Below are 111,958 nucleotides of genomic sequence, written 5' to 3' on the forward strand. Positions count from 1 at the left end.
GATGAAGTTGATGGCGACCACCGCGATGAAGATGGCGCCACCCGGAAACAGCGCCCAGTGCGGGCCGATGTCGAGAAAATCCTTGGCGTCGAACAACAACCGGCCCCAGGTCGGAGTATCCGGCGGGAAGCCGAGGCCGAGAAAGGACAGCGTCGATTCCGCGATGATCGCGGCGGCCACGTCGATGGTGCCGGCGATGATCACCGGGCCGAGCGCATTGGGCAGGATGTGCCGCACCACCTGCCGCACTGGACTTGCGCCGAGCGCGCGGGCGGCCTCGACGAACTCCTTCTCGCGGATCGACAGGAACTGCGCGCGCACGAGGCGGGCGACCGGCATCCAGCGTAAACCGCCGATGACGAGCACGATCAGAATGAAGATGCCGCCTTCAGGGCCAAACGCCTGCTTCAGCCCGTCGCGGAAGAGATAGATCAGCAACAGCAGCAACGGCAGTTGCGGCAGCGACAGGAAGAGATCGGTGAGCCACATCAGGCCGTGGCCGAGCGCGCCCCGCGACATTCCGGCGAGCGAGCCGATCAGCGTGCCGATCAATACGGAGACCAGCATCGCGGCGAGCCCGACCGCGAGCGAGATCCGCCCGCCATAGATCATGCGCGCCAAAATGTCCTGGCCGAGGTCGTCGGTGCCGAAAGGATGCGTGAACGAAGGCCCCTGCATGCCCGCGACGATGTCGATCTCGTTGATCTTCACGCGCCACACGAAGGGGCCGACCACCACGGCCAGCACCAGGATGAGGAGCAGGAACGCGCTCACCACGGCAAGCTTGTGCCGGCTGTAGCGCCGCCACGTCTCGCGCCAGGGCGAGTACGTGCGCCGCTCAGCGGAGGGAGATGCGAGGGTCAAGCCAGCCATACAGGACGTCCGCGATGAGATTGAACAGCACGACGAGGCACGCAAACACGAAGGTCACGGCCATGACGACCGGCGTGTCGTTGGACAGGATGGAAGTGATCAGCAGCGAACCGATGCCGGGAATACGGAAGATCTGCTCGGTGACGATGGCGCCGCCGAACACCGCCGGCATCTGCAGCGCGATCAGCGTCACCACCGGAATCATGGCGTTGCGCATCACGTGCTTGATGATGACCTTGGCCTGGCCGAGGCCCTTCGCACGCGCCGTGGTGACGTAGTCGAGACGGATCACGTCCAGCATCGCCGAGCGAACGAAGCGCGTCATCGACGCCGCCTGGAACAGGCCGAGCACCGCCACCGGCATGATCGCCTGCCGGATCATCTCGAGCACCCAGCGGATGCCGGTCGCCTTGATGTCGGTCGAATAGACGAAAGGCAGCCAGTCCAGCGTGACCGAGAAGATCAGGATGAACAGGAGGCCCGTGAAGAAGGTCGGCAGCGAGAACCCGATGAAGGCGAGCGTGTTCGCGATCTGGTCGAACAGCGAATAGGGCTTTGTCGCCGCATAGACGCCGACGGGAATCGCGATCAGAAGCGCCAGAATCTGCGCCGAACCGATCACGTAGAGCGTCGCCGGCAAGCGCTGGAGGATCAGCGTGTCGACGTCCATCCGGCTGACGAAGGAGAAACCCCAGTCGCCATGCAGCATGGCGTTGAGCCAGTGCAGGTAACGGAGGTAGATCGGATCGTCGAGGCCGAACTTGGCCCGGAGTGCCGCCTGGACTTCAGGCGGCACGTTCGGGTTGGTCGCCAATTCCGCGAAGGGATCGCCCGGCGCGAGCGCCAGCACGACGAACAGCACGACCGAGATTCCGAGCAAGCTCGGAATCGCGATCATCAGGCGACGCAGGACGTACTGACTCATGAGGGAGGATCCCGTCTAGAGCTGTGGGATCATTCCTCGCGGTACCAGTCGAACAGGTTGTCGGTTTCGTTGGCCCAGCCCGAGATCACCGGACGCAACGTGTTCGCGGAGGCCTCCACCTTCAGACGGTGCATCGCCGGGATGAAGACGGTGTCCTGCCACATCAGGTCGTTGCACTTGATGTAGAGGGCGGCGCGCTTGACCGGATCCATTTCGGAATCGGCAGCGTCGATCGCCGCGTCATAGTCCTTGTTGGTCCAGCGCGTGAAGTTCGTGCCCTGCCACTTGTTCTCCTTGCTGGCGATGTAGCGCGAATGATAGCGGCGCATGTGCTGCGACGGATCCGGCTGGCTCAGCGGAATCTGGAACATTTCGAGGTCGGCATAGAACTTCGGATAGGTGTCGGGATTGGCGACGTCCGAAGAGAAGAACACGGAGGCCACGACCGATTTCAGCTCGACGTCGATACCGGCCTTCTGACAGGCCTGCTTGACGATCGCCTGGGTCTTCTGACGCGGACCGTTGATCGAGGTCTGGTACAGCAGCTTCAGCTTCTTGCCGTCCTTCTCGCGGATGCCGTCGGCGCCGGGCTTCCAGCCGGCGTCGTCGAGCAGCTTCGAGGCCTTCTCGATGCTGAACTCCCAGGTGGTGTTCTTGGAGACGAACTTCTCGGGACCGTTGAGGAAGTTGGCGGTGGTGCGGCCGGCGCGACCGTAGATCGCCTTCTTGATGGAATCGCGATCGACCAGCATCGACAGCGCCTTGCGCACTGCCGGATCAGAGAACAGCGGATGCTTGGTCTTCATCGAGGACTTTTCGCCGTCGACCTCGGTGTTCGGATCGGAGAAGTTCAGCGCGATGAATTCGGTGTCGCCGCCCACGGCGTAGATGGTCTTGCCCTTGCCGCCCTTCTCCAGGCGCAGCAGCACGTCGTCCTCGACCTGGATGTTCCATCCGAAATCATATTCGCCGGTCTGGATCACGGCGCGCGCCGCCGAGACCGCGTCACCGCCGCCCTTCATCTCGATCGAATCGAAATAGGGACGGTTCGCCATGTGGTAGTCGGGATTGATCACGCCGCGGATGAGATCGCCCGGCTTGAACTCGACGAACTTGTAGGGACCGGTGCCCACCGGCGCGAGATTGGCGGGGGCTTCGCGGGATTTCGAACCGATATAGTCGGCGAATTGATGCTTCGGCAGGATCTGGCCGGCGCCGGCGCCGACGAACGCGTCGGCCCAGAACGGGGTCGGCTTCGGGAAGGTGATCTTGACGGTGAGATCGTCGATCTTCTCGACCTTGAGGTCGCGATAGGTGCCGCTGGTGACGGTCGCCGTGGCAGGGTCCTTGGTATATTCCCAGGTGAAGACGACGTCGTCGGCCGAGAACGGCTTGCCGTCGTGCCATTTCACGCCGGGCTTCAGCTTCCACGTCACCGACGTGCCGTCGGCGGCGAGCAGGCCGTTCTGAACCGAGGGGATTTCGGCCGCCAGCACCAGCTTCATGTTACCGTCGGGATCCCAGCAGGCGAGCGGCTCATAGAACAGGCGCGAGCCGTCCTGGTCCTTGGTGCCGGTGGCAAAATGCGGATTGAGCAAGGTCGGGCCCTGCCACCACAGCAGCTTCAACGCACCGCCGCCGCCACGCTTGGTCGGCTTGTAGGCAGACGGGCCCTCGGCCATCGCCACTCCGCCCAAGGCAAGCAGCTGGTAGGCCGCGGGCGCGGCGAGGCCGACAGCGGCCAGACGCTGGACGAAGGCGCGGCGATTCATGCGCCCGTCCTTCACGTCACCGATCATCGAACGCAGTTCTTTATCCAGCATGGTTGTCCCCCGTCTGGTTCCCGTTTTGGATGCAGGCGGCCGCGGGGCGGCCGCCGGGTTTTGGCTGGCGGTAGATGGCACACTGAATAGGGTGCGCGTCAACTGCGACCGTGTGTATGCAAACGGTCTTCTGGCTGTCCGTTGGGCAAAACCGTGTTCCACAGCCCAAGCGTTCGGCAATCCGGCGTCAAAACGCGCCGGAATCCTCGTTGCACTGCAGAAAATTTGTTCGTCGCATCAGACGAAGTATCGAGGCGAATTCTACGCCACGGACATGGTCAGGGGCGGCTCGACGTGGTCGGGCAGCGGACAGACATAAGGCGTCTTCGCGGTCCGCTTCGTCAGGTCCGCCTTCGCGGCCTTGATCAGCTCCGGATCCGTCAACGCCTTGATGCCGATACCGGCCATCGCCTTGGCGGCCTGCACCATGGCCTTGTGGGCGTGTCCGCTCTTGCCCTGCGCCACAACCTGCCATGTGTGGAAGGGCGTGCCGATTGCAACCGTCGGCGCGTGAACCTGCACGGTCGGCACCACCCAGCTCACGTCGCCGACGTCGGTCGAGCCGACCAGCGGATTGCGCTTGGCGTCGAGCGGCACCAGGAAGTCGGCCAGCGGCCGATCGGTCGGCTCCATGCCGATGGCGTAGTAGACCGACTCGATGTCCTTGTCGCTCAGGGTCCCGCGGATCTCCTTGGCAAAGCTCTTGTCGGCGTCGTCGAAATGCGGCGGTCCGAGCTCTTCCATGACCCGGTGCAGCGCCTGCTCCAGCGGCGTGTTCGGCAGGATGTTGGAGACCGCGGAGATGACCTTCATCTCGACCTTGGTCTCGGTCATCAGCGCCGCGCCCTCCGCGATCTTGCTGACGCGACCGACCAGTTCGTTCATGCCGGGCAGATCGCGGGCGCGGATCGAGTAGCGGACCCGTGCATGGGCCTGCACCACGTTCGGTGCGATGCCGCCGGTGTCGAGCAGCGCATAGTGCACGCGCGCGTCGCTCGGCATGTGCTCGCGCATGTAATTCACGCCGACATTCATCAATTCCACCGCATCGAGCGCAGAACGGCCGAGATGGGGCGAAGCCGCCGCATGCGAGGTTCGACCGGTGAAGATGAAGTCGGCGCGCGTATTCGCGAGAGACGGTGTCACGGCCACTTCCCAAAAACTGTGCGGATGCCAGGTGATGGCGATGTCGGCGTCCTCGAACGCACCGGAGCGCACCATGAAGGCTTTTGCCGCGCCGCCTTCTTCCGCCGGGCAGCCGTAATAGCGGACGCGGCCCGGCACCTTGTTCTCGGCGAGCCAGTCCTTCACCGCGGTCGCGGCCAGCAGCGCCGCGGAACCAAGCAGATTATGGCCGCAGCCATGGCCGTGGCCGCCGGTCTCGGTCGGCCGATGCTCGGCGACGCCGGCCTCCTGGCTGAGGCCCGGCAGCGCGTCATATTCGCCCATGAAGGCGATGACCGGTCCGCCCTCACCCCATTCCCCATCAGCGCGGTCGGGATGCCGGCGACATTCTCGGTGATGCGGAAACCCTGGTGGCGCAACTCGGCGAGATGCTCGGCGGCGGAACGCGCCTCGGTGTAGCACACCTCCGGCATGCCCCAGACCTTGTCGCTGAGGTCGATGAAACGCGCCTTGATCGTGTCGACGCCACGCCAGATGTCGCTGCGGTTATCCATTGCTTCGGTCCGTGATCTCTTGGTCAAACGAAGCGACAATCGGTAGCAGCTTCATTGCACTCCGCCTAGCATTTCGCGGGACAGCAGCCATGCGGCTGGGGCCGGAATGAGCAGCCGGCCTGCCTCCCGTGCAGCTACCGCTTCTGCACCATGCGAAGATTTCACGCGGCCTTCTCCGGAATAGTTGGGGAACGAGGCTTTCAAGACGGCCTGCTCCGGCCTAAATTATGCGTGCTTCGCGCGTCGTTCCGCCAGCCACGTCGGAGTCGATGCACTCAGCCAGGAGAACTCCATGCCCGCCTTGACCGAATGGAGAGTGCCGCCGGCCAACCAGCCGCGTGCGAGCGATTACGGTTTCGATCTCGACCGCGCGCTCGCATCCGTCGTCGGCCTGCATGCCATCATCCCGCCGGATGCTTTCAGCGCCGAGACGCTGGGCACCGAACGCGCCGGCAACGGCGTCGTGATCGACGACGGGCTGGTGCTCACCATCGGTTATCTCATTACCGAGGCGGAATCGGTGTGGCTACACCTCGCCGACGGGCGCGTCGTCGAAGGACATGCGCTCGGCTTCGATTCCGTCACCGGCTTCGGCCTCGTGCAGGCGCTCGGCGAGTTCGAGGTCGAGCCCTTGCCGCTCGGCATTTCGGCCGAGACCCGGCTCGGCGACCGCGTCGTCGGCGGCGGCGCCGGCGGGCGCACGCGCTCGGTCGCAAGCCAGATCGTCGCCAAGCAGGAATTCGCCGGCTACTGGGAGTATCTGCTGGACGAAGCCATCTTCACCCATCCGGCGCACCCGAACTGGGGCGGCACGGCGCTGCTCAACGAGCGCGGCGAGTTGATCGGCATCGGCTCGCTTCAGCTCGAGCGCGAACGCGACGGCAAGGCCGAACACGTCAACATGATCGTGCCGATCGACCTGGTGAAGCCTGTCCTCGACGACCTGCGCAAGTTCGGCCGCGTCAACAAGCCGGCGCGGCCCTGGCTCGGACTCTATTCGACAGAGATCGACAACCGCGTCGTGGTGATCGGCATCTCCGCCAACGGCCCCGCGGCGCGCGCGGAGCTGAAGACCGGCGACGTCATCCTCGCTGTCGACGGCGAGAAGGTCACGAGCCAGACCGGCTTCTACAAAAAGATGTGGGGGCTCGGCGCCGCCGGCGTCGATGTGCCGCTCACCGTGCACCATGAAGGCGTCACCTTCGACGTCACGGTGACATCGACCGACCGCTTCAAGCTGTTGAAGGCGCCGAAGCTGCACTGACCTGCGCTTGTGAGGAAGCCGCCAAGGAAAGCCGCAATGAGCGAGGCTGTGATCGACGACATCGTGGCCGTGCTGCCGCCGCTCCTCAATGCGCTCGAAGCGCTCGGCTACTTCCAGCGGCATTTGCATCCCCCGGCCTTCGCCTCCGTGATGAACGCAATCGGCACGCCGGACGAGGCGCTGCAGGCGGCACGGGCTGAGATCGGAGACTGGCCGGAGCAGTTCTCAGGATTGCGCGGGCGGCTCGATCGCGCCTGCGACGAGACGGTCGCCGCCTATGCCGGCATCCGCGAGGTCGAGCGCGGCAATGGCGATCTCGTCGCGGTCTTCCGCACGCTGCGTCACCTGCCTCGCGCGCAGGAGGCTCTGTACCCCCTGGCAGCCCAGTTTCCGCCGGTGAGCAGCTTCTTCCTCAACCCCGACAATCGCGAGAATACCGAGCTGCTGTCGCGGTTGGAGGTGGGTGCAGGTGAACACACCGGTATCTTCCACGACCACAACGAGCCCGGCAGCCGCGGCGGCTTCTCGGTCTATGTCCCGGAATATTATTCGCCTGAACGCGCCATGCCCCTGGTGATGGCGCTGCATGGCGGCAGCGGCAACGGCCGTGGCTTCCTGTGGAGCTGGCTGCGCGATGCGCGCAGTCTCGGCGCGATCCTGGTGGCGCCCACCGCGACCGGACCGACCTGGGCGCTGATGGGCGATGATGCCGACACGCCCAATCTCATGCGCATTCTCGAAACTGTCCGCAGCCGCTGGGCCATCGACGCCTCGCGCATGCTGCTGACCGGCATGAGCGACGGCGGCACGTTCAGCTACGTCAGTGGGCTCGACGGTGCTTCGCCCTTCAGTCATCTCGCACCGGTCTCGGCAACGTTCCATCCGCTGATGGCGGAGATGGCCGACGCCACGCGGCTGCAGGGCCTGCCCGTCTTCATCACCCACGGCAAGCTCGACTGGATGTTTCCGGTGCAGACCGCGCGGCAGACCCAGGCCGCGCTCTCGGCCGCCGGCGCCGACATCGTCTATCGCGAGATCGACGATCTCAGCCACACCTATCCGCGCGAGATCAATGCGGAGCTGGTGGCGTGGCTGAACGGAGGATGAACGAGCCGTCCTTACCTGCGCAGCACTGCCGCGGAACCATCGTTCGGGGCCGACGTTATCGCCGGTCATTGGAGGTTAGCCATGCGGATGTTTCTGGGAATGATTTTGGGCGCGCTGCTGCTCGGCTGCGGCGTTTATGTCTATGATTCCATGCAGACGTCGTCCGTTGCTAACGGTGAGGTCGCAACCGCCAATCGCACCATCGTGAACTGGGATGTCGCGAAGGCCGATTGGGATCTGCTGCGCGATCGCGCGCATAGGGACTGGGTGCGGATCTCGTCGAAGTAATTCGATCGAGCAAGTCTGAACAGGGCGCCGTCGCGAATCCGCGGCGGCGCTTTTGTCTTGACTGCGAACGGCGCGGTTCGCCTCAGTTCATCTTGGCCTTGCGGGCGTCGGCGATGACCTGCTCGAATTCCTTCATGCTGAGCACGCCCGGAACGCGGTACTTGCCGACGATGAACGCCGGCGTGCCGCGGAAGCCGAAGGCTTCGGCCTGCTCGTTGTTGCGCTTCAGGACGGCATCGATGTCCTTGGCGTGATCGGTCAGGTCACGCTTCAGGCGGTCCATGTCGACGCCGGCCGCCGCGAGCAGCTCGTTGATGCGCGGCTCGGTCAAACGCGAGCTGACGCCCATCATCGCGTCATGGGCCTGATGGTACTTGTCCTGGAATTTGGCCGCGAGCGCGATCCGCGCCGCCGTGACCGAGACCGGCCCGAGGATCGGCCAGTCCTTCATCACCAGCCTGACCTTGCCGTCGTCCTGGACGACCTGGCGCAGCTCCGGCTCGAGCTTGCGGCAATAGGGGCAATTGTAGTCGGACCATTCGATAATGCTGATGTTGCCGTCGGGATTGCCGGCGACGGGAACATCGGGATCGCGTAGCACCCTGGCTTCGGTCAACACCTCGTCATCGTCGGCGGCCGCACGTGCCAGGCTGATACTGCCCGCCGCAAGAGCGCCCGCCCCGATCAGCGTCAACGCCCTGCGGCGCGTCGGCACAAGGCCCTTATTCCTGAATTCAGCCATATCTCGTCCCATTTCAGTCCCATCGCCGGAATTACGGCTCAGGACCGGGAATTGTTACGGTCTATATAGAGTGTCGCGGGGGTCATGTCATCGCACCAGCAGCGTGACCGCCAGCGGCACCAGAAACGAGGTCACCAAGGCGTTCAGGCTCATGGCGATGCCGGAGAACACGCCGGCGATCTCGTCGACCTGGAACGCGCGCGCGGTACCGATGCCGTGCGCGGCAAGGCCGGCGGCAAAACCACGGGCGCGGTAATCGGTAACGCCGGTGCGGTTCATCAGGGGCGTGACCATGATCGCACCCATGATACCGGTGAAGATGACCGCGACCGCTGCCAGCGAGGGATCCGCATGCAGCGAGTCGGCGATGCCCATGGCAACGCCGGCCGTGACCGATTTCGGTGCCAGCGACAGCACCACCTCGCGCGGCAGGCCGGCAAGCTCAGCCAGCAGCACGACGGACACCACGGCCGTGACCGATCCCGCGATCAGCGCCACCAGCATCGGCACGATCGAGACCACCACGCGTTTGCGGTTCTCGTAGAGAGGAACGGCGAGTGCGACGGTGGCGGGCCCGAGCAGGAAGTGCACGAACTGGGCCCCGGCGAAATAGGTGGTGTAGGAGGTGCCGGTCAGGAGCAGGAACGCGCCGATGATCCACATTGCATGCAGCACGGGGTTGGCCAGCGGATGGCGACGCGTCCGCAACGACACCGCGTCCGTGCTTGCATAGACCAGTAGCGTCATGGTCAGCCAGAGCAACGGCGACTGGGAGAGATAGACCCAGAGTGAGAATGGATTGTCGCTCATCGCACGTCCTGTTGCTTCAACAGCCGGCTGACGAGACGGAAGGTCAGCACGGTCGCGAGCAGCGTGACGACCACCGAAAACGCCAGTACCAGGATGATGGCGATGCCGTGCGACGCGAGCAGGTCCAGCTTCTGCACCACGCCGACGCCAGCCGGCACGAACAGCAGCGACAGATGCGCCAGCAAGCCTTCGCTTGCCGTCTCGACTCCATTGTTGTCCAACGGCCCGAGTGCGAGCCACTTGAAGCGGTCGCGGACGAGCAACAGGACCAGGAGCAGCAGCAGGCCGAGCACGGGCCCCGGCAACGGCAGACCGAGACCGCGCGCGACGGCTTCGCCGATCAACTGGCAGAGCAGGATGAGGCCGAGGCTGGCAAGCATGACCGGCGCATCAAGAGATGCGTCGATCATGCTTGTCAATCGCCGCGCACTGCGGGGGACGTCTGCGACGACCTCGGAGCTTGGCGCGGCAGCATCGCCATCAGTGTCCCGGTCATTGTGGCGATCAGCGTGGTCTTGCCGTCATGCTCGGCAAAGGCCCTCGCCTCGCAAAAGGTGAGCGTGCGTCCGGGCTTGACCACGTCGGCCTTGAAGACGAAGCGCTCGCCGCGGGCGGGTGCGAGCAGCGTGGTCTTGAACTCGACGGTGAGGATATCGGCCTCGGGGGGCATCAGGGTGAAGGCGGCGACACCGCAGGCGTTGTCGAGCCCAGCGGTGATGATGCCGGCATGGATGAAACCGTTCTGCTGCGTGAACGCTGGCGAATGCGGCATGGCCAGCTCGACGTCGCCCGGCGCAAGGCGGACGATCACGATGCCGAGCGTGCGCATCGCCAGCTGGCCGTCGAACATGGCAGCGGCCGCCGCGCGATAGCCCGGATTTTTCGGCTCGAACACGGCCATGGCTCAGGCCTCGGCCGGTTCGGCAAGATGCCTCAAGGCGGCTTCGCGGATGGCATCCGCAAACGGCGCCGATTTGCGCTGGCTGCGGTCCATGTGCACGCCGGTAATCTCGCAAGTCGCGGCGACCTCGCCGGTCTCGCCGTTCATCATGTCGTGCCGGAAGCGGATCGACTTGTCGCGCACCTCGAGCAGATGGCTGCGAATCTCGACGATGTCGCCGGCGAGCAATTCGCGCTTGTAGGTGATGTTCTGCTGCACGGCGGCCATGCCGCGGCCGGAGACGCGCAAATAGCTCGGAGTCAGCCCGAGGCGGGCAAACAGGTTCCAGTTGGCCTCGTCGAACTTGCCGACGTACCACATGATGTTCATGTGGCCGACGTGATCGCACTGCCACGGATAGACCGTGCCGCGATAGGTCGCCTCCTGCTCCATCGTAATGTCTCCCTGCGCCTGCCTTTTGATTGTTGATACGGTAGCGTATCAAGCCTTCGCCGCGCTAGCAATACGGCACCGTATCAAGGGCCGGTGAGGTTTTCTTCATGAGCGATGGCAAGGGCGACGTCTGGGTCGAGGCAGGGTTTGGCGAACTCGCCCGCTCGGGGGTCGAGGGCGTGCGGGTCGAGGTGCTCGCCAAGAACCTCGGCGTCACCAAGGGCGGCTTCTACCGCCGCTTCGCCGATCGCGCCGCGCTGCTTGGCGCCATGCTGGAACGCTGGCGCGACGGGCGCGTGGCGGCGATCGCACATCAGACGAGCCTCGACGGACAAGAGCCCCGCGAGCGGCTGAAGGCGGTGATCCAGCTCTATTCCGAACGGCTCAATCCGGAGGGCATGGCGGTCGAGCTCGCGATCCGGCAATGGGCCCGCTCGGACGAGAACGCCGCCGCGGCGGTGGCGAGCGTGGATGCGGCGCGGCTCAAGCACGTCGCCGAGCTCTATCGCGCGACCGGCCTTGCGGCCGAGGAGGCCGAGGCGCAGGCCTTCCTGTTCTACTGCTTCATCTTCGGCCAGAGCCTGCTGTTCGTCGAGCGCGGTCCGCGCAAGCGATCGCAGCTCGTGGCGAAATCGGCCGAGAAGCTGTTGGATTAGACGACCGGACTTAAGCGAAATGGCCGGAGCTGTGCTCCGGCCATCGCGTCAGGTCAAAGCTCAGGCGGCGCCCTTCAGCTTCTTGTTGCACTCGCTGTAATAGCCGCCGCCCTTCTCGATCCACTTCATGCCGCCATTGCCGTTGGTGGTCTTGTTGGCGTTGTACTGGTCGACGCAGGTATGGAGACGCGCCTTGCCCGCGGTCTCCTTGGCGTATTTCGGATCGACCGCGTTCGGATAGATCGCGGGACCGGCCGGCAGGGTCGGCGCCGGGGCAGCCGCGGGAGCCGCCTCCTTCTTCGCCTGCTTCGGCTCGGCGGGAGCGGCGGGCGCAGCCGGGGCCGCCGCGGTCGGCGCAGCAGCAGGCGTCGCGTCCGCACCGCACTGGGCCTTGCGGAAGTCATTCCACTTCGTGGTGCCGAGCGAACCGTCCTTCTTGGCGGCCTGATATTTCGCGCTGCACTCCTGCGAAGTCAGCGCCTGCGCCGGCACGCTCGCCACCAGCGCGGCAAAGCTCGACAATGCGACTGCACACAGCAATTTTGATGGGATGGTCATCCTTGGGTCTCCTCCTTGGTTTTCCCCGACGGAAGTGAAGGATTGCCATCCTAGCGTGCCGCAAGCTCGCGACAAGGAAGTGATGGCTCCTGCCGCCAAAATATAGTGATCGCGCCGTTCGGATTATTCATGTCGCGTTCAGCAACGCGAGCCGACCTTCGGCCTCCCTTCGCAATTCCCGCAAGAAGAGTGCAACAACATGACCTTCGCCTCTCGCCTCGCCGTCGTCGCTCTCGTCTCGCTGTTCGCCACCGGGACCGCCTTCGCCCAGACCGCAGCACCGGCGGCCAAGACCGATACCAAGACCACAACCGCCGCCCCCACGGACAAGAAAGCGCCGAAGGAGCATTCGGCCGAGTCGCTCGAATGCTCCAAGCAGGCCGATGCCAAGGGCCTGCACGGCAAGGAGCGCAAGAAATTCCGCTCCGAATGCATCAAGACCGCCAAGGCCGGCACGGCAGCTCCGGCCGCCGCCGACAAGAAATAGATCCGTCACGATCATGCTCTCGCGGGCATCCGTGAGAGGCGCACGCATTGCGGCATGACGAGCCTGCAATTGTGCGCCTCTCGCTGATTTGCGATAAGGTGGCGTGAAGCAAATCGCCGCCTCTCTGACCTTCGAATGGCCGAGCCGTGCCGAGATTTTGAGCACGGTGGAAACGCTCGTCATCGGCACCGCCGGCGGCCTCGCCTTTCTCGTCGCCGGCCTCCCCGGCGGACTGATCTCGGGCTCGATGATCGCGGTCGGGATTGCCGCGATCGCCGGACGCAAGCTCACGCTGCCGCCGATCCTGACCCAGACCGTGCTGGTGCTGCTCGGCATTTCGTTAGGGTCCGTCGTCTCGCGTCACCTGATCCAGCAGGTCAGCGCCTATCCCCTCACCATCGGCCTGCTCGCGCTCGCCACCTTTTGCTCGACCTTCGGCTCGAGCTATTACCTGCAGCGCATCCATGGCTGGGACCGCACCTCCGCCTTCCTCGCCGGCAGCCCCGGCGCGCTGTCGCAGATCACGATCCTGGCGGTCGAGCGCGGCGCCGATCTGCCTGGTATCGCGGTGGTGCAGACCATGCGCGTCATCATCCTCACCGCGGCGCTGCCGTTGGTGCTGGCGGTCGCGGGCGTCGCGCCCTCCGCGGCACCATCGCTGACGACGGCGACCGCCTCGCCGCTCGACCTTCTGGCGCTCGTCGCGGCCTCGGTGGCAGCGGCACTCCTTCTGCGGCTGATCAAATTTCCGGCGAGCTGGATGTTCGGCGCGATGATCGCCTCCAGCGTGCTGCATGGCGCGGACTGGGTCGAGGGCGGCTTGCCGAACTGGGTGCGCGGCGTGGCGCTGATCGGCATCGGCGCGCTGATTGGCAGCCGGTTCGCGCGGATGCGGATCAAGACGCTCGCCGGCCACATCAACGCGGCGCTGGGCTCGTTTGCCGTGGCGATCGCCGTCTCCGCCATCTTCGTCGGCATCGTCGCGCTCACCACGCAGGTGAAATTCTCCGACGTCGTCGTCGCCTTCGCGCCGGGCGCGATGGACGCGATGCTGGCGCTGGCACTGACCCTGCACATCGACCCGATCTTCGTCGGCGCCCATCATTTGTCGCGCTTCGTGTTCGTGACGATCGCGACGCCGGGCATCGTGCACCTGTTCGGGCGCACGCAGGACGATGTGGACGATTAGCTAGCGCTTCGCCGTCGCCGCGAATCCCCAGGCGGCGATCGCGGCCATCAGCAGCGAGATCAGCACGTTGTAGCCGGCGAGCGAGAGGCCGAGGAAGCGCCACTGCACCTCGTCGCAGCGCACCACCTTCACGGTGTCGAGCTTCGACAGCAGGTCGGCGGCGCTGCCGAGATTGACGACGGGGCCTGAGCAATCGGTCGGGCCTTTCCAGAGGCCCCATTCGACGCCGGAATGATAGGTGCCGAGCCCGGCATTGGCGAGCGTCGCCAGCGCGAGGATCGCGAGCCCCGCGAGCAGCAGCGGCCGCGACGCTCCGCTCCGCGCAGCAAGCACCACGAGCGCACCGAGCGGGATGGCGAGGTAATAGGCGTAGCGCTGCTCGAGGCAAAGCGGACATGGCACGATCCCCAGCACGAGCTGGAAGAACCAGGCGCCCGCGATGGTCGCCGCGGCGATCAGCGTGACGAGAAGCGCGGCCGTCAGTACCGGGCTCGTGGCCGCCGGTTTGAACGCAGGTATTGCGGCACTCTGGGTCGTCACGGCAGCCTCTTCCGGTGGGTCGCTTCCCTAGCCTCTAACCCCGACCCATGCGGCTGTCGAGAACGGCCGGGATCACTTTGGCGCGGGTTGACCCCGCTTTGGCCATCGCTATAGTCCGCCGGCTTCGCGACGCCCGCTTTTGGGGGCCGACCGGGGGCCCCTGTGGCGGAACTGGTAGACGCGCTCGACTCAAAATCGAGTTCCGCAAGGAGTGCTGGTTCGATTCCGGCCAGGGGCACCACGCTTCGCCCTTCGGGCTTCGCGTGGCGCAGCCATGCGAGGCCGAACGGCGAAGCGTGTCCGGCGGAGCCTCTTGGCGAAGACGGACTGTTTTAGCAACGCTCAATTCCCCCTCCCTTCCAATCGTCACATCCCGCCTGTATAAACCGGTAGCTTCTTCCATCATTCGAAGAGGCTCCTATGAACGACCTGCACGCGTGGCTTTCCGAGCAGCACCACGGCCTGCGCACCTTCCGGACCTTTCAGCAGAAGCTCGAGACGCTCGGCCGGGACGATCCCGCCCAGCGCGGCCTGTGCCGCCTGCTCAGCGGACTCGTGGGCAGCTATGTCGAGGCCTTTGACGAGGCCCCGCTGCCGGTCGAGGTTGCCGACGGCGCCTATCACCGCCTGCTGACGCTGGTTGAGAGCCTGGATCTGCATGCCGACGCCCACCGCCGGCTCGCGGACATCAACCGCGTCGCTGAGAGCGAGCTCTGGCGCTGAGCGGCAGGACGAACGGGCTGAACTCGATTTTCAAACAGCCGGAAGATCAAACAGCCGGAAGACATGCGGACATAGCCTCGCGACGCAACGCGCCCGAGCTGTGCGCTTCTCGTGACGCCCCTTCCTTGGAAAGGGCGCAGGGAAGGCCGGGCGCCGGCTGGCACCCGCGGTCCACTGTGCGAGAGTTGCGCTACAAGAGGCTGCACAGCGGCATACAGGGCAGCCTGGACATCCCGGCCTTTCCCTGCGCAGTGGTTTGACGGCTTATGACGCGCTCTCCCCGGGGAGCGATGCACTATTGCCCCCGTCGCCTTGCGGATGGCTGACGCGCGGACCCGGTCGGGCCGCCACATCACCGCAACGCTTGACGCCAGCCTGCGGGCGCCAGGACCACACGATTTTGCCGTACGCGGACCGCACCGGTCGTGCGCGCGCCGCTCAACCGCTCACGGGCGAAACCCGCCCTGCGATTGCTTGCGCGCCGATGCGCTCCACGTCCACCGCCACCCCGCCCACGTATCGTGACGATCGCGAAACGCCCCTTATCCTTGGGCCGGGATGGCGCATACATACGTCATTTCCGAAATTCGGTCAATCGGAATATTTAGGGCGCGAGCCTTGATATCAGCCGCATTCACGGTCCTCTCGCCCTTTCGCCAGTCCCCAGCCGATACGGAAGTCTCCGGCCATCCCGGTCCCGGCTACGACCGTCGCGTGTAGGTCGTGTCCATCGTGTAGCCTTTGCATGGACCCGACACGACATGACGGACGACGAACGTTCCATCCAGCAGGAACATGTAGGCCGACTGATAGTCGTCGCGCTTGCAGAGATGGCGCGCACGTCCGCTCAGCGCTCCTCCGGTCGAGGCGGACAGAAAGATCTCGTGAAACAGCCGCGGTGGATTTTCCCTAAAGAAGACCTTGAATCCTCCTTTGCTGCTGCTGAAGACGTATTCGCGTTCGGCCTGCACGATGGTGCCGTTCGCAAGCTTCAGATGTCCCTGCTCGCGATAGGCCAACCGTCCCCTGTCCAGTGGCGTGAAGGTCGCGATGCCCTGCATCGTTGCCTGGCTTACGATGACCCGGTCGATGGACCACGAGCCGATCAGCCTTTTCGTAACGTCCGAGGAGCCCCCCCAGCTATCGATCGTGGCTTCGTTCATATCTTCAGGCCTGCGCACCAGCCAACCGGTCCAGCGTAAAAGGACCGGCAGCCGGGAGTTCGACTTCGGCGAGCCGATACCTATATCCTACCGCAACGGATGGTGATGCAGCGAGCAGCTTGGATGGCCCGGAGACGCACGACGGAGGCGGACGCCGACGACCTCCCGCGCTATTTCGTCTGGGTCCGGGGCCTCGAAGGCCCGGAGCCGCAGAAATGGAGGTCGATGGATTTCGGCGTCAGTGACTGGAAGCGGCCGCTTGTGCTGGCCTTTCTGGCGCTGCCGGAGGACGAACGGCATCTGTCGCTGTCGATGCTGGCCCGGCGCTATCCGCCGCCGCGGGTGGAGACATAGCCGGCCCGGCAGCGCGGCGGTTCAATTCCTGCCGCGCGGCTTTCGTTTTTCGAACGCGAGCTTCCGGTCTATGCCCGAAGCTGCTCCGCTGTCTCCCGATCCGGCTGCGGCGCGAGCTTGACCCGGTTACGGCCGCCGTTCTTGGCCAGATACAGCGCGGCATCCGCGCGGGCGAGTAACTGGTCCGGCGCATCACCCGGAACATATTGTGCGACACCAAAGCTGCAGGTCGCGGACCCGACTTCTCCGAAGTCCGTCGCCGCGATGGCCTCGCGCAGCTTCTCGGCGACCCCGAATGCCTTCGGACCGTCCGAGCCGGGCAGCATGATCAGGAATTCCTCTCCACCCCAGCGGGCGAGAAGGTCGTTGCTTCGAATCTGCCTCTGTACGAGGCGGGACAGCTGAACCAGAACATGGTCTCCGATCAGGTGTCCATGGGTGTCGTTGATCGACTTGAAGTGATCGATGTCGAACATCACGAGCGAGAGCGGCGTGTTGTAACGATCGACGCGCTTCATCTCGTCGAGCAGCATGGGCGTCAGCTTGGCGCGGTTGAACAGTCCGGTGAGCGCGTCCGTCGTCGCCTTGACGCGCAGGTCCTGCGCGAGCTTCTGCAGTCTCAACCGGCTGTCCTGCACGACGTCATCATGGATCTTGCGCTCTTTCGTCGCCATGTAGATGAGACCCACGATCGTCACCAGCAGCGTGATCACGATGCCCAGAAAACGCGTGGCGAATATTTCGCGCGTCGGCTTGAGAATCACCAGCGACCAATCACTGTGATTGGCGAAGCGGCGGCGGACGAAATTCCGCACGCCGTCGACATTGGTCCAGACTTCGTCGACGACGTTACTCTCGAACATCGGCTTCTGGACCGGTGTGCCGATGCGTGAGGCCACTGCAAGTCGCCTTGGCTCGGACAACGGCCACAGGGTGCGGCGCATGGCTTCCGGCTGATTGGTCATCACGACCACCCCGTCGGGATCGACCAAGAAATAGGGCCGCCCGAAGTTTTTCAGATCTGCTTCGAAATCATCGAGCGACCTGGTCAGGACCGCGACCCCGACGATGCCGTGATCGCGGCCTTTGATCGGATAGCTCGCATAATAGTCATGCTTGCCGGTGTCGGGCTCGAATACGAACTCGTAGGCCGGCGCACCCGCCATCGATTTCAGGAAGTAGGGTGCCGACGCGTGGCTGGACGATCCCGCAAGTGCGTCATCGTCATTGGACGACGCGACGACGTCGCCAAGGCGATTCAGGATGTATCCGCGCTTGGCGCCCGATGCCGCGATGTCGAGATCCAGCACCGATTGACCAGCCTCGACCTCCTTCCTGGTGCCGCCCCTCAACAGAGGCAGGACGGACGGGGCGCCGGCCAGGGACCTGACCATCGCCTCGGTGGTGGCGGTTTCGCCGGCAAGCCGGCTCGCGAGCAGATCGATGTCGCTGGCCGCTCTCCTTTCAACATCCTGCTTGTAGATTTCGCCGAGATGTTCGGTCAGCGCCCAGCCGGACAGCAGAATGACGCCCGTGGCGAGGACCGTCCAGACGAACTGGTGGTGGACATAGGCGGTGTAACGCGGCGACGAGACGTCCGAGGCCAGTCGCTGGCTCCAGGCGGCCCAGATCGAGAAGGAGATCCAGAGCGCGAGCAGCCCTCGCACGAGTTGGATCGGCATCGCCGTCAATGCGCTGAATGCGCCATGGTTGATCAGGGTGGACGGCCAGAATGCCCCGGCAGGAACGATGAGGCCGGCCGCGATCGCATAGAACGCGAATCCCGCGGATGCCGAGAGCGTCAGGCCTTTGGCGAGACCAGGCAACGGTCTGGCCGACCAGGCCAGCGCGAGGCTCGTTCCCAGCGCGCCGACGAATCCCGCCGAATAGCGCGCGACGATGTTGGCTGCGACGACACCCTGGGTGACGCCGACGAATCCGATCGCGAGCGCCAGAAGCGGATAGATCCAGCGACCCGGCGGCCTCAGGCCCAGCCTGATCGCTTTCCGCCGGGCAAACTCCATGAGCAGAAAAAACGAGGCGGCCATGACGGCTGTCCGCCCCATCGCAAAGGCAAGGGAGTCACCGACGATCAGCGCCGCCAGGTCGAGCCATTCGGCAACGCCATGAACGAAGCCGAATCCACCGAGCATCGCCCAATGCTGGCCGGCGCCCTGGCTGCTCGCCAACCTGGAGCAAGTCGCACCCAGCAGGATGAAAGCGAGGCCGTAAAAGAAGAAAATGAAATCGAGCTGCTCACTGAGAAAAGAGGCCATGATGCTGCCGTTGGAGTTTGGACATCACTGGTCGCGCGCGCAGAAATGCTGGCCGCTGTTCAACCGGCGGTTTGCCGAAAGGCTAGGTCTGATGGGTAAAGAAACAGGGAAACCGCTCCAGCGGACTGTTCGCGGCCGCGTCGTGATCGCGCATCCCGCCGGGCCGTTTCCCTGACAATCCGGCCTTCTTCACGTCGTGGACGCGCCTCCGCACCACATCGCCCGTAAGATTACGGGCTCGCAAATTAACGGCGTGGTCACGCCGATTTTCAAATCGCGCAAGGACGTCAGCCCTGCGCCTTGTTGCTCATGTCCCGCGCGCCGCGGTCGGCGTCAACCCGAACCTCCTGCGGAAGCAGCGGTTGAAATAAGACAGATCGTTGAAGCCGCAGGCGAAGGCGATGTCGCTGATGCGGCCTTCGCGATGCGCAAGGAGGTCGGCGGCCTTGCGCAGGCGCAATTCGGTGAGGCGGGTGGTGAAGCTGGCGCCCGCCTCGAACAGCAATTCGTTGACGTAGCGCTCGGAGAGGCCGGCGGTGGCGGCAAGCTTCTGTGCGGAGAAATCCGGCTCGTGAAAGCGTGCCTCGAGGATCGACAGCACGGCCTTGAGCCGCACGGCGCGCAGGCCCCCCCGCCGCGCGGCCGTGGCGATATCGCGGCGGGCCCCGAGACCGATCGCGGCAAGATCGAGCAGATGGCCGGCAATCGCCATGCCGGCCTCGTCGGCGGCCGTGGGATGGCGCAGGAGCAGATCGCTGTAGTCCATCGCCAGCGACAGCGCGCCACCGGATTCGAGCTCGCAGCCGACGAGACCGTCGACATCGGCGACCATCGCGCGCAACGTATCGACCGGCAGATGCACGTTGGTGAAGCGCTTGTGGCTCGCGCCGTCGGCGGCGAAGAACGGCTCGTCGAGCTTGAGCAGCACCATCGATCCCGGCCGCATGGTGAATTCGCGGCCGCGGTGGATCACTTGCGATGGTCGGTCTCCGGTGTTGCGCGCGAGGCAAAAGCGGTCGTCGCCGGTCTCGATCACCTGACGCTTCTCCCGCCGTACAGTGACGAAGCTGCCGTCGCAGCGGCCGAGCATGGTGGTGCCGATGTGGATCGAGTTCATCGTGGCGCGAAACGGCACGTCGGACGCCGGATCGAGCTCGCCGGTGTTGGAGAAATGCTCGAACAGTTCCGCGAAGCGGATGAAGCGCTGCCGGTCGGACAGATCCTGCGGCAGCATCTCGGTCGAGAGCGACTTCCTGATGACGGACATCGAGAACGACTTTTCGAGAATGGCTTTTCTGATTTTTCCAAAAAGTACTTGTTTTTCCAAGAAGTCCTTGGCGATCGCCGAACCTCGTGGCGCCGGAAATGATCGCCCGCTGAAGACCGGCGTACCGCAGGCTATCAGCACGCTGACGTGAATCAAACTGCGCCGGTCAGTCCAAGCCGCAACGCCTCCGGCGCCGGACAGTCCAAGACGCGCCGCATGAGCGGGCCCTATTCAAGCAGCGGATGCGGCAACCCGCCACATAAGGCACCGCATCCGGGCAAACGGGCGGCCCCAGCCTGACGCCCGCTGGAGGAGACATCGACATGCGAACCTCTCACCCCCGCAGCCTCGTGCTCGGCGGCGCCATCGCAACCAGCCTGTGCATCGGTTACGCGCTGGGCGCGCAGCCGCACATGGACGAAGCCATCGCGATCCTGCAATCGGCGCGCGCCGAGCTTGGCAAGGCCGAGCCGAACAAGGGCGGCCATCGCGAGAAGGCGATCGGGCTGATCGACCAGGCGATCGGCGAGGTCCGCGCCGGCATCGCGTTTGCGGCCGGCCATTGAAGCGAGCGCAGTCATGAGCACAAACATGATGCGAACCGTGCTTGCCGTGGCGCTCGCGCTCGGCGCAATCACCGGCGTTGCCGAAGCCATGCCGCTCGCTGCGCCCGGTACGTCCGCGAATGGCGATGTCATCGCCGTTGCAGGCGGTTGCGGACCCGGCTGGCACCGCGGGCCCTATGGCGGCTGCCTCAGGAACTACGCCAACCCGGCCGCGCACGCCTGCCCGCGCGGCTACCATATCGGCCCCGGCGGCGCCTGCCGCGGCAACGGCAGGTAACGACCGGCCCCGGGCGGACGCTGCGCAGCCGCGACCGCTTTGCATCAAATCAGGACTCAAAGCCCGGCTTGCCCGGGCTTTTCTTTTGCCGATTGTGGCGGAGTTCATAGACGGCCGGGGCGAGACGGCTGTGAAATGCATCCATTGATTCACGATGAAATCACGCATGAATTTCAAGGATGCGGCTCGGGCGGGCCATAGAGCATCGACCTGAGTTTTCGGAGGAGTCCATGACGCATCAGGACGAAGCGCTGCGTGGCGGTCCTGCAAGGCCGGTCGATACGCACGATGATTCAGGGACCGCGGCGAATGCATCCGATGCACGGGCGCCGCGCAAGCTGGTGCTGTTCGCCGACGGCACCGGCAACGCGTTCACAACCCAGGAATCCAGCGTCTGGCGCCTCTACGAGGCGCTCGATCATACCCAGCCCGATCAGATCGCGCATTACATCAAGGGCGTCGGCACCGCCGGCTGGGCGCCGCTCGCAGCCCTCGACGGCGCCACCGGCATCGGCGTTCCCTCCAACGTCCGCAAGCTCTACCGCTTTCTGTGCTGGAACTGGCGTCCCGGCGACGAGATCTACATCTTCGGCTTCAGCCGCGGCGCCTTCACCGCACGCACGCTGGCGTCGATGATCGCCAGCCAGGGCCTCGTGCCTGCCGTGATCGACAACACGCCGGTGTCGCACGAGGAGATGGAGCGCAACGCCATGGCCGCATGGCGGGAGTACCGCCGCGGCACCGTGCCGTTGAAGAAGAGCTTGCCGACGATCTGGATCGCGCGCCTCATCCGCGATGTCCTGCTCTATTTCTATCATTTGATCTGCCGGCACCGCTCCTACGCCGATGTCCGCGCGGCGATGCGCGGTCGCGAGGAGATCGACATCGAATTCCTCGGACTGTTCGACACGGTCGAAGCCTATGGTGTCCCCATCGAGGAGCTTCGCGTCGCCATCGACTGGGCGATCTGGCCGATCTCGTTCCGCAACCACCGGCCCTCGAAAAAGGTGAAGCACATCCGTCACGCACTCGCGCTGGATGACGAACGCACCACCTTCCATCCGTTGCGGATCGACCAGAGCCATCTGGCGGCCGACCAGACGGTCAAGGAGGTGTGGTTCGTCGGCGTCCACTCCGACATCGGCGGGGGCTATCCGGAATCCACGCTGTCCTTCGTGCCGCTGGTCTGGATGACCGACGAGCTCCAAGGAAGGCTTCGCTTCCAGGACGGCGAGATCGAGCACTTCAAGGACTATCAATCGGCGATAGGGCCGAGGCATGATTCACGCAGCGGCGCCGCCGTGTTCTATCGCTACGGGCCGCGCCCGGTTCTCGGCGGCGAGGTGAATGGCGGCCTGCCGGTCGTGCACTTCGCCGTCATCGAACGCATGCTGTTCGGCTGCGACGATTATGCACCGATCATGCTTCCGGCGGACACGCTGGTGCTGATGCCGGACGGCCGCAAGCTGAACCTCACCGAGGACGCCACCCGCGAAGCGATGAAGCAGGCCTATCTGGCGAAGGCCCAGGGCCCGCGGCGCGAGAAGGAGGCCGAGGACTTCACCCGCATGAACACGCCCAGCGCCGAGATGGCCAGGCTGACACGCGACACCGTGTGGTGGCGGCGCGTCGCCTATTTCGCGCTGCTGGTCGCGGCCGGCGTGATCGCGGTCTGGCCGTGGATCGCGCGCTGGCTGATCGGGGTGTCGAAGGACAATGGGCTGCAAGGCACAATCGTGCTGCACGTCATCGCCACCTTCGACTGGCTCGCGGGCGCCGTGCTGGGTCCGCTGGCCAATCTGGTCAGAAATGTCATGCCATCCTATGCAGCGCCGTGGCTCGACATCACGCTGTATTACCCGTTCGCCACCTCGATCGTCCTGGCTGCCACCTACCTGATCTGGCGCAGGAACACGGTGCTGCGCGACATCATCCAGGAACGCGCGCGGCTGGCCTGGAGCAGACCACGCCGCATGGCAAGCCAGAAGCATGTCGACAAGCCCGGCAAGCTGCTCGGCTTCGCCCGGTGGATGCGGCTAAACGCGGGACCTGCCCGCTGGTTCTTCGCCAAGCTCGTGCTGCCGTTCGTCCTCCTCTTCATCATTTTCTATTCCGCGCTGCTGATTGGATCGACCAGCGTCTTCACGGCCCGGACCGCGACCGGAAGCATCTGCACGGCCCCCATGGCCAAGGATTCGGTCCCGCCAAAGGCGGAGGTCGGAACGCCTGTGCGCGACGAGCCGATCGAAGCCCGCGGCCTGTTCGCGACAAAGGAATTCTGCTGGTGGAGCGGCCTTGCGGTCGAGAAGGGGCGCAAGTACCGCGTCTGGGTCCAGGTCGAAGATCCCTGGTTCGACCGCACCATCATGAGCGGGACGAACGGCTTCAAGACCTACTTCGTGCAGCATTATCTCGCGTTGCCGACGCTTCGACAGTTCGGCGCCGCCTGGTTCCAGCCCGTGGTGCGCGTCGGCGCCAAGGGCATGAGTGACATTCCGCTGCAGGCCGTCGACGTCATGCCGGCCGAGGAATTGCCGCGCCGGATGCATCCGACCATTCCGCCCGAGGAGGATACGGACAAGACCGTGGGCGTGGGCAGGTATCCGACCCGGCTCGACGAGACCAGTGAATACGCGGCGCTTCCCGCCGACCATCCGCTCAAGCTGGCGCTGAGCAAGCTCGGCACTTTCGAGCCGGTGCCGAACGACAGCACGGCGCGCGCGATCTGGGAGAACCAGAAGCTGTCGAGACGGCTGGTCGCCGAATTCGTCGCGCCCGACGCCGGCGATCTGTTCTTCTATGTCAACGACGCCGTCCAGATCTACCCGGCCCTGCTTCCGGCATGGTTGCGGCCGGCGCAGCTCGACCTGGTCCAGGGGCCGTACGAACAGTTCTACAAGAACAATGCCGGCACCGCGCGCATCGTCGTGCAGCGGCTGCCAAGCCCACCCTTGCCGGCGGACAAGCCGTCCGCGACCAAGCAGTAGGCGCACCGCGTCCGGGGCGCTGGGCCCGCTCATCGGCCCCCATGATTATGGGTGTCGTGGCGCTCGCGCTGCGGCTAAACTTGGTCCTGCGCCGCGGGGGACACGCGGTGCGGGACGATGGACATGAGCGAACAGGGCGAGATGGGTGAAACCATCACCATCCTCCTCGTCGAGGACGACGCGCCGACCTGCTGGCGGCTGCAGGATGCGCTGGTCAAGGCCGGCTACGAGGTGCGCAGCGCAGGCACTCTCGGTGAGGCGCGCCAGGCCCTGAACGGCGGCGCGCCGCGCGTGCTGCTGACCGACCTGCGGCTGCCCGACGGCCACGGCATCGAGCTGATCCGCGAGACAAGGCAGCGCTTTCCCGACACCGAGATCATGGTGATCTCCGCGCTCGGCGACGAGGAAAGCGTGATCTCGGCGATCACGGTCGGCGCCACCGGCTATCTCCTGAAAGATGCCTTCCCGACCGACATCGCCGCCACGGTGCGCGATCTGGTCGCCGGCCATTCGCCAATCTCGGCCTCGATCGCCCGTTTCATCGTGCGCAGAACGCAAGGCGCGGCGCAGAACCCGGCCGATCCGCCGCCCGGCCCCGCGCTCAACACCGCACGGCTGACGCCCCGTGAGATCGACATCCTCTGGGGCATCGCCAAGGGCTTCAGCTATGCCGAGATCGCGAGCCATCTCGGCCTGTCCAGGCAGACCGTGCCCGGCCACATCAAGAACATCTATCGCAAGCTCGAAGTGCACACCCGCAGCGAGGCGGTGTTCGAGGCTGTGCAGCAAGGCCTGATCAAGCTGTGAGCGAGATCGCGGCGAAGGCTCGCGGGCGGCGGCGGCGACTTCTGTCGCGCCTGACACCCTATCTGCTGCTCCAGGCACTGATCCTGATCGCCACGATCCTCGGGCTGCGGCTGCTGCAGCCGAACGACCCCGAAGACTTCGCCCTGAACGGATTTACGCTACGCGAGGACGGCGCGACCCGTCCCGTATCGCTGCCGCATTTCACCTCGTCGCGTTACTCGCTTGCCGATCCTCCGCTCTACACCGGCACCTTCACGTTCCGGAACGGTGATACGACCTCGGGATGGTCGGTATTCCTGCCGCGCTTCAGCAACGCGGTGGAGGTCGCCGTCAACGGCGTCGTCGTGCTCGACTCCCGCCGCGATCCCAACGCCAACCGCCCGGACCGCAACACGCCGCAGATCGCGGCCATTCCTGCCTCGCTGCTGCATGACGGCAGCAACCAGATCACGGCGCGGCTTTTCGTATGGGGCCCGTTGAAGGGCTTCCTCGACACCGTCTATGTCGGGCCGGACGCCGCCCTGCGCCCGGCGTTCGAGACCCGCACGCTGCTGTTCGTCACGCTCCCGGTGGTGTTCTCGGCCTGGCAGTCGATCCTCGCCGTCATTCTCGCCATCATGTGGCTGATGCGGCGGCGCGAGCCGGTTTACGGGGTGCTGGCGGCAGCGATGGTGCTCGGCGTGGTGCAGGCGTTCGTGCCGCCGCCGGTGCCGCCGGCCACCATTTCGCGGCTTGCCGCAGTGCTGCTGGCATCGGCGCCGACCGAAAGCGCGCTGATCGTCGTTTTCGCCCTGCTGTTCTTCGATTGGCGCTGGCCGCGCTATGGCGCGCTGTTGTTCGTGCCGGGCATCGTGGTGTTCGTGGTCGGATTGCTGGGGGGCCCGCCGCTGCCGCGCATTCTCTTCCTGGTTCTCGGTATTCCCATGGTTGGCATCTGCCTGCTGCTGATGGCCAGCATCACGGCGACAGAGGTGGTGCGGAGGCAGGACGCCGCAAGCTTCACGATCGGCTGCGCCGTGACCATCGTGCTGACCTGCTGGATCCACGACATGCTGTCGGTGTTCGAGATCGTGACCAACGAACGCACATTCGTCTCCCGCCTGTCCTATTCGGCGATGCTGGTCGCGATCGGCGCCGGCCTGACGTGGCGTTTCGCCCGCGCGCTGAACCAGGTCGACAGCTTTGCCGGCCAGCTCGTGACCCGCGTGCGGGAGGCCGAGGAGCGGCTGAAGGCGAGCTTCGTGCGCGAGGAGGCGCGCGCCCGCGCCGCCGCGCTTGCCAACGAGCGCACGCGGCTGATGCGCGACCTGCATGACGGCCTTGGCGGCCAGCTCGTCAGCATCGTCGCACTTTCCGAGCGCGGCCAGGAGGGCGCCACCATCACGGACGCGGCGCGCGCCGCGCTGAAGGATCTGCGCCTCGTCATCGACTCCATGGACGACATCGGCGGCGACCTGATGCTCGCGCTCGGCTCCTGGCGCGAGCGCGCGGCGATGCAATTGCGGCCGCACGACATCGCGCTCGACTGGCGCGTGGCGACGCCGCAGGGCCTGCCGCTGCATCCGGAGCTGCGGCCATGGCACGTCATCCAGATCGTGCGCATCCTCGACGAGGCCGTGACCAACGCCGTCAAGCACGCGCAGGCTCGCCACATCACGGTGACCATCGAGACGCGTGACGACGGACAGGGGCCGTACGGCGTAATCAGCGTTGCCGACGACGGCAAGGGCTTCGAGCTGGCCTGCGAGGGCACGAGCCAGACCGCGCGAGGCCTGCGCAACATGCGAAGCCGCGCCGCGCGCTGCGGCGCCGCGTTCGATCTCAGCTCGGATTCCTCGGGCACACGCGTAAGGCTGCAATTGCCGCAGATTTTTCCCGACAGCGACGCCGCCGGAGGCTGAAAGGCCCCCTCCCCGAACGTGTGGGACGCGCGGAGAGGGGACGGGCGGGGTGAAATGCCCGCGGAGGACGGGGGGTTCGTCCGCGAGGCTCCTTCGCCCGAACTCTTCTTCCTCTCCCCGCCTGCGGGGAGAGGGTTGGGGTGAGGGGGAGTCTCCGCAAGGACGGAGACAGTTGGGTTCGTGGAGAGTCCCCCTCACCCGAATTCGAGCTACGCTCGAATTCGACCTCTCCCCGCAAGCGGGGCGAGGTAAAAAGATCAGCGCCTGCCGACGCGATTGACGGGACCGCCGCGATTCATCGGCGTTCCCGCCACACCGACGCCGGGCGCGCCGACACCGGGGGTGGCGACCGCCACCGCGGCAACCGGCGCCACAGGTGCAACCACCACCGCTGCGGTCGGCCGCACCACGCAGCCCTTGGGCACGCCGACCGTCTTGCAATAGACCACCGCCTGCGCCGGGCTCGTGCCCAGCGACACAAAAGCCGCGCCGGCCAGCATCATCACCGTCAGCCCGGCGCTCAGCGCTCCCACTTTCTTCGACATCTTGCTCTCCTGCTTCCCGTTCGGCGTCCCGATGCAATTACCGGGTCTCGCAGCCGACGTGCAGCCTGAATGGCAAAAGACGGCGCGCGGATACATGCCATGAAGATGGGGGTGCGGCGGCCGGGAGGGCGCGCCGATGCCATGATCATGGCATGGACCGGCCGCAGTCCTCCGCGAGATGGTCCGCCCCGCTTGATCCCAAACCAGACCCCCGACAATCCCCAAGAGGTGCTTCATGAAAACTTCGGTTCTTGCCGCGCTGCTGCTCGCCGCCGCTGCCCTGCCCGCCATAGCGCAATCCGGTCCGACTGTGCAGGAGCAGATGGCCTGCCGCAGCGACGCCAGCAAATTCTGCGCCGAGCATGTCGGCAAGCCGCCGCAGATGAATGCCTGCCTGCGCGAGAACAAGACGAAATTGTCCGACGGCTGTCGCAAGGTGGTGGAGTCGCGCGGGGGCTGATCCGGCCGTCATTCCGGGGCGCGCCAACGGCGCGAACCCGGAATCCATCTCGCCACGATCTTTGCGGATAGATGGATTCCGGGCCTGCGTGCTGTGCACGCATCCCGAAATGACGAAGAGCACAAATCTTGCAGGCACTCCGCGACATGAATGTCTTCGGAGTGCCTTTCAATGTACGACACCATCATCGTGGGCGCCGGTTCGGCCGGCTGCGTATTGGCCAATCGGCTATCGGCCGATCCGCATCGCAAGGTGCTGGTGCTGGAAGCGGGCCGGGCGGCACCGGTCGCCTCCGACATTCCGTCGGATTGGCCGACGATGTTCAACACGGCGGTGGACTGGAGCTATTACACCGAGCCGCAAGCGGGCTGCCGCGGGCGCCGGATCTTCTGGCCGCGCGGCAAGATGATCGGCGGCTCCGGCGCGATGAATGCGATGATCTATATCCGCGGCCTGCCCTCCGACTATGACGGCTGGGCGCAGGCTGGCTGCGAAGGCTGGGCATGGCGCGACGTGCTGCCGAAGCTCATCGCTTTCGAGAACAACGCGCGCTTCACCGACGATCCCTTCCACGGCACAAGCGGCCCGCTGCACGTCGCCGACGTTCCCCATGTCGACCCGAACGAGCTGAAATGGCTGGAGGCGGCGCAGGCCGCGGGGCTACCGCACAACCCCAATTTCAGCGACATCGCGACCATGATCGAAGGCGTGCGCATCAACCGCCGCATCGCCGCGCAGTTTCCGCTCAAGGAGATGATCGAAGGCGAGATCACGCCGAGCGCAGAGGCGGTGAGCGACGCCGAGATCGCCGAATATATTCGCGGCCATTGCACCACACTCTACCACGCCGCCTCGACCTGCCGGATGGGCACTGACGATCTGGCCGTCGTCGATCCCAAGCGGTTGCAGGTGCGCGGCATCGATGGCCTGCATGTCGCCGATGCCTCGGTGATCCCGATCATGATCTCGGGGAATATCCAGACGCCGACAATCCTGATCGCCGAGTGCGCAGCCACCGCGATTCTGGGCTAGGCGCTAGTCGTCGTCGGAACCGAACAGCATGATCCGAGGGCCTCGCGAGCGGCCAGGGACATCGCGGGCGTCGGAATCTGCGCGGACGTTGCGGGCCACGTCGTCCCAATCGGTGCGATCGCGCATGCCGCGTTGCTCGCGGGACTCATAGCGAGAACGTTCGGCCCAGCGCTCACGACGATCGATCCGGCGACGTTCAGAGGTGGTGCGCTTCACGTCCGAGTCCCTCGCCTTGGCATAGGCGTTTTCCGGTGACGAGGGCGGCTCTGTGGCAGCCTGCTGCACGGCGGGCTTTGCGATCTGCGGAGGTGCCGCCGGTGCCGGCTTCGGTGGCTCGACTGCGGCCGCCTGCGAGGGCTGTGGCTCGGCATTCGCCTGAATGGCCTGCGTATCGGGCTTTGCCTCAGGCCTCGCTTCGTCCAACGCCTGCGCGGGCGCAGCGATGATCGCGCCGAAGGTTTGCGAGCCGGTGATGTACTGCACGCGTTCGGACGGAGCGTTCGTCATCGCCGGCCTGGCGGCGACCTCGGCGCGCTGCGCCATCTTGCCGGTGTCCGGGCCCTGTTTGGGCGCGATCGGATTCATGATGTTGCCGGCGACGATACCGCCGCCGAGACCAATGGCGATGGCGGCGACAATCGTTCCAGCACCGACGAAATAAGCTGTCGAGGCGCGCATTGGCTCACTCCCTGTTTGGAGCGAGCAACGTCTGAGGATTGCCGGATGTTCCCGACGCCGGCGAGGTTCCCTGAGGGACCCGCGCGTCAGATCTGCTGGGCGACCTTTTCCAGCCCGATGATGCGGGCGAGCTTGCGCACTTCTTCCTTCTGGTCGTCACGCAGCTGGAACAGCAGCGGCATCGCCGCCGATTTCAACTGCTGCACCTCGTCGCAATTCGGATCGATCGGCACGCCCGGCGCGTTCGGATTGGAGAGCTTGTTCGCCGAGATCTTGCGGACGACATTGCGCAGCGCGGTCTCGACCGAGGGCCAGTAATATTCCTGCGAAGACGACAGTTTCAGCCGATCCCTGATGCCCGAGATCTGAACGTCGGACAGCAGCGAGTAATTCTTCTGGGGATGCGGCTTGGCGGCGACCTTCGGCTTGGCGGGCGCTTCGACGACAGGAGCCTCCGCAGCGGCGGGCGCCTCGTTCACACTGGCCTTGGGCATCGGGAAATCGGCCGGCGTGGCGGCGGCAAAGGCCTGGCGCAGCGGCTCGGTCAGCACCGGCGTCTGTGAAAGCTTGTCGGCCGATACCTGCACCAAGGGCTCAATCGCGGCCGAGGCCAGTGCCAGCGTCGGAACCAGACGGTCGGCCTTGGCGGCGCGGTTGGTCGCGAGCGGCTTGGGCGAGCCCTGTGCGATCATCTCGGCACTGACGCTGGGCACGCTGTCGCGGCCAAGGATGGCGGTGGTGGCGGCGCCGAGGACGAGGAAACAGGTCAGCACGACGATGGTGATGGCTTTGGACAAACGTCTCTCCGCGTCCGGCTTCAAGTCCACGTGATCACTGCCCGGAAACTGGGCGATAATTAAGGCTTAACCGTGCCATCGCGGCGGCAATCGCGCGGACTGCGGCGACACGCCCAGAAAAACTCAGGAAAATCAGGCAGCTAGTGCCAGATCGTAGGCGTCCTGGATGTCGGCGACGATCTCGGAAGCTTCCCAAACCGCGCGCGGCTCGACCGATTGCAGCGTCACCGTCCAGTTGCCGCCCCGGCGGGTGCGGGGAACGCTGAGGATATCGAAACGCACGTTGCGGCACAGCGGATGGCGGGCCAGCGCATGGGCCACGCGAACGCGAATCTCATCGAGCGACGCCGCCGTCTTGGAGTTGAGAAAATCGAAGTCCATCGCCTGTCCCCCTCCGTCCTGATTGACGGCCGTGAGGGGGATTCTTGGCGGGCGTTGGTTAATCTGCCGTTAAGTGGGGCCGGTTGGAGGAGCGCTCGATTAACTTTGATCGAGACGACCGGACGGCGGCTTCTCCGCATTTTTACGGGGGGACGAGAGCACTCCCTAGCGCCCGCCCGCCTCGCGATATTCCGCCAGCGTTCGCGCAACGAGATCATCGACCTCGAGCACGTCGGTCACGCCCGATGTCGAATGTCCGCCGCTCCAGATATCGCGCCAGCGTTTTGGCCGGTTCTCGCGCGCGGCGACATCGATGTCTTTACCGATGTCGATGGCGCCACGTGCCGGCAGATCATCGGGGTCGAGCCCGGCAGCCACGATCGACGGCTTCAGCATGCTGGTCTGCAGGCCCGTGAATGCAGTGGTGAGCAGGATGTCGTCGGCGCTGCTGTCGACCAGCATCCGCTTGTGACGCTCGTCCGCCATGCTCTCGCGCGTGGCGATGAACTTCGTGCCCATGTAAGCGAGATCGCAGCCGAGCACTTCGGCGGCGTGCAGCGCGCAGCCGTCGCTGATGCCGCCCGCGAGCACGATGATGCCGTCGTAGAACGATCGCACCGCGCGAACGAAAGCGAACGGATTGAGCCAGCCGGTCTGCCCGCCGGCGCCCGCGGTGAGCAGCACCAGCCCGTCGGCGCCTGCCGCCGCAGCGCGCTCGGCGTGGCGGATCGATGCGACGTCCGCCAGCACCAGCGCGCCGGCGTCCTGCAACGGCTTCAACACCGCCGCCGGCGAGCCGACCGAGGTGATGACGATCTCCGGCCTGTGCCGCAGCAGCACGGCGAGATCCTGTTCCAGCCGCGCATTGGAGCGGTGCACGATCAGGTTCGGACAGAGCGGCGCTGCCTTGCGGCCCGATTGATCCTCGTGCTGCCGCAGCCGCATGTCGATCTCGCTGAGCCACGCATCGAGTTGTTCCGTGCTGCGGCAATTCACGGTGGGGAAGCTGCCGATCACACCGTTGCGGCAGGCCGCGACCATGAGCTCGACGCCCGACACCAGAAACATCGGCGCCGCGATCAGCGGCAGATCGAGACGATCGCGTAAACGTTGCAGCCGATCCGACGTCACGCGAACCTCCCTGTCACCCTTGCCTCCCTCTGCGGGCTTTGTCGTTCCATCCCGCCTTCGCTGTGCTAGCGTTGCGCGCAAACATTGGCACGACACAAGCCGATGACAAAGCAACGAGGAAACATATGTCCGATCCGCTCCACGCATCGTCCCCGAGTTGCGCGCAGACGCTACGGGCACTGTCACGCTATCCCGGCCGCACTGCCTTTGCCTGGCCCGGCGGGTCGCTGAGCTATCAGGGCACCATCGACTTGATCGGACGCATCCAGGGCGTCTTCATGCGTCTTGGATTGCAGCCCGGCGCGCGCGTCGCCTTCCTCACGGCGAACCGCGCCGACACCTGGTGCGCCGGCGTCGCGGCGCAATTGTCACGGCTTTGCATCACCTGGCTGCATCCGCTGGGATCGCAGGCAGACCAGCTGTTCCAGCTGGAAGATTCCGAGGCCGAAGTTCTGGTGGTCGATGCGGCCGCCTTCCGTGATCGCGGCGGCGAGCTCGCCACGCAGGCGGGCCGGCTCAAGGCCGTCTTCACCATGGGACCGGCCGGCTACGGCGTCGACCTGTTGCAGGCGATCGAGATCGAAGGCCATGCCAGCGCGCAGTGCCTCGCCGGTCCCGACGACCTCTCCACGCTGAACTACACCGGCGGCACGACCGGCAAATCCAAGGGCGCGCTGCGCTATCACCGCGAGAATGCCGGAGCCGCCGCCGCGATCCTCGCCGACTTCGAGATCCCGGACGCCGCGCGCTATCTCACGGTCGCGCCGATCAGCCACGTTGCCGGCACCAAGGTGCTGCCGACCCTGATGCGCGGCGGCACCGTGCACATGTTGAAGGGGTTCGATCCCGAGGCCGTACTGGCGACGATCGCGCGCGAGCGCATCAACTTCACGCTGTTCGTGCCGACCATGATCTATGTGCTGCTCGATCACCCCGCATTGAGCAAGACTGATCTCTCCTCGCTCGAACTGGTGCTCTATGGCGCTTCCGCGATGTCGCCGAGCCGGCTGGTCGAAGGCATCGAACGGATCGGGCCGGTGTTCTCGCAGCTCTACGGCCAGACCGAATGCTATCCGGTCTCGGTCCTGCGCAAGGCTGATCACGATCCCAGGACGCCCGAGCTGTTTTTGTCGTGCGGCTTCCCGATCGCGGCCTGCGAGGTCAGGATCCTCGACGACAACGATCAGGAGGTCAAGACGGGCGAGGCCGGCGAGATCTGCGTGCGCGCCCCGCATGTCATGGCGGAATACTGGAAGCGCCCAGACATCACCGCCGAGACGTTGAAGAACGGCTGGGTCCACACCGGCGACATCGCCCGCAGGGACGAGCGCGGCTACATGTTCATCCTCGACCGCAAGAAGGACATGATCGTCACCGGCGGCTTCAACATCTTCCCGCGCGAGATCGAGGACGTGCTGTCGCAGCACGCGGATGTCGCGATGGTCGCGGTGGTCGGCATCCCCGACGAGAAATGGGGCGAGGCCGTCACCGCCATCGTCGTACCGCGCGAGGGCGCGAGGCCCGATGCGGACGAGCTGATCAACCTGGTCAAGACCCGCAAGGGCTCGGCGCATGCGCCCAAGCAGATCCAGTTCGTCAAGCAACTCCCGATGACCGGCGTCGGCAAGGTCGACAAGAAGGTGCTGCGCGCGGGCTTCTGGAGCGGCCGGGACCGGATGGTGGGTTAGGCGTCGAGCCGCCGCCTGTCGTCAGCGAAGCATCTGATCAAGTCGATCGCGGAGCTGATCCTGATGGTAGGGCTTGGCCAGCCTTGGCAGATCGAGTTGAGATCCCTCCGGCAGCTCGGCATATCCGGTGGCCAGCAGAATCGGCAGTGACGGTCGCAGCTGACGCGAGGCGGCCGCAAGTTCGAGCCCGGTCATGCCGGGCATGACGTGATCGGTCACCATGAGATCGATCGGCTGCTCGCTTCGAATGACGTCGAGGGCGTGACGCGCCGAGTTGACGCCGATCACGCGGTGCCCGAGATCCTCGAGCATTTCCGTGGTCGACATCGCGATCAGCGGATCGTCATCGACGAACAGGATGACGGCGGATCGACCGGCCTTTCGCTGCACCGGCATCGGCACCTCCGCTTTCGGAAGCTGGCTGGCGACCGGAAGAATCAGGGTCGCCGTGGTGCCGACTCCAACGTTGCTGGAGAGCTGAAGGGCACCGCCGAGCTGCACGGCAAGACCATGCACCATCGAGAGGCCAAGTCCGGTTCCTTTGCCAAGGGGCTTGGAGGAGAAGAACGGCTCCACGGCCCGCTTCAACGTGTCCGGCGACATGCCCTCCCCGTCGTCGATCACGGATAGCGCCAGATAATGCCCCGGCGGCAGCCGCGCCTCCTCGTCCGCCTGATCGTCGCGGATGCGGATTTCGATCGAACCGCCATCGGGCATCGCATCGCGCGCGTTGATGGCGAGGTTCAGGATCGCGAGTTCGAGCTGGTTGGAATCGACTCGTGCCGGTGGCACGCGATCGGGAATGTCCAGACGCAGCTCGACCCGGGGGCCGAGCGAGCGCTCCAGCAGATCGCTCATCCCCCTGATCAACGTGCCGAGATCGACCGCTTCCGCCTGTAGATCCTGCTGGCGGGCGAACGCCAGCAGGCGTTGCGTTAACGAGGCGCCTCGTTCCGCGCCCTGCAGCGCGCCATCGATCAGCCGGCGCAAGCGCGGGTCATCAGGGATGCGCTTGCGCAGCAAGTCGAGATTGCCCATGACGGCCATCAACAGGTTGTTGAAGTCGTGCGCGACGCCGCCGGTCAACTGACCGATCGTCTCCATCTTCTGGGCCTGCCGCAATTGATCCTGGGCCTTTTCGCGCGCGGCGACCTCGTTCATCAGATCCGCGGTACGTTGCTCGACGCGCTGCTCGAGCGTGGACGTGAGCTCGGCCAGCGCGGTGCGCTCTGCAGCAAGCTGAGCCAGCAGGTTTTCACGCTCGATCTCGGCGACCTTGCGCGCGGTGATGTCGGAGCACACCCCGACCAGCGATTGCACACTGCCGTCGGGCCGAAACACCGGCCTGGCCCTGATATCGACCCAGTGCTGGGAGCCGTCAGGCCAGATGTTTCGATATTCGATGCTGTAATCGCTACCGCTGGCGACGGCGCGGTCGAACACGGCCTGCCGTCTGGCGCGATCGTCCGGGTGCACGGAATCGACCAAATCCTGGTAGGAGAACTCCTGTTCGGATCGTCGCCCGAAGAAGAGCTTGCAGGTGTTCGAGGCTTCGAGCATCAACGACGGGAGTTGCAACTCAAGAGCGCCGAGCTGACCAGCGCTCAATGCCGTTTGCAGCAGGCCTTCGCTCTCGGTGAGGGTCTCCAGGATCGCGCGCGACTGGTACTGGCGGCGGCGGCCTCTGAGGGCGGATCCCACCACGCTCACCAGCGTGGTCGGATGAAATGGACGCTCGATGAAAGTGACGTTGCCCAGCGCCAGACCGAGCCGCATGGCGTCGGGATTCCGCTCCGGCCCGCCGCCCTGGCGTGTCAGCAGCACGATCGGAAAGTCCGACCATGAGGGCTGTTCGTTCAGCCACCTGACCAGACTGCGCAAGTCGGCGGTCTTCACGGCTTCGTTCGCGATGATGGCGAGCCCCGCGCCGGCTGCCATCTCGCGCACGAGCGCATCGAGGTCGGTGCAGATGTCGGCGACGAACCCCGCTTCACGGATCAGGCTCGCGGCGACATTTGCGTCGCGGCCCGTCGGAGCAAGGACAAGGGCACGTTCGGACGTATCACCCGGCCTCACGCACCGGGCTCCCGCAGCAGAGGCCTGGTGTCGCCCATGTAGACAGGCACGCCGCGCAACACGCCTTGGAATTCCTCCAGCGGCTCACCGATGGCAAGACCGCGGCTGCCGATGCGGAACTCGCGAATGGTCGATTCGTGCTGGCCCATCCGCTTCTTGATCACGGATATCGCACGCCGCACGCTGCCCAGCGCTTCGAAATAGCGCAGCAGGATAACCGTATCGGCGAGATAGGTGACGTCGACCGGCGCCTTCATGTCACCGACGAGGCCGTGCTGGGCCACCGTCATGAATGTCGCGGCACCGCGGCGATTGAGGTACTGCAGGAGTTCGTGCATGTGGAGGATGAGCGAATTTTCCTGGGGCATGGCGGCCTGATAGCCATTGAGACTGTCGATCACGACGGCCTTGATGCCATCCTCGTCCACTCGCTTGCGGACCATATGAGCGAATTCCCCCGGCGAGAGTTCGGCCGCGTCGACCTGTTCGATCGCAAGACTGCCGTTCCGCCGCAGCGCGTCGAGATCGATCCCGATGCCCTTCATGCGCGAGAACAGCAGACCGAGCTCCTCGTCGAACACGAACAGCGCCGCTTTCTCTCCCCGCGCCACCGCCGCGACGGCGAACACGATCGCGATCAGCGATTTGCCCGTGCCGGATGGTCCGAGAACGAGCGTGCTCGAGCCCGATTCCACGCCACCGCCCAGCAATCGGTCGAAGCCCGCAATGCCGCTGGAAAAAGTGATGCGCTGCAAATCGGCACGGTGCTCGGAAGCAACCAGCCTCGGAAACACGTTCAGCCCGCCCGTGGTGATGGTTGCGTCGTGATAACCACCGCGAAACTTGGTGCCGCGATACTTGATGACGCGCACGCGGCGGCGCTCCGCGCCATAGTCCGGAGCGAGCTCTTCGAGGCGCAGAACCGCATGCGCGACGCTGTGCACGGTCTTGTCGGCGACATCGGCCGTGAGATCATCGAGCAGCATCACCGTGGTGTTGAACCTGGAGAAATAGTGTTTGATCGCCAGGATTTGCCGCCGATACCGCAACGAGCTCTGGGCCAGAAGCCGGATTTCGGACAGACTGTCGAGCACGACGCGGTGCGGCTTGATCCGATCGACCGCCTCGAAAATCTGCTTGGTCGTCTCGCCGAGCTCGAGATCGGAGGAATAGAGAAGGCTCTGCTGCTGTTCGGAATCGAGCAGGCTCTCGGGGGGCAGCAGTTCGAAAACAGTAATTCCCTCGTCCAGCGTCCAGCCGTGCGATGCAGCGCCGTCGCGCAACTCGCGCTCCGTCTCCGACAAGGTGATGTACAGGCATCTCTCACCGGCCTTGGTGCCTTCCTGCAGGAACTGCAGCGCCACCGTCGTCTTGCCGGTACCGGGCGCGCCTTCCACGAGGAACACATGCCCACGCGACAATCCTCCGGACAGGATGTTGTCCAGGCCCCAAACTCCGGTTTGGGCTCTTCCAGAAAATTCCTTAATTGAAGTCATATTTTCCCTCTACGGGGAATAAAACCGGCAATGGAACAATCGGTTCCGTGCTCGACGGTGACGACCTATGCAGACAGGACAGAGGAACATTTCAGCGACGAGGGGAGCGGATCCGGTACGGCGCCGCTGAAGACGGCTGTGGACGTGGACGGTCCTATCGCTTCTCGATGACGAGGCTCTGCACCGCACGGCCAAAGTAGCCCTGCCGATCCGCCAGCCGCGACATCGCAAGTCCGGCGCCGTCGGGGCCGATCCAGGATTCGCCGTCGAGCAGGATCCACTCACCGACCGGCTGACGCGAAAAGTTCACGGTGAGGTCGGCGTTGATATAGGTCCAGGCCCGGAAGTCGAGCGTCGAAGCCGTGCCGTTGGAAAAGTCGGCGGCGACCACGGCGCGCATCGCCTGCGAGAGCGCCTCGCCCTCGATCAGCGGGTGGTCGACGCGAAACCAGATCGCACCGGCACCGGCCTTGCCGAAGCGGCCGCGCGCGGCGCGCATCGAAACCGATCGCACGAACGGGCTGGTGGCGGCATGACCGTCCTCGACGAACGAGTCCTCCGGCGAAGGCAGCGTCACCGGCAACTCCTCGACGTCATCGGGCAGGCTCAAGGCGTGGCGCCTGATCTTGAGCACGGTGGCACCCACCACCTGCACGCCGTCGGCGAGCAGCTTGATCTCGCAGAGCTGGATCTTGCGGCCCTCGCGCAGGACCTTGGTCTCGATCGTGAGTGGCGCCACCGGGACCGGGCGCATCAGATCGATGGTGACGCGCGCAATGTTCATCGGCACCGGTGTCGGAATGCGCTCGGCCGCCCACGTCACCAGCGAGGCCGGCGCCGAGCCGTGCTGCATGCGGCGATCCCAGGGACCGGCCGCGTCAGGGCTGGTGACGACGCTGTTGCCGTCGACACGGTAGATGGCGGTCATGTTCTGCTCGGTCTCTCGGCTGGCGTTCCCCGGACGCTGCGCAGCGCGTAAGCGGTGCGCTGCAGAGCCGGGGTCCATGTGCTGCAGCGATGGGTCCCGGCTCTGCGCAGCAGCGTTGCACGCTGCAGCGCGACCGGGACACGAGAACGACTACAACGGCGGATCAATCGCCTCGTCGTATTCCTTCTTGAAGCGCGCGATCAGCTCGGCGGCGGGCAAGACGCCGTCGACGCTGCCGATGCCCTGGCCGCTGCCCCAGATCTCCTTCCAGGCCTTCGGCTTGGCACGCTCGCCGGAGGCGTCGGTGCCGAAGTTCATCTTGGAGGGATCCGAGGTCGGCAGGTTCTCGGGGTCCATGCCGGCGGCGAGGATCGAGGGCTTCAAATAGTTGCCGTGCACGCCGGTGAATAGGTTGGAGTAGACGATGTCGTCAGCCGTCGAGCCTGCGATCATCTCCTTGTACTTCTCGACCGCGTTGGCCTCCTTGGTGGCGATGAAGGCCGAGCCGATATAGGCGAAGTCGGCGCCGAGAATGCGCGCGGCGCGGATCGCCCTGCCATTGCCGATGGCGCCCGACAGCGCGATCGGACCGTCGAACCATTTTCGCGTTTCAGCAACGAAAGCCAGCGGCGAGATGGTGCCGGCATGGCCGCCGGCGCCGGCCGCGACCAGGATCAGGCCGTCGGCGCCTTTCTCGATCGCCTTGTGCGCGAATTTCTGGTTGATCACGTCGTGGAAGACGATGCCGCCCCAGCCGTGCACCGCCTGGTTCAGCTCTTCGCGTGCGCCGAGCGAGGAGATGACCATCGGCACCTTGTACTTGGCGCAGAGCTGCATGTCGTGATCGAGCCGATTGTTCGACTTGTGCACGATCTGGTTGACCGCGAACGGCGCCGACGGCTTGTCGGGATGGGCACGGTCATAGGCCGCAAGCTCCTCGGTGATCCGCGCCAGCCACTCGTCGAGCAGCTCCGGCGGCCGCGCGTTCAGCGACGGGAACGAGCCGACCACACCCGCCTTGCACTGCGCGATCACCAGATCAGGCACCGAGATGATGAAGAGCGGCGAGCCGATCACCGGGATCGACAGGCGTCCCTTGAACAAGGCAGGCATGGACATTGCGGAGCGATCCTCTATTGGCGGTCAAATTGAAGTTGGGAGCCATACCAACAAGGCAATCTTTCCACTGTCAAGTATTGCGTTTTGACGCCGTGGTGGAAGCGGCTACCGCAATTCCAAGTCGCGGAATACCGCTCCCGTCATTCCGGGGCGCGCGAAGCGCGAGCCCGGAATCCATCGCACCATTTGCTCTGAGGCCTGATGGATTCCGGGCCTGCGCCTGTGGGCGCATCCCGGAATGACGGAAGGACAGACGATCACCTACCCGATCATATCCGGATTGATCAGACGCTCGAACGAGAACATCTCGTCCCACTTCTCCTGCGTCAGCAGCTTGCGCTCGACCACCACGATCTGGTGCAGCGACTTGCCGCTCTTGTAGCCCTCGCGCGCGATCTCGGCGCATTGCCTGTAGCCGAGCAGCGGCTTCAGCACGGTAACGATGCCGAGCGAGTTCAGCACCATGTTGCGGGTGTGCTCCTCATTGGCGGTGATGCCGACAACACAGTTCTCGCGCAGGCTGTTGACGGCGCGCTCCATGGTGCGGATCGAGAAGAACAGCGCGAACGAGATCACCGGCTCCATCACGTTGAGCTGGAGCTGGCCGGCGCTGGCCGCCAGCGTCACCGTGGTGTCGAGACCGATGACGAGGAAGCTGGTCTGGTTGACGACCTCGGGAATCACGGGATTGACCTTGCCCGGCATGATCGACGAACCCGGCTGCAATTGCGGCAGGTTGATCTCGTTGAAGCCGGCGCGCGGGCCGGAGGCGAGCAGGCGGATGTCGTTGCAGATCTTCGTCAGCTTGCTCGCGGTGCGCTTCAGCACGCCGGAGAGCTGCACATAGGCGCCGGTGTCGGACGTCGCCTCGACCAGGTCGCCGGCGAGAATGAAGTCGACGCCGGTCAGCGCGCTCAAATGCCGGACAGCGAGCTTGGGATAACCGTGCGCCGCCGTGACGGAGGTGCCGATCGCGGTGGCGCCGAGATTGATCTCGCGCAGCAGCGCCCGTGCCTCGGAGATGCGATCGACCTCCTCGCCCATGGTGGTCCCCCATCCCCGGAATTCGGCACCGAGCGACATCGGCACGGCGTCCTGGAGATGCGTACGGCCCATCTTCAGCACGCGATCGAACTCGCGGCCCTTGGCGAAGAACGCCTCCTGCAGCTGCCGCAGCGCCGTCATGTAGCTTTCGAGCCGCAGGATCAGCGCAAGTCGAAAGGCGGTCGGATAGGTGTCGTTGGTCGACTGGCCGTAGTTCACATGATCGTTCGGGCTGACGTGCTGGTAGTCGCCCTTGCTGAAGCCGAGCGATTCCAGCGCGAGATTGGCGATCACCTCGTTGGCGTTCATGTTGGTGGAGGTGCCGGCGCCGCCCTGGATGAAGTCGGTGACAAACTGATCCATCATGTCGCCGGCGATGACGCGATCACAGCCCACGATGATCGCTTCGGCGACCTTGGCGTCGACCGCGCCGAGGTCGCGGTTGGCCATCGCCGCGGCCTTCTTGACGTAACCGAGCGCCTTCACGAAGTAAGGCTCCTGGTTCATCGGAATGCCGGTGATGTGGAAGTTCTCCTTACCCCGGATGGTCTGGACGCCGTAGTAGATGTCGTCGGCGATCTCACGCTGTCCGAGGAAGTCCTGCTCCGTGCGGCTCATAGGCGCTCCTGGTTGCTGGCGCGCGGCGTCATCGCATCAATTCTGGCACAGCGCGCTTGTCACGAAAGTGTCGGTGCGGCAGTCGTCCGGCTTGCGTTGCCTGCCCGGAATGAGAACCTTGGCCGAGCATTTCTCCGCGGAGTCGGCGTTCAGGCTCTTGCCTTCCTTGTAGCCCTTGCTCTGGCAAAGCTGGTCGGCGGCCTGCTTGCAATCGGGCGCGCCGTTGGACGACGCCGGGCAGGCCATGCGCCCCGACACCATGGTGGATGGCTTCGCCAGGCGCGACAGGTCGTTCATGGTCTCGCTCGGGCTTTTGATCGGCGGCAGGATCGAGGGCAGCTTGTCGAACAGCTTGCCCATTTCGTGGATCAGCCCGGGATTTTCCTCGCGAACCGGCGAGGCGGGCGTCGAGGGCGGCGGCGGCGCCTGCGGGCCCTGCTCCTGCACGCCAAGTGACGGCGGCGCGGATTGCGGCCATGCCGTCCCGCCAGCACCGAGCAGGAGCGAAAGCACCGCAAATATCAGCGTCCCCAGTCGCAGGACCGGACTGCCGGATCGAACCATCATGACGGCAACCGTAGCCGAAGAGGGCGCCGCGGCAAAGCCGCAGCAGCGCTAGATCAACTTGATGGCAATGACAAAGCCCAGCACCAGCACGGCGGCGCCGAGCGCGACCCACAATCCGAGATGCTTCTCGATCCTGACCCGGATCCAGTCGCCATAGCGATTGAGCAGGATCGCCACGATGAAGAAACGTCCCCCGCGCGCAACGATCGAGCACAGGATGAACAGTCCGATATTGTAGCCGGCAAAACCCGACGTGATGGTGACGAGCTTGTAGGGGATTGGCGTCAGCCCCTTGAGCAGGATGATCACCGCGCCCCACTCGGCGTAGGAGGCGCGGAAAGCGTCGACCTTGTCGCCGAGGCCATAGACCTGGATCAGCCAGTGGCCGACCGAGTCGAACAGCAGCGCGCCGATGGCGTAGCCGAGCAGGCCACCCACCACCGACGTCGCGGTGCAGATCGCAGCGTAGAGCCAGGCGCGCTGCGGGCGCGCCAGCGACATCGGAATCAGCATCACGTCCGGCGGGACCGGGAAGAAGGAGCTTTCGGCGAAAGCCACGGCGCCCATGATCCAGAGCGCGTAAGGCTTGTGAGCGGCGTCGATGCACCAGTCGTAGATACGTTTCAGCATGGCGCCGCGATGAAGCACCATGGGGCGGATTTGTCCATCGCGAGTTTTGTGACGCTCTGGTGGCGCCTAGTGGCGTTTGCGCGCCACGCGGCCTTCGAGCGCGACAATTGGCCGCCTGGCGGCTACGCGCGGTGACGCAACTTTAGGCAGCTTCATCGGCGACTTCGGCAGCTTCTCGGCGATCCCGAGCATGTCTTCCCGCCGCGCCATTTCGCGCCAGACGTCTTCAGGGCGCACACCGGCCGAGGCCCAAAGCACAGTGAGATTGTAGAGCAGATCGGCGCTTTCCCGAATCACGGCCTCGGTGTCGCCATTGACGGCATCGATGACGACTTCGATCGCCTCCTCTGCCAGCTTCTTCGCCATTTTGGATGGGCCACGCTGAAACAGCCGGGCCGTACGCGAGGTTGCCGGATCAAGATCTCTGGCCGCGAGCACAGCCAGATATAGCCGCTCAAGCGAATCACTCATGTGCTGAAAACTACTCTAAACCAATGGCGAGCGCGTTAACGTTCGGCAGCAAAAGCAAAAAACCGGCCGCCGCGGCAAGCGCGACGGCCTGTTGTGGTCAAGACCTGGTAGCCGAGGCTAGTAGCAGTTCGTGTAGTAGCCTTGGCCGCAAAGCTCGGACGGGGCCGTGCCCCCGTAGCGATGCGCCTGGTAGTTCGGTCCCGGACCGTAATAGGGGCCGTTTCCGTAATAGGCAGGGGCGCTGTAATAGGCGGGGCCGCCATAATAGGGGCCGTTGTCGTAGGCGTAGGCGTCACGGCTCGCAGCGATCGCAAGCCCGGTGCCGACGATGCCGGCAAAGGCTGCGGCAGCCGCCGCGCCGCCACCACCGCCGTGCCAGTGGCGGCCGCCCGCATAAGAGGCAGTCGGGGCAACTGCGGTCAACGCCAGCACCGCGGCTGTGGCAAGGACGGCCTTGCGGCCGGCAAATCTCGAAAATCTGTCAAACATGTCCTGGACCCTCCTTGGGACCTCGAATGGTGCCTGACGACAGGCTCATGTCTTTCAAACACCCGCAGCTCATGTTGGGTTCCCCTACCCCAACAGAAGCTGAACGAGGTTGCGTGATCGTGACGCAACCGCCGCTCATCTGCCGTTCATGTTGGCGCGCGCAGGCTCATCGCCGGCCGGCGCTGCGAGCGTCACAAAACCACAACAATGCGGGACCGGCGCAACTGATGTCAGGATTCAAGACGATCGCACTTCGCGGCCTGCTGGCCGTTGCAATCTTGCTTGCCGCGCCGACTGCGCGTGAAGTCATGGCGGCCGAGACCGCCGCCCCCTCCACCGCGATCCACTTCACGTTCGATCGTCCGATCGATGCGAGCATGGCGCCGTTCTTCCTTGCCGCAAAGGACGGCGGCTTCGGCACCGAGCGTCTCAACGTGACCTTCAACACCGCGGCCGGATCGCCGGAAACACTCGCGCGCGTCGCCAAGGGCGACAGCGAGCTCGCGCTCGTCGACATCAACGAGTTGATCCGCTTTCGCGGCGGGGACGATGCCGCACCGCTCAAGGCAGTGTTCGTGCTGCACAACCGCGCGCCCTACGCCATTGTCGCCCGCAGGAGTCGCGGCATCCATCTCCTGCCCGACCTCGACGGCAAGACTGTCGGCGTTGTCGACGGCGATCTGTCGATGCGACTGTGGCCGGCGCTGGCGCAGCAGAACGGCATCAACACCCAGAATGTGAAATTCCACAAGATGAGCGCGGCGGTGCGCGAGCCGATCCTGTCCGCGGGACAGGTCGATGCCGTCGCCGGCTTCAGCTATCTCTCGGCGGTGAACCTGCGCGATCGCGGGGTGCCCGGAGCCGATCTCGTCGTGCTGCGCTTTGCCGATTATGGCTGCGAGGCCTACGGCTTTGCCGTGGTGGCCAATCCCGCTTTCGCCGCCGCCAAACCCGAGGCGGTGAAGGGTTTTGTTCGCGCCTTGATCGCCGGCATCAATGCGACCGTCAAGGAGCCGGCGCGCGCAGCGAACGAGGCCGCGAGCCGCATCGACGACGGCGACCGCGATCTGGAGCTTGAACGCCTGCGCACCGTGCTCGTCGACAACGTCCTCACCGACGAGGTCAGGCGCAATGGCCTGGGCGGGATCGATCCAGCGCGCCTGGAGCGCTCGATCGACCAGATCGCGCAGGACTTCAAATTCCGCAAGAAGCCGGCCGCGGGTGATATCTTCGACAACCGGTTCCTGCCGCCGGTCGCCGGGCGGCTGATCAATTGAGCAAAACCGACAGCTTCCGCTGTATCTCGCGGGCGATCCCTGATTAGAATATGGGCTCACCTCGTTCGATCCGCCCGAGTTCGCTACAGCATGTCCATTTTCAGCCTTTATACCCGCGTTCTCGAGCTCCTCGGCAAGGAGGCACGGCTGGGCTGGCTGCTGGCGTTTGCCAATCTGCTGCTGGCCGCCTCGCAGTTCGCCGAGCCCGTGCTGTTCGGCCGGATCGTCGACGTGCTCTCGGGCAAGACGGTCGCTGGGTCGAGCTCGGCCTGGCCATTCCTGCTGGCCTGGGTCGCGTTCGGGCTGTTCACCATCGCCTGCAGCGCACTCGTGGCCCTGCAGGCCGACCGGCTCTCCCACCGTCAGCGCCAGGCGGTGTTGACCGACTATTTCGAGCACATCCTGCAACTGCCGCTGACCTTCCACTCCGGCACCCATTCCGGCCGGCTGATGAAGGTGATGCTCAACGGCACCGACGCGTTGTGGCGGCTCTGGCTCGGCTTCTTCCGTGAGCATTTTGCCGCGATCCTGTCGGTCGTGGTGCTGCTGCCGCTGTCGCTTTACCTGAACTGGCGACTCGCGGTCCTGCTGTTCGTGCTCTGCGTCGTCTTCACGGCGCTGACGACCTTCGTCGTGCGCAAGACCTTCGGCATGCAGATGGAGGTCGAGGAGCGCTATAGCGAGCTCTCCGCCCGCGCTTCTGACGCGCTCGGCAACGTTGCACTGGTGCAGAGCTTCGTCCGCGTCGAATCCGAGGTGAAGGGACTGCGTTCCGTCGCCGACGAGCTCCTGGCCGCGCAGATGCCCGTGCTGTCCTGGTGGGCGCTCGTCACCGTGATCACGCGCGCCTCCACCACCATCACGGTGCTCGCGATCTTCTCGCTCGGCATCGCCCTCCACGACCAGGGCCTCACCTCGGTCGGTGAGATCGTGATGTTCGTGAGCTTCGCGACGATGCTGATCCAGAAGCTCGAGCAGGTCGTGAGCTTCATCAACAACGTATTCATGGAAGCCCCGCGCCTGCGCGAGTTTTTCAACGTGCTCGATGCCGTACCCGCGGTCCACGACCGCTCCGACGCGATCGACGCGGGCCGGTTCTCCGGCCTCGTCGAGTTCAACGACGTCACCTTTTCCTATGACGGCAAGCGGCCGGCGATCGAAGACCTCTCCTTCACCGCGTTGCCCGGCCAGACCATCGCGCTGGTCGGCCCGACCGGCGCCGGCAAATCCACCGCGATCGCGCTGTTGCATCGCGCCTTCGATCCACAGTCCGGCTTCATCAAGATCGACGGCATGGACGTGCGCGGCGTGACGCTGACTTCGCTGCGCCGGAACATCGGCGTCGTGTTCCAGGAAGCGCTCTTGTTCAACCGCTCGATCGAGGAGAACCTGCGCGTCGGCAAGCCGGATGCGACCGAGGCCGAGATGCGCAAGGCCGCGGAGCGCGCACAGGCGCTCGAATTCATCGAGCGCAGCGGCGGCTTCCAGACCAATGCCGGCGAGCGCGGCCGCATGCTCTCCGGCGGCGAGCGGCAGCGGTTGTCGATCGCCCGCGCGCTGCTGAAGGACCCGCCGATCCTGATCCTGGACGAGGCGACCTCCGCGCTCGATGCCGTGACCGAGGCCAAGGTGAACGCCGCTCTCGACGAAGTGATGAAGGGCCGCACCACTTTCGTGATCGCCCACCGCCTCTCCACCATCCGCAATGCCACGCGGATCCTGGTGTTCGAGAACGGGCGCGTGATCGAAAGCGGAACTTTCGATGAACTCGTGGCCAAAGCCGGCCATTTCGCCGAGCTCGCGAAAGCCCAGTTCATGGTGCAGGAACAATCACAAGCGAATACGCGGGCCAGCGTGACGGCCGCCGAGGCTGCCGCGACAGCAGCCAAATCCCCTTAGCAAGTCCCCATGGCGCCGTCGAAATTCGGCCTATTTCATCGCTGAATACCCGGCCGAAACCCCTGTTCTCGACGCACGAGCCGGTATAGGTTTGCGACGCCGCAAGCGGCGGCGCCGGATTTCAGAACCGAACATCAGATCACGAGAGCCGTCCGAAAACAGGCGGGTCTCCAAGGACCGGAAATCGGATAGTGCACGCCCTTCGCCCGCTGCTTCGCAAGTCCCTGTTCAATCTGTTCGCTGCGACCCTCGCATGCGCCGCACTGCTTGCGCCACGCGCGGCGAGCGCCGAAGCGCTGCTCCTGATCGAAGCCGACAGCGGCAAGGTGTTGCAGGCGGATAACGCGACCATCCCGTGGTATCCGGCATCCGTCACCAAGATCATGACCGCCTATGTGACGCTGAAGGCGGTGAAGGACGGCAGGCTCACGCTCGACACGCTGCTCACGGTGTCGCCGACGGCCGCCTCGCAGTCGCCCTCGAAGATGGGATTCCGTCCGGGAACACAGCTCACCGTCGACAACGCTCTGAAGATGATGATGGTCAAGTCGGCGAACGACATGGCCGTGGTCCTCGCCGAAGGCGTCGGCGGCTCGATCGACGGCTTCTCCGCGATGATGAACGACACCGCGCAGAGGCTCGGCATGACGCAGACGAGCTACGTCAATCCGAACGGTCTGCCCGCCGACGGTCAGATCACCTCGGCGCGCGATCTCGGCATTCTCGCGCGCTCGTTCCTGCGCGACCTGCCGGAATACGAATACTTCGTGCACATCCCGGCGATCCGTTTCGGCAAGCGCGTCACCGGCAATTTCAACAAGCTGATCGGCCGCTATCCCGGCGCCGACGGTTTCAAGACCGGTTTCATCTGCGCCTCGGGCTACAATCTCGTCGCATCGGCCACGCGCAACGGCCGCCGGCTGATCGCCGTCGTGCTCGGCGCCAGCTCCGGCACCGCGCGCGCGGTGAAGGCGGCGCAATTGCTCGAGCGCGGCTTCAGCCAGGACAATCTCACCTGGCTCCGCCCCTCGCTCGGCACCGTCGACAAGCTGGTGCCGGTCGATGCCTCGCCGCCGAACCTGCGCGACGATATGTGCGGCGGCCATCGCAAGCGGCCGGCGAGCGACGACGACGACGCCCTGATCGCGACCAATGGCGGCACCTCCGGGTCGGCCTCCGCCACCGGCGGCGAAGCCCAGGTGACGTTCTTCACGGCCGGGCTGCAGCCGCCCCTGATGAAGGCCTCCGAGTTGATGGCCTCGGCGGCGGCCGCTGCCGAGCCCGTGCTGGTCTATACCGGCCCGACCCGCACCGGCCCAGCCCTGATCGCGGCGGTCGCGGCCGACGCCGACCAACAAACGGTTGCGAAGCCGCGTGGCAAGAAGTCGCGCGTTGCCAAGAAGCCTGATGCCGCAGACAAGCCGAAAGACGCGGCGCCCAAGATCGCGGCCGCGAAGCCCGCGGCGGTGAAGCCTGAGCCGAAGGCCGATGCCAAGCAGGCGGCCAAACCGGCAGGCGCCAAGCATGCCGCGGCCAAGCCGGATGCAGCGGCGAAACCTGCGGCAAGCGCTGATCAGCCCGCCAAACCCGCCAAGCCCAAGGCCGCGACCAAGCCTGCCGCCAAGCCAGCCAACAACAGTTAACGCCCCTCGGAATTAAAACGCAGCCTGCACTTCGCACTTGCGGCAGGGCGATTTGCGACGATTCCAGTAGCCACTCCCCGGCCTTTGTCTTAAGCCTCCACGACTTGCCACCCGTTCCGGCAGGCTGGATACTGCCGGCAATGGGGCAAGCCCGAGACACAACGGGCTCTGGTGTAGGAGAGGGGAGTTTCCATGGAGCGCATCTGGCTCAAGCAATATCCGCCCGGCGTGCCCGCTGATATCGATCCGTCGCAATACGCATCGCTGGTCGACCTGCTGGAGGAGAGCTTTACCAAGTTCGCCGACCGCAAGGCGTTCATCTGCATGGACAAGTCGATCAGCTATCGCGACCTCGACCAGATGTCGCTGGCGCTCGCCGCCTATTTGCAGGGACGCGGCCTCCAGCGCGGCGCTCGCGTCGCGATCATGATGCCGAACGTGCTGCAATACCCGGTTGCGACCGCCGCCGTGCTGCGCGCCGGATATGCGGTGGTCAACGTCAACCCGCTCTACACCCCGCGCGAGCTCGAGCATCAGCTCAAGGATTCCGGCGCCGAAGCCATCATCGTGCTGGAGAATTTTGCCCACACCGTCGAGCAGGTGATCGCGAAGACCGCGGTCAAGCACGTCATCGTCGGCAGCATGGGCGACTTGCTCGGCTTCAAGGGCGTGATCGTCAATCTCGTCGTTCGCCGCGTCAAGAAGATGGTGCCGGCCTGGTCGCTGCCGGGGGCGGTCGCCTTCAACGATGCGGTGTCGGCCGGCCGCTCTCTGGCCTTCAACAAGCCGAAACTGTCGCCCGGCGACGTCGCCTTCCTACAATATACCGGCGGCACCACCGGCGTCTCCAAGGGCGCCACCCTGCTCCATCGCAACATCGTCGCCAACGTCTTGCAGAACGATGCCTGGCTGCAGCCGGCGCTCTCTGCGCCCCCGCATGTCGACCAGCTCATGATCGTTTGCGCGCTACCGCTCTATCACATCTTCGCGCTGACGGCCTGTTACCTGCTCGCGGTGCGCGCCGGCGGCTGCAATCTGCTGATCCCCAATCCGCGCGACATCCCCGGCTTCGTCAAGGAGCTGGCGAAGTACCAGGTCAACAGCTTCCCGGCCGTCAACACGCTCTACAACGGCCTGATGCATCATCCCGACTTCAAGAAGCTGGATTTCTCCAAGCTGAAGATCTCCAACGGCGGCGGCATGGCCGTGCAGCGCCCCGTCGCCGAGCAGTGGAAGGCCGTGACCGGCTGCTTCATCGCCGAAGGCTACGGCCTGTCGGAGACCTCGCCGACGCTGACCTGCAACCCGGCGAACGCGGCCGAATTCTCGGGATCGATCGGCATCCCCGTGCCTTCGACTTACATCTCGATCCGCGACGACGACGGCAACGAGGTGCCGCTCGGCCAGCCCGGCGAGATCTGCGCCAAGGGTCCGCAGGTGATGTCGGGTTACTGGAACAGGCCCGAAGAGACCGCGAAGGTGATGACGGCGGACGGCTATTTCCGCACCGGCGACATCGGCGTGATGGACGAGACCGGCTACACCAAGATCGTGGACCGCAAGAAGGACATGATCCTGGTCTCCGGCTTCAACGTCTACCCGAACGAGGTCGAGGAAGTGATCGCGAGCCAATCGGGCGTGCTCGAATGCGCCGTGATCGGCATCCCCGATTCCAAGTCGGGCGAGGCAGTGAAGGCATTCGTGGTCAAGAAGGACCCGAACCTCACGGCAGAAGACGTGGTCAAGTTCTGCCAGGAGCAACTCACCGGCTACAAGGTGCCCAAGCACATCGAATTCCGCACCGACCTGCCGAAGACCAATGTCGGCAAGATTCTGCGCCGGCAGCTCCGCGACGAGAAAAAGGCCGAGGCGGCATAAGGCACGCTCTCTCCGCCGTCATTGCGACGAGCTCTTTGCGACGAAGCAATCCAGAATCCCTCAGCGGAGGCAGCCTGGATTGCTTCGCGGAGCCTGTCATCGGGCCGCGCTACGCGCGGACCCGTTGGCTCGCAATGACGAGAAATTGGCGGCCCCGCCTCACCGCCGCCGTTTCCCTCCGCCGGTAAAATGTTCTAGAACAGCCCCGGCCCCTACAGGAGAAACGACGATGACCATCCAGATTGGCGAGAAGCTGCCCGAGGCGAAATTCCGCGTGATGACGGCGGAAGGCCCGCAGGTGAAGACCACCGACGATATCTTCAAGGGCAAGAAAGTGGCGCTGTTCGCGGTGCCCGGCGCCTACACCGGCACCTGCCACAAGATGCATCTGCCCAGCATCTTCCTCAACGCCTACGCCATCAAGGACAAGGGCGTCGACAGCATCGCCATCATCTCCGTCAACGACGCGTTCGTCATGAACGCCTGGAAGCGCGACACCGACCAGCGCGACGAGGCCATCTTCCTCGCCGACGGCAATGCCGACTTCACCAAGGCGATCGGCATGGAGCTGGACGCCTCCGCCAACGGCCTCGGCATCCGCTCCAAGCGCTACTCGATGCTGGTCGAGGACGGCGTAGTCAAGAAGCTGAACCTCGAGGCGATGCCCGGCAAGGTCGAAGTGTCCGGCGGCGATACGCTGCTGGGGCAGCTCTGAGCTTTAGGCCCAGGTCGTCTACCAGCGACACTGTCATGCCCCGCGAAGGCGGGGCATCCAGTACGCGAGACTTCTCGGCTGAATCATAACTGCCTCTGGAATACTGGATCGCCCGCCTTCGCGGGCGATGACAGCTGAGAATGAAGCGGCGTCCGCGACACGTCGACGCCCTACTCCGCCACCTACGTCTTCAATCTCGCCATCGCGACGCCATCCCGCGCCAGTTGATCCGCGCGCTCGTTCTCGGGATGGCCGGCGTGGCCCTTGACCCAGTGCCAGCGCACCTCATGTGCCTTCAGCGCGGCGTCGAGGCGCTGCCATAGCTCGACATTCTTGACCGGCTTCTTGTCGGCGGTGCGCCAGCCGTTGCGCTTCCAGCCGTGAATCCAGCCGGTAATGCCCTGCCGCACATACTGGCTGTCGGTGTAGAGATCGACGGTGCACGGCTTCTTCAGCGCTTCCAGCGCGGAGATCGCCGCCATCAATTCCATCTGGTTGTTGGTGGTGTGGCGCTCGCCGCCGTTCAGCTCTTTCTCCTTGTCGCCGAACTTCAGGATCGCGCCCCAGCCGCCGGGCCCGGGATTTCCCGAGCAGGCGCCGTCGGTATAAATCGTCACAGTGGGACGTTCGCTCACGCGACCAGTCCTGACGGCATCAGCCCGTAGTCGCGCGCGCTGGAAACGCTCTGGTGGAAGCGCAGCTTGCGGACATATTCCAGCGGATCCTTCGGCTTGACCAGCGCGCCCTCGGGCACGTTGAGCCAGTCCACCAGCCGCGTCAGCAGGAAACGGATCGCAGCGCCGCGCGCCAGCAGCGGCAGCGCGGCCTGCTCGGCGTCAGTCAGCTTCCGCACCCGGCCGTAAGCATTGAGGAAGGCGCGCGCCTTGGTGACATTGAAGGAGTGATCCGGCTCGAAGCACCAGGCGTTGAGGCAGATCGCGACGTCATAGGCCAGCATGTCGTTGCAGGCGAAGGTGAAGTCGATGATGCCCGAGAGCTTGTCGCCGAGGAAGAAGACGTTGTCGTTGAAGAGATCGGCGTGGATCACGCCTTCGGGCAGATTGCTCGGCCAGATACCGCTGGAGAGATGATCGAGCTCATGGCCGAGAAACGCGCGCAGGCCCGGCTGCACCTCGTCGGCGCGATGTGACGCCGCATCGAACAGCGGCCGCCAGCCGGCGACCGAGAGCGCATTGGCGCGCTTGATCGCGAAATTGGCGCCGGCCAGATGCATCCTGGCGAGGCCCTCGCCGACGCCGGCGCAGTGAGCCGCGTTCGGCTTGCGCGGCCAGACGCCTTCGAGAAAGGTGATGATCACGGCCGGCCGGCCCGACAATTCGCGCAGCGCCTCGCCGTCTTTCGCCTTCACCGGCAGCGGGCAATTGACGCCGTGCTCGGCGAGGTGAGTCATCAGCGCGAGAAAGAACGGCAGGTCGTTCCTCGCCACGCGCTTCTCGTAGAGCGTGAGGATGAACGATCCCGCGGTGGTGTGCAGCAGGAAGTTGGAATTCTCGACGCCCTCGGCGATGCCCTTGTAGGAGAGCAGGTCGCCGAGATCGTATTGCTTCAGGAAATCCGCAAGCTCGTCGGCGGCAACGTCGGTGTAGACCGCCATGCCGATTTACTCGGCGGCAGCTTCGGGGCGCACCTGGCGCGGCAGCGGGAAGAACTCGTTCTCTTCAGCGGCCGAGACCGTCTCCACGTGCAGCGTGTAGCGCTCGGCGAACGCGTCCATGATCTCCTCGACGATCACTTCCGGCGCCGATGCGCCCGCGGTGATGCCGAGGCTCGAGATGTTGCTGAACCGCTCCCAGTCGAGGTCGGCGGCCCGCTGCGCCAGCACCGCGATCTTGCAGCCCTCGCGCTCGGCGACCTCGCGCAGGCGCTGCGAGTTCGACGAATTGGGGGCACCAACAACAATGAGAGCGTCCACCACCGGAGCAACCTTCTTCACCGCGAGCTGGCGGTTGGTGGTGGCGTAGCAGATGTCTTCCTTGTGTGGCCCGTTGATGTTCGGGAAGCGCTCCTTGAGCAGCGCCACGATCTCCGCGGTGTCGTCGATCGACAGCGTGGTCTGGGTCACGAAGGCGAGGTTGTTCGGATCCTTCGGCGAGATCGTCTTGGCGTCCTCGGCGGTCTCGATCAGGGTCACGGCGCCGACCGGAAGCTGGCCGAGCGTGCCGACCACCTCGGGGTGATGGGAGTGACCGATCAGGAAGATCTCGCGGCCACGCTTGAAATGGATGGCGGCCTCGCGGTGCACCTTGGTCACCAGCGGGCAGGTCGCATCCAGCGAAAACAGGTTGCGGGACGAGGCGTCGGCCGGGACGGACTTCGGCACGCCATGGGCCGAGAACACCACCGGAGCGGTGGTATTTTCCGGGATCTCGGCGAGCTCCTCGACGAAGATCGCGCCCTTCTTCTTCAACCCGTCGACGACGTATTTGTTGTGCACAATCTCATGGCGAACATAGACGGGGGCGCCGTATTTATCGAGCGCCCGTTCCACGGTGTCGATCGCCCGGACCACCCCGGCGCAGAAGCCGCGGGGAGAACAAAGCACGATCTTGAGGTCTGGTTTGGCTGACATTGAGCGATCTCGGAACCGAATCACCTCGCCAAATGGGCGGGAAGCGGCCTTGGGATGAATAGGGCTTAGGTACGGGCTTACAGCGACTTCAGAGGGAATTGGGCTCCCTTTCGGGCGCTGTCAAGGCACTATCTATAGCAGAACCATTGCGTGGCTACCCCCTCCGGGCTTATATAGCGCGAATTCCCAGTCATCGCTGATGACCACCGGCTTCGCCTCCAGAGGGGTGGGCGAAGCACAAAGGAGATTTGCCATGAGCAACGCACCTCTGATGCCCAAGGCGACCGCCGTCTGGCTGCTCGACAACACCGCGCTGACCTTCGACCAGGTCGCCGACTTCACCAAGATGCACCCCCTCGAGGTGCGCGCGATCGCCGACGGCGACGCCGCCCAGGGCATCAAGGGCATGGACCCCCTCTCGAACGGCCAGCTGACCCGCGAGGAGATCGAGAAGGGCGAGAAGAACCCTGACTACCGGCTCCGCCTGCAGGAGAGCAAGGTGGTGCTGCCGCCCCAGCCCAAGCGCAAGGGCCCGCGTTACACCCCGGTGTCGCGCCGCCACGAGCGCCCGAGCGCCATCCTCTGGCTGCTGCGCAGCCACCCGGAGCTCAAGGACGCCCAGGTCATGCGTCTGGTCGGCACCACCAAGAGCACGATCGCCAGCGTGCGCGACCGCACCCACTGGAACACCTCGCAGCTGACCCCGATCGACCCGGTCACCCTCGGCCTCTGCTCGCAGATCGAGCTCGATTTCGAAGTCGCGCGCGCGGCCAAAGAGAAGCCGATCGACACGGCCTATGGCGGCGCGACCCTGCTGCCGGCCTCCGAGACCACCAAGAAGGATGAGTACGAGCCGGCCGAGCGCTCGAGCGACGACCTCAACGTCGACGCCGTGTTCGCCAAGCTCAAGACGCTCGGCGGCAAGAAGCACGAGGACGAGGACGAGGACGAGGACGAGTAAGGCTCCTCTTCCAGTTTGCTATCGCATGCAAATGAAACGCGGCGGGATAACCCGCCGCGTTTTGTTTTGGGTCAGCACACCCACGGTGTCGTCCCCGCGAAGGCGGGGACCCATAACCACCAGGGAGCAATTTGGCGAAGACTCGTCGTTCGGTACTGAGGCAATGCGCCTCCCTAACTCCGCGACTCCGTCAGAACTTATACGTGACACCCGCGCCGACCAGCCACGGATCGATATGCGCAGTGCCGGTGACCGGAAGGCCGCTGACGGTCGCGCTGTAGTCCGGACGCAGCCAGAGCTTCTTGACGTCGACGTTGAGACCCCAGTGCCGGTCGATCATGTAGTCGAAGCCGAACTGCACGGCGCCGCCCCAGGCGTTGCTGACATGCAGATTGGTGGTGGTGGCGACGATCGCGGGCGGCCCGACGATGGCGGCCGGCGAATTGGCGGCGGAGTTGTTGAAGAACACCGTGTAGTTCACGCCAGCGCCGATATACGGCTTGAACGCACCGAAATTGTCGAAGTGATATTGCAGGGTCAGCGTCGGCGGCAGCAGCGTCGTCTTGCCGATCGGCAGGTTCGCGAGCGAGCCGGTGCCGCTGATCGAATGCCGCGTCACGCCGAGGATCAATTCGGCCGCGATGTTCTTGGTGAAGAAATAGCTGATGTCGAGCTCGGGCACGACCTGGTCGCTGATCGACAGGCCCGAATTCGGCGACGACAGCGAGGGCACGCCCGCGACACTGACGGTCGAACCACCTGCATCCGGCAACACGCCGAGCACGCGCAGACGCACCATCCATGGATTGAAGCTCTCAACCGGCGGCGGCGCCTTCTTGTAGACCGGCAAATCGGCAGCCTGCGCCGCGGCAAAAGTGCCAGCGAGCATCGCGCCAACCGTCGCAAGCCGCGCCAGGTTTCTTATCGTTCCGTTCATTGCATTCCCCTTCAGCCATCTCTCGCGCGTCGTTGCGCAACATCAGCGTCAGAGCAGAAAGGGGGCGATGAGGGATTTGACGCCGATCAAATCAGGGATGACGCGACACGATTTGGCCGCGGCGTTGCAGATGTGTCACGAGACACCGGAACGAATGCGCAGGATAATACCCCGTCGTCGGCGTCACGGCCGCTCGGGATGGTTCAGCATGTACTCGCCGAGATCGCGCTGGCGGCGGTCGGCACGGGCAGTGGCGGCATTGCGCTGGACGTCACGATCCTTGCGGCAAGCCACGTATTCGGGCGTCCCCTGCGCATAGCCGCGGCTCTGGCACACCGCGTCGTCATCGTCACCGCCCATCGCCACCGGCGTCTGGTAGCGCGCGGAGCAGGCGGAGAGAGCGATGGCGAGAGCTGCGACTGCGAGCAGGCGCGGCGCGGAGGCGAGTGGCATAGGAGGTCCCTTGTTGGCGGCCTCTGTTTAGCGCGGAATGAGGAGATTGTAAGTCCCTGGACACCGTTCCCCGCTCGCTGTCATTCCCCGCGAAGGCGAGGAATCCAGTACTCCGCGGCGGCCACTGGGTCACACAACTGCGGCCGCGGAGTACTGGATCACCCGCCTTCGCGGGTGACGACGGCTGAGGTCGGAGAGGCGTCGTCGCACCGCCTCGGGTTGACGCCTCGCCTCACACCCGCCCCTTCAGCGCATCGCCGATCTCGTCCAGCGCCTTGGGGTCCTCGATCGTGGCCGGCATGGTCCAGGTCTCGCCGTCGGCGATCTTCTTGATGGTGCCGCGCAGGATCTTTCCGGAGCGGGTCTTGGGCAGGCGGCCGACGGTGATGGCGAGCTTGAAGGCGGCGACGGGGCCGAGCTTGTCGCGCACAAGCGCGACGATCTCCTTCTCGATCAAGGCGGGAGCACGCTTCACGCCCGCCTTGAGCACCAGGAAGCCGCAGGGCACCTCGCCCTTGATGGCATCCTTCACGCCGAGCACGGCGCACTCGGCGACATCGGGATGCGAGGCCAGAATCTCCTCCATGCCGCCGGTGGAGAGACGATGGCCGGCGACGTTGATGATGTCGTCGGTGCGGCCCATGACGAAGACATAGCCGTCCTCGTCCTTGTAGCCGGCGTCCGACGTTTTGTAGTAGCCGGGGAATTCGCTCAGATAGGCTTCCCTGAAGCGCTCGTCCTGATTCCACAGCGTGGGCAGGCAGCCCGGCGGCATCGGCAGCTTGATGACGATCGAGCCCATGGTGTTCGGGCCGACGGGCTTGGCCGCCTCATCCACCACATCGACCTGGTATCCCGGCATCGGCACCGTCGGCGAGCCGTGCTTGACCGGAAGCTGGCCCAGGCCCACCGGATTACCGGCGATGCACCAGCCAGTCTCGGTCTGCCACCAATGGTCGATCACCGGCACCTTCAACTGCTGCTCCGCCCATTCCACCGTCGGCGGATCGGCTCGCTCGCCGGCGAGGAACAGCGTGCGGAGTTTCGACAGGTCGTACTGCCGGATGAATTGTCCTTCCGGATCCTCTTTCCGGATCGCGCGGAACGCGGTCGGCGCGGTGAACAAGGCGACCGCCTTGTGCTCGCTGATCACGCGCCAGAACGCGCCAGCGTCGGGCGTTCCGACCGGCTTGCCCTCGTACATGATCGAGGTCGCACCGTGCAGCAGCGGGCCGTAGACGATGTAGCTGTGCCCGACCACCCAGCCGATGTCGGAGCCGCACCACCAGACCTCCCCCGGCTTGACGCCATAGAGGTTGAACATCGACCATTTCACCGCGACCAGGTGGCCGCCATTGTCGCGCACGACGCCCTTGGGGATGCCCGTCGTGCCCGAGGTGTAGAGGATGTAGAGCGGATCGGTGGCCGCGACCGGCACGCAAGGGGCCTTCTTGCCGTCGTTCATCGCCTTGCGGCGCAGGCTCGCCCAATCATAATCGCGGCCGGGCGAGAGGTCGCAGACGAGCTGCGGACGCTGCAGCACGATGCAGGCCTTCGGCTTCACGCTCGCGAGCTTGATCGCCTCATCGAGCAGCGGCTTGTACTGCACGATACGACCGGGCTCGATGCCGCAACTCGCGGACAGGATCAGTTTCGGCTGGGCATCGTCGATGCGGGTGGCGAGCTCCTTGGCGGCAAAGCCGCCGAACACCACGGAATGCACCGCGCCGATGCGCGCGCAGGCGAGCATCGCGACCACGGCTTCCGGCACCATCGGCATGTAGAGGACGACGCGGTCGCCCTTGGCGACGCCGAAATCCTGCATGATAGCGCCAAGCGCCTGCACCTCGGCCAGCAGTTCGGCATAGGTCAATTTGGTGACTGAATTGGTCAGCGGCGAGTCATGGATCAGCGCGACCTGGTCGGCGCGGCCGCGTTCGACGTGGCGGTCGAGCGCGTTGTAGCAGGTGTTGACCACGCCGCCCGTGAACCAGCGACCGTAGACGCCCTGCGCGGCATCGAAGACCTTCTTCGCCGGCTCGATCCAGTCGATCTCCCTGGCCGCCTCGGCCCAAAACCCTTCCGGATCGGCCAGCGAGCGCGCGTGGACCTCGTGATAGAGACTCTTACCGTCGGCGTTTCCCCGGACGTTCATGCAAGCGCTCCCGTTTTGCTTATTTGCCTAGCCTTGACCTGACGGCAGGACAGGCATCCCGCCATGACCCGGATCAAGTGCCAGCCTTGTTTGGGGGGTATTTTCCCGGGAACGGGCTGCGGTTCAAGCCGAAAAGGACGTATCTTCTCCCTCTCCCCGTTCTTACGGGGGCGCGACGAGCTTCGCTCGCGCTGAGAGGGCTGGGTGAGGGGCCGTCTCTGCGAATGCGGTGAGATCTGGACTCGCGGAGAGTCCCCCTCACCCGGAATTTGCTCTCGCAAATTCCGGCCTCTCCCCGCCTGCGGGGAGAGGCGAAGAAACCAGCCTAGCTCTCCAGCGCATTCAGCCGCTGCAACCGATCCTGCATCACCTTCCTCAGATCATAGCCCGGCCGGCCGAAGCTGGCGTTCCGTGTCGTGAGGAAATCGCGCTGGGTCTTGCGCAGGTCGCCAGCCGAGCGCTTGCTCGCGCTCTTCAACACGCGCTCGTAGGTCTCGGCGATCTGGCGATCGAGCACCCCGAGTTGCGGATCGGCGCAGATGACTTTCTCGACCTCGCGCCGGGCGGTAGCGCAATCGAACGACGGTCCGCTGCCGGAAACGGCATCCAGCGGACGCAGCGGCTCAGCGCCGAATTTCGCGATCTCCGCGATCATGGCGCGGCGGCCGTTGGCGGCGTTGTCGTTGCCGGGGTCGAGCCGCAGCGCCGTCTCGTAGTCGGCCAGCGCCTTCCTGCGCTCGCCCATCTTCTTGTAGAGCACGGCGCGGTTGTTGTAGGTCTGCGCGAAATTCGGATCGAGCTTCAGCGCCGCTTCGTAGTCGCCGAGCGCTGCGCCAAGCTCGCCCTTGAGATGGTAGGAATCGCCGCGGTTGGTGAAGAAGTTCGGCCGCGGCGCCAGCCGCAGGGCCTGATCGTAGTCGGCAATCGCCTTATCGTACTCGCCCATCGCGGCCAGCGACAGGCCGCGATTGTCGTAATATTCGGGCACCTTCGGATCGAGCCTGATCGCCTCACCGTCATCAGCGACCGCCTTGTCGAGCTGGCCGAGCTTCTTGTAGGCGGCGCCGCGATTGGTGTAGCTGCGCGGCCGGTTTGGATCGAGCCGCAGCGCCTCGCTGAGATCGCGGACCGCCTTCTCGTTGTCGCCGCCGAGATAATAGGTCACGCCGCGGTCGGACCAGGCCTGCGCATCATCCGGCTTCAGCTTGATCGCCTGGTCGTAATCGGCGAGTGCGCGGTCGAGCCGGCGCTGATTGGTGTAGACGACCCCGCGCAGCTCGTAGGACTCGGCATCCTGCGGGTCGAGCTCGATCGCCTTGCTGAGATCCGCCGCGGCGCGGCTGAGATCGCCGCCGGCCTCGCGCAAGAGGTCACCGCGCAGGCGCCAGGCCTTTGCATTCCTGCCGTCGAGTGCGATGGCGCGGTCGATATCCCGCAGCGCCTGCGTGAGGCCGCCCGAGGTCCGCGCATTGGCGTCCGCACGAACCAGCAGCGCGGCGGCGCGATCGGACGACGGATTTGAGGCCTGATCGATGACGGCGCTGCACGCCGGGATCAGCTCGCCGGGAGCAGCCTTGCTGCCCATCACGCAATCGACGCCGGCCGAGGCCGGCGCGACAAGAACGAGGCTGATCGCCGCGCCGAGCAGGACGGCGCGAAACGGGATCTTGGCAAACGGGGAGGTTTGCGCGGAAGGAGGCGTACCGCACATGGCATAAGGCTCCGTGACGTCGGGTTTTCACCATTGTCGCGGCGGGCAAGGATCGGGTTCAATTCGGGCCTGTTACGGAGGAGAGGCGAACATCGCCGCTCTGGATTCTTGTTTTGACGCGTTTTCTTCACGCGAACCAGTATCCACTTCGCTCGAAAACTCTCTAGTAGCCGTCCGCCCCATTCAGCCGCTTCAATCGTTCCTGCATCGCCTTCTTCAGGTCGTAGCCGGGCCGCCCATATCCGGCATTGCGGCGTGCGATGAAATCGTCCTGTTCGCGCTGAAGCGCCCTCGCCTCCCCCGCATTTTGCGCTTCCCGGACCACGCGCGCATTCGATGCAAATATCTCCCGGTCGAGATCGGCGAGCTCGCGATTGCCGCAGATCGCCTTCTCCACGGCACGAGCCGCGCTCCGGCAATTGAAGCTGGGCTTGCCGGCCACCGCCATCTGCGCCCCGATCCGCTCCAGCTCGCGCGCCATCGCCCTGTGATTGGCCTTGGCCTTCTCGTGGTTCGGATCGATCTTCAGCGCCGCGCCGAAATCCTGCACGGCCTTCGGCTTGTCACCTTTCCTCAGCCAGAGTTCGCCGCGGGCATTGAAGATGTCGGCAAGCGCAGGATCGAGCTGCAAGGCACGGCTGTCGTCGGCGATTGCACGGTCGATCTGGTCGTGCCGCGCCAGCAGCGCACCGCGCGCGATCAGCGCCTTGATCAGGTCGGCCTTCGCCGTCTTCTCGTTGTCGATCACCGCCGCGCAGGCGGAACTGGCCTTGTCCATGTCGTCGACGGAGGTCGCGGCGAGACACGGCGCGATGTCGACCTGCGCGACGGCCGCGGGCTCGCCGCCGGTCGCGGCATAAACCGTGTCATGGGCCAAGCTCAGCGCAAGCACGCAGAGCACCACGGCACATGACAAGTGAATGAGATTTTGAAAACGCATGCTTGTTGCAGTCGGAGCTCTTGCCTTGTGGCCGCACTATCCATCATACGGCCGGATTGGTGCTAGCCTGTGGCGTCGCTCAAATCGGTTTCGGGGACTATCGTGTCGACATTCGAATGGATCATCGCGTTACTGCTCGGCGCCGTTGCATTATCGGCGCTGGCGCGGCGGATCAAGGTCCCTTATCCGACCTTCTCGCCATCGGCGGCGCGCTGATCGCCTTCGTGCCGAACAGCCCGTCCTGGACCCTCGAACCCAACCTGGCATTGGCGCTTTTTGTCGCACCGGTGCTGCTGGATGCCGCTTTCGACACCTCGCTGCGGGACCTGCGCAACAACTGGGTTCCGGTCTCGACCCTGGTGGTGGCCGCGGTCGGCCTGACCACGGTCGGCGTCGCCTACGTCGCGCACCGGATGATGCCTGACATGCCCTGGGCCGCCGCGATCGCGCTCGGCGCCATCGTGGCACCGCCGGACGCCGCGGCCGCGGTTGCGATCCTGAGCCAAGTCAAGCTGCCCCACCGCATGGTGAAGGTGCTGGAAGGCGAGAGCCTGCTCAATGACGCCAGCGCGCTCCTGATCTATCGCATCGCCGTCGGCGCGGTCGTCATGGAGCATTTGAAATGGAGCGAGGTCGCGCCGACGATTGCGCTCGCGCTGGTCGGCAGCGTCCTCGCAGGTTTCCTGGCAGGACGCATCATCCCGCTGCTCATGGAACGCGTGAAGGAAGCGCCAAGCGCGATCATCGTACAGTTCGCCACCACCTTCATGGTCTGGATCGCCGCCGAGCATCTCGGCCTCTCCGGCATTCTCACCATCGTCGTCTACGCCATCACCATGGCGCGCACGGCGGGCGCGCGGATGCCGGCACGGCTCCGGGTACCGTCCTTTGCGGTGTGGGAGACGATGGTGTTCGTGCTCAACGTGCTCGCCTTCATGCTGATCGGCATGCAGATGCGCCCGATCTGGACACGGCTGGATGCCGATGTGCGCTGGGAGTATTGCGCGGCGGCAGGCTGGATCCTGCTCACGGTAGTCCTGGTCCGGCTGTTGTGGATCACCTTCTACCGCACCGTACTCCGCGTGCTGATCGCGCACGATATCTATCACCCGAAGGATCCCAAGGCGGTTGCCTCGCCCAAGGGCGGCCTCGTCATCTCCTGGTGCGGCATGCGCGGCCTCGTCACGCTCGCCACCGCTTTTGCCCTGCCCGAGAACTTTCCCTATCGCGACTTCATCGTCTTCGTCGCCTTCGCGGTGGTGCTGGGATCACTGGTGATCCAGGGACTGACGCTGCGGCCGCTGATCCTGGCGTTCGGCCTCAAGGACGACGATCCCGTCGGGATCGAGGTTGCGCGGGCGCGCACCGTCGCCTATCGCGCCGCGCTCGATGCCATCGAGGACGACCCGTCGGAGGAAGCCGAGTTCCTGCGGCTCGAATATCGCGCCGTCCTGATGCAGGCGGACGACGATCCGAACGGCGGCATCGCCAGCGGCGAATTGCCCGCCGATCCCCTGCGCCGCCGCGCCATCGAGGCCGCGCGCAAATCGATCTTCGGCCTGCGCGCGACCGAAGTGATCGGCGACGACGCGTTTCATCGGCTCGAGGAAGAGCTCGATCGCGCCGAATTGAGCGCGGGCGGATGATGTTTTGGGGCGGCAAACTCCACCGGCGGGTTTGAACCAAATGCCGTCTCCCCAGACTCATCCCTCATGACGACATTGACCGACGACCGTCGTGTCCGCGCGCGTGATGCGTCGCCTGCACGATATTTTTATCTCCATATGGCCCTGGCCTGTGCGGCCACCGCATTTCTTGGCTTCGCACCGACCTATTGGATGCCGCTCGCCAACCGGACATTGTCCGCGAGCCCCGTGATTCATTTTCACGGATTCTTGTTCTTCACCTGGTCTCTCTATTTCGTGATCCAGACCTGGCTCGCGGCCTCGGGCCGCGTGGTCAATCACCGCGCGCTCGGCATCGCCGGTGTCTCGCTCGCCACCGCGATGACGATCTTCGGCTTCCTCGCCTCGGTGACGTCGATGAAGCACGCGGCCGCGCTCGGGCAGGTCGACGCAGGCATCGCCTTCTCGATCGTACCGATGAGCGGCATCGCGTTCTTCGCGTTGGTGTTCGTGCTTGCGATCCTGAACAAGCGCAGGCCCGAGATCCACAAGCGGCTGATGCTGCTCGCCGCCGTCTCGATCCTCGATGCCGCGATCGCGCGCTGGTTTCTCACCTTCCTCGCGCCTCCCGGACCACCCGGCCCGCCGCCGGTGCCGGTGACGATCGCGCCGGCCGTGGTCGCCTCGCTCCTGCTCGTCGTCGCCATGGTGCGCGACTGGCGCACCGAAGGCCGCGTGCACCCGGTCTACATCTATGGCACGCTCGCGCTGCTGGCGGTGAAGGTGTTGAACTGGCCGGTCAGCGAGACCGCGGCGTGGCATTCGTTCGCCGGCGGAATTCTGGCGCTGGCGCAGTAGCATCTAAATCCGTCACCCTGAGGTGGCCGCTTCTTCAGCGGCCCTCGAAGGGCGACGGCCCAGCTGCTACATCTCGGCCGCTCATCCTTCGAGGCTCACAGCGCAGTGCAAATGCACTGCGCTACTCGCACCTCAGGATGACGGGGCGAGCAGCGCTGATGTCTCATCAAGCTCCCGCCTTGCACGTGATACCGCCGTCCACCACCAGCTCGATCCCCGTCACATATTTCGATTCGTCCGACGCGAGGAACAGCGCCGCGTTGGCGACGTCCCAGGCCTCGCCCATGTGGCCCATCGGCACCTGCGCATCGCGCGCACGCCACATCGCTTCGACGTCGCCCTTGGCGTAGCTGTTGGCAAGCCCCGCCGAGTGCTCCACCATCGGCGTCTTCATCAGGCCGGGCAGGATTGCATTCACCCGCACATGGTTCTTCGCGAACTCAACCGCAGTGGAGCACGTCAGCTGGTTCATCGCTGCCTTGCTGGCGTTGTAGCTGACATAGGAAATCCCGACATGGCGGATCGAGGCGATCGAGGAGATGTTGATGATCGAGCCGCCGCCCTGCTTCACCATCACGGGGATGACATGCTTCATGGCGAGATAGGCGCTCTTGAGGTTGACGGTGAAGACGCGGTCCCAGCTTTCCTCGGCGAGGTCGACCACGCTGCCCATCTCGGCGATGCCGACATTGTTGTCGAGCACGTCGATGCGGCCATAGGCCTTCAGGCACGCCGCGACCATCGCCTCGATCTCGCTTGCGCGCGAGACGTCGGCCGTGAACGCCATCGCCTTGCCGCCTTCGCCGGCGATGATCTTCGCGGTCTCCGCTGCAGCCTCGCCGTTGCGATCGACGCAAAACACCTGCGCGCCCTCGCGGGCAAAGGACACCGCGGTCGCCTTGCCATTGCCCCAGCCTGGACCAATCGACCCGGCGCCCACCACCATCGCTACCTTGCCCTTGAGCCGATCCATCGCGTGTCTCCCTTATTGTTATTCTTCTTGTAGCCCGGATGGAGCGCAGCGCAATCCGGGGCCACTGTTCCCGGATTACGCTACGCTCCATCCGGGCTTCTGTAACGGGCCCTGGTTAGTCAATCCCTTTTTGCGTCGTCCACTCGCCGGGAACCTGCTTCTGTACGGGATCGGCGCGGTGGCCGTCGCCTGATGGGGTTCTAGAGAGGAGCAGGTCGGCCAATCTACGGAAGCGTGATCGCATCGACGGATGCGTCGACAACCCGGATGACGGCCTGGCCTGATCCATCGTCCCGGCGAAGGGACTTCGCTTCGGGGAGGCTGGTGTGATGCCCGCCCGAATCTGTGTGCTCTTGCTTTAAGCCATGGCAGTCGTCCTGAACGGTGCGTTGTCCTTGAGCATGCGCAGCATGATCACGGCGAGCTTGCGTGCTAACGCTACCTTGGCCTTGTTCATGCCGGCGCGCTTGGCGATCCGCATGGCCCAGCTCTTGAGCGGCGCGCAGCCCTTGATCGGCTTGGTCAGGATGATGTGGGCGGCTTCATAGAGCGCCTCGCGCACGGAGGCGTCGCCATTTTTACTGATGCGGCCGCGGTAGTCGGTCTCGCCTGACTGGTACTTCTTCGGCGTCAAGCCGAACAACGGTCCCGCGCGCTTCGCCGAGTTGAAGCGCGAGGGGTCATCGATGGCGCTGGCAAAGGTCAGCGAGATGATCGGTCCCACGGCCGGTGTCGACATCAGCAGCTTGGCTTTGGCATCCAAAAGCGACATCGCCCGCACCCGCTTCTCAAAGCCGTTGAACTCGCGCAGTAGCACTGCATGAACCGCCAGCGTCGCAGTAGCGATCGTCTCGAGGGCCTGATGGCCGGCCACCAGCTCACGGATGCGTGCCGCAAAACTGCGCTTCGTCGTTTTGCCAACCTTCAATCCGAAGCCGCGCAGGATCCCGCGCAGGCTGTTCTCGATGTCCTGAAGCTTGGCCTGGATCAGCTTGCGCGCCGTCAGCATCGCACGGGTCTCCTGGGCACTCATCGACTTGCAATGCACCGGCCGGAACCAGCCGAGCCGCATCAATTGCGCGATGTTGCGGGCGTCGTTACGGTCCGACTTCACCGGCATCGCCTTGAAGGCATCGCTCACGTGCCGCGTTTCCAGGAGCTCGACCGCGAGGCCCTCGTGCTTCATGGCTGTATAAAGCCACTGAGACAGCGGTCCGGCCTCCAGCCCGATCCTGGCGAGTTCGAACCCGAGCGAGCGGAACCAGCCAATCAGCGCCACAGGCTCGCTGGCAACCTTGACCTCCCGAACGATCTTTCCGCTCGCGTCGACAACGCACACGCTGGAGCATTCCAATGACACGTCGATTCCGGCATAGTAGTCCATGGTCGTTCCTCCTTGATGCTTGGAGCGAAGCTTAGGCCTCGACTCCGCTACACCATCAATGTGAGGGACGACCGCAAACCTTCCAGTCAAGCCGCGCGACGCGCGCAATCAAAATAGCGCCGTAGCTAGCGCGGCTTGACTGGAAGGCCTCCGGGGCCCGTTACCCCATCTACGGATCTCTGCAAGTCTTCATCGTCGTGACGTTAGCACCGATGGGATGCCCGACAATCTCCGACAACGTCCGGCACTTGCCCTCATGGCACAACCGCCATTCCCCCGCCGCGCCGGAATTGCCCAGCACCACCTCCGGCATCGGGGGGCGCTGTGGCTGCCATTGAAACCAGCCGTCGACGAGACGCGCCTCGGGCGGCGGCTCCATGCCGGGGCCGGTGCCCTTGACGCGGGCCTGCACCAGTTCGAGACCCGCGGGGGTGACGCGCCAGTCTTCCTGCCAGTCGACCTTCGCGACCGAATGCGTCCACACCAGCGTGAAGGCGGAAAGCGCCAGCGCCTTCACGCCGGCCGCTGTTGCGAAGCAGAGGCTCACACCGCCTCGACGGTCGCGGGCGGACGCTGCCGCCACTGCCACAACACCAGCGCGGCGGCGAGCACAAAGCCCGCGGTGTCGCTGAAGGCGAAGTCGCCGAGCAGGCACATCGCAGCGCCGAGCGCGACCACGCGCTCGACCAGTGTCATGCGCGTGAACAGGAAGCCGATCGCGACCATCCCGAACAGCGCGATCGCCACCAGCGCCTTGAAGCTCGCCAGCGCCACCGCGCCGTAGAAGCCGAGCCTGGCCGCCATGGGATCGCCGCCCTGCAGCATCAGCGCCGGCGAATAGACGAAGATGAAGGGGATGACATAGCCGGCGAGCGCGATGCGCATCGCCTCCCAGCCGATCTTGTCCGGGTTCTCCTTGGCGATCGGCGCCGCCGCGAGCGCCGCGAGCGCCACCGGCGGCGAGAGGTCGGCCATGATGCCGTAGTAGAACGCGAACATGTGGCTGGCGATCAGCGGCACGCCGAGCTTGGCCAGCGCAGGTGCTGCGAGCGCGGCGGTGATGATGTAGGTCGGGATGGTCGGAATGCCGGTGCCGAGCAGGATCGACAGCAGCATGGTCATGATCAGTGCCAGGAACAGGCTCTTCTCGCCGAGCCCGATCACCCAGCCGCCGAAGATGGTGCCGACGCCGGTCTGCGACATCATGCCGATGATGACGCCGACGATGGCGCAGGCCATGCCAACGGTGATGGCCGACTTCGCACTCTCTGCCAGCGCATCGCGACAATCGCGCAAGGCCTTGAACCCGCCGCGGATGAAAGCGGTGATCACGATCAGCCCGACGACGACGCTGGCGACCGGCACGATCTGCAGGCCGTCACGCGACAGCGCGGCGACGACGAGCGCAAGCCCGATCCAGAAGATGTAGCGGATCACGTTCGAGGAAGCGCCCGTCGTGATGGCGGTGCCGAGGATCAGCCCCACCGTCAGCGCGAGACCCATGCTGCCGGCGTAGAGCGGCGTGAAACCTTCGAACAGCATGTAAACGAGGGCAGCGAGCGGCAGCACGAGGTACCAGCGCGTCACCAGCGCCTTCCAGGCGCTCGGGATCTCCGAGCGCTTCATGCCGACGAGACCGTGCTTGCCGGCTTCCAGGTGCACCATCCAGAAGGCGGACGCAAAATAGAGAATGGCGGGGATCGCCGCCGCCTTGACGATCTCCGAGTACTGGACGCCGAGCGTCTCCGCCATGATGAAGGCGACCGCCCCCATCACCGGCGGCATGATCTGTCCGCCCATCGACGCCGTGGCCTCCACGCCGGCGGCAAACGCGCGGCGGTAGCCGAACCGGATCATCAGCGGGATCGTGAACTGGCCGACGGTGACGACGTTGGCGACGCCCGAGCCGGAGATCGTTCCCATCATGCCCGAAGCAAACACCGCGACCTTGGCAGGTCCGCCGCGGGTGCGGCCGAACAGGCCGAGCGAGACGTCGGTGAACAGCTGGATCATGCCGGCGCGCTCCAGGAACGAGCCGAACAGGATGAACAGGAAGATGTAGGTCGCCGACACGTAGATCGGCACGCCGTAGAAACCTTCGGTGCCGAACGACAGATGGGTGACGATCTGGTCGAAATCATAGCCACGGTGGTTGAGCGGCGACGGCAGATATTGCCCGAAGAACCAGTAGAGCAGGCACGCGCCGCACATCAGCGGCAGCGCCGCGCCCATCAGCCGCCTTGTGCCCTCGAAGATCAGCACAGCGAGCAGCGTGCCGACCGCCAGATCGAGCTTGGTCGGATCGCCATCGCGCGCGATCAGATCGGCATAGAAGATCCACTGATAGAGACCGCAGAAGAAACCGGCGCCGCCGATCACCCAGCCGAGCGCGCGGCCGGCGCCGCTCTTCGCGGTGAAGTTGGCGATCAGGCCGAAGGTGAGCAGGACCAGGAAGCCGACATGGACGCCGCGCACCACCTGGCTCGGCAGATAGTTGAAGGCGGCGACATAGAGCTGGAAGGTCGCAAAGGCGATGCCGATCCAGTAGGCGAGTTGGCCCCACCGGCCCGGGCCGAAGCCTTCCGGAAAGCCGTGCTCGAAATTGTCGAATTCGACCTTGATGGGCGCTTCGGTGCCCTCTGCCTGCAACATCGATATGTCCCCAACCCGTCCAGCGCTTATAGCATCGCACAGCGTCTCCAGACCGTCATGCCCGGGCTTGTCCCGGGCATCCACGGACTTTCCCGCCTGGCCTTAGAACGTGGATGGCCGGGACGAGCCCGGCCATGACGTCTCATATCCGGACCTGACTACTTGATCAGCCCTTTTTCCTTGTAATAGCGGATCGCGCCGGGATGCAGCGGAACCGGGCTGCCGGTGGCGGCCGTCTCGAGCTTGATCTCCTTGCCCGCGGCATGGGCATTCTGCAATTCCGGCAGCGACTCGTAGATCAGCTTGGTCATCTGGTAGGCGAGATCGTCCGACACCGTGGAGTTGGTCACGAGGTAGTTGACCACGGCCGCGGTCGGCACATCCTTGTCCTGGCCGGTATAGGTGTTGGCGGGAATGATCGTCGAGATGAAGGGCGGACCGATCTTGTCGACGGTCTCCTTCGGCACCGCGACCACCGTGATCGAGCTCGAGCTGGAGAGATCCTTCAGCGAGGCGACGCCAAGGCCGGCCGATTGCAGGGTCGCGCCCAGCTGGCGGTTCTTCATGAGGTCGACGGATTCGGCGAACGGCAGATATTCGACCTTGCCGAGGTCCTTGTAGGTCATGCCGGCGGCGCCGAGGATCGCGCGGGAATTGAGCTCGGTGCCCGACTTCGGCGCGCCGACCGACAGGCTCTTGCCCTTGAGATCCGCGAGCGTCTTGATGCCGGACTCGGCGGTCGCGACGATCTGGATGTAGTTCGGATAGATCGCGCCGATGGTCCTGAGCTTGTCGAGCTTGGTCTTGAAGCCCGCCTCCTCGTCGCCCTCCCAGGCCGCTTTCAGCGAGTCGCCCAGCGTGAACGCCAGTTCGCCGCGGCCCTGCTGGAGCAGGATCAGGTTCTCGACCGACGCCTTGGTGGCCTGCACCTGCGTCTTCACGTTCGGAATCTTGTCGCCGTAGATCTTCCCGATCGCGACCCCGAGCGGATAGTAGACGCCGGAGGTGCCCCCGGTCAGAACGTTGATGAAAGATTGCGCATGCGCGCAAGGTGCCGACGCCGCCAGAGCAAGAGCCGCGGCCACGCCGAGAATCGTCCGTTTCATGATTTTGCACTCCCCAAACCGGCGGGGAAGTTGGCCGGATGAGAGGTGCGGGTCAACCCATCCAAAAGACAAAACAGGACTGCGGTAAACGGCCGATCCGGCTCGACTTTTTGGGAACCCGGCGGGTGCGGCGAGGTGGCGCAGACATTGTATGGGCCGCCGCGCCGTCGCCGGCCAGCCGTCACTGGAACGTCATGTCCAGGCACTTGGAGATGTCGGAGCCGAGGCCGGAGGAGATGGTGATGCAGCCGCGGATCTTCTGCGCAGCCATGTCGGCGGCCCAGATCGAATAGCCGCCGGGACCGAAGAACGAGTTTGTGTTCGGCGGCTCGGTCTCGGTCGCGTCGAAATCATACTTGCCGTCGGCCTCGAAGATGCGCGGCTTCTTGGTGCAGCCGCCGTCGGTCTGGACGTTGATGACTTCCTTGTTGTCGCGAGTCAGCGCCAGCGAGACCTGGCAGCGGAAATATTCCGAGGTCTTGGTATTGAACAGATAAGTGTAGGACTTGCAGGTCGCGGTGTTCAGCTTGCCCGGAGCCAGGCCGCGGCTGCACGAAATCCGCTGGTTGTGGCTGAGCTGGTAGTCATCGGCCCGGGCGGCCGGCACCAGCGCCGTCAGCAGCAGCGCCGCAGTCCAGCAAACTTTAATGACATGGCTCATTCGAATCATCCCCCACCAATATTTTTGTCGAATTGCGTTTTAGACGGAAAGCGGAACATAGTCGCGCGGGGGCGAAGGGAAAATCACAAACTGATGGGCAGGACGTGATGCGCTGCGGCGCTTTTGCGAATTGACCCGGAATTGCCGTTCGTGATTTGTTCAAGCACCCCAATGACGGGGAGGATGGATATGGCATTTTCAAAAAAGACATTTGCACTCGTAACCATGCTGGGCGCGTTCGCGGCACCCGCATTGGCGCAGACCGCCGCGACACCGTGGGAGCTCAAGCCCGACACGGGTTACGCCTATGACAAGGACGGCAAGACCCTGTCCTACAAGATCGGCACCAGCAACGCCGGCGAACTCCTGAAGGGCGCCAAGAAAGTGCCGAAGGGCACGCTGTTCTTCATCGGCCACAACGGCCAGCTCTACATGCGCAGCGGCCCGTATCTCGAGGGCGACGGCAAGTTCAAGTTCGGGTCGGATCAGTAAGGCCGTCTTTGTAGACTCAGGGGGCGCGCAACGCCGCTATACGCTCGGTGTCATCACCCGCGAAAGCGGGTGATCCAGTATTCCAGAGGCCGTCGTGATTGAATAGAGAGGCCTCGGCGTACTGGATGCCCCGGTCAAGCCGGGGCATGACAGCGGAGGGTGTGGCAGGGCCCGCCCTAAAACGCCCCCGCCAGCTCCCTCGCACCAGCATTGTTGCTGTTGCTGTCCATCCGCGTATCCGTGATCGCGAGCAGCTTCGCCACCGTGTTGTGGCGGATCGCGACCGGATTGCGCTCGTAGCCGCCGCGCTGGAAGAAGTTCGAGGTCGGCACCTGCTCGCGCATGGCCTGCGGCATCGTCACCATGTCGAGTCCGGTGCCGTCGCCGGTGAGGTTCATCATCTCGAGCTCGGCCGCGGTGAGCGGACGGGTGTAACCCTTGGCGCGCGCGAACAGAACCGACGTCAGCAGCTTGTGGGTCTGCAGCATCGGGCCGATGTCGATGTCGAGCACCATCGCATGCATGGCCCAGCCTTGCGCGGTGTTGCCGATCTTCTCGTGCTCCGACCAGGTGTCGGGCACCGACTTCGCATGCGCCACCATCTTCTTTAGAACAGCGAGCTTGTGCTCGAGCGACTGGCGGGCCGGGCCTGAGGTCCGGGCCATCTTGTCGGAGAGCGCGCGAATGAATTCATGGCCCTGCTCGGCGAGCAGCTCGACGCTGTTGGTGGTCAACAGTTGATTGTAGCCCATCGCGGTCGAGATCGCGCGCTTGCCGCCATGCTCGATGCCCGCCTGCACGTCATAACTGCCGGTGCCGCCGGTCTCGAACGAATAGACCCGCACGGCCTGCTCGCGCGTCAATCCCGAGGCGAGCGCGTAGCGCGCATAGACACGCTTGAACTCCAGCTCGGAGGCGGGCCGCTGCGGCGTGAACTGATAGAGCTCCTGCGCTGCGCGCAGCAGATCGGCCACCACGGGAATGGGCTTTCGGGCGGGCTTTTCAGGCGTTTCCTCCGGCTCCGGATTCACCGGCCGCTTCGGCCCGTTGTAGAGCGGCGGATGCTCCAGCACGTAATCATCCAGCGTCACCTGCTGCCCGCTGCGCCGCTTGGCATTGCGGCCTTTCCGCTTCTCCGAGATCTGGCTCCAATAGGCTCCGGCCTCCTCGTCGAAGGCGGCGCGCGCGGCCTGATATTCCTGCAGCTTGCGGCGATATTCGAGCACCGCCGGCGAGGCGCCCCCGCCTTGCGCAAAAAACTGCGACAGCAGCTGGGCGTTGGCATCGCGGACGGCCGGCGGCAGCGCGTCGGCCTCGCCGCCGCGCGCGGCGGGCGCGAGCAAGAGGAGCGCGAGCGGAACCAGCGCCAGAGGAACTGCGAAGGGTACTGTCAGGCCATTTCGAATCGATCGATGCATGCTGCCCTCTTAGCAGGCATCCGGTAACCGTCACGTTAACGCGCCGTTTACCATCCTCACTTCCAGGCGAACACCGGCTGTTCCAGCTCGGTGACGCGGGTGTGCCGGCCCGCCAGGACCTCGCGGAACTGGTAGATCAGCGCCGCCGTCGGCGCATGGATCAGGCTCATCTGGTGATGGAATCGGATCACGCGGCGCGCGCTTTCGGGGATGTCGGTGAAATCGAAGGCGTCGTCGCGCTCGATCGTCGCCAGAGCGATGCGGTGGACCGAAGCGACCTCATCCGGGTTGGGCTTGATCGCGGCACTGTCCGCGGCCCAGACCACCACCGGCGTGATCAGGTAGCCGGAGCGGGTCGGATAATCGTCGAGCAGGCCGAGCACCACATCGGTCGTGAGCTTGAGGCCGAGCTCCTCGTCGAGCTCGCGCAACGCCGCCTCGACCGGCGTCTCGCCGGCATCGCAACGCCCGCCCGGCAGCGCCCACTGGCCGCGATGGGCGCGCAGGTGTGAAGCACGCTTGGTGAGCAGGAAGGCCGTGTCGTCGCCGTCACTGGATTCAGTCAGCGCCAGCACCACCGCGGCGCGCTTCAGGGCCGACGGCTCGGCCGCGTCGGGCAGCCGTGCGAAGGCCGCACAGGCCTCTGCGATATTCCGTCTGGTGGCATCGCCGAAAGCTCTCATGATGCTTGACTACACCAGGACTGCATCTGATGAAACGCGGAGAGAGATGCGCCTGCTGGAATGGACGGTGAGATGACGAACAAGACGGCCGCAAGGCTGAAATCAGACGGCTGGACTATACTGGAGACCACCGGTTTCCTGCATCTGATCGGCCCCTTGTGGGAGCGCAAGTTCGACGGCCACTACGAATTCGCACTCGCGACCGAAGACAAGCACCATAATCGCCGCGGCATGGTCCAGGGCGGCGTGATGATGACCTTCGCCGACCGCACCTGCGGCATGGCTGCACGCTACGTCTCGGGCAAGGAATATTTGGCGACCGTGCAACTCGACACGCATTTCGTCGAAGCCGGCAAGATCGGCGACATCCTGATCTCCCGCCCCCGCGTGGTGCGCACCACGCGCAGCCTGATCTTCATGAGCACGGAGATCAACGTGGACGGCCGCTGCGTGGTGATGGCCAATGGCGTGTTCAAGATCTTGAAGGGGCCGGAGTAGGCGCCACACCCACCGCTGTCATTCCCCGCGAAGGCGGGGAATCCAGTACGCCGCGGCCTCTCCGCTCAATCACCGACGTCCCGGAATACTGGATCGCCCGGTCAAGCCGGGCGATGACAGTTGAGAGTGCCCATCTCTGGATTGCTTCGCTCCGCTCGCAATGACGGAGTGAGATCGCTATGCTGTTGCCCGAAGAAGCACCAAGGACTTAGCCCATGCAATACCGCCAGCTCGGCCGCAGCGGCCTGAAAGTGTCGCCGATCTGTCTGGGCACCATGATGTTCGGCGGGCCAACTGATGAGGCCACGTCAAAGCGGATCATCGCCAAGGCGCTCGACGCCGGCATCAATTTCATCGATACCGCGGACGCCTATTCCAAGGGTGGCTCCGAAGAGGTCGCCGGCCGCGCCATCGGCAACAACCGAAACGCCTGGGTGCTCGCCACGAAGCTCGCCAACCCCATGGGCAAGGACCCGAACCGCGTCGGGCTGTCGCGACGCTGGGTGTTGCAGGCCGCGGACGAAAGCCTGAAGCGGCTCGGCACCGACCACATCGACATCTACTATCTGCACAAGGAAGACCACGCGACCCCGCTGGAAGAGACGGTGCGCGCAATGGGCGACCTGATCCGCGCGGGCAAGGTTCGCTATTTCGGCGTCTCGAACTATCGCGCCTGGCGCGTCGCCGAGATCTGCAACATCTGCGACCGGCTCGGCATCGATCGGCCCGCGGTGAGCCAGCCCTACTACAACGCCATGAACCGCATGCCCGAGGTCGAGCATTTTCCGGCGTGCTCCTATTACGGCCTCGGCATCGTGCCTTACAGCCCGCTGGCGCGCGGCGTGCTCACGGGCAAGTACAAGCCGGACGCAGCGCCCGACAAGGAGACCCGCGCGGGCCGCAACGACACCCGCATGATGCAGACCGAATGGCGGCCGGAATCGCTGCAACTCGCGCAGGAGATCAAGACCCATGCCGAGAAGAAGGGCATCACCGCCGGCCAGTTCGCGGTCGCCTGGGTGCTCAACTCGGCTTTCGTCTCGTCGATCGTCGCCGGCCCCCGCACCGAGGAGCAATGGGACGGCTACATCAGTGCGCTCGACTACCGCTTCACTGCCGACGACGAAGCGCTGATCGACCGGCTGGTCGTACCCGGCCATCCCTCGACGCCCGGCTACAACGACCCGGCCTATCCGATCGAGGGCCGCCGCGCGCGGACGGCTTGAGGGCGGGAGACGACGATGCCATTCGAAGACCGCTACGGCCTGCCGCTCACCACCGCGTCGCACGAGGCAGGGAGCGCCTATCGCGAGGGGGTCGACCTCATGCTCGCGGGATGGACCGGCACGGCGGAGACGCTGGAGCGTGCGATCGCGGCCGATCCGGATTTCGCGCTGCCTCAGATCGCCCGCGCTCGCGTGCATGCGTTCTACCAGCAGGGTGATCTGGCGCGGCAGAAGGCGGCGGTCGCACGCGAGCTGGTCGCCCGGCGCGGCACCGCGCGCGAGCGTTCGCACGTCGAGACGCTGGCGCTCGCGATCGAGGGACGGCTGCCGGAGGCGGTCGCAGCGACGCTGAAGCATATCGACGCATGGCCACGCGATGCCGTGGTGCTGTCGCTGCCGCTCGGCGCGTTCGGCCTGTTCGCCTTCTCCGGCATGGCCGATCACGACCGCGCGCGGCATGAGCTCTGTGCGAGCGTCTCGCAGCATTATGGCGAGGACTGGTGGTTCCTCACGATGTCCGGCTGGGCCATGACCGAGAACGGCGACGTCGCGCGCGGCCGCACGGTCACCGAACGCGGCTTCGACCTGCGCCGGGCGAATGCCCACGCCGCACACGCGGTGCTGCACGCGATGTTCGAGGACGGCTCGATCGAGGCGGCCGATCGTCTCGTCGACGAATGGATTCCGACTTACGACCGCGCCGGTATCCTGCACGGCCATATCCGCTGGCACCAGGCCCTCGGCGCGCTCGAGCATGGCGACGCCGCGCGGGCGCTTGCGATCTATGCCGACGTGCTTCAGCCAGAGGCGACCCAGGCGCCGCCACTGAACGTCATCACCGACGGCGCCTCGCTGCTCTGGCGTCTGTCGGCTTACGGCCACGCCGTGCCGAAGCCGCTCTGGCGCGCGGCGGATGCCGCCGCGCAAAAACTGTTTCCGAAGTCGAGCCTGCCCTTCGCCGACGTCCACATGGCGCTGTTCGCCGCGGCAACGCAAAATCGCGAAGCGCTCGCCACGCGCCTTGCCGCGATCGAGCAGCGCCTCGCTGACGGCAAGCTGCCGGCCGGCCCCGTGGTGCCGGCGATCTGCCGCGCGCTGGCGGCCTTTGCCGACGACGACTACGCGGCATGCGTGCGAACGCTCGCGCCTGTGCTCGCTGATGTCGTGCGCATCGGCGGTAGCCATGCCCAGCGCGAGCTGATCGAGGACACTTATCTCGTCGCCCTGATGCGCAGCGGCGAGCTGCCGCGCGCCCGTGCGATGCTGGACGCCCGGCTGCACCGGCGGCCGTCCCTGCGCGCTGGCAGGCGGCGATGGGCTAGCGCTGCCACGAAAAAAACATCGGTCTGGCGGCAAGTGGCTGCTAAGGACGGGTTAGGCGATCGGGGGCGAATCGCCGATGGGTGGCACGGTGGTATTCCAGGCTGGAGCAGCAGCACGAACCGGATCGCAACCAATTTGCGGTTCGATGGTTGTCGGGCGGAACTTTCCCGCTTCCGTGGCCCCTGGCATACGAGCCTGACGATGCGCCGCCTCCGCCGACCGGTTCTGGCCGCCACCCTGATCGCTCTCGCAAGCCCTTGTTTTGCCGAGCCTTCCGCGCCGATCCCGGTCAACAATCCACCCGCGCCGCAGACTTCCTACATCGACCTGCTGGCGCTGATGTCCGGCCACTGCAAGACGCTGAAGGTCGCGGGGCGCACCTTCGCCTGCAAGACTGTGGCCTACGCGCATGGCGACAAGGGCCGGGTCAATTTCGCTGTCGCCGTCGACGATCCCAGCGACGAGAATCACGTCGTCTCGTTCTCCGGCGAGAACGGCAAGCGCGCCGACGACAATTCCTACGAACTGCCGATCGACCGCATGCTGCTCAACTCCAAGAACCGACCGAAGGTCGACGGCCTGCCGGTGCCGGCGGAGCAGACCTCGACCGGCCTCTGCCGCCAGACCGGCAATTTCGCCGCCAAGAAGGTCAACGACGTCACCTGCTCCGCGACCGACAGCGAGGGCCGCAGCTACGAGCTGCTGTTCATCTCCGACGGTACGCCCGTGAGCGTGCGCCGCATCAGGCAGTCGTCACCGTCGATCCAGGATCCTTTCAAGTAGCTCTCCTGCCTCTTCCCCATAAGAACGGGGAGAGGGGAGAAGCATTTTACGCGAAGGCCTTTTCCAGCGTCGCGAAGATCACCGAAAGCGACTTGTCGTGGCGGGTCACCGGCGGCACCGGCCGATCGACCTTCATGAGCTGATAGACCGCCGTCTGCGCCGCGCGCACCGAATATTCGACCGTGAACACGACGTCCTCGGGGATCTCGACGAACTGGCTGACGAAGGCGAGGTTGACCGAATTCGTGGGCACCGGCAACGGCCGGTCGGTGACGTGGCGCGGCATGAACATGCTGGTGATGTAGGGCATGCGGCAGGGAATGCAGATCGAATTGTCGAACACGCCCGCATCGAAATTCAGGTGCCCGCACAGCTCCTTCAGGATCTCCGCGCCGCCGCATTCGGACATCGGCTTGGCGACGAAATTGCCGACGCGGTCCGGATGCAGCGCGTAGCCCCAGAACACCTGCACGTCTCTCGGCTGGCCGGAGAAATGCGGCTGGTGATAGAGCACGACCGACAGCAGCCAGTTGGAATCCTTGAAGGTCACGAGGCCGCCGGTACCGGCCCTGTTGCCGGAGAACGCTTCCATCTTGTCGAAGAAGCGCGGATCGCGGCAGGTGACGGTGAACGACTGCCACCAGGATTCAGGGATCGAGGTGTTGAACGCGGACGGATTGCCGAATTCGGGACGCCCCTTCGCGATGGTCTCCCAGAGCGCCCAGCCCTGGCTGTCGGCCTTGGTCAGGCGGGGAGCCGGATCAGTCATGGAGCCGAGGCTGGACGCATCGGTCATCGAGCCGTTCTGGAAGAAGACGAGGTCGCCGTCATCGAGACGGACATTGGCGATGCGGCTGTCGCGGTCGAGCACGAGATTGCGCACACGCACGCGACCGTTCTCGTCTTCGAGCGTCATGTCGGTGACGCGGGTGCCGCGCACGAACTGCACGCCCTGCCGCTTGAGCCAGTCGGCAAGCGGCCGCACGATCGAGTCGTACTGATTGTAGACGGTGCGCTTGACGCCGGCGAGCGTCTCGATACGCGGGAATTCGCTCATGAAGCGGTGCAGGTAGCGCTTCAGCTCGACCGCGCTGTGCCAGGGCTGGAAGGCGAAGGTGGTCTGCCACATGTACCAGAAATTCGACTCGAAGAATCCGGCCGACAGCCAGTCGGTGATGCGGCTATCGCCGAGCGTCTCCTCCGAGGCCTCCGTGAGCCGCAGCAGCTCGAGCCGGTCACGCGCGGAGAAGCCCATATGCGAGACGTCGACCTTGAAGCGGTTGCGGTCGACCAGTCGCGCCTGCGAATGCGCCGGATTCTCCACGTTGAACGCAACGGTCTCGTCGCGCACGCTGAGGCCGGGACGTTCGAGCGAAGGAATGTCCGACAGCAGGTCCCAGGTGCATTCGTAGTGATCGGTGGTGAGCATGCGCCCGCCACGCAGCGAGTAGGCGCCGTTTGCGAGCTGCGCGCCGTCGAGGCTGCCGCCAACCAGTGGCTGCGCCTCGTAGATCACGATATCGCGACCCGTCACCTGCGCATCGCGGATCAGGAACGCCGCGCCCGCGAGCGATCCGATGCCACCACCGATGAAATACGCCTTCATGACTTGCCTCGATTGCAGTTCGAATTTTCGCGGCGAGATTGCATGCGGGGCGGCGGCCGAGATTGCGCTGGATCAAGCGCCATGGGCGCTGCGTTCAAGAGGACGTGAGCGGCTTCTTCGCGTAGATCTGCGCGATCTCGTCCGCGAAGCGATGTTCGAGCGCGGGGCGCTTGTTCTTCAGGGTCGGCGTGAGCAGGCCCGCCGCAATGGTCCAGGGATCCAGCGTCCACCACACCGCGCGCGGCGTCGCGTAGGATGGATAGGCCTTCACCGCTGCCGCGATCCGCGCCAGCAGAGCCGCGCGCTCCGCCGCGCCGCCTTGCTTGCCGCTCGCCGCGAGCCTTTCCTTCTCCTGCACCCAGGCTTTCGCGTTGAGCACGACCAGTGCAGTGAGGAACGGCCGCTGCTCGCCGACCACCAGCGCCTGCTCGAACAGCGGATCGGCAAGGATCGCGGTCTCGAGGTCGACCGGCGCGATCTTCTCGCCGGTGGAGGTGACGAGGATGTCCTTGATGCGGCCGGTGATGGTGATGCGCCCGTCCTCGATGCGGGCCTGGTCGCCGGTGTGCAGCCAGCCGTCGGCATCCTTGACGCGGCGCGTCTCGTCCGGCTTGTGCCAATAGCCGAGCATCACGCTGGGGCCGCGCACCAGCAGTTCGTCGTTGTCGCCGAGCCTGACCTCGATGCCGTCGAGCACATGGCCGACCGAGTGCGGATCGTTGTCCTCGATGGTGTTGACGGAGACCACCGGCGAGGTCTCGGTCATGCCGTAGCCCTGGAGGACGTCGAGCCCGAGCGACAGGAACAGTCGGATGACGGGTTCGGCGATCGGCGCGCCGCCGGAGACCGCGACCTTCAGGCGCCCCCCAAGCTGCGCCAGCACCTTGTCCGCGACCAGCCGCTTGAGCAGCGGCCAGGCCAGCCGGTCACGCAGCGACAACGCACCATGTCCCTGCCGCGCGTCAAAGCGCCGGCCGCCAATGGCGAGCGTGAGATCGAGCAGCGCGCGCTCGACGGCGCCTGCCGTTGCGCGGTGCTGCATGATCAGCGCGTAGATGCGCTCATAGATTCGCGGCACAGAGATCAAGACCGTGGGCCGCACCTGCCTCAGGTCCTCCGACAACAGCGGCACCGATCGCGCATAGGCGACGCAGGCGCCGGCCGCGATCGGATAGTAATAGCCGCCGGTGCGCTCGAACGTGTGCGAGAGCGGCAGGAAGGACAGGAAGACATCCTCCGTCGACGCCGCGATGCGATGCGCGATCGCCTTCACATTGGCGATGATGTTGTCATGCGACAGCATCACGCCTTTGGGCCGTCCGGTCGTGCCCGAGGTATAGACGATGGAGGCGAGATCGTCCGGATTCACCGCCACGTCGGGCAGCGGCGCCGTCGCGCCCGGCGCGGAGGCGAGCCATTGGTCGAGCGCGACGATGCGCGCATCGGCCGCCGCAAGGCCGGTCGCGTCCGCACAGACGATGCGCTTGAGATGGTCCAGCTGCTGGCCGGTGGCCACGATGGTCTGCCAGCGCGCCAGCGAATCCACGAACAGCAGCAGCGCGCCGGAATCGGCGAGGATGTAGGCGATGCTATCGGGATTGTCGACCGCATGCATCGGCACCGGCACCAGGCCGCGCGACAGCGCCGCCTGGTCCATCGCGACATGCGGGATGCCGTTCGGCATCAGGATCGCCACCCGCTCGCCGGGCGCAAAGCTTTCCGCGGCCAACGCCCGCCGCCAGAGCTCGAATTCGGCGTCGATCTCCTGCCAGGACTGGCCGACCCAGCGCCCCGCATCCGCGTCGAAATGGCGATAGGCCTCGGCCGCCGGCGTCGCCTTGATGCGCCAGCGCAGCAGCTCCGGCAACGTCGTCACCTCGGCAAGCGCCTGTGCTTGACTGATCGGCGGTTGACTGAGTAGCGCTGGCATGACGTCCTTTCGAAACTTGATCGATTCCCGGTCTATCTGGGGCCTCGACCCTAGGCTAACCAGCCCTCGCCGCCTTGATCCTCAGCAAGGCCGCCATGCTTCGGAGCGCCGCCATGACGCGCGACCGTTGCATATCCCAAACACCACAGGTTTATCGCCGCTCTCGTGTCCCGGACGCGGCGCGGCACGAAGTGATGCGACGCAGAGCCGGGGCACGAGAGCTGTCCCGAAACGAGGGAAGATCGGCATTGCCCGCCAGTCCTATCGCCTCGCATACTACCCCAGCAAGCAAGCCTGAAGGCCGCCGTCCATGCCCAATCCCCTCCCCGCCCTCATCGTCGTCGACGTCCAGCGCGCATTCGACGAATGGGAGGCTGCGGGCAAGCGACGCAACAATCCGGATGCGGTCAAGCGCATCGTCGATCTGCTGACCGCGTTCAGGGCGCACGGCGCGCCGATCTTCCACATCCGCCACGAAGGCACCAAGCCGAGCTCGTCGTTCCTGCCGTCGCGCTCCGGCTATGCGGTCAAGGACGAGGCGCACGAAGCGCCTGGTGAGGCGGTGATCGTCAAGCGCGTCAACAGCGCCTTCATCGGCACCGACCTCGAAAGCCGGCTGCGTGCAGGCAATATCACCACGCTCGTCATCTGCGGCGCCACCACCAATCATTGCGTGGAGACGACGACCCGGATGGCCGGCAATCTCGGCTTCGACGCTGCGCTCGTGCGCGATGCGACATGGACCTTCGACCGGATCGGGCCCGATGGCGACAGGCATTCGGCTGACGAGATCCACGCGATGACGCTGTCGAATCTCAACGGCGAATTCGCGCGCATCGTCACCACCAATGAAGTGATCGCATCGCTCGAAGCCATGCGACAATAGATCGCGCGACGTTCCGCTATTCACATACGTTGATCGGAACTGATCTGCGTCGTTTCGACGCCGGAACGTGGCGGGCGCATGTCTGTTGTCACACCACGTTCAACTGGAGTGATGACATGAAGTATCTCTTTGTCGCGATGGCCGTCGGTGCTGCGGCGTTCGCAGGCGGATCCGCCAACGCGGCCGGCAAGGCCGGCGCGAAGCAAAAAGCGCCGACCGACATCAGCGCGCAGCACAGGCACCACCATCATGGCCATCGCCACCATCATCACTGGCGGCAACACTACGGCCATCATCGTCCGCACTACCGGAGCTATGGCCATTATCCGCGCCACCACGGTTACTACGGCGGCGGACCGTACGGCTATTACGGCGGCGGTGGCCCCGGCGTGACCTTCAGCTTCGGCGGCAGCCGCTGGTGAGAGACAAGGCCCGCAGAGATGCGGGCCTTTTTCATCCGCCCAAGATCAGCCTCGCCGTCTCCAGCCCGCTCGCCAGTGCCGCCTCGACCGTGCCCATGTCGCTTCCGTGATAGAGCGCTTCGCCGGAGAACAGCACCGGGCCGTCGGCCTGCCCGAGAAAGGCCTGCGCCGCACGCGTCCGCGGCGTCGCCCAGGAATAGGCACCGCGTGCGAAAGGATCGTGCGCCCAGTTGGTCGCGGCAGCCGCCACGAGATCGCGCGCGATGTCATCGCGCGGCAGGCCGAAGATGGCGGCGAGCGAGCCCAGCCCGGCATCGATCAGCCCTTGCGGATCGAGGCCGTTCAGCTCCGTCGTCCGCGGGCCGCCGAACCAGCCGGTAAGAACAGGATGCTGATCCGGATACCGCGTCCACCATACCGGGATGGTCTGGTCCGACAGCAGGAAGGTCATGTCCGCGAGATCTTCACCCCGCTCGCGCCACCATGGCTGCGTGAACCGCAGCAGGATCTTGATGACGCTGCCGAAGCCGATGTCGTCCGCAGCCGCAGCTTTCGCGCGTGCGGCCGAGGGCAGAGCGATGTCGCGCAACAACGGCAACGGCACGGTGAGGAGGACGCGATCGCAGGCCTGCACGTCGCCGCTGGCGCAGCGGACCACCAGCGCGCCGCCCTCCTCCGTGATCGCCGACACCACGCTGCCAAAGCGGATCGCAACGCCATGCCTGCGGCATTGCTCCGCCAGAAAATCGATCAGCGCGCCATAGCCGCCGACGATGCGCGCCTGGGTGTGGTGCCCGCCGTCCATCCATTCCGCGCGCAGCGCCAGCGTCGAAGCGCGCTCGGGATCGGCGGCGTCGTAGCCCTCGACCATGCGCTCGATCGAATAGCGCAGCTGCGCATAGTCCTCGCCGGCAAAATGGCGGCGCAGGAAATCGGCGACCGTGAGGTCGTCCTTCAGTTGCCCGAGCACGGCATGCAGCTCGGCCTCGTGCGGATCGAGGCGATCCTCACGCGACAATCGGGTGCCGTCGAAGCTCCATTGCTGGCCTTCGATCAGCTGCGACGATAGCCCGGCCTCGCGCAGCAAGGCGCGCGTCACGGGCGCATCGCCATGGATGAATTCGGCGCCGGCGTCGGCGGGGTAGCCGAATTCCGACGCCGGCAGCGGATGGATCCGTCCGCCGCAGCGCTCGCGCGCCTCCAGGATCGTCACCGATTTGCCCGCACGCGCCAGCGCGCGCGCCGCCATCAGCCCGGCCGCGCCGGCACCGACGACGACGATGTGTTCCGATTGCCTGGACATGCCGATGCTTATCTGCTCACGCCGTTCTGGATCAGGTACCGCAGCAGCAAGACGCCGCCGCCAAGATCCCGCGTGCTTTCCAGCGTCATTGCGGTCAGCGGCGCGCGTTGCTCGCTGTCGGCCTCGGTTGAGTCGAACACGAAGGGGGCGCCCCTGGCACCGTCGATCGCGGGGCTAAGGATCAGGTTGAATTCGTCGATCAGGCCGGCGCGCAGGAACGCGCCATTGGCGACGCCGCCGCCCTCGACCAGCAGGCGCTTCACGCCGAGCTCGCGGTTGAGGATGTCCAGCGTCAGGGCCAGGTCGATCTCGGACTTGCCAGCAAAGATGTAGGACACGCCTTCAGCGCGCAGGCCGGCGAGGTGCGAATCCGGCACGCCCTCCGTCAGCACCACGACGATCGGATCGCCGCCGATGTCCGAGCGGCCCCAGCCGATCTTGCCGTGCGCATCGAGCACGACGCCATAAGTCTTCGCATCGCGCCGCGCGATCCAGTTTTCGCGCGGAAACTTTTCGCTGGACGTTGCGGGATAGGGCTTGCCCTTGGCGAATTCCGAGCCGGTGACGCGGCCGATCACCCAGGCATCGCCGCCGAGTTCGTCATGAATCTTCTCGAACCAGTCACCGCCAACGCTCTTCGGACGCCAGCGGCTGGGATGCGTGCGGCCATCCAGGCTGGAGGCCATCAGGCAGATGACGTAGGGCTTCATGCAAAATCTCCGAACTTCTTTTTCACGCGGCCGGCCCGCCGCCTTTGGCACGATCGTTCACGATCACCGCGAGCGGATTGAGCTTCGGCGGAGCCACCATCTTGAGCGTGTTGCTGTCGTGATGATTGAACGGCGCGCCGCGGACGAACAACTCGGTCTGGATCAGATAGGTCCAGCTGCCGTCATCGTTGAAGCTGATGTCGCAGCGGTAAGAGTCGGTGCGGAAAGCCTGTTCGAGAAAATCGGTCGAGCAGATCCCGTAGGCGGTGTCGCCGCGCTTCGCCGTGACCGCGATCTTTCGATCGTCCGGCCTGGCGTTGCCGAACGCGAGCAGCACCTGCCCGCGCGGGATCGCCAGCGTCTGCATGATCAGCCCGGTCGCAGGCTCCCACAGCCAATAGCCGACCTGGTCGTGGAAGGTAATGTCTTCCTCAGGGGTGTTGATGTGAATGTGATAGCGCAGCCCGTAGAGCAACTGCGGCCCGTTGGCCTGCGGATCGATCGGGTCCATCCGGATGTGCTCGATGAAGGTACGCCGCTCCGGCCCCTCCGCCTTTGGATTGACGTCGATGCCCTTGTCCGCCTGCCAGACCCCGGCAAGACGGCGGAGCGGGCCGAGATTGGCGAGTCCGTCGGGCGAGACGTCCTCGGGTTCGGTGAAGATGTCGGCGGGAAGGGGGAGCATGGGGGCCTCGCGTCGTTGCGGGAAGCAGCAATAGCACAAGGATGGCGCGAATCGACTGCAATGGAACCAGATGCCGCCCTGCGCGTTATAGGCCCTTGAGTAAGAGTCCTTGAATGGGGCTCGATTGGGCAGGATATCCAAGTCACTTGTTTCAAGTCACTTGTTTCAAGTCACTTGTTTCAAGTCACTTGCCTCAAGTCACTTGCCTCAAGTCACTTGCCTCAAGTCACTTGCCTCAAGTCACTTGCCCATGGTCACGCGTCGCGAGGGGGTCCGGTGCTGTCTGAGAAAGCTGCTCGGCAGTCAACTGATATGGGCTTCCTCGCTGAAGGGGGCGAGCTTGGCGCCATGATGCGCGCCCTCGACTGGTCGGATTCACCGCTCGGTCATCCCCGCCAATGGTCCCAGGCCCTGAAGACGACGGTCGGCATGCTGCTGGCAGCCCAGGCCCAGATCGTCCTGTTCTGGGGGCCCGATTACGTGGCGCTGTACAATGACGCCTACGCGCCGGGCATCGGCGCCAATCACCCCCGCGCCCTCGGCCGCCCCGCGATCGAGAACTGGGGCGAGCTGTGGGACGATCTCGAACCGCTGCTGGCCGGCGTCCGCCGGACAAGGAAGACGTTCGCCGCCAAGGATCGTCCCTTCTACGTCGAGCGTCATGGCTATGGCGAGACGAGTTACTGGGACGTTTCCTACTCGGCCGTACCCGACGACGATGGCTCGGTCGGCGGCGTGCTCTGCATCGTCTCCGAAACCACTGACCGTGTTCTCGGCGAGACGCAGTTGAGGGCGAGCGAAGCGCGCTACCGGGAGCTCAATGCCACGCTCGAGCAGCGCGTGACGGAACGGACCGCCGAGCGGCACCTGCTTGCCACGATCGTGGAGACCACCGACGGGCAGATTCAGGCCCTCGACCTCGACTATCGCTGGGTCGCCATCAACACGGCTTGCGCCGAGGCTTATGAGCGCATCTACGGCAAGTGGCCGAAGGTCGGCGATTCCCTGCATGAATTCCTCGCCGACCGGCCCGAGCATCTCGCTGCGGCAACCGCGATCTGGACCCGCGCGCTCGGCGGCGAGGCCTTCACCAATATCGAGGAGTTCGGCGATCCCAGGTTCGACCGCCGGGTCTTCGAAATGAAATTCGAAACGCTGCGCGCGCCTGACGGCACGCGGATCGGCGCGTTCCTGACCGGGACGGACGTGACCGATCGCCTGGAGGAGCAGGCACGGCTCGCCCAGGCCGAGGCGGCGCTGCGCCAGGCGCAGAAGATGGAGGCCATGGGCCAGCTGACCGGCGGTGTTGCGCACGACTTCAACAATCTGCTGACGCCGATCGTCGGCCTGCTCGACATGTTTCAGCGCAAGGGCATCGGCGGCGAGCGCGAGCATCGGCTGATCGCCGGCGCAGCCCAGGCAGCAGAGCGTGCCAAGACGCTGGTCCAGCGACTTCTTGCTTTCGCGCGCCGGCAACCGCTCCAGGCTGTTCCGGTCAACATCGGCCGGCTCGTTGCCGACATGGGCGATCTGATCTCGAGCACGACCGGGCCGCAAATCCAGGTGACGGTGGACACACCGGAAGGCCTTCCCGAAGCGATGGCCGATCCCAACCAGATCGAGATGGCCATCCTGAACCTCAGCGTGAATGCCCGCGACGCCATGCCCGACGGCGGCGGATTGCGCATCTCGGCCAAGGCAAGGACCGTGACCAGCGAGAACAAATCGGGCCTGGCACCCGGCGCCTATATCTGCATCTCGGTCGCCGATACCGGCATCGGCATGGACGAAACGACACTGGCCCACGCCGTCGAACCGTTCTTCTCGACCAAGGGCGTCGGGCAAGGCACCGGCCTTGGCCTCTCGATGGTCCACGGCCTCGCATCGCAACTCGGCGGCGCGCTGACGATCAGGAGCGCCGTGGGCGCGGGAACGACGGTGGAATTGTGGCTGCCGGTCAGCCACGCGGCCGCGGCCGCGATCGACACGGCCCCGCAACCCAAACTGCGGCCGCTTCCCGTCGGCACGGCGCTGCTGGTGGATGACGAGCCTCTGGTGCGCATGAGCACCGCCGAGATGCTGAGCGAGCTCGGCTACAGGGTCGTCGAGGCCGCCTCCGCCGAGGACGCGCTTCAGCGCGTGAGCGACGGACTGCGGCCGAACCTGCTCGTCACGGACCATCTGATGCCGGGCATGAGCGGAACGGACCTCGGCCTCGCGCTACGCAATCAATATCCCGAACTGCAGATCCTCGTCGTCTCAGGCTACGCCAACAATGAAGGCATCACGCCGGACCTGTCGCGGCTGACCAAGCCGTTCCGGAGCGATGAGCTGGCGGCGAGTCTTGCCAACCTGGCGAAGACGGGACGGTAGGGAATAAACAGCCCGCTCGAGCGATATGGACACCGCAGCTGGAAGATCGAAAGCGACATCGCGTCTGCCACCGTTTTAATCAACACCGTACAGGACGAGCACTGGACTCGCGCATTCAACACGCATCCCGCCATTCGCGAAGATCATGGCAGCCGCGCAAGAGGCGTTACAACAGCTTGTGGTCGGGGTTCCCGTTTGCCCGGCGGAATCGCGATGATAAGACCATTGGCTCGGGATTGTGAAATTCGCCATAGGCGATGAAGCCGCTCGCAATATAGCTTTCAAGTGACGTCATTGATATTCAAGTGAATGGTTCGGAATGCAGCAGGCTTCGGTCGAAAGATTCTCAGACCTCATCGGCAAAATCTACGATTGTGTCATCGCACCGGAACGCTGGACTGAGGTTCTGAACGAGATTCGTACCGAGTTCGGCTTTGCGACCGCCGTGCTCTCGGCCTACAGCCTCACGAACGTGAGGATCGGCGTCAACGCCGCCTCCGGAACCGACCCCGTCCCGACGATGGCCCAGACCAGCAAGGAGTATGTGGCCGATATCGTCGAGCTCTGGGGCGGTATCGAGCGCATCAGGCAATATCCGCTTGGAGAACCGATCATTCGATCCCAGGCCGTTCCCGAGGAGATCATCCTCGGCAACCGGTATCACCGGGAATGGGCTCTCCCCAAGGGCTTGTTCGACGCCGTCGGCGTCGCCCTTGTTCGCGAGAAAGCCATGATCGGGAATGCGACATTCAGCCAGCATGAAGCGGACGGAGCGATCGAGGATGCGCAGGTCGACGGATTGCGCCTTCTCGCCCCTCACATTCGCCGCGCCGTGATCATCAGCAATCTGTTCGACATGAAGACCGTCGAAGCCGCGACATTCGCCGCGACCGTGGAAACCCTGACGGTCGGCGTCGTCCTGACGGACGAGGATTCGAAGATCGTTCACACCAACGCCGCAGCCTCCGCGATGCTCGCGGCAGGCGATCCGATTTTGACGCGGCATGGCCGGATCGCGGTTCAGTCCGCGGCAACGACCACCTCATTGCAATCGGCCATCGCACAGGCCGCGAAGGACGAAGCGGCACTCGGCCAGAAAGGCATCGGCATCCCGATCCCGCGCCCGAGCGGCGATCCGCTCGTCGTCCACGTTCTGCCGTTGCGACGCGGCCAAACGCGATCCGGCCTGATCCAGCGCGCGGCTGCCGCGCTGTTCGTGGCGTCGGCCTCCGGTCCGCCGCAGCTACCTCATGATGCCCTCGTCCACCTCTATGACCTGACGCCGGCCGAGATTCGCATCTTCGAGCTCATCTGCGACGGCCATACACGTGACGCGATCTCGTCGCAGCTCGGGGTGTCCATCAGCACCGTGAAGAGCCACCTGTTTCATGTGTTCGAGAAGACGGGGTGCCGGCGCCAGGTCGATCTGGTCAGGCTGGCGAAGTCGCTGACATTCCCGGTCTAGTTCTCGCGTAGCGTCCGTGACTTTCAAGTGAGTGGTTTGGAATGCAGCAGGCTTCGGTCGAAGAATTCTCGGATCTCATCGGCGGCATCTATGATTGTGTGATCGCGCCTGAACGCTGGACCGGAGTTCTGGACGACATCTGCGCCGAGTTCGGCTTTGCCACCGGCGCGCTCTCGGTCGCCAGCCTCACCAACATGAAGGCCGTCGTCAACGCGGTCTCCGGCAGCGACCTCGCCCAGATGGCGCAGAACGGGATCGGCTATGGTGCCGACATCATCGAGCTCTGGGGCGGCGCCGAGCGCATTCAGCAATACCCGCTGGGGGAGCCGATCGTTCAATCCCAGGCCGTCCGGCAGGACGTCATCGCCGGCAACCGCTATTATCGCGAATGGGCCCTGCCCAGGGGCCTGTTCGACGCCGTTGCCGTCGGCCTCGTTCGCGACGAGGCGATGGTCGGCAATGCGATCTTCAGCCAGCATGAGTCGGCCGGATCCATTGACGATGCGCAGGTCGGCGGATTGCGCCTTCTTGCGCCTCACATCCGCCGCGCGGTGACGATCAGCCATTTCTTCGACATGAAGGCGGTGGAAGCCGCGACATTTGCGGCGACAGTCGAGGCCTTGACGGTCGGAGTCGTCCTGGCGGACGAGGATTCGCGGATCGTTCACGCCAATGCCGCGGCCACTTCCATGCTCGCAGCCGGTGACCCGATCGTGAATCGCCAGGGACGGATTGCCGTCCAATTCGCGGCGACCACCGGCGCACTGCAATCCGCCGTCGCGCAGGCCGCGAAAGACGAGGCGACGCTCGGCCAGAGAGGCATCGGCATCCCGATCCCGCGCCCGAGCGGGGACCCGTTTGTCATTCACGTTCTGCCGCTGCGACGCAGCCACATGCGATCCGGCCTGATCCAGCGCGCCGCCGCCGCTCTGTTCGTGGCGTCAGCCTCCGGGCCGCCGCGAATGCCTCACGATGCGCTCAACCAGCTCTACGACCTGACGCCGGCCGAGATTCGAATCTTCGAGCTCATCTGCGAGGGACAGACGCGCGCCGCGATCGGTGAATTGCTCGGCATTTCCCTCAGCACCGTGAAGAGCCACCTGTTTCATGTCTTCGAGAAGACAGGGTGCCGGCGCCAGGTCGATCTGGTCAGGCTGGCGAAGTCGCTGACGTTTCCGGTCTAGGCGAAGACCGCTCTCAAGCCGCTTCAGTTGCCGGTTTGGTACGTTGCTCAAGCACGCCGATCGTCGAGACCAGGTTGTCGCGTCGCGCGCGAAGGTTAAGCGCGAGCAGCGGATATGCCGGCTCCCGGACGTCAAACACCCCCGCTCGGGCTTCTTCTTCGAGAATGTCGGTGTTCATGAGCCGAACACGCCACCACAAATCGGCGATCAGCGCATTGAGCTGGAGTTCTCCTGCCGCACCAGAACGGGACACTTCGTGCATCGTTTGCCTCAACCTGAAACGGCCCAGCGAGTTGGGCCTGGCGTTGGCTCCAACTGAGCAAGCACAATGCCAATGGCGGAGTACGATCCGGTTCCGGAATTAACTGCACTTTCTCCACCATCTGGAGCCGCCTGAAATGGCTGGCGGACATCGACGTCCTGATGAGCGCCGATCCGGGCGCGCCGCAGCGCCTGCTCGCGCTGGCAGACCGGGTCGGTCTGCAGCGACCGGTCGGACAGGCGCTTTGGCTGGCGTCGGAATTGCTCGATATGCCGCTCGACGCGGTCACGCGCGACGCGCTCGCCAACGACCGTACGGTGCGCAAGCTCAGCGAGGTTGCGCTCGATACGATCATGACCGGAGATGGCGCAACCGAACTGGAAGAGACCGCGCTGGGGACGACGCGGGTACGGCTGTCGCATTTCGCGCTCGGCCGCGGCTGGCGACATTGGCGGACGCAGGCCCTCCTCGCGCTCGCGAGCGGCGAAGATCTCAAGCTGATCCGGCTGCCGAAACATCTGGCCTTCGCCTATGCATTGTTGCGTCCCGTATCCTGGGCCATTCGCAAGGCAACGGCGCTCAAGGTCGCAGGTGCCAGGCCGTCCGCACGCCACGACGAGCGAGCTGTCCGGTGAAGGTCATTCTCTCTGTCGATGCGATCAGGCAACCGCTGACCGGCGTCGGTCGCTACACGCTCGAGCTTGCCCGCCATCTCGCAGCGATTCCCGAACTAGACCTCACCTTCCTGCAAGGTGACGCCCTTCTCGACACGCTCCCCGCAGCGGCATCGGGCCATCCGCTCGTCCCTGTCGTACGGGACATGCTGTCCGGCTTCAGCCTGCCCACGTCGATCTATCGCCGCTATCAGGGATACCGCCGGGCCCGCGCCTTGCGTGGTGAAACCAACGCGCTGCTGCACGGAACCAATTACTATTTGCCCGCCTTTGCCGGGCGGAGCATCGTCACGATCCACGATGTCTCCGTGTTCACGAGCCCGGAATATCATCGGCCGGATCGGGTCCGCTACATGCACAAGGAAGTCGCCCTGTCCCTGCAGCGCGCCGAACTCGTCGTCACGGTCTCACAATTCTCGAAAGCTGAGATCACGCGCGTCCTGGGGGTCGATGCCGATCGCATCAGGGTGATCCCGCTCGGCATTGGCGCGGATTTCCATCCCCGCGCGCCAGCCGAGCTGGCCAAGGAGTTGAGCACGTTCGCCCTGCAGCCCGACACGTACTGCCTCTATGTCGGCACCATCGAGCCGCGCAAGAATTTGCGGACACTGCTGGACGCTTTCGAGCAACTGCCGGCGCAGCGGCGCTCGCAATATCCGCTGGTCCTCGCAGGCTATCGCGGCTGGGAGAGCGCGGAGCTGCATGCACGGATTGCAAAGGCCGCGCGCGAGGGGTGGCTGACCTATCTCGGCTACGTCCCGGAACGGCAGCTTCCGGCGCTGATCGCCGGCGCGCGCCTGTTCGTCTATCCGTCGCTCTATGAGGGCTTCGGCCTGCCACCGCTCGAGGCCATGGCCTCCGGCGTTCCCGTGGTCTGCTCGGACGCCGCGGCACTCAAGGAAGCAGCTGGCGATGTCGCGCAGACCGCACCGGCGCACGACGCCGATGCGCTTGCGCGCGCGATTGAACGCGCGCTCGACGACGAGACCTGGCGTTCCCAGGCGAAACTGCGCGGCCCGGCCCGTGCCGCCGGCTTCCGCTGGGACCGTTGTGCGCAGAGGACGTGCGCGGTCTATCGGGAGCTGGCCGCGTGATGACGGCTCATCTGCCGTGAAGGTCCTGCACTTCTACAAGACCAGCCTCCCCGACACGGTCGGAGGCGTCCAGCTCTGCATCGACCAGCTCGCGACGGGCCTCGCCCGCCGTGGTGTCGACGTCGACCTGCTAGCGTTGTCGACCAAACCCGGCAAGCTCGCGCCACTGGACCGAAACGACTACCGCATTCACCGGGTCCGCCAGAGCTTCGAGATCGCCTCCACCGGCTTCTCGCTGACGGCGGCGCGCCGCTTTCTGCATTTGATGCAAGACGCCGATATCGTGCACTTCCACTATCCATGGCCGTTCATGGATGTGATCCATCTGCTGCTGTCGCAGGGCAAGCCGAGCGTTGTCACTTATCACTCCGACATCATTCGCCAGAAACACCTGCTCAAGATCTACAGGCCGCTCGCCGACCGCTTCCTCCGGAAGGTCGATCGCATCGTCGCAACCTCGCCGGATTATCTGCAGACGAGCGCGGTGCTGCAGCGGTATGCGGACAAGGTCCGCGTGATTCCAATCGGAATCGATCCGCAATCCTATCCCTCGCCCAGGCCGCAGGCCGTACGAGCGTGGCGGGAGCGGCTTGGTGAGGGCTTCTTCCTCTTCATCGGCGTGCTCAGATATTACAAAGGCCTCGCGTTCCTGATCGAGGCGGCGAAACTGACCGGACTTCCAACCGTAATCGTGGGGACCGGGCCGATGGAGCGTCGCCTGCGGCAGCAAGCTCGAGGCGGATCTCCCATCGTCTTTCTCGGGAGCCTGTCCGAAGAGGACAAGGCGGCCGTCCTGTCGCTCTGCGGCGCGCTGGTGCTTCCTTCTCACCTGCGCGCCGAAGCGTTCGGCGTCGCGCTGCTCGAAGGCGGGTTGCATGCAAAGCCCTTGATAACGACGGCGATCGGCACCGGCACGAGCCACATCAACCAGGCCGACATCACCGGCCTCGTGGTGCCACCTGCCGATTCGCAGGCGCTCGCCGCCGCCATGCGGCGTCTCAAGGACGATCCGCCCCTTGCGGCGCAGATGGGCCAACGTGCTCTCGAACGTTGCCGCACGCTGTTCGGAGCGGAGGCGATGGCCGACGCCTATATCGATCTCTACCGCGACGTGCTCGCCGAGCGGGCCAACGCATGATCTAAGGCGTAATCGGCGGCGGGTTCAGCCCCCCCGCGATGGCCAGCTTTCCGAGCCGCCATGCCGATTTTGGGTAACCGTCGGTGAGCCGCCACGGCTGCATCTGCTCGCGTATCTGCTGGCGCAACCGAACCACATCGGGAGGCCGGGGAAGGCCGGGATCGGCGTCGCCAACGCGTGCGAAAACCCTGAGATTGGTCGGGTGAATGCCGTAGAGCTCCCGTTGCATGGCGTGCACGCGGAAGCCATGCCGCGCCAGCAGCGCGGTCAATGTCGCCCCCGTGAAATAGCTGCGATGTGACACATGGGCATATTGCAGTCCGATCTGCGACCAATCCTCCAGATCGGGAACCTCGATCACGAGCCAGCCATCGCGCGGCAGCCAGCCGGCGATCACATCGAGCGTTGCGCCGGGTTGCTCGAGATGTTCGAGGACGTGGAACATGGTGACCATTTGCGGCTGAAATGGCGCAGCGGCGGGCGATCCGAAATCGCCGGCAACGATGCGGCCGCGCAGGCCGAGATTGTCTTCGCCATAACGTCGCTGCAGCGGGCCGGGCTCGACGCCCCAATAATTCCTGCTGCCGGCGTCGCGGCAGGCTGCCAGGAAGAAGCCATGACCGGCGCCGATATCGACGATGTCGTCGACCACACCCGCGACGCTGCGAATGGCATTGACGCGATAACCCGCCGCAAGGCGCAACTGGCCGAGCACGGGAGCTGAATAGATTCCCACGCCCATCAGCCGCGGATAGAGATCGGCGTAGAAGCGAGTTGCGATGTCGCCCGCGAGCCCCCGTGCCAGATAGATCGCCCCGCAATCCTCGCAAATCGAAAGGTCGACGCGCAGGAGATATCGATCGCGGCGCAGCACGCGCAGCGGCTTGCACGCGTTGCAGACAGGACAGGGCAGCGGCTGCAGCTGCCTGTCGAGGCGATACAGATCCGGCAGGAGGGAAAACGCTGGCTGACGCATGAGTGTGGCGAGTGATGGGTCCGCTACCGACCGGAACCCGCTCAACGGCAGCTCTCGCCCAATAGAGTGCGCATCTCTTATCCGGTCGATACGAGAAGCGCCACCGCGCCGCCTTGCTTCGCACTGGCCGGCGTCAGGAAGGTCACAAGGGCGGGGATGGAAGTCATGGTGCCCAGGGGCGGGATCGAACCACCGACACTGCGATTTTCAGTCGCATGCTCTACCAACTGAGCTACCTGGGCGTGCTCCAAGAGAGGGACCAAAGAGAAGGTCAAGACCCATCGAGCGGGCGGTTTATAGTGGGGCGAAGGCTGCCTGTCCACCCGGCTTCGCCAAGAGGCTTCGCCGGGCGCAGCCCGGCTGTGCACAAGATGGGGCGGCCTCGCCGCGGCCGACGCGAGGACCGTCGGACCATCAATTAATATATTGATATTGCTTATTTATTCTTCGCCATCCGCTTCGTCGTCGCGGCCTGGGATGACGTAGGAGCCCTTCAGCCAGCGGTTCAGATCGACGTCCCGGCAGCGCGGGGAGCAGAACGGACGGGTGGCCTCGGCCTGCGGCTTGCCGCAGATCGGGCAGGTTTTGAGGGGCCCGGCGGGCTTTTTGACGTGGTCGTCCATGGTGGCTGCAGCCTACACGAGGTGATCAGGTTCAAGGGCCTATCGGCAAACGGGTTCCCGCAGCGGACGCGCAAGCTGGCCGCCGGCCGATTCTACTGTGCATGGGGTTGTTTTCGAGACTTTTGTCCGGCGCGGCTGGCGCGCTCATATGGCCGTGGCGTTGAGCCAGCCGAAGCGGATCGGAAACCCCTCGCCGCCGAGCAGCGTGGTGGTCTCGTAGAGCGGCAGGCCGACCACGTTGGTGTAGGACCCCACCATCTTCACCACGAAGGAGCCGGCGATGCCCTGCACGGCGTAGCCGCCGGCTTTGCCGCGCCATTCGCCGGAGCCGATATAGGCCTGGATGTCGTCCTCCGACAGGCGCTTGAAGCGGACACGGGTCTCGACCAGGCGCTGGCGGAAGGCCTCGCGCGGTGTGACCAGGGTGATAGCGGTGTAGACGCGGTGGTTGCGGCCCGACAGCAGCCGCAGGCACTGCGCGGCTTCGTCCACGAGGTTGGCCTTGGGCAGGATGCGGCGGCCCACCGCCACAACCGTATCGGCGGCGAGGATGAAGGCGCCGCGCAGCTCGTCGTCGAGCTGCACCGATTTCAGCGCCGCATCGGCCTTGGCGCGGGCGAGGCGATTGGCGCAGGCGCGCGGCAGTTCGCCCCGCTTCGGCGTCTCGTCGACGTCGGCCGGCCGGAGCGCGTCCGGCTCGATGCCGGCCTGGTTGAGCAGCGACAGGCGTCGCGGCGAACCGGAGGCAAGTACGAATTTGGGGCGGCCGAGCATCAGGTGATTTGGGGGATTGAAGCAGGGGGTGAATTGCGCGCGGAACCTATCGGAAGGGGGCTGATTTCACAACCCGGGAACCCGAGGTTTGGTGATTCGAGGTTTCCGGCATCGTGTGCCTGCGGTCTGTGACGCCGGTGTTACGGCTACCCGCTCGCCGCGCCTGCCTTCGCAAAACGCTTGCGGATGCGCATCAGGAGCTGGTCGCAGACGTCGCGATAGGCGGCAAGCTTCTGGTCGCGGCTGCCTTCGATGATGGTGGGATCCTGCGTCGGCCAGTATTCGACCTCGGCAGCGAGCGTGCGGGTCAGCTCCAGCGCCTTGTGGTGCGCCTCCGGCGAGAGCGTGATGATGAGGTCGAAATTCAGCCCCTCCCAATCCTCCAGCTCCTCGAAGGTCTGCGGCTTGTGGGCGGAAATGTCCTGTCCCAGCTCGTCCATCACCGCGACCGCGAACGGATCGAGCTCGCCGCGCCGCGTGCCGGCCGACTTCACGTAGAGGCCCTGCGGAAACATGTGCCGCAGCAGGCTCTCGGCCATCGGCGAGCGCACGCTGTTCATGGCGCAGGCGAACAGCACCGATTGCGGATTGCTTGCGCGTGGCGAACCCGCCATCGCGCTTAGCCTCTAAAAAAAGAGGGCATGGCCTTGTCGGAAAACCGCTGCACACTTTTCCGGGCCATGCAGCAGCTTGTATTGCGCATGATCTGGACCGAAAACCGGTGCCCACTTTTCGGGATCATGCCCTAACCCTTCCAGTGCAGGACGGTAATGAGCGTGAACAGCCGTCGCGAGGTCTCGAAATCGACCCGCACCTTGCCCTTCAGCCGCTCCTGCAGCGTGCGCGAACCCTCGTCATGGATGCCGCGGCGGCCCATGTCGATGGCCTCGATCTTGTCCGGCGTCGCGGTGCGGATCGCCTGATAGTAGCTGTCGCAGATCATGAAATAGTCCTTCACGATCCGCCGGAACGGCGTCAGCGAGAGCAGATGCGCGACGACGGGCGTGCCGTCCTCGCGGCGGATGTCGAACATCAGCCGGTTGCCGGTGATGCCGATATGCAGCGTGAACGGACCTTTTCCATCCGCGCCATCGGGCGCGAACAGGTTCTGCTCGATCAAGTCGTAGATCGCGATCGCGCGCTCATGCTCGATGTCGGGCCCGGAACGGCCGATCGATTCCTCGTCGAGGGTGACCGCGACGATGCGATTGGTCGAGTCGTCCTGTTCGGGCGGCTGGGTCATGACAGGTTGAGGCGCAATCCAATCGAGCGCGAATGGGCATCCAGCCCCTCCGCTTGTCCGAGCGTCATTGCGGCCGGACCCAGCGCACGCAGCTGGTCCGGACCGCATTTCAGGATCGAGGTGCGCTTGATGAAGTCGTGCACCGACAGGCCTGAGGAGAACCGCGCCGAGCGCGCCGTCGGCAGCACGTGGTTGGAGCCGCCGACATAATCGCCGATCGCTTCGGGCGTATGCGCACCGAGGAACACCGCGCCGGCGTTGCGGATCTTTGCGGCGAGCGCGTCGGGATCGGTCGTCATGATCTCGAGATGCTCGGCGGCGATCGCATCCGCCAGCGGGATCGCCTCGCTCAGGTTCTTCACCATGATGATGGCGCCGAAATCGGCCCAGGAGGCGCCGGCGATCGCGGCGCGCGGCAGCGTCTTCAGTTGCGCCTCGACGGCCTTTTCGACGTCGGCTGCAAGGCGCGCGGAATCGGTGATCAAGATCGATTGCGCGCTGGCGTCGTGCTCGGCCTGCGCCAGCAGATCAGCGGCGATCCAGTCGGCATTGCCGGTGTCGTCGGCAATCACCAGCACCTCGGAGGGGCCGGCGATCATGTCGATGCCGACCTTGCCGAACACCAGCCGCTTTGCGGCGGCGACATAGGCGTTGCCGGGGCCGACGATCTTGGCGACCGGCGCGATCGTCGCGGTGCCGTGCGCGAGCGCGGCGACGGCCTGCGCGCCGCCGACGCGGTAGATCTCGCTGACGCCGCCGAGCCTGGCGGCGGCCAGAACCAGCGGGTTGAGCTTGCCGTCCGGCGACGGCACCACCATGACCAGGCGCGAGACGCCGGCGACCTTGGCAGGCACCGCGTTCATCAGCACGGAGGACGGATAGGCCGCAGTGCCGCCGGGCACGTAGAGGCCGGCGGATTCGATCGCGGTGTAGCGCCAGCCGAGCTCGACGCCGAGCGGATCGGTGAAGCGCTCGTCCTTTGGAAGCTGGCGGCGATGATAGGTCTCGATGCGGTCGCGCGCGAGCTTCAGCGCGTCCAGCGTCGCGACGTCGCAAGCCTTCACCGCGGCCTCGATCTCGGCGGCGGTGACGCGAAGGCCGGATGCATCCAGCGAAAGCCGGTCGAACTTTGCCGTGGCCTCGAGCAGGGCGGCGTCGCCACGTTTGGCCACATCGTCCACGATGGCGCGCACGGTGGCCTCGACGTCGGCCGAGACCTCGCGCTTGGCGGCGAGGAACGCCGCGAATCGCTGGTCAAAATCGGCGCTGCTGCGGTCGAGACGAACGGGCATCTTGGCTTGGCTTCTGCTGGTTTTGGGGGCGCGGCTTGGCTCACCGGGCCCCCTGCTCAATGGCGCGGCGGGGAAGCTGCGTCAACCCTTGGCGGCCAACCCTTGGCGGTCAACCCCTGACAGCCGCCTTGGAAGGCAGCGTTCCGGCAACGGCCTCGGCCGGTCTGATTGGTATACTGGTCATCTTACCCTTCCCCCTCGATCTCCACTCCCGCCCCCAGCTCGTCCGCCCCGAGGTCCGTCAGCTCGCATTCCAGGCATTCGACGTCGAGCCGGATGGCGCCGCCCTGGGCGAACAGGAGCAGAGCGCTGCCGCCGGGCTCTTCGTCGCGGCCGTCCCGGGGGTGAAACTCGATGCCGAGGAGGTCCAGGACCCTGTCCGACGCTCCGAGGTCGATGTTGCGCGACTTGCAGGCGAGCACGCGGTCGAAGCGGAGCGCCGCGACCAGCCGGCGCGGCTCGGCCTCGCCGTCCAGCGTCTGCTCCCAGTCCAGCCGGCTCATGCCGACCACCAGACGCTTCTCGCTCTGCCGCCAGATGATATCGGCGGGCTGGACGCGGGCGTCCTGCACATGGGTCGAGATCACGGCGAGATCATCGGCATCGAGCGCGATCAGCTTGAGCTGGGGAGACATCAACGACTCTTCTCCTCTGGGGCGGATACGGCTCAACGCACGCGGACGCCGAAATTTCCGCGCAAACTAACGGGCCGGCGGATCAGAGGCTATTGATATCCTCCATCTCCAGCACCTTCCGGGGATAACCGGCCCGGGCGACATGGATCATGGCGCGGCCCATCTGCTCGGTCGAGGTGACGAGCCGCGGCGAAATCCGGCGCAGCACCGACCAGAGCGGCCAGGTTGCCGTATAGACCGCCTGCACCCAGGCGGTCTTGGAGCGGATGCCGTGCAGAGGCTGGATCGCGCCGGGCCGGAACATATAGGCCGCCTTGAACGGCAGCTTGAGCAGGTCGTTCTCGGTCTTGCCCTTGACCCGCGCCCACATCCGCAAGCCCTGCTCGGTGGAATCGGTGCCGGCGCCGGTGACGTCGGTGAAGGTCATCTGCGGATTGAGCCGCGCCAGCGTGGTCGCAGCGGCGAGCGTGAGATCATAGGTGAGATGGCGGTAGCGCTCTTCGCTCATGCCGATCGAGGAGACGCCGAGACAGAAAAAACAGGCATCGAAGCCTGTCAGCTGCGACTCGATCGCCGAATAGTCCCAGAAATCGCCGTGCGTGATCTCGGTGAGCTTGGTGTTGCGCACACCGGTCGGGCTGCGACCCACCGCAACCACGCGCGCGATGCCGGGATCGATCAGGCACTCGCGCAGCACACCCTGCCCGACCATGCCGGTCGCGCCGAAGATGATGACTTGCATCGGGACGTCCCCATCGGTCTCGCGGCTCATGCGGCGGCCGCGATCTCGTCGAAGGATACACCGGTCAAGGTTGCCGAGACATCCCACAGCATTGCGGCGGCGGCAAAATCCTTCGCCTGCGGCATGATCCTCGCCGGCACCGGGGACCCCTTCAATTCGTAGAACCAGTTCGGACCGTAATAGCCGCCAGCTTCGGCAGCGGGCGAGGTCGCGGCGAACAAGGTCGGCAGCGCGCCCTCGGCCGCGGACTGGCTGATGAAAGGCTGGAGCCGCTTGTTGATCTGCCAGAGCCAACGGTCCTGACCCGGCCCGTTCGGAATGAGATCGGTCCGCGCGTAGCCGGGATGGGCGGCAACGCTCATCAGGTCCCAGCCGGCCGCGAGGCTGCGGCGCTGCAATTCGAGTGCAAACATCAGCATCGCCAGCTTGGACTGGCAGTAGGCCCGCCAGGGGCGATAGGAGCGCTTGCCCTGGAGATCGTCGAAATTGATGGCGCCGGAACGGTGTGCGAGGCTGGAGAGATTGACGACGCGCGCCCCCTTCGCGCGGCGAAGCTGCGACAGCAGGCGCGCGGTCAGCGCGTAATGGCCGAGATAATTGGTGCCGAGCTGCATCTCGAAACCGTCCTCGGTTTGCTGCCGCTTCGGCAGCGCCATCACGCCGGCATTGTTGACGAGGAGGTCGAGCTGCTCATTACTGGCGGCGAAGCGCCTGGCGAAATCGGCGACGGAGGCAAGGCTTGCGAGGTCGAGATGCTCGTAGGCGATCAGGGCGTTGGGAAACCGCTCGCAAATGCCCTCGATGGCCCGCAGGCCCTTTGCGTCGCTGCGCCCGGTGAGTATGACAATGGCGCCGGCGCCCGCCAGCGCCATCGCCGTCTCGTAGCCGAGGCCGCCGGTTGCTCCGGTCACGACGGCGGTCTTGCCGTTGAGAGAGGGGATGTCTGCCGTCGTCCAGTCGGTCATGCCATAACTCCGTTCGGGCTGGAAAAGGCCCGCGACCGGTCTAAATATGCACTGAGTGCAATTTTGCAAGAGGTGAAACAATTTGAAGGTTTCGAAGCCCGCCGCGAAATCGGTCAGGACAAGCGCCAAGCCGTTGCCGGCAGGCGCAAAATCGCCTGACGCCCCCGGCCTGCGCCAGCGCAAGCTGCAGGAGACCCGCGAGCGGCTGACCCGGGGGGCGATGGCGCTGTTCCTGGAGCGCGGCTTCGAGGCCACGACCATCGACGACATCGCAGCCTCTGCGGACGTGTCGCGGCGCAGCTTCTTCCACTATTTCGCCTCCAAGGAAGACGTGGTCGCCGCCTGGCAGGAGGGCGCGGCAAGCGCATTGGTCGCCGAGATCGTCGCGCGGCCCGCGAGCGAATCCATGCTGACGGCGGCCGAGAATGCGATTGCCGCAGCGCTCAAGCGGATCGACCCGGCCGAAGCCGCAGCGATGTCGCGGCTCAAGCGCGACAATCCCGCGCTTCAGGCCCGCGACCAGCTCAAATACGAGAAGCTCGAACGGGCGCTCGCCGAAGGCTTGGCGCAGCGCGCCAGGACCAAACCGGACAGGTTGAAGGCACGGCTCGTCGCCATGATCGCCACCGGCGCGATGCGCGTCGGCGGCGAGAGCTGGATCGGCGAAGGTGCGCGCGAGAAGCCGGACGTCTTCGTCAAGCGCACCTTCGATGCGATCAGGGCGATCTTGACGTGAGGTGCCTCAACCTCACGCCTTGAAGAACGCCAGCAGATCCGCGTTGATGGTCTCGGCGTGCGTGGTCGGCATGCCGTGCGGAAAGCCCTTGTAGGTCTTCAGCGTGCCGTTCTTGAGCAGCTTGGCCGACAGCGGCGCGGAGTCGGCGTAGGGCACGATCTGGTCATCATCGCCGTGCATCACCAGCACCGGCACCGTGATCTTCTTGAGATCCTCGGTGAAGTCGGTCTGCGAGAACGCGACGACGCCGTCATAGTGCGCCTTGGCGCCGCCCATCATGCCCTGGCGCCACCAGTTCTGGATCACCGCTTCCGAAGGTTTCGCGCCGGGGCGGTTGTAGCCATAGAACGGGCCGGAGGCGAGGTCGCGGTAGAAGCCGGTGCGGCTGGCGGCGAGCTGGGCCTGCAGACCGTCGAACACGCTCTTCGGCAGGCCGCCCGGATTGGCCGCCGTCTGCACCATCAACGGCGGCACCGCGGAGAGGATCGCGGCCTTCGCCACCCGGCTCTCGCCATGGCGCGCAATGTAATGCACGACCTCGCCGCCACCGGTGGAATGGCCGACGTGAATGGCGTTCTTCAAATCGAGATGCGCCGTCACGGCCGCGAGATCGTCGGCGTAGTGATCCATGTCGTGACCATCGGAGACCTGCGACGAGCGGCCGTGGCCGCGGCGGTCATGGGCGATGACGCGATAGCCGCGGTTCGCGAAAAAGATCATCTGCGTGTCCCAGTCGTCGGCCGACAGCGGCCAACCATGGCTGAACACGATCGGCTGGCCGGCGCCCCAATCCTTGAAAAAGATCTCGACGCCGTCCTTGGTGGTGATGGTGGGCATGAATGGCTCCTTCAGTGAAAATCAGTCCGGGGCCCGCGAAGCGCGAGCCGGCGACTTGGAGATGGTTATGCGATGTCCGCAGTTCGATGCCGCGCACCGCCCGGGACGATGACAATCGGGCGATCAGGCAAACGCCATCGGCTTGAAGCGGCGCCAGGCGCCGATGGTCAGCACCACGAAGAACACCAGCACGATGCCCTGCACCGCGGCGAACACGGGACCTCCCGGCGGATTCGGCGGCACGGCGGGGGCGAGCGCGGCGAGGGCCGGCACCTTCAGGAACGACTGGATCACCAGCACGAAGACGTTGAAGTAGAGCGAGATCATCGCGGTCACGATGTAGACCGGACGCCAGACGCCTCCAAGCTTCATGCCGTAGAGCGCGAAGCAGGCGATCGCGAGCAGCACCAGCGAGATGATGCCGATGATATGCGACGGCAGCAGTTCCTTGAACGGAAACAGGAAGCCGGTGGCGCTGGTGAGGATCGTGAACAGCAGGAAGATCGCGGTGAGGCCGGGCATCGGCTTCGAGCTGAGCAGGCCGAACATCACGGCGAGGCCGGCGGCGATGGCGATCAGGCTGATGATGACATGGACCATCGTGAAGGCGGGCAGGCTCAATCCAAGCATCACGGCATCTCTCCTACTCTCAACGTTGAGGTCGGAGGATTAGTATTACGGTCCTCATCGAATGGCGCGAAGTCACAGGCTCGTGCGCAGCCATGCGTCGTCGTGCGAATCGACAAACGCATGGCTGAATTTCTTGCAGCGCTGTCACAAACGAGAGCAGTTTGTAGCCCCGGGCGCTCAGGTCTTCGACGAAAGCTGGATCACACTTCCTTGGTGTCGAAGATCAACAGGTCGGCGCCGCCGCTGGCGAATTTCGGCACGTCGCCAGCAGCGGCCTTGCCCGCTTCGCTGCCGAAGGCCGCCTGGATGTCGGCCACGCTGTTGAAGGTGAGGATTGCGACGAGGTGGATGCCGGACGGTCCAGCGGGGGAACCGACCGGCCCGGTGCTGACGGCGTATTTCTTCAGACCCGGCAATTTCTTGGCGAGCGGAATGTGGGTCTCGGCATAATGCTTGTCGAAAGCGGCAGCGTCCTTGGGCGTCTTGTAGAGCACGACGAGTTCGGCCATTGAGTCCTCCCTTGTGAATTGTTTGTTCTTCCACGCGCGATTGACCTCGCAACGAGGGGAGATAGTCACGCATCACACGGCAAGATGGCAAGCCTCATTCGACTTGCCATCTGCTTGTCTTGTTCTTGACTTCTTGTTTGAGCACGATCTTTTCGGAAAACCGCTTCACACTTTTCCGGATCGTGCTCTAAAGCGCCGGTTTTGCGGCGTCGCCGAGATAGCCGTGCAGGGAGGCCACGACCTGTGCGCCTTCGCCGATGGCGCCGCCGACGCGCTTGACCGAGCCGGAGCGGACGTCGCCGACGGCGTAGACACCGGGCACCGAGGTCTCCAGCGGCGCCACCAGCCGCCCCTGGTTCTGCTCGGACTGCGCGCCTGTCACGACGAAGCCGCCACGATCGAGCGTGACGCCGCAGCCGTCGAGCCAGGTGGTGGCGGGATCTGCGCCGACGAACAAAAACAGATTGCTGATGTCGGCAAAATCCTCGTCATCAGACAGCCGGCTCTTCCAGCGGATGCGCCGCAGCAGCGAGGCCTCGTCACCCTCGAGCGACGTTATCTCGGTGTTGAACAGCAATTCGATGTTCGGCGTCGCCTCGATGCGCTCGATGAGATAGCGCGACATGCTGGCGCCGAGGCCGCCGCCGCGGATGATCATCAACACCTTCTTGGCGTGACCCGACAGGAACACCGCGGCCTGGCCCGCCGAATTGCCGGCGCCGACCAGGGCCACGTCCTCGCCGGCGCACAGCTTCGCCTCGACCGGGGACGCCCAGTACCAGACGCCGCGCCCCTCGAACCTGGCGAGGTTCTCGATCTCGGGCCGGTGATAGCGCGCACCGCTCGCGACCACCACCGCGCGCGAGCGCAGGGGATCGCTGCCGTCGAGCGCGACCGAAAATGCGCCGTCCGCGCGCGTGCAGTCGAGCGACTTCACCGTGACGGGGATCATGATATCGGCGCCGAATTTCTGCGCCTGGTTGAAGGCGCGCGCGGTGAGGGCCTGACCGGAGATGCCGGTCGGAAAGCCGAGATAGTTCTCGATGCGCGCGCTGGCGCCGGCCTGGCCGCCAAAGGCGCGGGTGTCGAGCACGGCGACCGAAAGTCCTTCCGAGGCGGCATAGACCGCGGTGGCGAGCCCCGCCGGTCCGGAGCCGACGATCGCGACGTCGTAGATGCGGTCGTTGCGCGGGCCGCCGATCATGCCGATCGCGCGCCCGATTTCGGTTTCGCCGGGATTGCGCAGCACCGCACCGTCGGGGGTGACGACCAGCGGCCAGTCTTCCGGCTTGGGCGAATAACGTGCGATGACGTCGGCGGCATCGCGATCGCGCTCGGGATCGAGCAGATGATGCGGCTGGCCGTTGCGGGTGAGGAAGCTCTGCAGCCGCACCACGCCGGCCGAATGCGAGGGACCGATCAGAACGATACCGCCGACGCCGGCCTGGAGCAGATTGACCCGGCGCAGGATCAGCGCGCGCATGATGCGCTCGCCGAGTTCGGCCTCGGCGACCAGCAGCGCACGCAGGCGCTCCGGCGGCAACAGCAACGTTTCGACCTCGCCCTCGGCGCGGCCATCGACCAGTGCGGGCCGGCCGGAGAGCTGGCTGAGTTCGGCCAGAAACTGCCCCGGCCCCTGGTCGATCAGCGGGGTAACATTGCCGAGCCCGTCGCGCTGGGTGATGGCGACGTGGCCGCTCAGTACGACGAACATGCCCGGCCCCGGCTTGCCGGTCTCGAACAGCCAGTCGCCGTCGGCGTAGTTGCGGACCTCACCGAAGTGCCGCATGCGCTCGATTTCTGCTGGTGTCAGCGTCGGAAAGGTCTGTTCGGGGCGGGTGAACCGCGCCATCTGCGCGTCACTGTCAGCTCGTTGCGAATAGTCCTGCCCGCTTGCCACGTCCATGCACTCCAAAAATTCCAGCTGCCGGTTTCAAGGGCCGGTCTTGCCGGCGGTCCCCTCATCTAGGGAATCATCGTCGTTCTGCGAGGGGCCGTCGGTCGCGGCGCGCTCGCGCGCCTGCAGCTTCCGCCGCTTCAGGTTTTCGCGCAGCGCCGATTTCAGGCGATCGTCCCGGGACGCCCTCGCCTGTCTCGGCTCTGGTCTTGCGCTCTTGTCGTTCTCGTCAGCCATCACGGGTCCATACAGCGATCCGCGATAACATGCCCAGGGAATGCGGCAGCTCAAGAGCCTGACGCCCATCCGATCGTGCGAAACTCAAAATGAGCCAGCTCCGGGACATCGGCCAACTGGCCAGATGGCGAGGGATCGCGGAACCAAAATCAGCGGCAAAATCAGCGGAAAGTCAGTCGTTTCGCGCCAAAACGGGCGTTTTGGACCTGATATCGCTCCGATTTTCTCGTTTTGGCGGGGCCAGCAAGCTTGCACAGGAGGGGGGCTTGTGGCAGATATCGGCCCGCTTGGTAGGCTCCCTGTGGCGGCCGATTCTCATCCCAGCACATGCTGCCGTAGCTCAGTGGTAGAGCACTCCATTGGTAATGGAGAGGTCGACAGTTCAATCCTGTCTGGCAGCACCATTCCCTCGGGTCCAATCACACACGGATCGGCGTTCTCGCGGCTCGAAACGCCCGAGTTTTGCTCTCCTCTTTCGCCCTCTGTTGTGAAGAGGGCGCAGGGAAGGCCGGGTGCCGGCTGGCACCCGTGATCCGCTGCGCGAAGAATTTGCACACGCAAATGCGCAGGCGGAAAAACAGGTGGGCCGGAAAACACCCGGCCTTCCCTGCGCGATGGTCGGACGGCTTATGCCGAGCTCTCCCGGGAGCCGAACTTTCCCTCTGGCCTCCCTCGCCCCGCGAATTGACGATGCCGTCCGCCCGGTTGGGCTCGCGCACATCTCCGCTGAGGGCTTGACCGTAGCAACGACGGCCAAGACGACCCGGTTTTGCCGTACGCTTCAGCGTCGCTCGTCCGCACGTAGCCACGGGCTCACAGGGACTACCCGCCCTGCCCGGACCTCTCGCGCACGACGCTGCCGCGTCCACCGCACCCCAGCCCACGTTCGTTGCGACGTACGATCGCCCCTCTCCTCGGGCCGGGATGAGGGGATAGTGCCGTAAATCCGAATTTCGGTAAAGTGGAATATTTTTGCGGCAGGGGATTGACGGGATTTTGGGGGAGGTGGGTGTTTTGCCCGACGGGTCAATGCCGGTTGAAGTCGCCGTCAGAGATCCCCCTCTTCTTTCACCAGCGTTAGCAACCGAAGCGTCAGGAACGTGAACACCGCGATCGTCACCGCGACGTCGTAGGCACCGAGCCCGACGGAGACGCCGATGGCGCCGGTGGCCCACAGGCTGGCGGCGGTCGCGGTGCCCTGCACCGAATTGCCCTGCTTGAGGATCGCACCGCCGCCGATGAAGCCGATGCCGGTGATGAGGCCCTCGATCACCTTGGCCATGCCGTCAGGCGAATGCACCAGCAGGCTTTCGCTGGCCTGCACGAAGCCGCAGCTTGCCAGCGCGACCAGCGGAAAGGTGCGCAGGCCCGCGCTTCGCGCCCGCTTCTCGCGGTCCCACCCAATCGGGACGGCGAGCGCGAACGCAGCCGCCAGCGCGACGACGTGAACGCCGATGTTGAATCTGTCCAAAGCAAATCCCCGAAACCAAAGCCCATCAAATCAAGCCGGCCTGCAACGCGGCCGGGCGGCGGATGGTTTCAGGACGGGCGGATTTGCCGCATGGGTTTGCGCGGGCTCTCGTAGGGTGGGTTACGCCTTGCGGTTTGCGCTTCGCGCAACCCCCAAGGCTAACCCACCCCTACGCGTCTGCGTATCCCTACTCCGCGAGTTCGCGCATCACCTTGATCAGATCCGACTTGCCCTCGAAGCCGATGCCGGGGAGCTCCGGCATGACGATGTGGCCGGCTTCGACCTTCACGCCATCAGGGAAGCCGCCATAGGGCTGAAACAGATCCGGATAGCTCTCATTGCCGCCGAGGCCAAGGCCCGCGGCGATATTGAGCGACATCTGGTGGCCGCCGTGCGGGACGCAGCGCGAGGGCGACCAGCCGAACTGATGCAGCACGTCGAGCGTGCGCAGATATTCGACGAGGCCATAGGACAGCGCGCAGTCGAACTGCAGCCAGTCGCGGTCCGGCCGCATGCCGCCGTAGCGCAGCAAGTTGCGCGCATCCTGGTGCGAGAACAGATTCTCGCCGGTCGCCATCGGGCCGGGATAGAACTCGGAGAGCGCGGCCTGGAGCGCGTAGTCGAGGGGATCGCCGACCTCCTCGTACCAGAACAGCGGATACTGCCGGAGCATCTTCGCATAGGCGATGCCGGTCTCGAGGTCGAAGCGGCCGTTGGCATCGACGGCGAGTTGCGCCTGCGACCCGATCTCGGACAGCACCGCTTCGATGCGGCGCTGATCGTCGTCGATGGGCGCGCCGCCGATCTTCATCTTGACGACGTTGTAGCCGCGATCGAGATAGCCGCGCATCTCGGCGCGCAGCGCGGTGTTGTCCTTGCCTGGATAATAGTAGCCGCCGGCCGCATAGACGAACACGCGCGGATTGGCTTCACACCCCTTCTGCTCGGCGAGCAGCCGGAACAGCGGCTTGCCCGCGATCTTGGCGGTGGCGTCCCAGATCGCCATGTCGAGCGTGCCGACCGCGACCGAGCGCTCGCCGTGGCCGCCGGGCTTCTCGTTGCTCATCATCGCCGCCCAGAGCTTGTGCGGATCGAGATTGTCGCCGGCCTCGTTGAGGACGCTGTTCGGTTCGGCTTCGAGGATGCGATTGCGGAACCGCTCGCGGATCAGCCCGCCCTGGCCGTAGCGGCCGTTGGAGTTGAAGCCGTAGCCGACCACGCGCCTGCCATCGCGCTCGACGTCGGTGACGACGGCGACGAGGCTCGCCGTCATCTTCGAGAAGTCGATATAGGCGTTTCGGATCGGGGACGCGATCGGCTTTGTGATCTCGCGGACGTCGACGATGCGCATGATGGTCTCCTGGCCTGGCTGCAGGCAGGTGTACGTCTGGACAGGGCCGTTTGGCCAATGCCATGATCGGTTCGCCTCATGCACGGACGGCATCGGCGCTAATTTCGTCTGGATTTCAATTGGATATCGACTGGCTCAAGGATTTTTCGGCACTGGCGGAGCTGAAGAGCTTTTCGCGGGCCGCCGAGGCGCGGTACGTGACGCAGCCGGCCTTCAGCCGCCGCATTCGCGCGCTGGAGGACTGGATCGGAACGCCGCTGTTCGCACGCGGGGCGCAAGGCGCCAGCCTGACCTCGGCCGGTCAGCACTTCCAGCCTCTCGCCGCCGACTTGATCCGCAGCCTGGAGCGGGCGCAACGCGACACGCGGTCCGTGGGCGAGCGCGATCATGTCGCGTTGTCCATTGCCGCGACGCATGCGCTGTCCTTCACGTTCTTTCCCGGGTGGATCCGGCAGCATCTTCGCTTCGAGGCGCTCGGCGCGCTCAGCCTGATCTCGGAGAGCATGGAAGGCTGCGAGCAGATCATGCTCAGCGGCGAGGTGCATTTCCTGCTGTGCCACTCCCATGCGGAGGCGCCGACTCGCTTCGATCCGGAGCGCTTCCAGAGCCACCGCATCGGGGACGACTGCCTCGTGCCGCTTTGCGCGCCCGGGTCCGACGGACAGCCGACCTGGTCTCTCGACGAGACATCCGCGCAACCGGCACGCCTGCTCTCCTACAGCCGCGCTTCGGGCCTCGGCCGCATCCTCGCGGCCCATCCGATCGGCCGGAGCACGATCGCCGACATGCAGACCGGCTTCACCTCGCATCTTGCCGCGACGCTGATGACGATGGCACGTGAGGGCCACGGCGTGGCCTGGCTGCCGCTGACCCTGGCGAGAGAGGAGATCGAGCAGGGCCGCCTCGTTCGCGCAGGCGGCGAACGGTTCGATATTCCGATCGAGATCAGGCTGATCCGGTCGCCCGATTGCCGCAATGACGTGGCCGACACGCTCTGGCATGCGCTGACCGGGGGCTGAGATGCACGGCAATTTCGGATGGCGCCGCTGCTGATGCGCCTGAGCAAGCCGCCTACCATTTTGAGAGCAGGCACTTACATGTGAAGTCCGCGTTCCAACGCCCACCATCCGGACCCCTCGCATGATCCCCTTCTCCGTGCTCGACCTCGCTCCCATCCATCAGGGCAGCAATGCGGCGCAGGCGTTCGCCAATTCGCTCGATCTCGCCCGGCATGCCGAGGCCTGGGGTTACAAGCGGTTCTGGCTGGCCGAGCATCACAACATGACGGGGATCGCGAGCGCCGCGACGTCGGTGGTGATCGGGCATGTCGCGGGCGGCACCAAGACGATCCGCGTCGGTTCCGGCGGCGTGATGCTGCCGAACCATTCGCCGCTGGTTATCGCCGAGCAGTTCGGCACGCTGGAATCGCTCTATCCCGGGCGCATCGATCTCGGGCTCGGGCGGGCGCCGGGCACCGACCAGTTCACCGCGCGAGCGATGCGGCGCGATCTTGCAACGGCTTCCGAGAATTTTCCGCATGACGTGCTGGAGCTGCAGGCGCTGCTCGGCGACGTGCAGCCGAACCAGGCGATCCGCGCCGTGCCCGGCATGGGCACGAAGGTGCCGCTCTGGATCCTGGGATCGAGCACGTTTGGCGCGCAGCTTGCCGGCATGCTCGGCCTGCCCTTCGCGTTCGCGTCGCATTTCGCGCCGCAGATAATGATGCCGGCGCTGCGCGAGTATCGCTCTCGCTTCGCGCCGTCGGCGCAGCTGGACAAGCCCTACGCGATGGTCGGCGTCAACGTGTTCGCGGCCGACACCGACGACGAGGCACGCCGCATGTTCACCTCGCTGCAGCAGCAGTTCATCAACCTGCGGCGCGGCACGCCGGGACAGCTGCCGCCGCCGGTCGACGACATGGACGCGCTGTGGTCGCCGGCCGAGAAGGCCGGCGTCGGCCAGTCGCTGTCCTGCTCCGCGGTCGGCTCGCCTGCCGTCGTCGAAGAGAAGCTGAAGGCGCTGATCGCCGAGACCGGCGCGGACGAGCTGATGACGACGGGGCAGATCTACGACCACGCCGCGCGGCTGCGCTCGTTCGAGATCGCCGCCGAGGTGCGGGATCGGCTGGCGAAGCAGCCGGCGGTGTGATCACTGGCCGAACGCGTTACCCTGGCGGACCTGGCAAGTGGTGTTCGTCACCTCGATACGGATAAGCTCGATCGGCCGTTGCGACGTCAATCCGGGATAGCGGATCGGCGCGCTGCCTTCCTTGCCGTGAATGACGCGAAGCGAGCAGGAGGACGCGTCGTCACTGAACGAGACGACGATACGCCGCGCGCCCGAACCGCCGAACTTCTGGTCGGCGGCAACGCTGCGACCTTCGAAGCGCCAGTTCAGCACCGACTTTCCCTCGCCGGAGACGGCCGCGTTGACAAGGCGGTTGTTGTTGCCCTTCGCGACCCTGTTGAAGCGGCTGAAGAAGCGGCCCTGCTCACTGATGTAGAGCAGGACCTGGGAGGTCTGATAGCCCGGCTTTTCCTCACCGGTATCCAGGAATTTCTCCGTGCGGCTGTCGGTCCACGACAGATCGACGGAGATGCCGCGCAGCGCTGCCGGAGCAGCGGATACGGGTCCCGACGTCAGCACCGGCAGAAGGAGCAGTGCAACAATCAGCCGCGTGGTCCATCCCTGCATGGTTGCCGCTCCGCCCCTGACGCATCCGTTGCAAGTTTCTAGCGGGGATTGAGCGCATCGCCTAGGACGTCATGCTGGTTCTAATCCGGAAAGCCGAACAGCTTGGCCGGATTGTGCACAAGAATCTGCTCCAGCTCCGTTTGATCCGCCGCGAAGCGGAACATCAGTTCGAGCAGGTCGGCGTCGTTGGGCGGCTGCTTGACGGAGACGGGATGCGGCCAGTCGCTGGCCCAGACGCAGCGATCGAGTGCGGCCTCGATATAGCTGCGCGCGATCGGGATCACGTCGTCATAGGGCGGGCCGGCCTGCGAGGTCTTCTCGCCGAGCGACAGCATCACCCAGAAATTGCCCTTCTTGAGCAGCTCCAGCATCTTGCGCAGGTTCGGATCGTCCTTGCCATTCGACGGCACCGGCCGCGCCATGTGGTCGATCAGCACGGGCACGTCGAGATTCTCGTATTTGGCGACGCTGGAGACGATGCCGTCCTTCTCCGGCTGGATCTTGACGTACCAGCCGAGCTCGCGAATGCGCGCGATGGCGCGGGCGAAATCGGCATCCGACAGCACCGCGCCGAGCTCCTGGCGGAAGCTGAAGCGCGCGCCGCGCACGCCGGCGTCGTGCAGCTTGGCGAGATAGGAATCGTTCGCCTCCGCGAACACCAGCGCGTTGGCGCAGCCGCGATAGTTGGGGCCCATCGCGGCGAGGCCGTCGAGCACGACGGAGTGGTCGGCGCCATAGGTCGTGGTCTGCACGATGATGCCGCGCTCGATGCCGAGCGTCTTGTGCACGCGCAGCGCCGCTTCCCAGGTCGCGCTCGGCATCCGGTAGGCCGCGCCGGGGCGCTCCGGATATTTGTCGATGGGCCCCAGCACGTGAAACTGGCTGTCGACGGTCTTCGGCGGCGGTGCCTTGCTAGGGCGGCGGGGATTCGGATCGAACGGCAGATAGGTCGGCATGCGCAAAACTCCCTCAGTCGATCATTGCGGTGAAGTCGCACTGCACCAGCGCGCCGCCGTCCATGTTGTCCATCGGCAGCGCGTGGCGCGCCGGGCGCGAATGCTCGTCCGGAAACATCTTGAGCCATTCGATATTGACCGGGCCGCGCTGGGTGCGGTCCTTCAGCCATACCGTCATCTTGATGATGTCGTCCGTGGTGCCGCCGGCGGCCTCCACCGTCGCCTTCATGTGCGCGAACATGTTGGCGCATTGGGCGTCGAGGCTTTCCGGCATCACGCCGGCCGCATCACGGCCGAGGATGACGCCTGACATCACGAGACCGCCGATGCGGCAGGCGTTCGGAATCGGATTGGCGTGCTTGAAGCCGCCGATATGGATGCTCTTGCGCCGCGATTCACCCGTCATGGTGCGCTCCCTCTCTATTATCTCTTCAGACGAACTGGCACGACACCGAGCCGAACGCGCCGTAGTCGGCGTGGAAGGTGTCGCCGCGGCGGATATCCACCGGACGCGTGAACGATCCCGCCAGCACCACTTCGCCGGCGCCGAGATGTTCGTCGTGCGGCGCGAGGCGGTTGGCGAGCCAGGCGATGCCGTTGGCGGGATGATTGAGCACGCCGGCGGCAAGCCCGGTCTCCTCGACCTCGCCGTTACGGAACAACAGTGCGCCGATCCAGCGCAGATCCGCATCCAGCGGACGGAACGGCCGGCCGCCGAGCACCAGCGCGGCGTTGGCGGCGTTGTCCGAGATCGTATCCATGACCTTTCGCGGCTTGCCCGTTTCGGGGTCGACGCGGTGCATGCGCGTTTCCAGGATTTCCAGCGCGGGCGTGACATAGTCGGTGGCGTTGAGCACGTCGAAGATGGTGCAGTCCGGCCCGCGCAGCGGCGCCTTCAGCACGAAGGCGAGCTCGACCTCGATGCGCGGCGCATGGAAACGGTCGAACGGGATCGGCGTGGCATCGGCGTAGAACATGTCGGCGAACAGCACGCCGTAGTCGGGCTCGTTGATGCCGACCGCGTTCTGCATCGCCTTCGAGGTCAGGCCGATCTTGTGGCCCTTGATGACGCGGCCACGACCGAGCTGGAGCCTGGTCCAGGCGCGCTGGACGGCATAGGCATCCTCGATGCTGAAATCGGGATACTCTTTGGTAAACATCGTGATCAGCGTTTTGGTGCGCTCGGCCTCATCGAGCCGCGCGGCCAGGCGTTCGATCGTGGCGGTATCGAGCATGATTACTGCTCCGCGGCGACGGTGTTGCGCAGCACGCCGATGCGCGACGATTCGACCTCGACCACGTCACCGACCTTCAACCAGCGCGGCGGATCGAAGCGAACGCCGGCCCCCGTCGGCGTGCCCGTCACGATCATGTCGCCGGGCTTCAGTGTCGCGAAGGTCGAGAGATAAGAGATCAGATAGTCGAACGGAAACATCAGCCGTTCGGTCGTATCCTGCTGCCGCACCTCGCCGTTGACGCGCGTGATGATGTCATGAGGGCCGCGCGGATCGAGCTCGTCCGACGTGACGAGCCACGGGCCGATGCTGCCGGAGCGATCGAAATTCTTGCCTTGCGTGACGTTGAACTTGCCGTGGCGCAGCCAGTCGCGGACCGTGCCCTCGTTGCACAGGGTCATGCCGAAGATGTGCGACCACGCTTCCTCGCGCGGGATGTGGCGACCGCCCCGCCCGATCACGATGACGAGCTCGCCCTCGTAGTCGAGCTGCTCCGAGACCTTGGGCTTCTCCAGCGGCTGGCCGGAGCCCGTCATCGAGGACATGCTGCGCACGAACAGGCTGGGATATTTGGGCAGGTCGGAGCTGTCTTTATACTCCGCGTTGCGCTCGGCGTAGTTGACGCCGATGCACCAGAGCTTTTCGGGGGCGAGCACCGGCGGCAGCAGGATGAGCTTGTCCAGCGCGTAGTCGGGCTTCTGCCCGGCCGCCGCCTCCTGCGCATCGGCCAGCGCGTTGGCCGCGATCAGCGCCTTGACGTCGGAGAAGTCACGGCCGATCCGCCTGGTCAGGTCGACCACACCGCCTTCGACAGCGGCGCCGTAGCGCGGCTCTCCG

Annotated in this window: 110 protein-coding genes, 3 tRNA genes and 3 pseudogenes (2 of these 116 running past the window's edge); 44 read left to right on the plus strand and 72 right to left on the minus strand. The window is 65.1% G+C overall.

Features of this window, described 5'->3' with window-relative positions:
- From F8237_RS11535 to F8237_RS11550, 4 genes and pseudogenes are all read right to left on the minus strand, one after another.
- Positions 1–873 carry the 5' portion of an ABC transporter permease gene (locus F8237_RS11535; RefSeq protein ID WP_151644718.1) on the minus strand. The gene continues 45 nt to the left of window position 1, outside the view, so the window shows 873 of its 918 coding nt (coding positions 1–873); it begins with the start codon at positions 871–873; the stop codon falls past the left edge of the window.
- A complete protein-coding gene (locus tag F8237_RS11540) occupies positions 839–1,798 on the minus strand; it encodes an ABC transporter permease (RefSeq protein WP_151644720.1) in 960 nt (319 codons plus the stop codon). Before F8237_RS11540 ends, F8237_RS11535 begins: the two co-directional genes overlap by 35 nt.
- A 29-nt stretch (positions 1,799–1,827) precedes the next feature.
- A complete protein-coding gene (locus F8237_RS11545; protein WP_162005997.1) occupies positions 1,828–3,621 on the minus strand; it encodes a peptide ABC transporter substrate-binding protein in 1,794 nt (597 codons plus the stop codon).
- A gap of 261 nt (positions 3,622–3,882) precedes the next feature.
- Positions 3,883–5,300 (minus strand): annotated as a pseudogene (locus F8237_RS11550) (M20 family metallopeptidase).
- 292 nt (positions 5,301–5,592) lie between these two features.
- On the opposite strand from F8237_RS11550, the gene F8237_RS11555 reads away from it, so the two are divergent.
- The 3 genes from F8237_RS11555 (at position 5,593) to F8237_RS11565 (ending at position 7,959) form a co-directional block, all read left to right on the plus strand.
- Positions 5,593–6,564 carry a S1C family serine protease gene (locus F8237_RS11555; RefSeq protein ID WP_151644724.1) on the plus strand — a complete coding sequence of 324 codons (972 nt, stop codon included), beginning with the start codon at positions 5,593–5,595 and terminating at the stop codon, positions 6,562–6,564.
- A 36-nt stretch (positions 6,565–6,600) separates the two neighbouring features.
- Entirely contained in the window at positions 6,601–7,671 is a 1,071-nt protein-coding gene (locus F8237_RS11560) for a carboxylesterase family protein (protein WP_151644726.1), read from the plus strand.
- Positions 7,672–7,752: 81 nt separating this feature from the next.
- Complete coding sequence (locus F8237_RS11565) at positions 7,753–7,959, plus strand: hypothetical protein (RefSeq protein WP_151644728.1); 207 nt, start codon at positions 7,753–7,755, stop codon at positions 7,957–7,959.
- 82 nt (positions 7,960–8,041) lie between these two features.
- Here F8237_RS11565 and F8237_RS11570 read toward each other — a convergent pair whose 3' ends face one another.
- The 5 genes from F8237_RS11570 to F8237_RS11590 form a co-directional block, all read right to left on the minus strand.
- A complete protein-coding gene (locus tag F8237_RS11570) occupies positions 8,042–8,701 on the minus strand; it encodes a DsbA family protein (RefSeq protein WP_162005998.1) in 660 nt (219 codons plus the stop codon).
- Positions 8,702–8,788: 87 nt separating this feature from the next.
- Positions 8,789–9,511, minus strand: coding sequence for an LrgB family protein (locus F8237_RS11575; protein WP_151644732.1), 723 nt, complete (start codon positions 9,509–9,511; stop codon positions 8,789–8,791).
- Positions 9,508–9,891: a CidA/LrgA family protein gene (locus tag F8237_RS11580; protein WP_151650523.1), complete on the minus strand. Its 384-nt coding sequence runs from the start codon at positions 9,889–9,891 to the stop codon at positions 9,508–9,510. Before F8237_RS11580 ends, F8237_RS11575 begins: the two co-directional genes overlap by 4 nt.
- Before the next feature lie 35 nt (positions 9,892–9,926).
- Positions 9,927–10,412 (minus strand): PaaI family thioesterase, encoded by a 486-nt coding sequence (locus tag F8237_RS11585; RefSeq protein ID WP_151644734.1) that lies wholly within the window; start codon positions 10,410–10,412, stop codon positions 9,927–9,929.
- Between the two features lie 3 nt (positions 10,413–10,415).
- Positions 10,416–10,844, minus strand: a complete 429-nt coding sequence (locus tag F8237_RS11590) for an acyl-CoA thioesterase (protein WP_151644736.1) — start codon at positions 10,842–10,844, stop codon at positions 10,416–10,418.
- 107 nt (positions 10,845–10,951) lie between these two features.
- Here F8237_RS11590 and F8237_RS11595 point away from each other — a divergent pair, with 107 nt between their 5' ends.
- Entirely contained in the window at positions 10,952–11,500 is a 549-nt protein-coding gene (locus F8237_RS11595; RefSeq protein ID WP_151644738.1) for a TetR/AcrR family transcriptional regulator, read from the plus strand.
- Positions 11,501–11,560: 60 nt separating this feature from the next.
- Here F8237_RS11595 and F8237_RS11600 read toward each other — a convergent pair whose 3' ends face one another.
- Positions 11,561–12,058 carry a hypothetical protein gene (locus F8237_RS11600; RefSeq protein ID WP_151644740.1) on the minus strand — a complete coding sequence of 166 codons (498 nt, stop codon included), beginning with the start codon at positions 12,056–12,058 and terminating at the stop codon, positions 11,561–11,563.
- A gap of 199 nt (positions 12,059–12,257) precedes the next feature.
- Between F8237_RS11600 and F8237_RS11605 the strand changes: the two genes are divergently transcribed.
- Together F8237_RS11605 and F8237_RS11610 are read left to right on the plus strand one after the other, a co-directional pair.
- Positions 12,258–12,545, plus strand: coding sequence for a PsiF family protein (locus F8237_RS11605; protein ID WP_151644742.1), 288 nt, complete (start codon positions 12,258–12,260; stop codon positions 12,543–12,545).
- 103 nt (positions 12,546–12,648) lie between these two features.
- Positions 12,649–13,734 (plus strand): AbrB family transcriptional regulator, encoded by a 1,086-nt coding sequence (locus F8237_RS11610; protein WP_151644743.1) that lies wholly within the window; start codon positions 12,649–12,651, stop codon positions 13,732–13,734.
- Here the strand turns inward: F8237_RS11610 and F8237_RS11615 are convergent, their stop codons facing one another.
- Entirely contained in the window at positions 13,735–14,274 is a 540-nt protein-coding gene (locus F8237_RS11615) for a disulfide bond formation protein B (RefSeq protein WP_151644745.1), read from the minus strand.
- Between the two features lie 156 nt (positions 14,275–14,430).
- On the opposite strand from F8237_RS11615, the gene F8237_RS11620 reads away from it, so the two are divergent.
- Both F8237_RS11620 and F8237_RS11625 read left to right on the plus strand, forming a co-directional pair.
- A tRNA-Leu gene (locus tag F8237_RS11620) sits at positions 14,431–14,515 on the plus strand.
- A 179-nt stretch (positions 14,516–14,694) separates the two neighbouring features.
- A complete protein-coding gene (locus F8237_RS11625; protein ID WP_151644747.1) occupies positions 14,695–14,997 on the plus strand; it encodes a hypothetical protein in 303 nt (100 codons plus the stop codon).
- A 701-nt stretch (positions 14,998–15,698) separates the two neighbouring features.
- Here F8237_RS11625 and F8237_RS11635 read toward each other — a convergent pair.
- Positions 15,699–16,160 (minus strand): DUF6314 family protein, encoded by a 462-nt coding sequence (locus F8237_RS11635; protein WP_151644749.1) that lies wholly within the window; start codon positions 16,158–16,160, stop codon positions 15,699–15,701.
- A gap of 123 nt (positions 16,161–16,283) precedes the next feature.
- On the opposite strand from F8237_RS11635, the gene F8237_RS11640 reads away from it, so the two are divergent.
- Entirely contained in the window at positions 16,284–16,514 is a 231-nt protein-coding gene (locus F8237_RS11640) for a hypothetical protein (protein ID WP_151644751.1), read from the plus strand.
- Positions 16,515–16,582: 68 nt separating this feature from the next.
- Here the strand turns inward: F8237_RS11640 and F8237_RS11645 are convergent, their stop codons facing one another.
- The gene (locus F8237_RS11645; protein ID WP_151644753.1) at positions 16,583–18,790 is read right to left on the minus strand and encodes a sensor domain-containing diguanylate cyclase; all 2,208 of its coding nucleotides are present in this window, start codon (positions 18,788–18,790) and stop codon (positions 16,583–16,585) included.
- On the opposite strand from F8237_RS11645, the gene F8237_RS35895 reads away from it, so the two are divergent.
- Entirely contained in the window at positions 18,789–18,965 is a 177-nt protein-coding gene (locus tag F8237_RS35895) for a hypothetical protein (protein ID WP_154696356.1), read from the plus strand. The genes F8237_RS11645 and F8237_RS35895 overlap by 2 nt on opposite strands.
- A gap of 132 nt (positions 18,966–19,097) precedes the next feature.
- Here F8237_RS35895 and F8237_RS11650 read toward each other — a convergent pair whose 3' ends face one another.
- Positions 19,098–20,057, minus strand: a complete 960-nt coding sequence (locus F8237_RS11650; protein ID WP_151644755.1) for a helix-turn-helix transcriptional regulator — start codon at positions 20,055–20,057, stop codon at positions 19,098–19,100.
- Here F8237_RS11650 and F8237_RS35900 point away from each other — a divergent pair.
- From F8237_RS35900 to F8237_RS11675, 6 genes are all read left to right on the plus strand, one after another.
- On the plus strand, positions 20,047–20,208 hold the full coding sequence (locus tag F8237_RS35900) for a hypothetical protein (protein WP_154696357.1): 162 nt from the start codon (positions 20,047–20,049) through the stop codon (positions 20,206–20,208). The genes F8237_RS11650 and F8237_RS35900 overlap by 11 nt on opposite strands.
- A 172-nt stretch (positions 20,209–20,380) precedes the next feature.
- Positions 20,381–20,623, plus strand: coding sequence for a hypothetical protein (locus F8237_RS11655; protein WP_151644757.1), 243 nt, complete (start codon positions 20,381–20,383; stop codon positions 20,621–20,623).
- A 25-nt stretch (positions 20,624–20,648) separates the two neighbouring features.
- Positions 20,649–20,900 (plus strand): GCG_CRPN prefix-to-repeats domain-containing protein, encoded by a 252-nt coding sequence (locus F8237_RS11660; protein ID WP_151650524.1) that lies wholly within the window; start codon positions 20,649–20,651, stop codon positions 20,898–20,900.
- Positions 20,901–21,130: 230 nt separating this feature from the next.
- Positions 21,131–23,887: a DUF2235 domain-containing protein gene (locus F8237_RS11665; RefSeq protein ID WP_151644759.1), complete on the plus strand. Its 2,757-nt coding sequence runs from the start codon at positions 21,131–21,133 to the stop codon at positions 23,885–23,887.
- Positions 23,888–24,010: 123 nt separating this feature from the next.
- Complete coding sequence (locus F8237_RS11670; RefSeq protein ID WP_162005999.1) at positions 24,011–24,694, plus strand: response regulator transcription factor; 684 nt, start codon at positions 24,011–24,013, stop codon at positions 24,692–24,694.
- The gene (locus F8237_RS11675) at positions 24,691–26,595 is read left to right on the plus strand and encodes a sensor histidine kinase (protein WP_151644763.1); all 1,905 of its coding nucleotides are present in this window, start codon (positions 24,691–24,693) and stop codon (positions 26,593–26,595) included. Before F8237_RS11670 ends, F8237_RS11675 begins: the two co-directional genes overlap by 4 nt.
- A gap of 257 nt (positions 26,596–26,852) precedes the next feature.
- Here F8237_RS11675 and F8237_RS11680 read toward each other — a convergent pair whose 3' ends face one another.
- Positions 26,853–27,140 carry a hypothetical protein gene (locus F8237_RS11680; RefSeq protein WP_151644765.1) on the minus strand — a complete coding sequence of 96 codons (288 nt, stop codon included), beginning with the start codon at positions 27,138–27,140 and terminating at the stop codon, positions 26,853–26,855.
- Positions 27,141–27,375: 235 nt separating this feature from the next.
- On the opposite strand from F8237_RS11680, the gene F8237_RS11685 reads away from it, so the two are divergent.
- Together F8237_RS11685 and F8237_RS11690 are read left to right on the plus strand one after the other, a co-directional pair.
- A complete protein-coding gene (locus tag F8237_RS11685; RefSeq protein WP_151644767.1) occupies positions 27,376–27,600 on the plus strand; it encodes a cysteine rich repeat-containing protein in 225 nt (74 codons plus the stop codon).
- A gap of 171 nt (positions 27,601–27,771) precedes the next feature.
- Positions 27,772–28,632, plus strand: coding sequence for a GMC oxidoreductase (locus F8237_RS11690; protein WP_151644769.1), 861 nt, complete (start codon positions 27,772–27,774; stop codon positions 28,630–28,632).
- A gap of 3 nt (positions 28,633–28,635) precedes the next feature.
- On the opposite strand, the gene F8237_RS11695 is transcribed toward F8237_RS11690, so the two are convergent.
- The 4 genes from F8237_RS11695 to F8237_RS11710 all read right to left on the minus strand — a co-directional run bounded on the left by F8237_RS11695 (position 28,636) and on the right by F8237_RS11710 (position 31,619).
- Positions 28,636–29,310 (minus strand): hypothetical protein, encoded by a 675-nt coding sequence (locus tag F8237_RS11695; RefSeq protein WP_151644771.1) that lies wholly within the window; start codon positions 29,308–29,310, stop codon positions 28,636–28,638.
- A gap of 86 nt (positions 29,311–29,396) precedes the next feature.
- Complete coding sequence (locus tag F8237_RS11700) at positions 29,397–30,107, minus strand: hypothetical protein (protein ID WP_162006000.1); 711 nt, start codon at positions 30,105–30,107, stop codon at positions 29,397–29,399.
- Between the two features lie 132 nt (positions 30,108–30,239).
- A complete protein-coding gene (locus F8237_RS11705; RefSeq protein ID WP_151644773.1) occupies positions 30,240–30,488 on the minus strand; it encodes a hypothetical protein in 249 nt (82 codons plus the stop codon).
- A gap of 165 nt (positions 30,489–30,653) precedes the next feature.
- Entirely contained in the window at positions 30,654–31,619 is a 966-nt protein-coding gene (locus F8237_RS11710; RefSeq protein ID WP_151644775.1) for an NAD(P)H-dependent flavin oxidoreductase, read from the minus strand.
- A gap of 125 nt (positions 31,620–31,744) precedes the next feature.
- Here F8237_RS11710 and F8237_RS11715 point away from each other — a divergent pair, with 125 nt between their 5' ends.
- The gene (locus F8237_RS11715; protein ID WP_151644777.1) at positions 31,745–33,307 is read left to right on the plus strand and encodes an AMP-binding protein; all 1,563 of its coding nucleotides are present in this window, start codon (positions 31,745–31,747) and stop codon (positions 33,305–33,307) included.
- A gap of 21 nt (positions 33,308–33,328) precedes the next feature.
- Here the strand turns inward: F8237_RS11715 and F8237_RS11720 are convergent, their stop codons facing one another.
- The 9 genes from F8237_RS11720 to F8237_RS11760 all read right to left on the minus strand — a co-directional run bounded on the left by F8237_RS11720 (position 33,329) and on the right by F8237_RS11760 (position 42,745).
- Positions 33,329–35,383 (minus strand): ATP-binding protein, encoded by a 2,055-nt coding sequence (locus tag F8237_RS11720; protein WP_151644779.1) that lies wholly within the window; start codon positions 35,381–35,383, stop codon positions 33,329–33,331.
- Positions 35,380–36,879 (minus strand): ATPase domain-containing protein, encoded by a 1,500-nt coding sequence (locus F8237_RS11725; protein ID WP_151644781.1) that lies wholly within the window; start codon positions 36,877–36,879, stop codon positions 35,380–35,382. The genes F8237_RS11720 and F8237_RS11725 overlap by 4 nt, the downstream gene beginning before the upstream one ends.
- Positions 36,880–37,033: 154 nt before the next feature.
- Positions 37,034–37,807, minus strand: coding sequence for a thioesterase family protein (locus F8237_RS11730; protein ID WP_151644783.1), 774 nt, complete (start codon positions 37,805–37,807; stop codon positions 37,034–37,036).
- A gap of 150 nt (positions 37,808–37,957) precedes the next feature.
- Complete coding sequence (locus tag F8237_RS11735) at positions 37,958–38,926, minus strand: NAD(P)H-dependent flavin oxidoreductase (RefSeq protein ID WP_151644785.1); 969 nt, start codon at positions 38,924–38,926, stop codon at positions 37,958–37,960.
- Positions 38,927–39,187: 261 nt separating this feature from the next.
- Positions 39,188–40,588 (minus strand): aspartate ammonia-lyase, encoded by a 1,401-nt coding sequence (locus F8237_RS11740; RefSeq protein ID WP_151644787.1) that lies wholly within the window; start codon positions 40,586–40,588, stop codon positions 39,188–39,190.
- 36 nt (positions 40,589–40,624) lie between these two features.
- Positions 40,625–41,155 carry a hypothetical protein gene (locus F8237_RS11745; RefSeq protein WP_151644789.1) on the minus strand — a complete coding sequence of 177 codons (531 nt, stop codon included), beginning with the start codon at positions 41,153–41,155 and terminating at the stop codon, positions 40,625–40,627.
- 48 nt (positions 41,156–41,203) lie between these two features.
- A complete protein-coding gene (locus F8237_RS11750) occupies positions 41,204–41,806 on the minus strand; it encodes a YqaA family protein (protein WP_015688913.1) in 603 nt (200 codons plus the stop codon).
- Between the two features lie 45 nt (positions 41,807–41,851).
- The gene (hisE, locus tag F8237_RS11755; RefSeq protein WP_151644791.1) at positions 41,852–42,256 is read right to left on the minus strand and encodes a phosphoribosyl-ATP diphosphatase; all 405 of its coding nucleotides are present in this window, start codon (positions 42,254–42,256) and stop codon (positions 41,852–41,854) included.
- A 117-nt stretch (positions 42,257–42,373) separates the two neighbouring features.
- A complete protein-coding gene (locus F8237_RS11760) occupies positions 42,374–42,745 on the minus strand; it encodes a hypothetical protein (protein ID WP_151644793.1) in 372 nt (123 codons plus the stop codon).
- Positions 42,746–42,972: 227 nt separating this feature from the next.
- On the opposite strand from F8237_RS11760, the gene F8237_RS11765 reads away from it, so the two are divergent.
- The 5 genes from F8237_RS11765 (at position 42,973) to F8237_RS11785 (ending at position 50,157) form a co-directional block, all read left to right on the plus strand.
- A complete protein-coding gene (locus tag F8237_RS11765; RefSeq protein WP_162006001.1) occupies positions 42,973–44,022 on the plus strand; it encodes an ABC transporter substrate-binding protein in 1,050 nt (349 codons plus the stop codon).
- 90 nt (positions 44,023–44,112) lie between these two features.
- The gene (locus tag F8237_RS11770; RefSeq protein WP_151644797.1) at positions 44,113–45,921 is read left to right on the plus strand and encodes a glucan ABC transporter ATP-binding protein/ permease; all 1,809 of its coding nucleotides are present in this window, start codon (positions 44,113–44,115) and stop codon (positions 45,919–45,921) included.
- 191 nt (positions 45,922–46,112) lie between these two features.
- On the plus strand, positions 46,113–47,564 hold the full coding sequence (locus F8237_RS11775; protein WP_151644799.1) for a D-alanyl-D-alanine carboxypeptidase family protein: 1,452 nt from the start codon (positions 46,113–46,115) through the stop codon (positions 47,562–47,564).
- A 192-nt stretch (positions 47,565–47,756) separates the two neighbouring features.
- On the plus strand, positions 47,757–49,442 hold the full coding sequence (locus F8237_RS11780; RefSeq protein ID WP_151644801.1) for a long-chain fatty acid--CoA ligase: 1,686 nt from the start codon (positions 47,757–47,759) through the stop codon (positions 49,440–49,442).
- Between the two features lie 229 nt (positions 49,443–49,671).
- A complete protein-coding gene (locus tag F8237_RS11785) occupies positions 49,672–50,157 on the plus strand; it encodes a peroxiredoxin (protein ID WP_151644803.1) in 486 nt (161 codons plus the stop codon).
- Between the two features lie 182 nt (positions 50,158–50,339).
- On the opposite strand, the gene rnhA is transcribed toward F8237_RS11785, so the two are convergent.
- From rnhA to ispH, 3 genes are read right to left on the minus strand one after another with little or no spacing between them, the layout of a single operon-like run.
- Positions 50,340–50,792 (minus strand): ribonuclease HI, encoded by a 453-nt coding sequence (gene rnhA, locus F8237_RS11790; RefSeq protein ID WP_151644805.1) that lies wholly within the window; start codon positions 50,790–50,792, stop codon positions 50,340–50,342.
- Complete coding sequence (locus tag F8237_RS11795; RefSeq protein WP_151644807.1) at positions 50,789–51,772, minus strand: homoserine kinase; 984 nt, start codon at positions 51,770–51,772, stop codon at positions 50,789–50,791. Before F8237_RS11795 ends, rnhA begins: the two co-directional genes overlap by 4 nt.
- A gap of 6 nt (positions 51,773–51,778) precedes the next feature.
- Positions 51,779–52,747, minus strand: a complete 969-nt coding sequence (gene ispH / locus F8237_RS11800; protein WP_143843069.1) for a 4-hydroxy-3-methylbut-2-enyl diphosphate reductase — start codon at positions 52,745–52,747, stop codon at positions 51,779–51,781.
- A 253-nt stretch (positions 52,748–53,000) separates the two neighbouring features.
- On the opposite strand from ispH, the gene F8237_RS11805 reads away from it, so the two are divergent.
- Complete coding sequence (locus F8237_RS11805) at positions 53,001–53,708, plus strand: DUF1013 domain-containing protein (protein WP_162006002.1); 708 nt, start codon at positions 53,001–53,003, stop codon at positions 53,706–53,708.
- A gap of 190 nt (positions 53,709–53,898) precedes the next feature.
- Here the strand turns inward: F8237_RS11805 and F8237_RS11810 are convergent, their stop codons facing one another.
- From F8237_RS11810 to F8237_RS11835, 5 genes are all read right to left on the minus strand, one after another.
- The gene (locus tag F8237_RS11810; RefSeq protein ID WP_151644811.1) at positions 53,899–54,645 is read right to left on the minus strand and encodes an OmpW/AlkL family protein; all 747 of its coding nucleotides are present in this window, start codon (positions 54,643–54,645) and stop codon (positions 53,899–53,901) included.
- A 183-nt stretch (positions 54,646–54,828) separates the two neighbouring features.
- Entirely contained in the window at positions 54,829–55,098 is a 270-nt protein-coding gene (locus tag F8237_RS11815) for a hypothetical protein (protein ID WP_143843067.1), read from the minus strand.
- Between the two features lie 232 nt (positions 55,099–55,330).
- Positions 55,331–57,253: a propionyl-CoA synthetase gene (locus F8237_RS11825; protein WP_151644813.1), complete on the minus strand. Its 1,923-nt coding sequence runs from the start codon at positions 57,251–57,253 to the stop codon at positions 55,331–55,333.
- A 325-nt stretch (positions 57,254–57,578) separates the two neighbouring features.
- Positions 57,579–58,964: a tetratricopeptide repeat protein gene (locus tag F8237_RS11830; protein WP_151644815.1), complete on the minus strand. Its 1,386-nt coding sequence runs from the start codon at positions 58,962–58,964 to the stop codon at positions 57,579–57,581.
- A 163-nt stretch (positions 58,965–59,127) separates the two neighbouring features.
- A complete protein-coding gene (locus F8237_RS11835; RefSeq protein ID WP_151644817.1) occupies positions 59,128–59,904 on the minus strand; it encodes a tetratricopeptide repeat protein in 777 nt (258 codons plus the stop codon).
- 69 nt (positions 59,905–59,973) lie between these two features.
- Here F8237_RS11835 and F8237_RS11840 point away from each other — a divergent pair.
- Positions 59,974–61,550, plus strand: a pseudogene (locus F8237_RS11840) (cation:proton antiporter).
- Between the two features lie 66 nt (positions 61,551–61,616).
- Positions 61,617–62,387: a hypothetical protein gene (locus F8237_RS11845; RefSeq protein WP_151644819.1), complete on the plus strand. Its 771-nt coding sequence runs from the start codon at positions 61,617–61,619 to the stop codon at positions 62,385–62,387.
- Between the two features lie 166 nt (positions 62,388–62,553).
- On the opposite strand, the gene F8237_RS11850 is transcribed toward F8237_RS11845, so the two are convergent.
- From F8237_RS11850 to F8237_RS11875, 6 genes are all read right to left on the minus strand, one after another.
- Positions 62,554–63,360, minus strand: coding sequence for an SDR family NAD(P)-dependent oxidoreductase (locus F8237_RS11850; protein ID WP_151644821.1), 807 nt, complete (start codon positions 63,358–63,360; stop codon positions 62,554–62,556).
- Positions 63,361–63,718: 358 nt separating this feature from the next.
- Positions 63,719–64,744, minus strand: a complete 1,026-nt coding sequence (locus F8237_RS11855) for an IS110 family RNA-guided transposase (protein WP_151644825.1) — start codon at positions 64,742–64,744, stop codon at positions 63,719–63,721.
- 169 nt (positions 64,745–64,913) lie between these two features.
- Positions 64,914–65,291, minus strand: a complete 378-nt coding sequence (locus F8237_RS11860; protein WP_162006003.1) for a DUF1850 domain-containing protein — start codon at positions 65,289–65,291, stop codon at positions 64,914–64,916.
- Positions 65,288–67,396, minus strand: coding sequence for a TRAP transporter permease (locus tag F8237_RS11865; protein WP_151644829.1), 2,109 nt, complete (start codon positions 67,394–67,396; stop codon positions 65,288–65,290). Before F8237_RS11865 ends, F8237_RS11860 begins: the two co-directional genes overlap by 4 nt.
- A gap of 158 nt (positions 67,397–67,554) precedes the next feature.
- Positions 67,555–68,502, minus strand: coding sequence for a TAXI family TRAP transporter solute-binding subunit (locus F8237_RS11870; protein WP_151644831.1), 948 nt, complete (start codon positions 68,500–68,502; stop codon positions 67,555–67,557).
- 181 nt (positions 68,503–68,683) lie between these two features.
- Positions 68,684–69,163: a hypothetical protein gene (locus tag F8237_RS11875; RefSeq protein ID WP_151644833.1), complete on the minus strand. Its 480-nt coding sequence runs from the start codon at positions 69,161–69,163 to the stop codon at positions 68,684–68,686.
- A 189-nt stretch (positions 69,164–69,352) separates the two neighbouring features.
- Here F8237_RS11875 and F8237_RS11880 point away from each other — a divergent pair, with 189 nt between their 5' ends.
- Positions 69,353–69,655, plus strand: a complete 303-nt coding sequence (locus tag F8237_RS11880; RefSeq protein ID WP_151644835.1) for a hypothetical protein — start codon at positions 69,353–69,355, stop codon at positions 69,653–69,655.
- Between the two features lie 176 nt (positions 69,656–69,831).
- Here F8237_RS11880 and F8237_RS11885 read toward each other — a convergent pair whose 3' ends face one another.
- Together F8237_RS11885 and F8237_RS11890 are read right to left on the minus strand one after the other, a co-directional pair.
- Positions 69,832–71,073, minus strand: a complete 1,242-nt coding sequence (locus F8237_RS11885; protein WP_151644837.1) for a hypothetical protein — start codon at positions 71,071–71,073, stop codon at positions 69,832–69,834.
- A 56-nt stretch (positions 71,074–71,129) separates the two neighbouring features.
- Positions 71,130–71,759: an NUDIX hydrolase gene (locus F8237_RS11890; RefSeq protein ID WP_151644839.1), complete on the minus strand. Its 630-nt coding sequence runs from the start codon at positions 71,757–71,759 to the stop codon at positions 71,130–71,132.
- Positions 71,760–71,828: 69 nt separating this feature from the next.
- Between F8237_RS11890 and F8237_RS11895 the strand changes: the two genes are divergently transcribed.
- From F8237_RS11895 to F8237_RS11910, 4 genes and pseudogenes are all read left to right on the plus strand, one after another.
- A complete protein-coding gene (locus F8237_RS11895; protein WP_162006005.1) occupies positions 71,829–72,254 on the plus strand; it encodes a PaaI family thioesterase in 426 nt (141 codons plus the stop codon).
- Between the two features lie 215 nt (positions 72,255–72,469).
- Positions 72,470–73,480: an aldo/keto reductase gene (locus tag F8237_RS11900; protein ID WP_151644843.1), complete on the plus strand. Its 1,011-nt coding sequence runs from the start codon at positions 72,470–72,472 to the stop codon at positions 73,478–73,480.
- A 15-nt stretch (positions 73,481–73,495) separates the two neighbouring features.
- Positions 73,496–74,806: pseudogene (locus tag F8237_RS11905) on the plus strand (tetratricopeptide repeat protein); the annotation flags it as partial.
- Positions 74,807–75,004: 198 nt separating this feature from the next.
- Positions 75,005–75,586 (plus strand): hypothetical protein, encoded by a 582-nt coding sequence (locus tag F8237_RS11910; RefSeq protein ID WP_151650526.1) that lies wholly within the window; start codon positions 75,005–75,007, stop codon positions 75,584–75,586.
- Positions 75,587–75,632: 46 nt separating this feature from the next.
- Here F8237_RS11910 and F8237_RS11915 read toward each other — a convergent pair whose 3' ends face one another.
- Both F8237_RS11915 and F8237_RS11920 read right to left on the minus strand, forming a co-directional pair.
- Positions 75,633–77,231: an oleate hydratase gene (locus F8237_RS11915; RefSeq protein ID WP_151644845.1), complete on the minus strand. Its 1,599-nt coding sequence runs from the start codon at positions 77,229–77,231 to the stop codon at positions 75,633–75,635.
- Between the two features lie 55 nt (positions 77,232–77,286).
- Positions 77,287–79,122 (minus strand): AMP-dependent synthetase/ligase, encoded by a 1,836-nt coding sequence (locus F8237_RS11920; RefSeq protein ID WP_151644847.1) that lies wholly within the window; start codon positions 79,120–79,122, stop codon positions 77,287–77,289.
- Positions 79,123–79,432: 310 nt separating this feature from the next.
- Between F8237_RS11920 and F8237_RS11925 the strand changes: the two genes are divergently transcribed.
- Together F8237_RS11925 and F8237_RS11930 are read left to right on the plus strand one after the other, a co-directional pair.
- On the plus strand, positions 79,433–80,008 hold the full coding sequence (locus tag F8237_RS11925) for a cysteine hydrolase family protein (protein WP_151644849.1): 576 nt from the start codon (positions 79,433–79,435) through the stop codon (positions 80,006–80,008).
- Between the two features lie 116 nt (positions 80,009–80,124).
- Entirely contained in the window at positions 80,125–80,430 is a 306-nt protein-coding gene (locus F8237_RS11930; RefSeq protein ID WP_151644851.1) for a hypothetical protein, read from the plus strand.
- Positions 80,431–80,461: 31 nt separating this feature from the next.
- On the opposite strand, the gene F8237_RS11935 is transcribed toward F8237_RS11930, so the two are convergent.
- From F8237_RS11935 to F8237_RS11945, 3 genes are read right to left on the minus strand one after another with little or no spacing between them, the layout of a single operon-like run.
- Positions 80,462–81,733, minus strand: a complete 1,272-nt coding sequence (locus tag F8237_RS11935; RefSeq protein WP_151644853.1) for a flavin monoamine oxidase family protein — start codon at positions 81,731–81,733, stop codon at positions 80,462–80,464.
- An 8-nt stretch (positions 81,734–81,741) separates the two neighbouring features.
- A complete protein-coding gene (locus F8237_RS11940) occupies positions 81,742–82,443 on the minus strand; it encodes a RibD family protein (RefSeq protein WP_151644855.1) in 702 nt (233 codons plus the stop codon).
- A gap of 22 nt (positions 82,444–82,465) precedes the next feature.
- Positions 82,466–83,128 (minus strand): FABP family protein, encoded by a 663-nt coding sequence (locus F8237_RS11945; RefSeq protein ID WP_151644857.1) that lies wholly within the window; start codon positions 83,126–83,128, stop codon positions 82,466–82,468.
- Positions 83,129–83,476: 348 nt separating this feature from the next.
- On the opposite strand from F8237_RS11945, the gene F8237_RS11950 reads away from it, so the two are divergent.
- From F8237_RS11950 to F8237_RS11960, 3 genes are all read left to right on the plus strand, one after another.
- On the plus strand, positions 83,477–85,501 hold the full coding sequence (locus F8237_RS11950; protein WP_374761631.1) for a hybrid sensor histidine kinase/response regulator: 2,025 nt from the start codon (positions 83,477–83,479) through the stop codon (positions 85,499–85,501).
- Positions 85,502–85,820: 319 nt separating this feature from the next.
- Positions 85,821–86,966: a helix-turn-helix transcriptional regulator gene (locus tag F8237_RS11955; RefSeq protein ID WP_151644861.1), complete on the plus strand. Its 1,146-nt coding sequence runs from the start codon at positions 85,821–85,823 to the stop codon at positions 86,964–86,966.
- A 41-nt stretch (positions 86,967–87,007) separates the two neighbouring features.
- Entirely contained in the window at positions 87,008–88,150 is a 1,143-nt protein-coding gene (locus F8237_RS11960; RefSeq protein ID WP_151644863.1) for a helix-turn-helix transcriptional regulator, read from the plus strand.
- A gap of 13 nt (positions 88,151–88,163) precedes the next feature.
- Here the strand turns inward: F8237_RS11960 and F8237_RS11965 are convergent, their stop codons facing one another.
- Positions 88,164–88,412 carry a hypothetical protein gene (locus F8237_RS11965; protein WP_151644865.1) on the minus strand — a complete coding sequence of 83 codons (249 nt, stop codon included), beginning with the start codon at positions 88,410–88,412 and terminating at the stop codon, positions 88,164–88,166.
- 161 nt (positions 88,413–88,573) lie between these two features.
- Here F8237_RS11965 and F8237_RS11970 point away from each other — a divergent pair, with 161 nt between their 5' ends.
- From F8237_RS11970 to F8237_RS11980, 3 genes are read left to right on the plus strand one after another with little or no spacing between them, the layout of a single operon-like run.
- Positions 88,574–89,047 (plus strand): hypothetical protein, encoded by a 474-nt coding sequence (locus F8237_RS11970; RefSeq protein ID WP_151644867.1) that lies wholly within the window; start codon positions 88,574–88,576, stop codon positions 89,045–89,047.
- On the plus strand, positions 89,044–90,180 hold the full coding sequence (locus F8237_RS11975; RefSeq protein WP_151644869.1) for a glycosyltransferase family 4 protein: 1,137 nt from the start codon (positions 89,044–89,046) through the stop codon (positions 90,178–90,180). The genes F8237_RS11970 and F8237_RS11975 overlap by 4 nt, the downstream gene beginning before the upstream one ends.
- A gap of 16 nt (positions 90,181–90,196) precedes the next feature.
- Positions 90,197–91,318: a glycosyltransferase gene (locus F8237_RS11980; protein WP_151644871.1), complete on the plus strand. Its 1,122-nt coding sequence runs from the start codon at positions 90,197–90,199 to the stop codon at positions 91,316–91,318.
- A gap of 1 nt (position 91,319) precedes the next feature.
- On the opposite strand, the gene F8237_RS11985 is transcribed toward F8237_RS11980, so the two are convergent.
- The 10 genes from F8237_RS11985 to F8237_RS12030 all read right to left on the minus strand — a co-directional run bounded on the left by F8237_RS11985 (position 91,320) and on the right by F8237_RS12030 (position 98,568).
- Positions 91,320–92,294, minus strand: coding sequence for a class I SAM-dependent methyltransferase (locus F8237_RS11985; RefSeq protein ID WP_151644873.1), 975 nt, complete (start codon positions 92,292–92,294; stop codon positions 91,320–91,322).
- Between the two features lie 166 nt (positions 92,295–92,460).
- Positions 92,461–92,536 (minus strand) — tRNA-Phe (locus tag F8237_RS11990).
- 198 nt (positions 92,537–92,734) lie between these two features.
- Positions 92,735–92,917 (minus strand): DNA gyrase inhibitor YacG, encoded by a 183-nt coding sequence (gene yacG, locus F8237_RS11995; protein ID WP_151644875.1) that lies wholly within the window; start codon positions 92,915–92,917, stop codon positions 92,735–92,737.
- A gap of 144 nt (positions 92,918–93,061) precedes the next feature.
- Positions 93,062–93,691 carry a Maf-like protein gene (locus F8237_RS12000; RefSeq protein ID WP_094976530.1) on the minus strand — a complete coding sequence of 210 codons (630 nt, stop codon included), beginning with the start codon at positions 93,689–93,691 and terminating at the stop codon, positions 93,062–93,064.
- Between the two features lie 146 nt (positions 93,692–93,837).
- Entirely contained in the window at positions 93,838–94,305 is a 468-nt protein-coding gene (locus F8237_RS12005) for an arsenate-mycothiol transferase ArsC (protein WP_151644877.1), read from the minus strand.
- 131 nt (positions 94,306–94,436) lie between these two features.
- Positions 94,437–94,934: a UPF0262 family protein gene (locus F8237_RS12010; protein ID WP_151644879.1), complete on the minus strand. Its 498-nt coding sequence runs from the start codon at positions 94,932–94,934 to the stop codon at positions 94,437–94,439.
- Positions 94,931–96,226, minus strand: coding sequence for a histidinol dehydrogenase (gene hisD, locus F8237_RS12015; RefSeq protein ID WP_151644881.1), 1,296 nt, complete (start codon positions 96,224–96,226; stop codon positions 94,931–94,933). The genes F8237_RS12010 and hisD overlap by 4 nt, the downstream gene beginning before the upstream one ends.
- A gap of 185 nt (positions 96,227–96,411) precedes the next feature.
- Positions 96,412–96,861 (minus strand): DUF2948 family protein, encoded by a 450-nt coding sequence (locus F8237_RS12020; RefSeq protein WP_151644883.1) that lies wholly within the window; start codon positions 96,859–96,861, stop codon positions 96,412–96,414.
- An 82-nt stretch (positions 96,862–96,943) separates the two neighbouring features.
- On the minus strand, positions 96,944–97,603 hold the full coding sequence (locus F8237_RS12025) for an NAD-dependent epimerase/dehydratase family protein (RefSeq protein ID WP_162006007.1): 660 nt from the start codon (positions 97,601–97,603) through the stop codon (positions 96,944–96,946).
- A gap of 26 nt (positions 97,604–97,629) precedes the next feature.
- On the minus strand, positions 97,630–98,568 hold the full coding sequence (locus tag F8237_RS12030) for an SDR family oxidoreductase (protein ID WP_151644887.1): 939 nt from the start codon (positions 98,566–98,568) through the stop codon (positions 97,630–97,632).
- An 82-nt stretch (positions 98,569–98,650) separates the two neighbouring features.
- On the opposite strand from F8237_RS12030, the gene F8237_RS12035 reads away from it, so the two are divergent.
- On the plus strand, positions 98,651–99,304 hold the full coding sequence (locus F8237_RS12035; protein ID WP_151644889.1) for a TetR/AcrR family transcriptional regulator: 654 nt from the start codon (positions 98,651–98,653) through the stop codon (positions 99,302–99,304).
- Between the two features lie 12 nt (positions 99,305–99,316).
- Here the strand turns inward: F8237_RS12035 and F8237_RS12040 are convergent, their stop codons facing one another.
- From F8237_RS12040 to F8237_RS12060, 5 genes are all read right to left on the minus strand, one after another.
- The gene (locus F8237_RS12040) at positions 99,317–100,141 is read right to left on the minus strand and encodes an alpha/beta fold hydrolase (protein WP_151644891.1); all 825 of its coding nucleotides are present in this window, start codon (positions 100,139–100,141) and stop codon (positions 99,317–99,319) included.
- A gap of 123 nt (positions 100,142–100,264) precedes the next feature.
- Positions 100,265–100,774 (minus strand): hypothetical protein, encoded by a 510-nt coding sequence (locus F8237_RS12045; protein WP_151644893.1) that lies wholly within the window; start codon positions 100,772–100,774, stop codon positions 100,265–100,267.
- Between the two features lie 197 nt (positions 100,775–100,971).
- Positions 100,972–101,280, minus strand: a complete 309-nt coding sequence (locus F8237_RS12050; protein ID WP_143843028.1) for an EthD family reductase — start codon at positions 101,278–101,280, stop codon at positions 100,972–100,974.
- Between the two features lie 187 nt (positions 101,281–101,467).
- Positions 101,468–103,186 carry an FAD-dependent oxidoreductase gene (locus F8237_RS12055; protein ID WP_151644895.1) on the minus strand — a complete coding sequence of 573 codons (1,719 nt, stop codon included), beginning with the start codon at positions 103,184–103,186 and terminating at the stop codon, positions 101,468–101,470.
- A gap of 27 nt (positions 103,187–103,213) precedes the next feature.
- On the minus strand, positions 103,214–103,414 hold the full coding sequence (locus F8237_RS12060) for a hypothetical protein (RefSeq protein ID WP_151644898.1): 201 nt from the start codon (positions 103,412–103,414) through the stop codon (positions 103,214–103,216).
- 329 nt (positions 103,415–103,743) lie between these two features.
- Here F8237_RS12060 and F8237_RS12065 point away from each other — a divergent pair.
- A tRNA-Thr gene (locus F8237_RS12065) sits at positions 103,744–103,818 on the plus strand.
- Between the two features lie 644 nt (positions 103,819–104,462).
- Here F8237_RS12065 and F8237_RS12070 read toward each other — a convergent pair.
- Positions 104,463–104,885 (minus strand): MgtC/SapB family protein, encoded by a 423-nt coding sequence (locus F8237_RS12070; RefSeq protein WP_151644900.1) that lies wholly within the window; start codon positions 104,883–104,885, stop codon positions 104,463–104,465.
- A 187-nt stretch (positions 104,886–105,072) separates the two neighbouring features.
- On the minus strand, positions 105,073–106,236 hold the full coding sequence (locus tag F8237_RS12075) for a mandelate racemase/muconate lactonizing enzyme family protein (RefSeq protein WP_151644902.1): 1,164 nt from the start codon (positions 106,234–106,236) through the stop codon (positions 105,073–105,075).
- 119 nt (positions 106,237–106,355) lie between these two features.
- Between F8237_RS12075 and F8237_RS12080 the strand changes: the two genes are divergently transcribed.
- Entirely contained in the window at positions 106,356–107,255 is a 900-nt protein-coding gene (locus F8237_RS12080) for a LysR family transcriptional regulator (protein ID WP_151644904.1), read from the plus strand.
- Between the two features lie 121 nt (positions 107,256–107,376).
- Positions 107,377–108,384 (plus strand): LLM class flavin-dependent oxidoreductase, encoded by a 1,008-nt coding sequence (locus tag F8237_RS12085; protein WP_151644906.1) that lies wholly within the window; start codon positions 107,377–107,379, stop codon positions 108,382–108,384.
- Here F8237_RS12085 and F8237_RS12090 read toward each other — a convergent pair whose 3' ends face one another.
- The 5 genes from F8237_RS12090 to F8237_RS12110 all read right to left on the minus strand — a co-directional run.
- Complete coding sequence (locus tag F8237_RS12090) at positions 108,385–108,930, minus strand: hypothetical protein (protein WP_151644908.1); 546 nt, start codon at positions 108,928–108,930, stop codon at positions 108,385–108,387. It lies immediately after the preceding gene.
- A gap of 80 nt (positions 108,931–109,010) precedes the next feature.
- Positions 109,011–109,886: an amidohydrolase family protein gene (locus F8237_RS12095; protein WP_151644910.1), complete on the minus strand. Its 876-nt coding sequence runs from the start codon at positions 109,884–109,886 to the stop codon at positions 109,011–109,013.
- A 13-nt stretch (positions 109,887–109,899) separates the two neighbouring features.
- On the minus strand, positions 109,900–110,292 hold the full coding sequence (locus F8237_RS12100) for a RidA family protein (protein ID WP_151644912.1): 393 nt from the start codon (positions 110,290–110,292) through the stop codon (positions 109,900–109,902).
- 25 nt (positions 110,293–110,317) lie between these two features.
- Positions 110,318–111,121, minus strand: a complete 804-nt coding sequence (hpaH, locus tag F8237_RS12105; protein ID WP_151644914.1) for a 2-oxo-hept-4-ene-1,7-dioate hydratase — start codon at positions 111,119–111,121, stop codon at positions 110,318–110,320.
- Positions 111,122–111,123: 2 nt separating this feature from the next.
- Positions 111,124–111,958: the 3' portion of a fumarylacetoacetate hydrolase family protein gene (locus tag F8237_RS12110; protein ID WP_151644916.1), read on the minus strand. Its footprint extends 26 nt past the window's final position; 835 of the gene's 861 nt are visible here — the last part of the coding sequence; the start codon falls outside the window, past its right edge; its stop codon occupies positions 111,124–111,126.

The organism is Bradyrhizobium betae, assembly GCF_008932115.1.
Lineage (GTDB): Bacteria > Pseudomonadota > Alphaproteobacteria > Rhizobiales > Xanthobacteraceae > Bradyrhizobium > Bradyrhizobium betae.

Excerpts from the sequence above, each read along its gene's own strand:
- F8237_RS11540 (WP_151644720.1), bottom strand. The coding sequence starts at position 1,798 with ATGAGTCAGTACGTCCTGCGTCGCCTGATGATCGCGATTCCGAGCTTG.
- F8237_RS11545 (WP_162005997.1), bottom strand. The coding sequence starts at position 3,621 with ATGCTGGATAAAGAACTGCGTTCGATGATCGGTGACGTGAAGGACGGG.
- F8237_RS11555 (WP_151644724.1), top strand. The coding sequence starts at position 5,593 with ATGCCCGCCTTGACCGAATGGAGAGTGCCGCCGGCCAACCAGCCGCGT.
- F8237_RS11560 (WP_151644726.1), top strand. The coding sequence starts at position 6,601 with ATGAGCGAGGCTGTGATCGACGACATCGTGGCCGTGCTGCCGCCGCTC.
- F8237_RS11565 (WP_151644728.1), top strand. The coding sequence starts at position 7,753 with ATGCGGATGTTTCTGGGAATGATTTTGGGCGCGCTGCTGCTCGGCTGC.
- F8237_RS11570 (WP_162005998.1), bottom strand. The coding sequence starts at position 8,701 with ATGGCTGAATTCAGGAATAAGGGCCTTGTGCCGACGCGCCGCAGGGCG.
- F8237_RS11575 (WP_151644732.1), bottom strand. The coding sequence starts at position 9,511 with ATGAGCGACAATCCATTCTCACTCTGGGTCTATCTCTCCCAGTCGCCG.
- F8237_RS11580 (WP_151650523.1), bottom strand. The coding sequence starts at position 9,891 with ATGCTTGCCAGCCTCGGCCTCATCCTGCTCTGCCAGTTGATCGGCGAA.
- F8237_RS11585 (WP_151644734.1), bottom strand. The coding sequence starts at position 10,412 with ATGGCCGTGTTCGAGCCGAAAAATCCGGGCTATCGCGCGGCGGCCGCT.
- F8237_RS11590 (WP_151644736.1), bottom strand. The coding sequence starts at position 10,844 with ATGGAGCAGGAGGCGACCTATCGCGGCACGGTCTATCCGTGGCAGTGC.
- F8237_RS11595 (WP_151644738.1), top strand. The coding sequence starts at position 10,952 with ATGAGCGATGGCAAGGGCGACGTCTGGGTCGAGGCAGGGTTTGGCGAA.
- F8237_RS11600 (WP_151644740.1), bottom strand. The coding sequence starts at position 12,058 with ATGACCATCCCATCAAAATTGCTGTGTGCAGTCGCATTGTCGAGCTTT.
- F8237_RS11605 (WP_151644742.1), top strand. The coding sequence starts at position 12,258 with ATGACCTTCGCCTCTCGCCTCGCCGTCGTCGCTCTCGTCTCGCTGTTC.
- F8237_RS11625 (WP_151644747.1), top strand. The coding sequence starts at position 14,695 with ATGAACGACCTGCACGCGTGGCTTTCCGAGCAGCACCACGGCCTGCGC.
- F8237_RS11635 (WP_151644749.1), bottom strand. The coding sequence starts at position 16,160 with ATGAACGAAGCCACGATCGATAGCTGGGGGGGCTCCTCGGACGTTACG.
- F8237_RS11640 (WP_151644751.1), top strand. The coding sequence starts at position 16,284 with ATGGCCCGGAGACGCACGACGGAGGCGGACGCCGACGACCTCCCGCGC.
- F8237_RS35895 (WP_154696356.1), top strand. The coding sequence starts at position 18,789 with ATGATGCTGCCGTTGGAGTTTGGACATCACTGGTCGCGCGCGCAGAAA.
- F8237_RS11645 (WP_151644753.1), bottom strand. The coding sequence starts at position 18,790 with ATGGCCTCTTTTCTCAGTGAGCAGCTCGATTTCATTTTCTTCTTTTAC.
- F8237_RS35900 (WP_154696357.1), top strand. The coding sequence starts at position 20,047 with ATGACGGACATCGAGAACGACTTTTCGAGAATGGCTTTTCTGATTTTT.
- F8237_RS11650 (WP_151644755.1), bottom strand. The coding sequence starts at position 20,057 with ATGTCCGTCATCAGGAAGTCGCTCTCGACCGAGATGCTGCCGCAGGAT.
- F8237_RS11655 (WP_151644757.1), top strand. The coding sequence starts at position 20,381 with ATGCGAACCTCTCACCCCCGCAGCCTCGTGCTCGGCGGCGCCATCGCA.
- F8237_RS11660 (WP_151650524.1), top strand. The coding sequence starts at position 20,649 with ATGATGCGAACCGTGCTTGCCGTGGCGCTCGCGCTCGGCGCAATCACC.
- F8237_RS11665 (WP_151644759.1), top strand. The coding sequence starts at position 21,131 with ATGACGCATCAGGACGAAGCGCTGCGTGGCGGTCCTGCAAGGCCGGTC.
- F8237_RS11670 (WP_162005999.1), top strand. The coding sequence starts at position 24,011 with ATGAGCGAACAGGGCGAGATGGGTGAAACCATCACCATCCTCCTCGTC.
- F8237_RS11680 (WP_151644765.1), bottom strand. The coding sequence starts at position 27,140 with ATGTCGAAGAAAGTGGGAGCGCTGAGCGCCGGGCTGACGGTGATGATG.
- F8237_RS11685 (WP_151644767.1), top strand. The coding sequence starts at position 27,376 with ATGAAAACTTCGGTTCTTGCCGCGCTGCTGCTCGCCGCCGCTGCCCTG.
- F8237_RS11690 (WP_151644769.1), top strand. The coding sequence starts at position 27,772 with ATGTACGACACCATCATCGTGGGCGCCGGTTCGGCCGGCTGCGTATTG.
- F8237_RS11695 (WP_151644771.1), bottom strand. The coding sequence starts at position 29,310 with ATGCGCGCCTCGACAGCTTATTTCGTCGGTGCTGGAACGATTGTCGCC.
- F8237_RS11705 (WP_151644773.1), bottom strand. The coding sequence starts at position 30,488 with ATGGACTTCGATTTTCTCAACTCCAAGACGGCGGCGTCGCTCGATGAG.
- F8237_RS11715 (WP_151644777.1), top strand. The coding sequence starts at position 31,745 with ATGTCCGATCCGCTCCACGCATCGTCCCCGAGTTGCGCGCAGACGCTA.
- F8237_RS11725 (WP_151644781.1), bottom strand. The coding sequence starts at position 36,879 with ATGACTTCAATTAAGGAATTTTCTGGAAGAGCCCAAACCGGAGTTTGG.
- F8237_RS11730 (WP_151644783.1), bottom strand. The coding sequence starts at position 37,807 with ATGACCGCCATCTACCGTGTCGACGGCAACAGCGTCGTCACCAGCCCT.
- F8237_RS11735 (WP_151644785.1), bottom strand. The coding sequence starts at position 38,926 with ATGTCCATGCCTGCCTTGTTCAAGGGACGCCTGTCGATCCCGGTGATC.
- F8237_RS11740 (WP_151644787.1), bottom strand. The coding sequence starts at position 40,588 with ATGAGCCGCACGGAGCAGGACTTCCTCGGACAGCGTGAGATCGCCGAC.
- F8237_RS11745 (WP_151644789.1), bottom strand. The coding sequence starts at position 41,155 with ATGATGGTTCGATCCGGCAGTCCGGTCCTGCGACTGGGGACGCTGATA.
- F8237_RS11750 (WP_015688913.1), bottom strand. The coding sequence starts at position 41,806 with ATGGTGCTTCATCGCGGCGCCATGCTGAAACGTATCTACGACTGGTGC.
- hisE (WP_151644791.1), bottom strand. The coding sequence starts at position 42,256 with ATGAGTGATTCGCTTGAGCGGCTATATCTGGCTGTGCTCGCGGCCAGA.
- F8237_RS11760 (WP_151644793.1), bottom strand. The coding sequence starts at position 42,745 with ATGTTTGACAGATTTTCGAGATTTGCCGGCCGCAAGGCCGTCCTTGCC.
- F8237_RS11765 (WP_162006001.1), top strand. The coding sequence starts at position 42,973 with ATGTCAGGATTCAAGACGATCGCACTTCGCGGCCTGCTGGCCGTTGCA.
- F8237_RS11770 (WP_151644797.1), top strand. The coding sequence starts at position 44,113 with ATGTCCATTTTCAGCCTTTATACCCGCGTTCTCGAGCTCCTCGGCAAG.
- F8237_RS11780 (WP_151644801.1), top strand. The coding sequence starts at position 47,757 with ATGGAGCGCATCTGGCTCAAGCAATATCCGCCCGGCGTGCCCGCTGAT.
- F8237_RS11785 (WP_151644803.1), top strand. The coding sequence starts at position 49,672 with ATGACCATCCAGATTGGCGAGAAGCTGCCCGAGGCGAAATTCCGCGTG.
- F8237_RS11795 (WP_151644807.1), bottom strand. The coding sequence starts at position 51,772 with ATGGCGGTCTACACCGACGTTGCCGCCGACGAGCTTGCGGATTTCCTG.
- ispH (WP_143843069.1), bottom strand. The coding sequence starts at position 52,747 with ATGTCAGCCAAACCAGACCTCAAGATCGTGCTTTGTTCTCCCCGCGGC.
- F8237_RS11805 (WP_162006002.1), top strand. The coding sequence starts at position 53,001 with ATGAGCAACGCACCTCTGATGCCCAAGGCGACCGCCGTCTGGCTGCTC.
- F8237_RS11810 (WP_151644811.1), bottom strand. The coding sequence starts at position 54,645 with ATGAACGGAACGATAAGAAACCTGGCGCGGCTTGCGACGGTTGGCGCG.
- F8237_RS11815 (WP_143843067.1), bottom strand. The coding sequence starts at position 55,098 with ATGCCACTCGCCTCCGCGCCGCGCCTGCTCGCAGTCGCAGCTCTCGCC.
- F8237_RS11825 (WP_151644813.1), bottom strand. The coding sequence starts at position 57,253 with ATGAACGTCCGGGGAAACGCCGACGGTAAGAGTCTCTATCACGAGGTC.
- F8237_RS11830 (WP_151644815.1), bottom strand. The coding sequence starts at position 58,964 with ATGTGCGGTACGCCTCCTTCCGCGCAAACCTCCCCGTTTGCCAAGATC.
- F8237_RS11835 (WP_151644817.1), bottom strand. The coding sequence starts at position 59,904 with ATGCGTTTTCAAAATCTCATTCACTTGTCATGTGCCGTGGTGCTCTGC.
- F8237_RS11845 (WP_151644819.1), top strand. The coding sequence starts at position 61,617 with ATGACGACATTGACCGACGACCGTCGTGTCCGCGCGCGTGATGCGTCG.
- F8237_RS11850 (WP_151644821.1), bottom strand. The coding sequence starts at position 63,360 with ATGGATCGGCTCAAGGGCAAGGTAGCGATGGTGGTGGGCGCCGGGTCG.
- F8237_RS11855 (WP_151644825.1), bottom strand. The coding sequence starts at position 64,744 with ATGGACTACTATGCCGGAATCGACGTGTCATTGGAATGCTCCAGCGTG.
- F8237_RS11865 (WP_151644829.1), bottom strand. The coding sequence starts at position 67,396 with ATGTTGCAGGCAGAGGGCACCGAAGCGCCCATCAAGGTCGAATTCGAC.
- F8237_RS11870 (WP_151644831.1), bottom strand. The coding sequence starts at position 68,502 with ATGAAACGGACGATTCTCGGCGTGGCCGCGGCTCTTGCTCTGGCGGCG.
- F8237_RS11875 (WP_151644833.1), bottom strand. The coding sequence starts at position 69,163 with ATGAGCCATGTCATTAAAGTTTGCTGGACTGCGGCGCTGCTGCTGACG.
- F8237_RS11880 (WP_151644835.1), top strand. The coding sequence starts at position 69,353 with ATGGCATTTTCAAAAAAGACATTTGCACTCGTAACCATGCTGGGCGCG.
- F8237_RS11885 (WP_151644837.1), bottom strand. The coding sequence starts at position 71,073 with ATGCATCGATCGATTCGAAATGGCCTGACAGTACCCTTCGCAGTTCCT.
- F8237_RS11895 (WP_162006005.1), top strand. The coding sequence starts at position 71,829 with ATGACGAACAAGACGGCCGCAAGGCTGAAATCAGACGGCTGGACTATA.
- F8237_RS11900 (WP_151644843.1), top strand. The coding sequence starts at position 72,470 with ATGCAATACCGCCAGCTCGGCCGCAGCGGCCTGAAAGTGTCGCCGATC.
- F8237_RS11910 (WP_151650526.1), top strand. The coding sequence starts at position 75,005 with ATGCGCCGCCTCCGCCGACCGGTTCTGGCCGCCACCCTGATCGCTCTC.
- F8237_RS11920 (WP_151644847.1), bottom strand. The coding sequence starts at position 79,122 with ATGCCAGCGCTACTCAGTCAACCGCCGATCAGTCAAGCACAGGCGCTT.
- F8237_RS11925 (WP_151644849.1), top strand. The coding sequence starts at position 79,433 with ATGCCCAATCCCCTCCCCGCCCTCATCGTCGTCGACGTCCAGCGCGCA.
- F8237_RS11930 (WP_151644851.1), top strand. The coding sequence starts at position 80,125 with ATGAAGTATCTCTTTGTCGCGATGGCCGTCGGTGCTGCGGCGTTCGCA.
- F8237_RS11935 (WP_151644853.1), bottom strand. The coding sequence starts at position 81,733 with ATGTCCAGGCAATCGGAACACATCGTCGTCGTCGGTGCCGGCGCGGCC.
- F8237_RS11940 (WP_151644855.1), bottom strand. The coding sequence starts at position 82,443 with ATGAAGCCCTACGTCATCTGCCTGATGGCCTCCAGCCTGGATGGCCGC.
- F8237_RS11945 (WP_151644857.1), bottom strand. The coding sequence starts at position 83,128 with ATGCTCCCCCTTCCCGCCGACATCTTCACCGAACCCGAGGACGTCTCG.
- F8237_RS11950 (WP_374761631.1), top strand. The coding sequence starts at position 83,477 with ATGATGCGCGCCCTCGACTGGTCGGATTCACCGCTCGGTCATCCCCGC.
- F8237_RS11955 (WP_151644861.1), top strand. The coding sequence starts at position 85,821 with ATGCAGCAGGCTTCGGTCGAAAGATTCTCAGACCTCATCGGCAAAATC.
- F8237_RS11960 (WP_151644863.1), top strand. The coding sequence starts at position 87,008 with ATGCAGCAGGCTTCGGTCGAAGAATTCTCGGATCTCATCGGCGGCATC.
- F8237_RS11965 (WP_151644865.1), bottom strand. The coding sequence starts at position 88,412 with ATGCACGAAGTGTCCCGTTCTGGTGCGGCAGGAGAACTCCAGCTCAAT.
- F8237_RS11970 (WP_151644867.1), top strand. The coding sequence starts at position 88,574 with ATGAGCGCCGATCCGGGCGCGCCGCAGCGCCTGCTCGCGCTGGCAGAC.
- F8237_RS11985 (WP_151644873.1), bottom strand. The coding sequence starts at position 92,294 with ATGCGTCAGCCAGCGTTTTCCCTCCTGCCGGATCTGTATCGCCTCGAC.
- yacG (WP_151644875.1), bottom strand. The coding sequence starts at position 92,917 with ATGGACGACCACGTCAAAAAGCCCGCCGGGCCCCTCAAAACCTGCCCG.
- F8237_RS12000 (WP_094976530.1), bottom strand. The coding sequence starts at position 93,691 with ATGCTCGGCCGCCCCAAATTCGTACTTGCCTCCGGTTCGCCGCGACGC.
- F8237_RS12005 (WP_151644877.1), bottom strand. The coding sequence starts at position 94,305 with ATGGCGGGTTCGCCACGCGCAAGCAATCCGCAATCGGTGCTGTTCGCC.
- F8237_RS12010 (WP_151644879.1), bottom strand. The coding sequence starts at position 94,934 with ATGACCCAGCCGCCCGAACAGGACGACTCGACCAATCGCATCGTCGCG.
- hisD (WP_151644881.1), bottom strand. The coding sequence starts at position 96,226 with ATGCCCGTTCGTCTCGACCGCAGCAGCGCCGATTTTGACCAGCGATTC.
- F8237_RS12020 (WP_151644883.1), bottom strand. The coding sequence starts at position 96,861 with ATGTCTCCCCAGCTCAAGCTGATCGCGCTCGATGCCGATGATCTCGCC.
- F8237_RS12025 (WP_162006007.1), bottom strand. The coding sequence starts at position 97,603 with ATGCAAGTCATCATCTTCGGCGCGACCGGCATGGTCGGGCAGGGTGTG.
- F8237_RS12030 (WP_151644887.1), bottom strand. The coding sequence starts at position 98,568 with ATGACCGACTGGACGACGGCAGACATCCCCTCTCTCAACGGCAAGACC.
- F8237_RS12040 (WP_151644891.1), bottom strand. The coding sequence starts at position 100,141 with ATGCCCACCATCACCACCAAGGACGGCGTCGAGATCTTTTTCAAGGAT.
- F8237_RS12050 (WP_143843028.1), bottom strand. The coding sequence starts at position 101,280 with ATGGCCGAACTCGTCGTGCTCTACAAGACGCCCAAGGACGCTGCCGCT.
- F8237_RS12055 (WP_151644895.1), bottom strand. The coding sequence starts at position 103,186 with ATGGACGTGGCAAGCGGGCAGGACTATTCGCAACGAGCTGACAGTGAC.
- F8237_RS12060 (WP_151644898.1), bottom strand. The coding sequence starts at position 103,414 with ATGGCTGACGAGAACGACAAGAGCGCAAGACCAGAGCCGAGACAGGCG.
- F8237_RS12075 (WP_151644902.1), bottom strand. The coding sequence starts at position 106,236 with ATGCGCATCGTCGACGTCCGCGAGATCACAAAGCCGATCGCGTCCCCG.
- F8237_RS12085 (WP_151644906.1), top strand. The coding sequence starts at position 107,377 with ATGATCCCCTTCTCCGTGCTCGACCTCGCTCCCATCCATCAGGGCAGC.
- F8237_RS12090 (WP_151644908.1), bottom strand. The coding sequence starts at position 108,930 with ATGCAGGGATGGACCACGCGGCTGATTGTTGCACTGCTCCTTCTGCCG.
- F8237_RS12095 (WP_151644910.1), bottom strand. The coding sequence starts at position 109,886 with ATGCCGACCTATCTGCCGTTCGATCCGAATCCCCGCCGCCCTAGCAAG.
- F8237_RS12100 (WP_151644912.1), bottom strand. The coding sequence starts at position 110,292 with ATGACGGGTGAATCGCGGCGCAAGAGCATCCATATCGGCGGCTTCAAG.
- hpaH (WP_151644914.1), bottom strand. The coding sequence starts at position 111,121 with ATGCTCGATACCGCCACGATCGAACGCCTGGCCGCGCGGCTCGATGAG.